This is a genomic window from Massilia sp. UYP32 (assembly GCF_050434365.1).
Taxonomy (GTDB): Bacteria; Pseudomonadota; Gammaproteobacteria; order Burkholderiales; family Burkholderiaceae_D; genus Telluria; species Telluria timonae.
In genome coordinates, this window is the sequence record NZ_JBNDIK010000020.1 from 1 (window position 1) to 111,773 (window position 111,773).

General features: G+C 65.8%; 105 protein-coding genes and 2 tRNA genes (1 of these 107 running past the window's edge). 57 read left to right on the forward strand and 50 right to left on the reverse strand.

From position 1 onward, the window contains the following. Positions 1-46 precede the first annotated feature (46 nt). Positions 47-1,183 (reverse strand): DUF4347 domain-containing protein, encoded by a 1,137-nt coding sequence (locus tag ABIB42_RS16430; RefSeq protein ID WP_005669529.1) that lies wholly within the window; start codon positions 1,181-1,183, stop codon positions 47-49. Positions 1,184-1,576: 393 nt separating this feature from the next. Between ABIB42_RS16430 and ppa the strand changes: the two genes are divergently transcribed. After that, positions 1,577-2,116 (forward strand): inorganic diphosphatase, encoded by a 540-nt coding sequence (gene ppa / locus ABIB42_RS16435; protein WP_005669530.1) that lies wholly within the window; start codon positions 1,577-1,579, stop codon positions 2,114-2,116. Positions 2,117-2,214: 98 nt separating this feature from the next. Here ppa and ABIB42_RS16440 read toward each other — a convergent pair whose 3' ends face one another. The 4 genes from ABIB42_RS16440 to ABIB42_RS16455 all read right to left on the reverse strand — a co-directional run bounded on the left by ABIB42_RS16440 (position 2,215) and on the right by ABIB42_RS16455 (position 5,142). After that, on the reverse strand, positions 2,215-3,651 hold the full coding sequence (locus tag ABIB42_RS16440; protein WP_429248650.1) for a PA domain-containing protein: 1,437 nt from the start codon (positions 3,649-3,651) through the stop codon (positions 2,215-2,217). Beyond that, positions 3,638-4,042, reverse strand: coding sequence for a post-PEP-CTERM-1 domain-containing protein (locus tag ABIB42_RS16445; RefSeq protein WP_005669532.1), 405 nt, complete (start codon positions 4,040-4,042; stop codon positions 3,638-3,640). The genes ABIB42_RS16440 and ABIB42_RS16445 overlap by 14 nt, the downstream gene beginning before the upstream one ends. 17 nt (positions 4,043-4,059) lie before the next feature. Continuing rightward, on the reverse strand, positions 4,060-4,719 hold the full coding sequence (locus ABIB42_RS16450; RefSeq protein ID WP_005669533.1) for a choice-of-anchor J family PEP-CTERM protein: 660 nt from the start codon (positions 4,717-4,719) through the stop codon (positions 4,060-4,062). Positions 4,720-4,827: 108 nt separating this feature from the next. Beyond that, entirely contained in the window at positions 4,828-5,142 is a 315-nt protein-coding gene (locus tag ABIB42_RS16455) for a hypothetical protein (RefSeq protein ID WP_273028399.1), read from the reverse strand. Positions 5,143-5,249: 107 nt separating this feature from the next. On the opposite strand from ABIB42_RS16455, the gene ABIB42_RS16460 reads away from it, so the two are divergent. The 3 genes from ABIB42_RS16460 to ABIB42_RS16470 are packed head-to-tail and all read left to right on the forward strand — an operon-like array spanning position 5,250 to position 13,056. Then, on the forward strand, positions 5,250-8,561 hold the full coding sequence (locus ABIB42_RS16460) for a type VI secretion system Vgr family protein (RefSeq protein WP_429248651.1): 3,312 nt from the start codon (positions 5,250-5,252) through the stop codon (positions 8,559-8,561). Positions 8,562-8,597: 36 nt separating this feature from the next. Next, on the forward strand, positions 8,598-11,618 hold the full coding sequence (locus ABIB42_RS16465) for a phospholipase D-like domain-containing protein (protein ID WP_184239570.1): 3,021 nt from the start codon (positions 8,598-8,600) through the stop codon (positions 11,616-11,618). Position 11,619: 1 nt separating this feature from the next. Beyond that, entirely contained in the window at positions 11,620-13,056 is a 1,437-nt protein-coding gene (locus ABIB42_RS16470) for a T6SS immunity protein Tli4 family protein (protein WP_157225685.1), read from the forward strand. 47 nt (positions 13,057-13,103) lie between these two features. On the opposite strand, the gene ABIB42_RS16475 is transcribed toward ABIB42_RS16470, so the two are convergent. The 7 genes from ABIB42_RS16475 to ABIB42_RS16505 form a co-directional block, all read right to left on the reverse strand. Beyond that, entirely contained in the window at positions 13,104-14,201 is a 1,098-nt protein-coding gene (locus ABIB42_RS16475) for a branched-chain amino acid ABC transporter permease (protein ID WP_429248652.1), read from the reverse strand. A 4-nt stretch (positions 14,202-14,205) separates the two neighbouring features. Next, positions 14,206-15,240 (reverse strand): branched-chain amino acid ABC transporter permease, encoded by a 1,035-nt coding sequence (locus ABIB42_RS16480; protein ID WP_273028404.1) that lies wholly within the window; start codon positions 15,238-15,240, stop codon positions 14,206-14,208. Positions 15,241-15,248: 8 nt separating this feature from the next. Continuing rightward, positions 15,249-15,995, reverse strand: a complete 747-nt coding sequence (locus ABIB42_RS16485; protein ID WP_040777656.1) for an ABC transporter ATP-binding protein — start codon at positions 15,993-15,995, stop codon at positions 15,249-15,251. Further along, a complete protein-coding gene (locus ABIB42_RS16490; RefSeq protein WP_005669542.1) occupies positions 15,982-16,779 on the reverse strand; it encodes an ABC transporter ATP-binding protein in 798 nt (265 codons plus the stop codon). The genes ABIB42_RS16485 and ABIB42_RS16490 overlap by 14 nt, the downstream gene beginning before the upstream one ends. Position 16,780: 1 nt before the next feature. Continuing rightward, positions 16,781-17,980 carry a substrate-binding domain-containing protein gene (locus ABIB42_RS16495; protein ID WP_005669543.1) on the reverse strand — a complete coding sequence of 400 codons (1,200 nt, stop codon included), beginning with the start codon at positions 17,978-17,980 and terminating at the stop codon, positions 16,781-16,783. Between the two features lie 20 nt (positions 17,981-18,000). Further along, the gene (locus tag ABIB42_RS16500; RefSeq protein ID WP_005669544.1) at positions 18,001-18,873 is read right to left on the reverse strand and encodes an alpha/beta fold hydrolase; all 873 of its coding nucleotides are present in this window, start codon (positions 18,871-18,873) and stop codon (positions 18,001-18,003) included. 177 nt (positions 18,874-19,050) lie between these two features. Further along, positions 19,051-21,336 (reverse strand): TonB-dependent receptor, encoded by a 2,286-nt coding sequence (locus ABIB42_RS16505; RefSeq protein WP_429248653.1) that lies wholly within the window; start codon positions 21,334-21,336, stop codon positions 19,051-19,053. Positions 21,337-21,744: 408 nt separating this feature from the next. On the opposite strand from ABIB42_RS16505, the gene ABIB42_RS16510 reads away from it, so the two are divergent. From ABIB42_RS16510 to ABIB42_RS16565, 12 genes are all read left to right on the forward strand, one after another. Beyond that, positions 21,745-22,671: a LysR family transcriptional regulator gene (locus tag ABIB42_RS16510; RefSeq protein ID WP_005669546.1), complete on the forward strand. Its 927-nt coding sequence runs from the start codon at positions 21,745-21,747 to the stop codon at positions 22,669-22,671. Between the two features lie 54 nt (positions 22,672-22,725). After that, on the forward strand, positions 22,726-23,640 hold the full coding sequence (locus ABIB42_RS16515; RefSeq protein WP_005669548.1) for a LysR family transcriptional regulator: 915 nt from the start codon (positions 22,726-22,728) through the stop codon (positions 23,638-23,640). A 242-nt stretch (positions 23,641-23,882) separates the two neighbouring features. Next, positions 23,883-25,307 carry an SLC13 family permease gene (locus ABIB42_RS16520; RefSeq protein WP_005669549.1) on the forward strand — a complete coding sequence of 475 codons (1,425 nt, stop codon included), beginning with the start codon at positions 23,883-23,885 and terminating at the stop codon, positions 25,305-25,307. Positions 25,308-25,340: 33 nt separating this feature from the next. Next, on the forward strand, positions 25,341-27,008 hold the full coding sequence (mdcA, locus tag ABIB42_RS16525) for a malonate decarboxylase subunit alpha (RefSeq protein ID WP_429248654.1): 1,668 nt from the start codon (positions 25,341-25,343) through the stop codon (positions 27,006-27,008). 10 nt (positions 27,009-27,018) lie between these two features. After that, positions 27,019-27,333, forward strand: a complete 315-nt coding sequence (gene mdcC, locus ABIB42_RS16530; RefSeq protein ID WP_005669552.1) for a malonate decarboxylase acyl carrier protein — start codon at positions 27,019-27,021, stop codon at positions 27,331-27,333. Next, positions 27,330-28,229 carry a biotin-independent malonate decarboxylase subunit beta gene (locus ABIB42_RS16535; RefSeq protein WP_429248655.1) on the forward strand — a complete coding sequence of 300 codons (900 nt, stop codon included), beginning with the start codon at positions 27,330-27,332 and terminating at the stop codon, positions 28,227-28,229. The genes mdcC and ABIB42_RS16535 overlap by 4 nt, the downstream gene beginning before the upstream one ends. 2 nt (positions 28,230-28,231) lie before the next feature. Further along, complete coding sequence (gene mdcE, locus ABIB42_RS16540) at positions 28,232-28,948, forward strand: biotin-independent malonate decarboxylase subunit gamma (RefSeq protein ID WP_429248656.1); 717 nt, start codon at positions 28,232-28,234, stop codon at positions 28,946-28,948. Beyond that, the gene (gene mdcG, locus ABIB42_RS16545) at positions 28,932-29,612 is read left to right on the forward strand and encodes a malonate decarboxylase holo-[acyl-carrier-protein] synthase (RefSeq protein ID WP_429248657.1); all 681 of its coding nucleotides are present in this window, start codon (positions 28,932-28,934) and stop codon (positions 29,610-29,612) included. Before mdcE ends, mdcG begins: the two co-directional genes overlap by 17 nt. Continuing rightward, positions 29,600-30,487 carry a triphosphoribosyl-dephospho-CoA synthase MdcB gene (mdcB, locus tag ABIB42_RS16550; protein ID WP_429248658.1) on the forward strand — a complete coding sequence of 296 codons (888 nt, stop codon included), beginning with the start codon at positions 29,600-29,602 and terminating at the stop codon, positions 30,485-30,487. The genes mdcG and mdcB overlap by 13 nt, the downstream gene beginning before the upstream one ends. 1 nt (position 30,488) lies before the next feature. Further along, positions 30,489-31,418 (forward strand): ACP S-malonyltransferase, encoded by a 930-nt coding sequence (locus ABIB42_RS16555; RefSeq protein WP_429248659.1) that lies wholly within the window; start codon positions 30,489-30,491, stop codon positions 31,416-31,418. A gap of 131 nt (positions 31,419-31,549) precedes the next feature. Next, entirely contained in the window at positions 31,550-31,678 is a 129-nt protein-coding gene (locus ABIB42_RS16560; protein WP_429248660.1) for a hypothetical protein, read from the forward strand. 263 nt (positions 31,679-31,941) lie between these two features. Continuing rightward, a complete protein-coding gene (locus tag ABIB42_RS16565) occupies positions 31,942-33,195 on the forward strand; it encodes an acetamidase/formamidase family protein (protein WP_005669561.1) in 1,254 nt (417 codons plus the stop codon). A gap of 28 nt (positions 33,196-33,223) precedes the next feature. Here ABIB42_RS16565 and ABIB42_RS16570 read toward each other — a convergent pair whose 3' ends face one another. Then, positions 33,224-35,542, reverse strand: coding sequence for an arylsulfatase (locus ABIB42_RS16570; protein ID WP_312487990.1), 2,319 nt, complete (start codon positions 35,540-35,542; stop codon positions 33,224-33,226). A 109-nt stretch (positions 35,543-35,651) separates the two neighbouring features. After that, positions 35,652-36,803: a GNAT family N-acetyltransferase gene (locus ABIB42_RS16575; RefSeq protein WP_219863515.1), complete on the reverse strand. Its 1,152-nt coding sequence runs from the start codon at positions 36,801-36,803 to the stop codon at positions 35,652-35,654. Between the two features lie 64 nt (positions 36,804-36,867). Here ABIB42_RS16575 and ABIB42_RS16580 point away from each other — a divergent pair, with 64 nt between their 5' ends. Together ABIB42_RS16580 and ABIB42_RS16585 are read left to right on the forward strand one after the other, a co-directional pair. Next, the gene (locus tag ABIB42_RS16580) at positions 36,868-38,946 is read left to right on the forward strand and encodes an NAD(+) synthase (protein ID WP_429248661.1); all 2,079 of its coding nucleotides are present in this window, start codon (positions 36,868-36,870) and stop codon (positions 38,944-38,946) included. Beyond that, positions 38,943-39,281: a P-II family nitrogen regulator gene (locus ABIB42_RS16585; RefSeq protein WP_005669566.1), complete on the forward strand. Its 339-nt coding sequence runs from the start codon at positions 38,943-38,945 to the stop codon at positions 39,279-39,281. The genes ABIB42_RS16580 and ABIB42_RS16585 overlap by 4 nt, the downstream gene beginning before the upstream one ends. Before the next feature lie 48 nt (positions 39,282-39,329). On the opposite strand, the gene ABIB42_RS16590 is transcribed toward ABIB42_RS16585, so the two are convergent. After that, complete coding sequence (locus ABIB42_RS16590) at positions 39,330-39,791, reverse strand: hypothetical protein (protein ID WP_143054610.1); 462 nt, start codon at positions 39,789-39,791, stop codon at positions 39,330-39,332. Positions 39,792-39,986: 195 nt separating this feature from the next. After that, positions 39,987-40,592: a trimeric intracellular cation channel family protein gene (locus ABIB42_RS16595; protein ID WP_005669569.1), complete on the reverse strand. Its 606-nt coding sequence runs from the start codon at positions 40,590-40,592 to the stop codon at positions 39,987-39,989. A 104-nt stretch (positions 40,593-40,696) separates the two neighbouring features. Here ABIB42_RS16595 and ABIB42_RS16600 point away from each other — a divergent pair, with 104 nt between their 5' ends. Next, the gene (locus ABIB42_RS16600; protein WP_429248662.1) at positions 40,697-41,737 is read left to right on the forward strand and encodes a DUF1176 domain-containing protein; all 1,041 of its coding nucleotides are present in this window, start codon (positions 40,697-40,699) and stop codon (positions 41,735-41,737) included. A 13-nt stretch (positions 41,738-41,750) separates the two neighbouring features. Here the strand turns inward: ABIB42_RS16600 and ABIB42_RS16605 are convergent, their stop codons facing one another. From ABIB42_RS16605 to trxB, 3 genes are all read right to left on the reverse strand, one after another. Beyond that, positions 41,751-43,931, reverse strand: coding sequence for an ATP-binding protein (locus ABIB42_RS16605; RefSeq protein ID WP_429248663.1), 2,181 nt, complete (start codon positions 43,929-43,931; stop codon positions 41,751-41,753). Between the two features lie 163 nt (positions 43,932-44,094). Then, on the reverse strand, positions 44,095-44,772 hold the full coding sequence (locus ABIB42_RS16610) for a Smr/MutS family protein (protein ID WP_005669573.1): 678 nt from the start codon (positions 44,770-44,772) through the stop codon (positions 44,095-44,097). Between the two features lie 41 nt (positions 44,773-44,813). Then, entirely contained in the window at positions 44,814-45,782 is a 969-nt protein-coding gene (gene trxB / locus ABIB42_RS16615; RefSeq protein WP_429248664.1) for a thioredoxin-disulfide reductase, read from the reverse strand. A 216-nt stretch (positions 45,783-45,998) separates the two neighbouring features. On the opposite strand from trxB, the gene ABIB42_RS16620 reads away from it, so the two are divergent. The 6 genes from ABIB42_RS16620 (at position 45,999) to ABIB42_RS16645 (ending at position 52,548) form a co-directional block, all read left to right on the forward strand. Continuing rightward, complete coding sequence (locus ABIB42_RS16620; RefSeq protein ID WP_429248665.1) at positions 45,999-48,455, forward strand: DNA translocase FtsK; 2,457 nt, start codon at positions 45,999-46,001, stop codon at positions 48,453-48,455. A gap of 17 nt (positions 48,456-48,472) precedes the next feature. Beyond that, positions 48,473-49,111, forward strand: coding sequence for an outer membrane lipoprotein chaperone LolA (gene lolA, locus ABIB42_RS16625; RefSeq protein WP_429248666.1), 639 nt, complete (start codon positions 48,473-48,475; stop codon positions 49,109-49,111). Positions 49,112-49,198: 87 nt separating this feature from the next. Then, positions 49,199-50,521: a replication-associated recombination protein A gene (locus ABIB42_RS16630; protein WP_005669579.1), complete on the forward strand. Its 1,323-nt coding sequence runs from the start codon at positions 49,199-49,201 to the stop codon at positions 50,519-50,521. A gap of 224 nt (positions 50,522-50,745) precedes the next feature. After that, positions 50,746-50,925, forward strand: coding sequence for a hypothetical protein (locus ABIB42_RS16635; RefSeq protein WP_005669580.1), 180 nt, complete (start codon positions 50,746-50,748; stop codon positions 50,923-50,925). A 127-nt stretch (positions 50,926-51,052) separates the two neighbouring features. Further along, positions 51,053-52,348 (forward strand): serine--tRNA ligase, encoded by a 1,296-nt coding sequence (gene serS / locus ABIB42_RS16640; RefSeq protein ID WP_005669582.1) that lies wholly within the window; start codon positions 51,053-51,055, stop codon positions 52,346-52,348. 110 nt (positions 52,349-52,458) lie between these two features. Then, positions 52,459-52,548: transfer RNA gene (locus tag ABIB42_RS16645), tRNA-Ser, on the forward strand. Positions 52,549-52,742: 194 nt separating this feature from the next. Here the strand turns inward: ABIB42_RS16645 and ABIB42_RS16650 are convergent. The 4 genes from ABIB42_RS16650 to ABIB42_RS16665 are packed head-to-tail and all read right to left on the reverse strand — an operon-like array spanning position 52,743 to position 55,759. Beyond that, on the reverse strand, positions 52,743-53,249 hold the full coding sequence (locus ABIB42_RS16650; protein WP_005669583.1) for an arsinothricin resistance N-acetyltransferase ArsN1 family B: 507 nt from the start codon (positions 53,247-53,249) through the stop codon (positions 52,743-52,745). A 30-nt stretch (positions 53,250-53,279) separates the two neighbouring features. Then, entirely contained in the window at positions 53,280-53,996 is a 717-nt protein-coding gene (gene arsH / locus ABIB42_RS16655) for an arsenical resistance protein ArsH (protein WP_005669584.1), read from the reverse strand. A gap of 15 nt (positions 53,997-54,011) precedes the next feature. After that, a complete protein-coding gene (locus tag ABIB42_RS16660) occupies positions 54,012-55,292 on the reverse strand; it encodes an arsenic transporter (RefSeq protein WP_429248667.1) in 1,281 nt (426 codons plus the stop codon). Further along, complete coding sequence (locus tag ABIB42_RS16665) at positions 55,286-55,759, reverse strand: arsenate reductase ArsC (protein WP_429248668.1); 474 nt, start codon at positions 55,757-55,759, stop codon at positions 55,286-55,288. Before ABIB42_RS16665 ends, ABIB42_RS16660 begins: the two co-directional genes overlap by 7 nt. A 101-nt stretch (positions 55,760-55,860) precedes the next feature. Between ABIB42_RS16665 and ABIB42_RS16670 the strand changes: the two genes are divergently transcribed. From ABIB42_RS16670 to ABIB42_RS16680, 3 genes are all read left to right on the forward strand, one after another. After that, positions 55,861-56,202: an ArsR/SmtB family transcription factor gene (locus ABIB42_RS16670; RefSeq protein WP_005669588.1), complete on the forward strand. Its 342-nt coding sequence runs from the start codon at positions 55,861-55,863 to the stop codon at positions 56,200-56,202. Between the two features lie 113 nt (positions 56,203-56,315). Further along, positions 56,316-57,821, forward strand: a complete 1,506-nt coding sequence (locus ABIB42_RS16675; RefSeq protein ID WP_005669589.1) for a DASS family sodium-coupled anion symporter — start codon at positions 56,316-56,318, stop codon at positions 57,819-57,821. 197 nt (positions 57,822-58,018) lie between these two features. Continuing rightward, on the forward strand, positions 58,019-59,962 hold the full coding sequence (locus ABIB42_RS16680) for a hypothetical protein (protein WP_005669590.1): 1,944 nt from the start codon (positions 58,019-58,021) through the stop codon (positions 59,960-59,962). A gap of 18 nt (positions 59,963-59,980) precedes the next feature. Here ABIB42_RS16680 and ABIB42_RS16685 read toward each other — a convergent pair whose 3' ends face one another. Beyond that, entirely contained in the window at positions 59,981-60,544 is a 564-nt protein-coding gene (locus ABIB42_RS16685) for an isochorismatase family protein (protein ID WP_005669592.1), read from the reverse strand. Between the two features lie 116 nt (positions 60,545-60,660). On the opposite strand from ABIB42_RS16685, the gene ABIB42_RS16690 reads away from it, so the two are divergent. The 6 genes from ABIB42_RS16690 to ABIB42_RS16715 all read left to right on the forward strand — a co-directional run bounded on the left by ABIB42_RS16690 (position 60,661) and on the right by ABIB42_RS16715 (position 66,703). Further along, complete coding sequence (locus tag ABIB42_RS16690; RefSeq protein WP_005669593.1) at positions 60,661-61,611, forward strand: phosphate acetyltransferase; 951 nt, start codon at positions 60,661-60,663, stop codon at positions 61,609-61,611. Between the two features lies 1 nt (position 61,612). Next, positions 61,613-62,809 carry an acetate/propionate family kinase gene (locus ABIB42_RS16695; RefSeq protein WP_005669594.1) on the forward strand — a complete coding sequence of 399 codons (1,197 nt, stop codon included), beginning with the start codon at positions 61,613-61,615 and terminating at the stop codon, positions 62,807-62,809. Further along, positions 62,806-63,573, forward strand: coding sequence for an enoyl-ACP reductase FabI (gene fabI, locus ABIB42_RS16700; RefSeq protein ID WP_005669596.1), 768 nt, complete (start codon positions 62,806-62,808; stop codon positions 63,571-63,573). The genes ABIB42_RS16695 and fabI overlap by 4 nt, the downstream gene beginning before the upstream one ends. Before the next feature lie 14 nt (positions 63,574-63,587). After that, positions 63,588-63,875: an RNA-binding protein gene (locus tag ABIB42_RS16705; protein ID WP_005669597.1), complete on the forward strand. Its 288-nt coding sequence runs from the start codon at positions 63,588-63,590 to the stop codon at positions 63,873-63,875. A gap of 285 nt (positions 63,876-64,160) precedes the next feature. Beyond that, a tRNA-Ser gene (locus tag ABIB42_RS16710) sits at positions 64,161-64,250 on the forward strand. A gap of 320 nt (positions 64,251-64,570) precedes the next feature. Further along, on the forward strand, positions 64,571-66,703 hold the full coding sequence (locus tag ABIB42_RS16715) for a TonB-dependent receptor plug domain-containing protein (protein WP_005669600.1): 2,133 nt from the start codon (positions 64,571-64,573) through the stop codon (positions 66,701-66,703). A gap of 49 nt (positions 66,704-66,752) precedes the next feature. Here the strand turns inward: ABIB42_RS16715 and ABIB42_RS16720 are convergent, their stop codons facing one another. After that, positions 66,753-67,688: a methyltransferase gene (locus ABIB42_RS16720; protein WP_429248669.1), complete on the reverse strand. Its 936-nt coding sequence runs from the start codon at positions 67,686-67,688 to the stop codon at positions 66,753-66,755. Positions 67,689-67,836: 148 nt separating this feature from the next. Between ABIB42_RS16720 and ABIB42_RS16725 the strand changes: the two genes are divergently transcribed. From ABIB42_RS16725 to ABIB42_RS16745, 5 genes are all read left to right on the forward strand, one after another. Next, on the forward strand, positions 67,837-68,019 hold the full coding sequence (locus ABIB42_RS16725; protein ID WP_273028423.1) for a hypothetical protein: 183 nt from the start codon (positions 67,837-67,839) through the stop codon (positions 68,017-68,019). 27 nt (positions 68,020-68,046) lie between these two features. After that, positions 68,047-68,928 carry a KPN_02809 family neutral zinc metallopeptidase gene (gene ypfJ / locus ABIB42_RS16730; RefSeq protein ID WP_273163139.1) on the forward strand — a complete coding sequence of 294 codons (882 nt, stop codon included), beginning with the start codon at positions 68,047-68,049 and terminating at the stop codon, positions 68,926-68,928. Between the two features lie 177 nt (positions 68,929-69,105). Then, complete coding sequence (locus ABIB42_RS16735; RefSeq protein WP_005669607.1) at positions 69,106-70,290, forward strand: zinc-dependent alcohol dehydrogenase; 1,185 nt, start codon at positions 69,106-69,108, stop codon at positions 70,288-70,290. A gap of 27 nt (positions 70,291-70,317) precedes the next feature. Then, positions 70,318-70,923 carry a hypothetical protein gene (locus ABIB42_RS16740; RefSeq protein ID WP_219863545.1) on the forward strand — a complete coding sequence of 202 codons (606 nt, stop codon included), beginning with the start codon at positions 70,318-70,320 and terminating at the stop codon, positions 70,921-70,923. Between the two features lie 144 nt (positions 70,924-71,067). Next, on the forward strand, positions 71,068-72,906 hold the full coding sequence (locus tag ABIB42_RS16745; RefSeq protein WP_313633954.1) for a M4 family metallopeptidase: 1,839 nt from the start codon (positions 71,068-71,070) through the stop codon (positions 72,904-72,906). Here ABIB42_RS16745 and ABIB42_RS16750 read toward each other — a convergent pair. Together ABIB42_RS16750 and ABIB42_RS16755 are read right to left on the reverse strand one after the other, a co-directional pair. Continuing rightward, the gene (locus tag ABIB42_RS16750) at positions 72,875-73,558 is read right to left on the reverse strand and encodes a M23 family metallopeptidase (protein ID WP_218918220.1); all 684 of its coding nucleotides are present in this window, start codon (positions 73,556-73,558) and stop codon (positions 72,875-72,877) included. The two genes, ABIB42_RS16745 and ABIB42_RS16750, sit on opposite strands and share 32 nt — an antisense overlap. Positions 73,559-73,620: 62 nt before the next feature. Continuing rightward, positions 73,621-74,658 carry a L,D-transpeptidase family protein gene (locus tag ABIB42_RS16755; RefSeq protein WP_429248670.1) on the reverse strand — a complete coding sequence of 346 codons (1,038 nt, stop codon included), beginning with the start codon at positions 74,656-74,658 and terminating at the stop codon, positions 73,621-73,623. Positions 74,659-74,781: 123 nt separating this feature from the next. Here ABIB42_RS16755 and ABIB42_RS16760 point away from each other — a divergent pair, with 123 nt between their 5' ends. Then, on the forward strand, positions 74,782-75,081 hold the full coding sequence (locus ABIB42_RS16760) for a 2Fe-2S iron-sulfur cluster-binding protein (RefSeq protein WP_429248671.1): 300 nt from the start codon (positions 74,782-74,784) through the stop codon (positions 75,079-75,081). Between the two features lie 15 nt (positions 75,082-75,096). Here ABIB42_RS16760 and ABIB42_RS16765 read toward each other — a convergent pair whose 3' ends face one another. Continuing rightward, the gene (locus ABIB42_RS16765; RefSeq protein WP_429248686.1) at positions 75,097-76,128 is read right to left on the reverse strand and encodes a GlxA family transcriptional regulator; all 1,032 of its coding nucleotides are present in this window, start codon (positions 76,126-76,128) and stop codon (positions 75,097-75,099) included. A gap of 134 nt (positions 76,129-76,262) precedes the next feature. On the opposite strand from ABIB42_RS16765, the gene ABIB42_RS16770 reads away from it, so the two are divergent. Next, positions 76,263-77,369: an S-(hydroxymethyl)glutathione dehydrogenase/class III alcohol dehydrogenase gene (locus ABIB42_RS16770; RefSeq protein ID WP_005669617.1), complete on the forward strand. Its 1,107-nt coding sequence runs from the start codon at positions 76,263-76,265 to the stop codon at positions 77,367-77,369. 23 nt (positions 77,370-77,392) lie between these two features. On the opposite strand, the gene ABIB42_RS16775 is transcribed toward ABIB42_RS16770, so the two are convergent. Together ABIB42_RS16775 and ABIB42_RS16780 are read right to left on the reverse strand one after the other, a co-directional pair. Beyond that, the gene (locus ABIB42_RS16775) at positions 77,393-78,400 is read right to left on the reverse strand and encodes a Kelch repeat-containing protein (RefSeq protein ID WP_005669619.1); all 1,008 of its coding nucleotides are present in this window, start codon (positions 78,398-78,400) and stop codon (positions 77,393-77,395) included. A 20-nt stretch (positions 78,401-78,420) separates the two neighbouring features. Continuing rightward, positions 78,421-79,386, reverse strand: a complete 966-nt coding sequence (locus tag ABIB42_RS16780) for an alpha/beta hydrolase family protein (protein WP_429248672.1) — start codon at positions 79,384-79,386, stop codon at positions 78,421-78,423. A gap of 88 nt (positions 79,387-79,474) precedes the next feature. Here ABIB42_RS16780 and ABIB42_RS16785 point away from each other — a divergent pair, with 88 nt between their 5' ends. After that, the gene (locus tag ABIB42_RS16785; protein WP_071363290.1) at positions 79,475-79,663 is read left to right on the forward strand and encodes a hypothetical protein; all 189 of its coding nucleotides are present in this window, start codon (positions 79,475-79,477) and stop codon (positions 79,661-79,663) included. A 157-nt stretch (positions 79,664-79,820) separates the two neighbouring features. Continuing rightward, complete coding sequence (locus ABIB42_RS16790) at positions 79,821-80,015, forward strand: hypothetical protein (protein ID WP_005669623.1); 195 nt, start codon at positions 79,821-79,823, stop codon at positions 80,013-80,015. A gap of 12 nt (positions 80,016-80,027) precedes the next feature. On the opposite strand, the gene ABIB42_RS16795 is transcribed toward ABIB42_RS16790, so the two are convergent. After that, positions 80,028-80,267: a hypothetical protein gene (locus ABIB42_RS16795; protein ID WP_005669625.1), complete on the reverse strand. Its 240-nt coding sequence runs from the start codon at positions 80,265-80,267 to the stop codon at positions 80,028-80,030. 185 nt (positions 80,268-80,452) lie between these two features. On the opposite strand from ABIB42_RS16795, the gene ABIB42_RS16800 reads away from it, so the two are divergent. Beyond that, positions 80,453-80,593, forward strand: coding sequence for a hypothetical protein (locus tag ABIB42_RS16800; protein ID WP_218146021.1), 141 nt, complete (start codon positions 80,453-80,455; stop codon positions 80,591-80,593). Between the two features lie 59 nt (positions 80,594-80,652). Then, positions 80,653-81,024: a hypothetical protein gene (locus ABIB42_RS16805; protein WP_005669628.1), complete on the forward strand. Its 372-nt coding sequence runs from the start codon at positions 80,653-80,655 to the stop codon at positions 81,022-81,024. A 22-nt stretch (positions 81,025-81,046) separates the two neighbouring features. Here the strand turns inward: ABIB42_RS16805 and ABIB42_RS16810 are convergent, their stop codons facing one another. The 9 genes from ABIB42_RS16810 to ABIB42_RS16850 form a co-directional block, all read right to left on the reverse strand. After that, positions 81,047-81,268, reverse strand: a complete 222-nt coding sequence (locus ABIB42_RS16810) for a hypothetical protein (RefSeq protein ID WP_005669630.1) — start codon at positions 81,266-81,268, stop codon at positions 81,047-81,049. A 136-nt stretch (positions 81,269-81,404) separates the two neighbouring features. Then, on the reverse strand, positions 81,405-84,236 hold the full coding sequence (locus ABIB42_RS16815) for a bifunctional diguanylate cyclase/phosphodiesterase (RefSeq protein ID WP_429248673.1): 2,832 nt from the start codon (positions 84,234-84,236) through the stop codon (positions 81,405-81,407). A gap of 146 nt (positions 84,237-84,382) precedes the next feature. Then, the gene (locus ABIB42_RS16820) at positions 84,383-85,159 is read right to left on the reverse strand and encodes a transferase spermidine synthase (RefSeq protein ID WP_429248674.1); all 777 of its coding nucleotides are present in this window, start codon (positions 85,157-85,159) and stop codon (positions 84,383-84,385) included. 48 nt (positions 85,160-85,207) lie between these two features. Continuing rightward, positions 85,208-86,041 (reverse strand): lysylphosphatidylglycerol synthase transmembrane domain-containing protein, encoded by an 834-nt coding sequence (locus tag ABIB42_RS16825; RefSeq protein ID WP_429248675.1) that lies wholly within the window; start codon positions 86,039-86,041, stop codon positions 85,208-85,210. A 28-nt stretch (positions 86,042-86,069) separates the two neighbouring features. Beyond that, positions 86,070-86,999: a glycosyltransferase family 2 protein gene (locus ABIB42_RS16830; RefSeq protein WP_429248676.1), complete on the reverse strand. Its 930-nt coding sequence runs from the start codon at positions 86,997-86,999 to the stop codon at positions 86,070-86,072. Further along, positions 86,981-88,498: a glycosyltransferase family 39 protein gene (locus tag ABIB42_RS16835; protein ID WP_429248677.1), complete on the reverse strand. Its 1,518-nt coding sequence runs from the start codon at positions 88,496-88,498 to the stop codon at positions 86,981-86,983. The genes ABIB42_RS16830 and ABIB42_RS16835 overlap by 19 nt, the downstream gene beginning before the upstream one ends. 184 nt (positions 88,499-88,682) lie before the next feature. Next, positions 88,683-90,200: a CitMHS family transporter gene (locus ABIB42_RS16840; protein WP_429248678.1), complete on the reverse strand. Its 1,518-nt coding sequence runs from the start codon at positions 90,198-90,200 to the stop codon at positions 88,683-88,685. A gap of 139 nt (positions 90,201-90,339) precedes the next feature. Continuing rightward, positions 90,340-91,791, reverse strand: coding sequence for a sensor histidine kinase (locus ABIB42_RS16845; RefSeq protein WP_429248679.1), 1,452 nt, complete (start codon positions 91,789-91,791; stop codon positions 90,340-90,342). Between the two features lie 4 nt (positions 91,792-91,795). After that, a complete protein-coding gene (locus ABIB42_RS16850) occupies positions 91,796-92,482 on the reverse strand; it encodes a response regulator (RefSeq protein WP_071363282.1) in 687 nt (228 codons plus the stop codon). A 199-nt stretch (positions 92,483-92,681) separates the two neighbouring features. Between ABIB42_RS16850 and ABIB42_RS16855 the strand changes: the two genes are divergently transcribed. From ABIB42_RS16855 to ABIB42_RS16880, 6 genes are all read left to right on the forward strand, one after another. Beyond that, on the forward strand, positions 92,682-93,743 hold the full coding sequence (locus tag ABIB42_RS16855) for a porin (RefSeq protein WP_219863566.1): 1,062 nt from the start codon (positions 92,682-92,684) through the stop codon (positions 93,741-93,743). Positions 93,744-93,777: 34 nt separating this feature from the next. Then, a complete protein-coding gene (locus ABIB42_RS16860) occupies positions 93,778-94,758 on the forward strand; it encodes a tripartite tricarboxylate transporter substrate binding protein (protein ID WP_005669648.1) in 981 nt (326 codons plus the stop codon). Between the two features lie 89 nt (positions 94,759-94,847). Continuing rightward, a complete protein-coding gene (locus ABIB42_RS16865) occupies positions 94,848-95,480 on the forward strand; it encodes an exopolysaccharide biosynthesis protein (protein ID WP_005669651.1) in 633 nt (210 codons plus the stop codon). A 103-nt stretch (positions 95,481-95,583) separates the two neighbouring features. Further along, positions 95,584-95,859 (forward strand): hypothetical protein, encoded by a 276-nt coding sequence (locus ABIB42_RS16870; RefSeq protein ID WP_005669652.1) that lies wholly within the window; start codon positions 95,584-95,586, stop codon positions 95,857-95,859. Continuing rightward, positions 95,849-97,033, forward strand: a complete 1,185-nt coding sequence (locus tag ABIB42_RS16875) for a GGDEF domain-containing protein (protein ID WP_429248680.1) — start codon at positions 95,849-95,851, stop codon at positions 97,031-97,033. Before ABIB42_RS16870 ends, ABIB42_RS16875 begins: the two co-directional genes overlap by 11 nt. Before the next feature lie 97 nt (positions 97,034-97,130). Then, positions 97,131-98,090 (forward strand): hypothetical protein, encoded by a 960-nt coding sequence (locus tag ABIB42_RS16880; protein WP_429248681.1) that lies wholly within the window; start codon positions 97,131-97,133, stop codon positions 98,088-98,090. On the opposite strand, the gene ABIB42_RS16885 is transcribed toward ABIB42_RS16880, so the two are convergent. After that, positions 98,064-99,158 carry an AI-2E family transporter gene (locus tag ABIB42_RS16885; protein ID WP_005669658.1) on the reverse strand — a complete coding sequence of 365 codons (1,095 nt, stop codon included), beginning with the start codon at positions 99,156-99,158 and terminating at the stop codon, positions 98,064-98,066. The two genes, ABIB42_RS16880 and ABIB42_RS16885, sit on opposite strands and share 27 nt — an antisense overlap. Positions 99,159-99,435: 277 nt before the next feature. Here ABIB42_RS16885 and ABIB42_RS16890 point away from each other — a divergent pair, with 277 nt between their 5' ends. Further along, positions 99,436-99,951 (forward strand): hypothetical protein, encoded by a 516-nt coding sequence (locus ABIB42_RS16890; protein WP_273029665.1) that lies wholly within the window; start codon positions 99,436-99,438, stop codon positions 99,949-99,951. A gap of 3 nt (positions 99,952-99,954) precedes the next feature. Here ABIB42_RS16890 and ABIB42_RS16895 read toward each other — a convergent pair whose 3' ends face one another. The 7 genes from ABIB42_RS16895 to ABIB42_RS16925 form a co-directional block, all read right to left on the reverse strand. Next, the gene (locus ABIB42_RS16895) at positions 99,955-100,245 is read right to left on the reverse strand and encodes a hypothetical protein (protein ID WP_005669661.1); all 291 of its coding nucleotides are present in this window, start codon (positions 100,243-100,245) and stop codon (positions 99,955-99,957) included. Positions 100,246-100,421: 176 nt separating this feature from the next. Further along, positions 100,422-101,078, reverse strand: a complete 657-nt coding sequence (locus tag ABIB42_RS16900; RefSeq protein ID WP_184239524.1) for an ABC transporter ATP-binding protein — start codon at positions 101,076-101,078, stop codon at positions 100,422-100,424. 26 nt (positions 101,079-101,104) lie between these two features. Beyond that, positions 101,105-101,899 carry a phosphonate ABC transporter, permease protein PhnE gene (phnE, locus tag ABIB42_RS16905; RefSeq protein WP_005669664.1) on the reverse strand — a complete coding sequence of 265 codons (795 nt, stop codon included), beginning with the start codon at positions 101,897-101,899 and terminating at the stop codon, positions 101,105-101,107. Then, entirely contained in the window at positions 101,896-102,726 is an 831-nt protein-coding gene (locus tag ABIB42_RS16910) for a PhnE/PtxC family ABC transporter permease (protein WP_273029664.1), read from the reverse strand. Before ABIB42_RS16910 ends, phnE begins: the two co-directional genes overlap by 4 nt. Continuing rightward, a complete protein-coding gene (locus ABIB42_RS16915; protein WP_005669667.1) occupies positions 102,726-103,541 on the reverse strand; it encodes a phosphonate ABC transporter ATP-binding protein in 816 nt (271 codons plus the stop codon). Before ABIB42_RS16915 ends, ABIB42_RS16910 begins: the two co-directional genes overlap by 1 nt. Positions 103,542-103,560: 19 nt before the next feature. Next, on the reverse strand, positions 103,561-104,439 hold the full coding sequence (locus tag ABIB42_RS16920; protein ID WP_184239519.1) for a putative selenate ABC transporter substrate-binding protein: 879 nt from the start codon (positions 104,437-104,439) through the stop codon (positions 103,561-103,563). A 52-nt stretch (positions 104,440-104,491) separates the two neighbouring features. Beyond that, positions 104,492-105,106: a class I SAM-dependent methyltransferase gene (locus tag ABIB42_RS16925; RefSeq protein WP_184239518.1), complete on the reverse strand. Its 615-nt coding sequence runs from the start codon at positions 105,104-105,106 to the stop codon at positions 104,492-104,494. Between the two features lie 163 nt (positions 105,107-105,269). Here ABIB42_RS16925 and egtD point away from each other — a divergent pair, with 163 nt between their 5' ends. The 3 genes from egtD to ABIB42_RS16940 are packed head-to-tail and all read left to right on the forward strand — an operon-like array spanning position 105,270 to position 108,405. Next, positions 105,270-106,238 (forward strand): L-histidine N(alpha)-methyltransferase, encoded by a 969-nt coding sequence (gene egtD / locus ABIB42_RS16930; protein WP_157225686.1) that lies wholly within the window; start codon positions 105,270-105,272, stop codon positions 106,236-106,238. After that, positions 106,235-107,461, forward strand: coding sequence for an ergothioneine biosynthesis protein EgtB (gene egtB, locus ABIB42_RS16935; RefSeq protein WP_005669675.1), 1,227 nt, complete (start codon positions 106,235-106,237; stop codon positions 107,459-107,461). Before egtD ends, egtB begins: the two co-directional genes overlap by 4 nt. Then, entirely contained in the window at positions 107,458-108,405 is a 948-nt protein-coding gene (locus ABIB42_RS16940) for a YihY/virulence factor BrkB family protein (protein WP_005669677.1), read from the forward strand. Before egtB ends, ABIB42_RS16940 begins: the two co-directional genes overlap by 4 nt. A gap of 48 nt (positions 108,406-108,453) precedes the next feature. Here the strand turns inward: ABIB42_RS16940 and ABIB42_RS16945 are convergent, their stop codons facing one another. After that, positions 108,454-109,419, reverse strand: a complete 966-nt coding sequence (locus ABIB42_RS16945) for a TerC family protein (RefSeq protein WP_005669679.1) — start codon at positions 109,417-109,419, stop codon at positions 108,454-108,456. Positions 109,420-109,569: 150 nt separating this feature from the next. Here ABIB42_RS16945 and nhaR point away from each other — a divergent pair, with 150 nt between their 5' ends. Together nhaR and ABIB42_RS16955 are read left to right on the forward strand one after the other, a co-directional pair. Further along, a complete protein-coding gene (gene nhaR, locus ABIB42_RS16950) occupies positions 109,570-110,508 on the forward strand; it encodes a transcriptional activator NhaR (protein WP_429248682.1) in 939 nt (312 codons plus the stop codon). A gap of 101 nt (positions 110,509-110,609) precedes the next feature. Next, positions 110,610-111,260: a glycoside hydrolase domain-containing protein gene (locus ABIB42_RS16955; RefSeq protein WP_005669683.1), complete on the forward strand. Its 651-nt coding sequence runs from the start codon at positions 110,610-110,612 to the stop codon at positions 111,258-111,260. Here ABIB42_RS16955 and selD read toward each other — a convergent pair. Further along, positions 111,244-111,773: the 3' portion of a selenide, water dikinase SelD gene (selD, locus tag ABIB42_RS16960; protein WP_429248683.1), read on the reverse strand. Its footprint extends 526 nt past the window's final position; only the last 530 of its 1,056 coding nucleotides appear in the window; its start codon lies beyond the right edge, outside the window; the stop codon is at positions 111,244-111,246. The two genes, ABIB42_RS16955 and selD, sit on opposite strands and share 17 nt — an antisense overlap.

Consider the following 111,773-nt stretch of genomic DNA (forward strand, 5'->3'; position numbering starts at 1 on the left):
GCCAACCAGTTCGCTATCATGTTCGGCGAGCGCTTCACGAACGCAATTATCTAACTCTGAATTCTGGCCCCGCACACAGAATTTCTGACAGGTCCCGGGGCTCCGTCTCATCCACTGCTACCGGGCTTACCGTAATATTGTCGAGAAATAGATTTGCACCTTCGCTAACGATGAAGCGGATCTCATCGATGTCCGCGTACGCCGAGCCGAAGGTCAACGTACCGTAACGCCCATTGATATCGTTGGCGTTCATTGAATAGGTAATACCGCCATTGGAAGACGAGTTAGCAAGGTCGATCGCGACCCCAGGCACTTTTAAGCCACTGTCCGTGTATGCGACGATGGTAACCGTCGATGGTGATTCCGGGCTTTGTCCAATCTTGAAGGATTCAAGGCTGAAATTCGTGCCGTCCGTCGACTTCATTCGGAATTCCTGCGGTCCGAGAAGTTGTTGGTAGTTGAGGGCGACGGCACGGTCGTTTGGATCGTTCTCATCGATGTTCAGATATGTGGGAAACTCTTCCGGGGCGCTGCTCGCGATAGCCAAATCGGTGTCGACATCAGATGAAAAGGTCCAGTCTCCCGCAGTGATGGCCTTTCCGAAAATGTTGCCAGGTCCCAGAGAATCGAAGTCTTCGCTGCTTATGCCGAGCAGACCGCCAAAAGTGGCCGAACCAAGCTTCGTCAGCGCCGAATGTGTTTCAATGTTGCCGGTATCCGCTTCCAGTTCCCAATCACCGCCCAACAGCGCGCTGCCGCTCGGATCGATGGAGCCGGCTACGTCGGCTCCGGTCGCCACCGACAGGGCATGCAAAAAGCTTTCACCCACCGTGCCGGCAGCAACATCGCAGCCATAGAGCAGCAGATCGGCGCCCTCTGCCAGCGTGCTGCGCAGCACGTCCAGGTCGGCCGCATGTTCGGCAAGGCTGGATTCGGTGAGGCGCGTCGCGCCCAGTTGCAGAACGCCGGCCGCCCCATGGCTAAATATGTGGACTGCCTCGATCCCGCTGCGGCCGGCCAGCGCCGCGGCGATTTGCGCCACGCCATCGTGGGCGCCGTCGATCAGCACTGCCTCCACACCCTCTCGCAAGCCATCCAGGAGCGTCTGGTAGCCGGCGATGGACGTATCGATGAAGGCGATTTCACCATTGCCAGGCGGGACGGTTGCTGTTCTTGTACTCATGAGACGCTCCGATATTGTTTGAGAAAGACGTGAAAATCAGCAAATCCGTATTTACGGAGGATGGCTTGGGAAATTTGCTGGATTTCAATAACAAGAAACTCTCTCATGGACCGCCACATGATGCAAAGAAAAATGCTTAGAAGTAAGATTTCTGCAAAAAATGTGTGGTTAATTCGGATATTCGAACCAATAAAAACGGAAAGCACAAGCCGGTTTTCGTGGTGCACCAATCTGCAGCGAGAGGATGGTGGAAGAAAGAGTCGACAAGCGGCAATGCAGTCACACCGCTCCGACCGATGACGACACCATTGACCGCTGCCGCACCGCACAGGCGATGCCTGTTTCGCTATAATGACGGCCTATTATTGACTCTCCAGCAACCAAGGACCATCCATGAGCCTGAATAACGTCCCAGCCGGCAAAGACGTGCCGAACGACTTCAACGTCATCATCGAAATCCCGATGAACGCCGATCCGGTCAAGTACGAGGTCGACAAGGACAGCGGCGCGATCTTCGTCGACCGTTTCATGGGTACGGCCATGCACTATCCGTGCAACTACGGCTACGTGCCGCAGACCATCGCCGACGACGGCGATCCATGCGACGTGCTGGTCATCACCCCGTTCCCGCTGCCGCCGGGCGTGGTGGTGCGCTGCCGCGCGCTGGGCGTGCTGAAGATGACCGATGACGGCGGCGGCGATGCCAAGGTGATCGCGGTGCCGGTCGAAAAAGTGCTGCCGATGTACAAGAAAATCCAGTCGCTGGAAGACCTGGAAGAGCTGCGCCTCAAGCAGATCCAGCACTTCTTCGAGCACTACAAGGATCTGGAACCGGGCAAGTGGGTCAAGATCGAAGGCTGGGCCGGCATCGATGAGGCCAAGGCCGAGCTGGTCAATGGCGTGGAAGCGTACAAGAAGGGCGCCCAGGCCTGAGCCTGAGGTTCTTCTTCATAGGCCGGCGCCCGCGAGGGTGGCCGGCCTTTTTATTTGCCGCGCGTCCGGCGCCCGAGCGCGGCGCCGGACGTTCCGGTTCACCAGCCGATGTCGTACAGCAGCGGCAGCGTGAGGTCGTGCGGGGGCGCCACCTCGTGCGTCAGGTCGTCGTTGATCGCCGGTTCCATCAGCTGGTTCGGCGTGGCTTCGGTCGTGTAGTGCGAGACCGAGGAGCCGGGTGCGTTGACGCTCGGCGTGTACAGCAGGACGCGGCCGGCCTCGTCGGCCCCGGCGAGGCGCAGCGGATCGACCGAGAACTGCGCCACCACGCCCGAGCGGGTGCGCGAGCGGGTCTGCAGGGCGGACTTGAGCTTCTGGCCGTCGGCCTGGGTGATGCGCAGCGCGGGAATCGTGATGCCCGGATCGAGGCCCGGCAGGCCGGCCACTTCGCCCGGGACGTTATCGGCCACCACCAGGCCGATGGCGCCCGCCGCCTGGACGTTGCGCGCCTTGACCACGTAGTCGCAATTGCCGCGGTCGACCAGGGCGATATTGCCGCGTACCGCCAGCGCATTGACGGTGCTGAGTGGGGCGCAGGCCAGGCCGGCGCCGCCGGCCTGGTCGATGATCGGCATCAGCTGGCCGCTGACGGGCGTGGCGCCCACCGGAGGGCCGAAGCTGGCGGTGCCCACCGCATACACGCCGGCCGCGCTGGAGGCGGAAGGACCGCTGATCGTCATCAATGCAGCGCGCGCCAGCACGCTTGGTGCGGCCGCGGTGACGTTGGCGCCGTTCCAGGACAGGCCGCGCCAGGCGACCGCCGATGCCGCGCGCTCGGCATCCGTCATCTGCACCCAGGTGCGGCCGCTGCGGTTGTCGAGCAGGTAATGATCCCAGATCGAGGGCGTGCCCTGGATTTCTTCCCCGGTCGCGTCGTCGGTATAGGTCTGGAAGCCGAGGCCATGCGCCATCTCGTGCAGCAGCACGGTGACCAGGTCGATCTGGTCGCCCGCGTTGTTGTCCAGGCCGAGGTAGAAGGTGAGGCCGGGCACGCAGTTCGGATACAGGCCGAGCAGCGAATTGAAGCGCGCGATGATGTGCTGCTGGCTCGGCGGCGTCAGGTCGACGCCGACCAGCTTGGCCGTGAGCGCCGGCGGATACCAGGTGTCGGTGCGCGGCGCATTGGGGAAGTCGGCCCACACCGACGGCGCGCCGGCGGAGCCGAGGACGGCGCTGGTGACGGTGCAGCTGAGCGGCACGAAGGCGGCGCCGATGCGGATCGGGATATCGCTGTCCAGCGTCGCACCCCACAGGTCGGCCGCGTGCTGGAAGGCGATCAGGCGCTGTTGGCCCAGGGTGGTGCCGGGATTGCCGCCTACCGGCTCGACCGGGGTGGCATCGTTGAAGCCGATCCCGGCCCCGTTCTGGTTGACGATCACGATGGTGGCGGCGCGGGCGCCGGCGATATTGGCCAGGCTGGCGGCCGCGAGCAGCACGACGGCGGCGAGGCGCGCGAACGAATTAGCGGTGATCATGGCGGCCTTTCTCGTGGGCGGGTGCGACGCCGTTGACGATGCGTTCGGCCGCATGCGCGCCGTGGACGCAGGTTTGGTCGAGCTTGCCATCGGGGCCGCGCGTGACCACCGAGTAGACGAGGCGGCTTTCGCCCAGCTGGGCGTTGCGCCGGCCGTCGGGACCGGTCACCACGGTGGGCGGGGATTGGCGGCTGGTGGCGGCCGAAGCCGGCGCCGCGGTCTGCAGCGCCTGCCGTTCGGCGCTGGTCGGCGCGCGCAGCTCGCCGGTATCGGCGTCGCGCACGACGGTCATGCCCTGGCTGGCGCCGGCCTGGGGCGTGGCCCAGGCAGCCGGATGGGACGCGCCCACGAGCAGGGCGAGCATGGCGGGAAGGTGGACAGTGGATCGCATGGGATATCTCCAGGAACTCATTGACGCTCGCGGCGCCGCATCAGGCCAAGCACGCCCAGGCCGGACGCCAGAAGCAGCAGGCCGCCCGGCTCCGGCACGGCGGTGACCACCTGTACGGTGTCGAGGCCGACGTAGCTGAGCGTGGCGGGGTTGCCGAAGTAGCGGAAGGCGAAGCGTCCTTCTCCTTCGACCGCCAGGTTGGCGCTCCATTGCTGCCATGCGGCGGGGAAGGCATCGTCGCCGCCGATGGAGGCAAGCAAGGTGTCGAAGCCGGCCACATCGGTCCCGCTGCCGGAACTGAAGCGCACCTCGATCAGGTCGTCGAAGCCGTCGGCCAGCTCGCGGTTGGTGAAGAACGACAGCGTGGTGAGACCGCTGAGCGTGAGCGTGGGCGTGATCAGCCAGTTGTCGACGATGCCCATGCCGTTGGCGGCGCCGAGGAAGTTGGCGGCGGCGTAGGAGTTGGCCGGGCCGGACTGGGCGCCGAAGACGTCGGGATTACCCTGGAACCAGCCGATACCGGCCGGGCTGCTGTGGTTGACGAGGTTCCAGTCGGTAAGGCCGGCCAGGTTGGCGAAGCCCTCGTTGAGCACCTCGACGTTGGCCTGGGCGGCCAGCGGCGAGGACGCGGCCGCGGTGACAGCCGCTGTCGCGATCAGGAGTTGGAGTCTTTTCATGGTGTGGTTGTTCAGGGGCCAGAGGGATGGGATTCCTCGCGCTGGCTGACGACGAGGCCATTCTTAGTTAATGATAAAAATGGCAACGGTCGAGATATTGATGTGTGTTCAGAACATCGAACGGAGTGTGCGGCGCCCCTCAAATGCAGCGATGGAACTTGACGAAAGCGCTTGCAATTTTGCAAGTCGATGCTGAAAGGAAATTGCAATACCGCCCGTGAAGCCCGGCCGAATGGCGTGCGCACCGGGCCGGTGGCCCGGCGGCGCAACGGGCGAGGCGGCGTGGGCGGCGTTGCCGATGAAGACGACTTCGCAGCGTCGGCTGGACTGGTCGACGGCCTCGACCGACGTGTCGTGGCGCACCCTGAAGCCGTCCACACGATCAGGATTTTTCTCTGCATCTTCCATCGCTCGTTCATCCATTCGTCGATGCAATGAATCAGGGTGACCCGTCCCGCATACAGATACGCGAGACGCTGCGGCTCGGATGCGGCAATCGCGTAGGTGGACGTGGAGGGAGATCGTCATTGATGCGCCGCAATCGCACCGGAAAGAGATGCTCGCCGAGTTTCTGCTGCGATATCTTGATAGCTGTCGCTTTCCTCACTGCATGGACGACCCAGGCCTTGGCACACGAACTCACTTCCACGCTGGCACATTTTTCCAGCGAAACCAGGCTTTACGCGCTGACGCTCGAAGACGACCGTTTGGCGCAGAGAAGCGACGTGCTCCTGGTCGAAGCCTTTTTTGGCGATGACGCGGTGCAGGGACTCGGGACACGCGATGTGATCGCATTGTCCACCAGCACGTATATCGTGCCGGCGACCCTGATTGGGCAACGGGCCAGCCTGGACATCAGCCTGGCCGACGGCACGCGCACCTGTTTCGCGGGCGAGATCGGCGAAGCTGCGATACTTGGCAGCGACGGCGGCTTTACGCGCTACCGCCTGCGGATATCGGCGTGGCTCCGGCGTCTCGATCAGGCCCGAAACTGCCGCGTATGGCAGGACAAGACCGTGATCGAGATCATCGACGCCGTCTTCTCGGCCTACCGGCCACTGGCACGCTGGCGCTGGAGTGCCGATACCGGGCCGTTCATGGCGCGGGCCGTCGCGCGCAGCTACTGTTGTCAATACCGGGAATCCGATCTCGACTTCGTGCGCAGGCTGCTTGCCGAGGAAGGGCTGTGCTGGCGCATCGAGCAGGCCGAGGACGGTCCCGGCGTGGTGCTGTTTGCGGACAGTAGCCAGGCAAGCGCGGTGCCGGAAGATCCCAGCAGCGCATTCGAGCGAGGCGTGCGCTACCACGGCGCGCATTCGGTGGAAGAGCGCGACACGGTGCAGGCGCTGGTGGAAGAGCGCCGCCTCCACGTTTCGCTTACCACCGTGCTTGGCCCTGACTATAAATCGCGCCTGGTCACCGCTGCGAGTTCCCCTTCCCGTATCGAGCGGTCGCGCCGGCTGCCCGAGCTCGAATCGTTCGATGCTCCCGGCCAGTATGCGTATGCGAACCTGGAGCAGGCGACCCGCTACGCGGACCTCCAGATGGAGGGACGGGAAGCGCGTGCACGGATGTGGAGCGGCCGCTCGACTATCCGTACGCTGCGGGCAGGTACGCGGCTGACCGTCACCGGCTTGCCGCGCCGGCAAACGGGACCTGCGCCGACATTCGTGGTCTTGCGCGCGCTGAGCATCGGCGTGAACAATCTGCCTTCGCCCGCCCGCGATGCGCTCGCCGAGCTGTTTGGCCCGGTTCCCGAATTGCTGCAGGAACTCGTGCGCGGCGACCTGCCGGACGACCTGGCCCTGAGCGTCGCAACGGCGCTCGAACTGGGCTACGCCAACTGGTTCGAAGCGGTGCCGGTGCAGTTTCCGTGGCGTCCGCAGCTGCCTGGCAGCGATGGACGCAGCCAGGCGAAACCGACGGCGTCCGGCGCGCAAAGTGCGATTGTCGTCGGTCCTGACGGCCGAGATACGCCGAACGGTGCGGATGAACTGTATTGCGACCGGCTTGGCCGCGTACGTATCCGGTTTCACTGGCAGGAAAATGGCGATGCGAGTTGCTGGGTGCGGGTGGCGCAGCGCTCGAGCGGCGACGGCATGGGTTTCCAGTTCCTGCCCCGCATCGGCCAGGAAGTGCTTGTCCAGTTCCTGGAAAACGATATCGACCGGCCGGTCATCGTCGGCGCGCTGTACAACGGCCAGGGGGAAGGCGGCACTGCACCGACGCCTGGAGGACGGCGCGACGCGTCGCACACGGCTGCGGTCTTCGAGCGTGCCCACGATCATGCGCGTTCGGCGCAAGGTAATCTGGCAGGCGGCAACAGTCCGGTATGGCACGGGGCATCCGGCGACCCGGGCGGCCATCGCAACGGCGCCGCCCAGTGGGGCCTGCGCAGCAAGGAGTTCGGCGGCTCGGGCTATAGCCAGTTGCTGTTCGACGATACGGACGCTCAAGGGCGGGTGCAATTGAGGTGTACCCATGCGGCGAGCGAACTGAATCTTGGCCACCTGATCCATACCGCCGACAATTACCGTGGCAGTTTTCGCGGGCTGGGAGCGGAACTACGCACCGATGCCTACGGTGCGGTGCGCGCCGGCGCCGGCTTGCTGGTGTCGAGCTACAGGATCGAGCACGGCGCGGGCCGGCGCGATCCGGCCGGCGAGAACACGGCAGGCATCGGATTGCTGCAGCAGGCGGTGAAATCGGTTCAGGCGTTCAATGCCGCTGCGACGAGGCATCTCACGGTTGGTCTGGCTGCGCATCTCGGCGCCTCGAAACCTGGCATGAGTGTGTTGAGCGCTGAGTCGGCGCCACTCGCGGCGATGCTGAAATCGGCATCGGGGGACGCCCACCCTGCCGCACCGGGCGATGGAAAGCCGCCGCACATGGCCGATCCGCTCATCATGGTGGTGGCGCGGGACGGCCTGGGCGCCGCCGCCGGGCAAGATATCCAGCTGCTTGCGGGCGAGACCAGCAGTTTGACGAGCGGCCAGGACACCCAGTTCGTCACCGGAGGGACGAGCCGCATCCATTCCGGGCAGGCGATGGGCGTGCTGGCGGGCGCGGTGGCGTCGGACAAGGACGGTGCGGGATTGGAATTGGTCTCGGCACGGGACTGCGTCGAGATCCAGGCGCAAGGCGATGAAATGACGGTGCAGGCGCGTGACGAGATCAATCTCATCAGCGCCAATGCGCATGTCGACTGGGCGGCGGCGAAGTCCATCAGCCTGTCGACCGCGGACGGCGCGAGCGTCACGATCGGCGGCGGCAACATCACGGTGCAATGCCCTGGAACCCTCAGGGTCCACGCTGGAAAAAAAAGCCTGTCCGGGCCGCAGAACCTGAATTATCCGGTGCCGAAGCTGCCGCGCTCGGCGCTTGCTGAACGACCGCTGCAGTTCAATATGCGCCTGGCCGATACGCCCGGACCGAACGGCCATGCGCTGGGGAGCACGCCATGGAAGATCGTGGCGGGCGAAAAGCCTGACGGCCTTGCGTTCATCGATGACGACCGATTGGTGGCGGAAGGGCTTACCGATGACGATGGAAACGTGGTGCTGACAACGGATGCCCAAGAGGAGCTCGCGGCAGCGTATGCCGCGCATCCCGACGGTACCTGGCTCGTCTATCCCGGCCATGTCGTCCGCATCGATGTGCAGACGGAATCGCCCGAATGGGACGAGAAGCAGAAGCTGCTGCAAGCCCTACACGCAGCGGATTTCAGTCTGGATCTTCATGCATCGGTGCTCGCGGATGGCGCCCTGCCGCAAGCGCGTTATGCGAAAGAAGCATTCGAAGCGGCTGCCACGAACGGCATCTTCCCCAAAGTAAAGAAATGAATCGACTTGTTTCGGCTGAATTGGAGCGGATTGGCGATGAGCAACAAGCACATATCGCAGTTGGTTTCTCGCGATGGTAAAGCGATTGCTGCGGCGACCTCTGCCCCCGGGTGCTTCATCTCGGACGGCGTACCGGTTGAAAAGCATCCGGGGCTGTCCTGGGGAAGCGTGTTTTCCGAGCCGTCGCATGGAAACAAGGTGGATTTCTATGTCACCGGCGAAGAGTATTTCAATGCCGTCGCCGCGGCGATCGCAGGCGCGAGGAAGTCGATCTATATTGCTGGCTGGCAGGTGAACTTCGATGTCGAGCTGGCTGGCGGGAAGACGCTGTTTCAATGCCTGGAGAAGGCGATCGATTCGAATCCTGCGCTGCGCGTGTATGTGATGCCGTGGCTGTCGCCGAAGGTTGGTGTCGATACCGGCGACTTCGAGACGATGCTGGTGGTCTTCCAGCTCAACGCGGGACTGCCGCCGCCGGCGCGTGCCTTTGCCCTGCCTGCGATCGCGCAGAGCGATATGTCTGGTGGCCTCGGCATCGGTTTCTCGCACCATCAAAAGCTCGTGGTCATCGACGAGCAGCGGGCGTTTGTCGGAGGTATCGATCTGGCATACGGAAGGCGCGACGATGGGCGTTTCTCGCTCGCCGCGGAGGGACGGACCGGGAGCGAGTTGTATAACCCCTGTATTCCGCCAATTCATACGCTGTCGAAGGTGGAGCAAACGAAATACCTGACGCGCGCCGAACTGTTCTGCGCCTGTTTTCACGGGAGAGTAGGCGGCACCGGCACCTTCATCACGTCGGCCCCCGCGAAACCGCTCGCCATGGCGCAGGATGCGATCGGTTCGGTCGGCGATACGCTGGCGCGGACCCACAAGGTGGTCAGCGACTGGTGGGCAACAGGCGATTTGATGCCAGAGTTCGTGCGCAAGCTCCAGGATGTTCCCGTGGACGCGGCCCAGGACGCCGCGCGCTGGGCTTATCGGCGCCTGGACCAGGAACTGAATGGCAAGCTCGAGTGGCTGCGGGAAACCGGCGGGGCGCATGCGGCAAATGCGCCAGCGGTGCTGCTGGCGTGGCTGAACAACGCGAGTCTGGACCAGTTACCGGCGGGACTGTGGAAAGGCAGCGTCGAGCTCATCGAGGCGTTCACGATCGCGACGCTTACGCACCTGAGCAACCTTGCCGACACTTCCAAAGGGCGGTACACCAACCTGAAAACGTTGGGCAAGGTGGTTCCTGCCAGCGGAAAGACGCTCTCGTCCGGGCAGCCGCGCATGCCCTGGCACGATGTCCATTCGTCGATCAGTGGTCCGGCGGTCAGCGACCTGGCCAGGAATTTCGTGCAGCGCTGGAACGGCATCGCATGCCGTTATGAACGATCGCACGCGGCTGTTTCCCGGGATGTCAGTGCGTTGTTTGCTGTATTCGGGTTGAAGCCGTCGGCACGTATTCGCATACCGCGGCTACCCGCGCCGCCGCCCAGGACGGCGCAGCCCAGACCGGGGAAGAGCTGGGTGCAGGTGTTGCGTAGTGCGCCGGTGGCGATGCTGCGTGATGAGTCGAATGCGGCGCCATCGGGGGCCGCAAAAAAACACCATGGACATGCGCAGAATGATTGTCTGAAGGCGATGCTGACTGCAATTCATGGTGCGCAGAAGTTCATTTATATAGAAGGGCAGTTCTTCCAATCGGCTTATGGGGTTGATCAGCTAATCGGCGAAAAAGATAAAAAGAATTCGCCAATGGCCACGCTGACCGATGTTACAGCCTTGGCAGACTATGAGAAATATGCAAAGCGCCTGGAAATCCACGAGGTCGCGCCTGGTGATATACCAGCTGCAATACGCTGGTCGCAGATCGATGCCGTGATGAAGGATGGGAATGGGAAGGGAGCGGCTTTTCTAAGAGATTTGAAGGCGGTGCTAAAAAATATCGCTGCAATAAAAGCAACACAATCAATAGGGTCATCGCAGAAAGCAGTCTTGAATCCGATCGGTGAAGCGCTGGCTTGTCGAATAGAGAATGCGATCTATGACGGGCGCCCATTCCATGTGTATATGGTACTTCCTTTTCACCCTGAGGGCACATTGGATACCCTGAATATCATGACGCAGGTACATTTGACCATGCAGTCGATTGTCGCGGGAAGTCACAGTCTGGTGAATAGGATTCGACGTGCAGTAATTGGAGCTATGTTGTGCAAAGAAAGGAAAATTAGCAGAAAAGATGCGGTCGCGGAGGTTGAAAAATATGAAATTGATAATGTTATAGATGCTGCTAAAGAATCCTGGAGACCTTATTTGACCATGCTGAATCTTCGAAGCTGGCAAAGTTTAGGGCAACGGCCCGTAACGGAACAGATTTACGTGCATTCTAAGTTGCTGATTGTCGACGACAGGGTGGCAGTTCTGGGGAGTGCCAATATTAATGATCGTAGTCAACTTGGAGACAGGGATTCGGAACTCGCAGTCATCCTGCGTGATGATGAGCAGGTGAAGATCAGCTTGGACGGTGTGCATCAAGATCTGGTAAGTGCCAATGTTCATAGGCTGAGAGTGCAGTTGTGGAGGAAGCTGTTTGGTTTCATGGCTGGGAGCCAACCTGCACGCGACCTGGAGAACGTTATTGATAAGCCCGCTGCCATGGAGAGTTGGAAGGCTGTCCAACATGTCTCATATGCTAACGCTTTAGCATATAAAAAAGCATTTCCCTTTCTGCCGCACGTGGATGGGGGATCCAGTTCGATTTGGTCGACATGGAATAGGTCTACGCGAAGGTTAGACGCGCATATGCCATTTAATGAGCGCTTCTGGAGGCTGGATAATGTGATGGATAAGCCTTCGTCATGGAATGCAAAATCGCGAACTATCGAGACGGATCCTATAGGCGTCAAAGGATTTATCGTTGCATTGCCAATGTCTTGGACGGATTCTGAGAGTAATTCGTCAGGTATGAATTTGACTATCCTTGCTGATGAGAGAAGGTCTGAAGATGATGGACATGCATTTGCTGGAATAGGTGAGGCTGAAAATGCGAAACTTGAAAAATGGAGTTAGGATGGATCAGATGGGCGTTCTTATTGTTCGTGCGCCCAGGGCATGGCTTCGCAAGGAGCATTTTTTCCTGTTCTGGTCGAATAGCGTCGCGGTTTCGCTGGTGATTGCCCTGACGTCTGCCTGCGATGCAAAGTCGAATCAGACGCCACCAATGCAAGTCGATGGCGAAGATGCAGTGCCATCTCGAATACCTGATGCTAAAAGAGTGCTAGAAGTTACTGCGCCGAATTATCGGCCCGTCGCTGGTCTTGAATCAGAATGCTTGGGTCGTCTCGTATTCGAGGTGAAAAACAAAATCGAGTGGCCAGTATACTATAACGTTCCGCATGGTAGCGGATTTTGGGGGAGGTCATTTAGTAATAATGTTCGCAGTTCTGGCGATACATTGCGTTTCGGTAATACGTATATTGCCGTGATTGGGTCGGTGAGTGGGAGCAGTAAAGAGAAAATATTTGATATAACCCCGCCAGCACGAGAAGCGAATTTAAGGGAATTGATAGAAAGATCGCGCAGATATATCGATGAGCAGAGGCGGGAGAACAAAGATGCTGAAAGCTTGCGTAGAGAGGTGAAACAACGGGAAGAATTTATTCAGATGTGGCAAAAGTCCATTGAGGAGATGCGCGAGAAATTTGAACCGTTCGACCCGGGCGTACCCGCCAGCTACGGCTATTGGACCAGCACGCTCGAAGGGGGTATTTATATGACCAAATATTCGAATTATCGCGCCTACCTGACGCGGGGAGACTACATATACATATTCGAATCAACGGTCAAGATGGATACGCCAGCCGCCAAGGAAGCTCACAGGCGTGATTTCTCCGCCATGCTCAAGTCATTCAGGCCACGTGCCTTGCACGAGATTCCGACCGAACCAGGCGTATGTATCCCCTATGGCTTCATTCCAGACGACGGCAGGACCGTCGTCGAATTCAAGCAGTCCTTGCGTTTCCCCGACGCTCCAGGCGTGCTCTACACCATTGAAACAGGCACCGTGCACCCTCGCCGATCGAAAGCGCCGCTGCTACACGCGTTGGCACATGCGAGCATCAACCCACCGCCGCAAATGCGGGAGGATGAAGCCAGGCCGGTGGTCATCAAGCGCATCGGCCCCCAGTCCGTAAAAATGGGAGGACTCAGCGCATCGCAAGGCGGCGTCGTCCTGCAAGCCGGATTGGAGGGCCAGAAATACGACATCTACAATGTCTTCACAGGTTATGGAGGCTGGCTGGGCACTTACGTCTTGCCCTACATTCTCGTCGAAATGCATACCGTGAACAGGGCGGTCGCCACCGAGATCACGCAGCATCCACCGCCTTTTGAACAAAGCAAGCAACGACTGGACACCCTGCTGGGCGGCATGCGTTGGCGCCCCACGAGTCCACCGATGGCTGAATTTTCGAGCGCAAGTGATCCACCACGCCCGAACCGCGACTGACGCCGGCGCGATATCTCTGCGACAGGAAAAAGACCTCCGAAGAGGTCTCAAGACACGGGAGATACCATCTTGCGCCGCGCCAGCCACGCCCGCACGCGCAGCTTGCCGACGATCCCGATCGGGAAGAAGTAGATCGACAGGATGAACAGCACGCCCAGCCACAGCAGCCAGCGGTCAGGATGCAGGGCGGCGGCCAGCAGCGGCACGCCTTCGAGCGCCGTCGAGCCGTGCGCCATCAGTTCCTTCAGGTAGTTCTGGGCCAGGATGAACAGGGTGGCGCCGATCACCGCGCCATACATGGTGCCCATGCCGCCGATGACGACGATCAGCAGGATGTCGGTCATCACTTCGAAGCCGAGCGAAGTCTTGGGCCCCACGTAGCGCAGCCACAGCGCCATCAGGGCGCCGGCCAGCGCCGCCACCAGCGCGGCCAGGCAGTTGGCCCAGATGCGGTAGACCATGGTGCGGTAGCCGAGCGCCTCGGCGCGGAACTCGTTCTCGCGGATCGCCTGCAGCACGCGGCCGAACGGCGAGTTCACCAGCCGCAGCAGGAACAGGAACAGCAGCACGCTGCCGGCGAACACCAGGTAATAGGTGATCACCTTGCCGTCGACGTAGCGGCCGAAGACCTCGTTCTCGAACAGCAGGTAGCTGGGCGACAGCAGCTCCGGCACGCTGAAGGTCACGCCATCTTCGCCCCCGGTCAGGTCGGACAGCTGCGAGGCCAGCACCGCAAACGAAGATGCAACGGCCAGCGTGATCATGGCGTAGAAGATGGCGCGCACGCGCAGCGCGAACAGGCCGACCACCAGGGCCAGGGCCAGCGCCAGCAGCAGCGCCAGCACCAGGCCCGTCACCATGACGCCCCAGGTGGGTTCGTCGACGCGGGCCAGGGCCAGGCCGATGCCATAGGCGCCGATGCCATAGAACATGGTATGGGCAAACGAGACGATGCCGGTGTACCCCAGCAGCAGGTCGTAGGACGCCACCAGCACGATGTAGACGCAGATCGTGGCCGCCGTGTTGAGCGGGCGTGCGCCGGAAAACAGGAAAGGCGCGAGCAGGAGTCCCAGCAGGATCACGAGCAGCAGCGCGGTCAGGATGCGGCTGCGCGGCAGGTCGCCGGAAAGAAGTTTGTGCAGCATAAGGTCAGCTCCGCGACGTCGAATACAGGCCGGCCGGACGCCACAGCAGGACCGAGATCATCAGGATGATGCTCGACACCAGGGCGATCTTCGGCGCCAGGAAGCCGGCGTAGTTGGCCACCAGCGCCATCAGGAGGGCGCCGATGAAGCAGCCGCCTACCGAACCCAGGCCGCCGATGATGATGACGATGAAGATCATCACCATGATCTCGCTGCCCATCGCGGCGGTGAGCGTTTCCTTGTACAGGCCCCACATCACGCCGCCCAGGCCTGCCAGCGCCGAGCCGGCCGCGAACACGGCCACGAACAGGCGCCGGATGCGGTAGCCGAGGGCTTCGACCATCTCGCCGTTCTCGACGCCGGCGCGCACCAGCAGGCCGACCTTGGTGCGATTCAGCACCAGGAACATGGCGATGAACACCACCAGCCCGACCACCACCGCCACCAGCCGGTATTTTTCCACTGCCGCATCGCCCATCAGGATCGCGCCGCGCAGCGCGGTCGGCAGCGGCAAGGCGATCGTCTCGGCGCCCCAGATCACGTGGATCAGCTGCTCGGCCACGATCATGCCGCCCATCGTGATCAGGATCTGCTTGAGGTGCTGGCCATAGACCGGCTTGACGATGATGCGCTCGAAGGCCCAGCCCAACAGGCCGGTGACGACCATCGCGAGGGTCACGGCCAGGGCCAGCACGCCCAGGTTGATCAGGAGCGAGTCCATCTCGAGCCAGCCGCGCATGGGCAGCAGGACCAGCGTGGCGGAGAACGCCCCGACGGCGACGAAGGCGCCGTGGCCGAAGTTCAGCACGCTCATCAGGCCGAACACGAGGGTCAGGCCGCTGGCCATGATGAAGATCATCATGCCCATCGCCAGGCCGGCGACGGTGAGGGTGAGCCAGGTGGGGAAGCTGCCGACCAGCGGCAGCATGGCCAGCATCAGGGCCGGCACCAGCAGCAGCGGCGCGATGTCGCGCCTGGCCGCCGGCAGGGGCGCATCGGCTTGCGTCTCGGTGTTGGAAACAGGGAGGATTGCACTCATGTCGGGTCCTATTGGTGGGAGTCGAGCGACAGCCCGAGCAGGCGCTGCTGCAGCGCGGTGTCGCCGGCCAGCGCCGCCATCTTGCCGGCATGGGCCACGCGGCCGTCGTCCATCACGCTGACGCTGTCGCCCAGCGAGCGCACGAAGTTGAAGTTCTGCTCGACCAGCAGGATCGTGGTCTCGCGCTCCTTGAGTTCGCGAAAGGCGGCGATCAGGCTTTGCACGATGCTCGGCGCCAGGCCCTTGGTCGGTTCGTCGACCAGCAGCAGCTTGCGTGGTTCGGCGATCGCGCGCGCGATCGCCACCATCTGCTTCTGGCCGCCCGACAGGTTGCCGGCCGGCTGGTTCCAGAACTTGCGCAAGGCCGGGAAGAAGCCGCAGATCCAGTCGACGCGGGCCGCGTCCAGCGGGCCGTTGCGGGCGGCCAGCACCATGTTTTCGCGCACCGTCAGTTCGGAAAATACGGCCATGTTCTCGGGCACGTAGGCGATGCCGGCGCGGGCGATGTCGGGCGTGGCCAGTTGGGTGATGTCGCGGCCGTCGAAGTGGATGCTGCCGGCGCTGGCACGCCAACAGCCCATGATGGTGCGCAGGGTGGTGGTCTTGCCGGCGCCATTGCGGCCCAGCAGCACGGCCAGTTCGCCGCGCGGCACCGCCAGGTCGACGCCCTGCAGGATGTGGTACTGGCCGATGTGGGTGTGCACGCCGGACAGCCGCAGCAGGCAAGCGTCGTGCGCCGGATCAGGCGTGAGCATGTTCGGGTTCGGGTGTTCCAAGATAGGCTTCCTGTACGATCTTCGATTCCATCACTTCGCGCGGATCGCCGTCCGCCACCAGCGTGCCGTTGTGCAGCACGACGATGCGGTCGGCCAGCTGGCGCACCACGTCCATCTTGTGCTCGACCAGCAGCACGGTCTTGTCGCGTTCCTGCTTCACCTGGCGGATCAGGTCGAGCACCACGGGCACCTCGTCCACGCTCATGCCGGCCGTGGGTTCGTCGAACATCATCACCGAGGGTTCGAGCGCCAGCAGGATCGCCACTTCGAGCTTGCGCTGGTCGCCGTGCGACAGGGCGCCGACGAACATGTCGCGCCGGGGCATGAGGGCGACCCGCTCCAGGTAGTGTTCGGCGCGCGCGATCAGCTCCTTGTGGCTCGACCAGATCGAGAAGAAGTTCAGGCCCATGCCGGCGCGGCTCTGCACCGCCAGGCGCACGTTCTCGACCACGGTCAGGTGCGGGAACAGGTTGGTCAGCTGGAAGGCGCGGCCGATGCCCAAGCGGGTACGGCGCGCCGCGCCGTCGCGCGTCACGTCGCGCCCGTGCAGCGCGACCGTGCCCCCGGTCGCCGCCAGCTGGCCCGAGACCAGGTTGAAATACGTGGTCTTGCCGGCGCCGTTGGGGCCGACGATCACGGTCAGGGTGCCGGGGTAGAAGTCCGCCGTCACCGCGTTCACCGCGACGTGGCCGCCGAAGCGGACGGTCAGGTCGCGCGTCGACAGCGCCGGCCGGCGCGGGTCAGGAACAGGGGGCGCCGTCATGTCAGCGCTTGTTCTTCACCGGCAGCGGCAGTTCGCTGGCCGGGATTTCGCGCACCAGTTCCAGCAAGTCCCATTCGTTCTTCTGGTCCTTCTTGATGCGGAAGTGGTACATCGGCTGGATCGCCTGGTGGTCTTCCTTGCGGAAGGTCATCGTGCCTTTCGGGGTCTCGAAGCTCATGCCTTCCATCGCCGCCACCATCTTGTCGCCATTGCCGTCCGGGACCTTGGTCAGCGCCGCCACCACCGCGCCCGCCGCCGCCATGCCCCCGGCCGTGAACATGTCGGGCGGGGCCTTGAAGCGCTTCAGGTGTTCGGCGACGAACCAGTCGTTCATCTTGTTCTTCGGGAAGCCGTAGTAATAATAGATCGTGCCTTCGGTGCCGGCGAAGTTCTTCCAGGTCTTCATCACCGGCAGGATGTTGCCGCCGGGGGAAAGCACGATGCCATGGCGTTCCGGCTTGAGGTCGGCGATCTTGTTCATCGGATTGGGGCCGGCCCAGACGATCTGCAGGATGCGTGGCTGCGGCTTGTCCTTCAAGGCGTCGAACAGGCGCGTAGAGGCGGCGGTGAAGTCGGTCGTCGCCAGCGGCGCGTATTCTTCGTGGATCACCCTGGCCTTGCTGCCGGTGGCGGCCAGCGCTTCCTTGCCGGCCTTGATCGCATCGCGCCCGAAGGCGTAGTCCTGGGTCAGGAAGCCGACGCTGCCGCCCTTGAGCGTGCTGGCGGCGGCCAATGCATCCTGCATCGAGCTGCGCGCGGTGCGGAAGATGTACTTGTTCCACTTGTCGCCGGTGATGGCGTCGGCCACCGCCGGTTCGATGATCAGGACTTTCTTGTATTCCTTGGCCACCGGCAGCATGGCCAGCGCCGAGCCGGACGAAGTGGTGCCGACGGCGATGTCGACCCGGTCGTCGCCATAGGCCTCGGCCAGCAGGGTGCGTCCGAGATCCGGTTTGCTCTGGTCGTCCTTGACGATCACCTTGATCTTGCGGCCATTGATCGTCATGGTGCCGCCGGTCAGGTATTCGAGGCCGAGCATGAAGCCGGCCTCGGTCTCGCGCGCATAGGATTCCATGATGCCGGTCTTGCCGGCGATGAGGGCGACCTTGAATTCCTTGCCTTGCGCCAGCGCGCCAGGGGCGGCGCCGGCCGCGAAGGCGAGGGCCAGGGAGAGTGCGAGGGGTTTGATCAGGTGCTGCATCGTGTGTCTCCTTGTTTTAATTAAGGGACCCGCGCCAGGAAAGCGCCGATCGCCTCGAAGGCTTCCGGTTCGGTGAGCATCGGCGCATGGCCGACGTTCGGCACTTCGGTATAGGCCAGGCTGGGGGCCGCCTTGCGCATCCAGGCCGCCTGCTCGAGCTCGACCAGGTCGGACAATTCGCCCCGGATCATCAGGGTGGGGCGATGCCGCGTCAGGCGCCGGAAAGCCATGCGCAAGGCCAGCGAGGTTGGAGGAAGTCTACCGTTTTGCAGGCTGTGGGCGATACCGGGATCGTAGCGGGCGCACAACAGGCCGTCGTCGCGCTGTTCGAAGGCGCGCTGGGCCCACTTGTTCCATTCGGTGTCCGGATTGGCGGGGAAGGCGCAGGCATTGATGTCGCGGACGTAGCAGGTGGCCTCGTCCCAGTTGGCGAACGTGGCCGGCTTGCCGACGTAGCCGGCGATGCGCTCCAGGCCGCGCGGGGACAGCACCGGGCCAATGTCGTTCAGCACCGCGCCGGCCACCAGGTCGAGGCGCTGCGCGGCCAGGGTCATCGTGATCAGGCCGCCCATCGAGGTGCCGATGAAGACGGCGCGCGCGATGCCCAGCGCATGCATCAGGGCCACCACGTCGGCGGCGTACACCAGCGGCGTGTAGTTGGCCGGGTTCGGGTCGCGCGCCGAGTGGCCGCGGCCGCGCACGTCGACCGCCAGCACGCGGCGTCCGAGTCCGGCCACCTGCGGGGCCAGTTCGTCGAAGTCGAGCGAGTTGCGGGTGAGGCCGTGGATGCAGATCACGGGCAGGCGGGCCGGGCCGCCTGCGCCGTGGTAATCGCGTGCGTAGAGGGCGAGGCCGTCGCTGCTGGTGTAGGTGATGGGGGAGCTGGTTGGCACGCGGCGGTTCCTGTTCAGTGTTCGATTTTTTTGACGTTTGCGACGCTGGTGAAGAACTGGGGTCCCCGCCTGCGCGGGGATGACGTGCGGCTTCGATGCCGCCGCTGGTTTTTCGGGTGGCTTCGTTTGCTGCAGCGGGCCTTTCGGGTGGCTTCGCTCGCTGCAGCGGGTTTGCTCTTAAAAGCGCAGCTCCAGCGTCGCCGACACCGTGCGCGGGTTGCCGTAGAAGGCGGTGACCGTGCCTTCGTTGCCCAGGGTCGGGAACAGGTAGCCGGCGGTCTTGTAGTGCTCGTCGCCCAGGTTCTTGCCATGCAGGCCGGCGCGCACCTTGCCATCTAGACGGGTCCACACGATCGATGCATCCCAGATCCGGTACGACTCCTGGTCGAGGATCGACGGCGTCTCGAACTGGGCGGTGGCGCCCTTGTACGAATAGCTGCCGATCAGCGAGATGCGGCCGTTGTGGCCCATGAGCGGCAGCGGAATGTCGTAGTTGGCGCGCAGGTTGGCCGAGTTCTTCGGCGTGTTCTGGAAGATGCGCTGGCCGGCCACGTTCACGCCCGCCACGATGTATTCCTTGTACTTGGCGTCGATGTAGCTGACCATGCCGGCGATCATGAAGTTGGGCGTGATGTTGGCGATCGCTTCCAGCTCGGCGCCCTTGATCTCGGCCTTGCCGGCATTGGTCGTCACGCCGGCGAAGCTGTCGTCGCGGCCGTCACCGTTGGTGTCGACCGCGATCGAGCCGGGAATCTGCACGTCCTGGTAGTCGCTGTAGAACAGCGCGGCGTTGGTGGTGATGCGTCCGCCGTTGAAGGCCGACTTGAGACCCAGCTCATAGGTCTCGATGGTTTCGGGCGCATAGCCGGCGCGGGCGACGTCGAGCGGAATGCGGGTGCCGACCACGTTCAGGCGCGGATCGAAGCCGCCGCCCTTGAAGCCTTCGGAATACGAGGCGTAGACGTTGTGGTCGGGGTTCATCTTCCAGTTGACGGCCACGCGCGGGGTGAATTTCTTGTCTTCGCGCTCCAGCAGGCCATTGCGCAGGTCGGTGTCGGTGCGGAACAGGAGCGCGCCCGGGTTGCCCATCTGGGGCGAGCCGGCCAGGCCGAAGTAGATCTGGCGCAGCACGTCGGCTTCGCGCTTGTCGACCGTGTAGCGCCCGCCCAGCGACAGGCTCAGGGTGTCGGTGAGGTTGTAGCTGCCGTCGAAGTAGGCGGCCCAGGCCTTGGTGTCGATGTCGCCCATGGTATAGGTGGACGTCGGCACGGCGCCGGCCAGGATGGTGTCGAACTCGTTGAAGGCATTGGCGTCCATGTAGTAGACGCCGGCCACGCCCTGCAGGCGCGGGCCGTTGTAGGTCACCTGCAGCTCCTGGCTGAACTGGCGGTTGGTGTACAGCGCCGGCACCTCCATGTCCACAACGGGCAGGGCGTCGAAGTCGATCGGCGCCCACGACTTGTCTTCGCGCGCGGCGGTGATCGACTTCACGCTCCATTCGTCGTTGACGTGGTATTCGATGGTGGCCGAGCCGCCGTAGGCGCGCACTTCCTGGTCGCGGCCCAGCGCCTTGGTGAGGTTGGCGCGCGTGTCGAACACGTCCGGCAGGATCGGCGCCCCGCTGGTGCGGCCCACGATCAGGCGATGGCCGTTCTTGGGATTGGAGTCGTCCTGCGTGAAGTCGCCGGCCAGGCGGATGAACAGGTCCTGGCTGGGCGTGAACTCGGCCGAGACGCGGCCGGCGGTGACGTCCTTGTCGTAGTTGCCCTTGCCGGTAAACAGGTTGTCGCCGAAGCCGTCGCGCTTGAAGCGGGCGACGGTGGCGCCCAGGCGGGCGGTGTCGGTGAGCGGGGTGCTGGCGGTGACCACGGCTTCTTTCTGGCCGTACTCGCCGACGGTGGCGCGCACGCGCACGTCGCGCTGCGGCCCGAGCTTGCGGGTCACGTACTTGACGGCGCCGCCGATGGTGTTGCGGCCGTACAGCGTGCCCTGCGGGCCGCGCAGCACCTCGATGCGCTCGACGTCGTAGATGTCGGCCACCGCGGCCTGCGGGCGGGCCAGGTAGATGTCGTCGATATAGATGCCGACGCCGGATTCGAAGCCGGCCAGCGGATCGGCCTGGCCGACGCCGCGGATGAAGGCGGTGAGCGTGGTGTTGGTGGCGCGCGACGCCTTGAGGGTGGTGTTCGGCAGCGCCAGGGCCAGGGCGGTCACGTCGGGCACGGCCTGCTTGGACAGCTGGTCGGCGCTGAATGCGGTGACCGAGACCGGGACATCCTGCAGGGTCTCCTCGCGCCGGCGCGCGGTGACCACCACTTTCGAGACGTTTTCCTCGGTTGGCGAAGCGGCCGGCGTGCCGGCCGCATCCTGGGCCTGTGCCACGCCCATCGATCCGCCGGACAGCACCAGCAGGGCGGCGGCGGACTGATTCAGCAGCTTCATCTTGTTCCTGGTCAGACGCATTCTAGTCTCCTCATTTTTGGTATGGCATGCAATCGAGCATACGTGCGATCGAGCGCATGCCAGGCAGTGTGCCAAGGTCGGGTTTGGTTGAATAGTCAACAATCGCCCACCCCGTTGTGCATGAATGCACAGCCCGCTTGCCGGCCCGCGTTGTGAGCTTTCCTAGGGACAGATGCCGCAGCGCACCATTTCTGTGCCACTGCAGACATCGTCGGTAAATTGCTTGCAGAGGGAATGTGCACGAGCGCACAATGTGTCATCTTGATATCTGACAAGCGATCTCATGAGTACCTCGAAAAACCGTAGCGAGCGGCAGCCAGGGCGGCCGAGAAGCGCAGCCGTACGAGCAGTACGGCGAGCATCGCAGGCCGCCCTGGCAACGCGCAGTAGGTTTGTCGAGGTACTCTCATGAATACGCTTCCGGAGTGGACGGACTTACGATTCTTTCTCGAGCTGGCCCGCGCCGGCACCCTGTCGGGCGCCTCGCGCCGCCTCGACGTCGAGCACACGACCGTCGCGCGCCGCATCGACCGGCTCGAGACCCAGCTCGGCGCGACCCTGTTCGACCGCTCGCGCGAGGGTTATGAGCTGACCGAGGTCGGCCTGGCCCTGCTGCCGCACGCCGAGGCGATGGAAGGGGCGGCGCTGGCGGCGGCCGAGCAGATCGGCGGGGCCGAGGTGGCGGCCCACGGCGTGGTGCGGCTCGGAGTGCCCGAAGTATTCGGCGTGAAGGTCGTGGCGCCGCTATTGGTCGGCCTGCTGGACCAGCACCCGGACCTGCAGATCGACCTGCTGGCGCTGCCGCGCTTCGCCAACCTGGCCAACCGCGAGGCCGATCTCGGCGTGATGCTCGATCCGCCCACCACCGGCCGCTACGTGGTCACGCGCCTGGCCTCGTTCCACTTCTACCTGTATGCGGCCCCGAGCTACCTGGCGCGCCATCCGGCCATCCGCACCCAGGCCGACCTGGCGCGCCACGACTTCGTCGACTACGTGCAGGACCGTCTCGCCAGCCGCGAGCTGTCGTACCTGAACGAGCTGGGTTTCACGCCGCGCCGGCGCATGTGCTGCTCGGGCATGACGGCGCAGATCGAGGCGGCGTCGCTGGGCATGGGCCTCATGATGGCGCCGCCCTATGCGGTGCCGGACGATGGCCGGCTGGTGCCGGTGCTGCCGGGTTTTTCGGCCGAGCGCTCGTTCTGGCTGGCGGCGCCGACCGACCTGTATCGCCTGCGCCGCGTGAAGGTGGTGTGGGACGTGCTGCGCGAGTACGCCGACAGCTCGCCGAGCCTGTTCGTCCAGGGCGGCATGCAGCCTGCATTGGCGCCGGATTGAAGAGCGCGGTATCCTCGCAAGGTTCATTCAAGGTTCATCTTCATAAGGGCCCCCATGCGCAGCCAGATCAGCGACGACATCACCTTCCGCAAACTCGAGATCCTGCTGGCCTATATGGAAGGCGGCAACCTGAACGCCGCCGCGCGCATGCTCGACATCAGCGCGGTGAGCGTGCACCGCGCGCTGCACTCGCTCGAGGAGGGCATGAGCTGCCAGCTGTTCAGCCTGCAGGGCCGCAACCTGATCCCGAACGAGGCGGCCCAGGTGCTGGCCGATGTCAGCCGCGAAGTGGTCAAGCTGATGGCGGACGGGATCGCCGCCACGCGCTCGGCGGCCGGCTATTCGGCCGACCATCTCAGGATCGGCTCGCTGTATTCGTTGACGACGGGGGCGATCCCCGAGGTCATCATCGGCATCAAGCTGCGCAAGCAGGAGATCGAGACCGAGCTGGTGCTGGGCTCGAACGCCGAGCTGCTGCACAAGCTGAAGCAGAACGCGATCGACGCGGCGCTGATGGGGATGCCCGATCCCGATCCCGAGATCGAATCGATCCCGCTGTTCGAGGACGACGTGTTCTTCGCCGCGCCGGCCGGCTCGCCCTACGCGAAGATGAAGGAAGTCGACCTGCGCGCCTGCGCGTCCGAGAAATTCGTGTGCCTGAAGGATGGCTTCGTGACCCTCACCGGTTTCCAGGAAGCCTTCCGCATCGCCGGCTATGCGCCGACCATCGTCACCCGCGTGGGCGACATCTTCTCGCTGATGAACCTGGTGGCGGCCGGCATCGGCTACACCCTGCTGCCGGGCCGGGTGCGCAATGCCTTCGGCGACAAGGTGCAGCTGATCCCCCTGAAAGCCGACTATCACATGCAACAGACCATCGGCCTGAGCTTTTTGCGGGTGCGGGAACGCGACCCCAATCTGCTGGCGCTGGCGGCCGTGTGCCGCATGCTCAAGCACAGGAGCGCCTGATACCGCAGCGCAGCATCCGGGCCAACTTTTAGGTCGACAGTTTCGCTGACAGTAAACGTTTCCGACCGGGCGTAATTGATCTCCAGTCCAATCGCGGTTAACTTGGCAGCACAAATAGCTCACCAAGAGCCCGACTCAAGAGCGTAACTAAGAGCATGGCCCGCACGGGATCATGTACTGGAGACGTACCACCCGCGGCCACACCGGTTGGAGCCGGCGCCGCACCTCGAAGGAGCCTCGCCGTGTCCTCTCATGTCATTGCAATCTGCGTCCTGGCGCTGATGTTCATCGTCGCCACCGCCATGCCCATCAATATGGGCGTCATCGCCTTCGTCGGCGCCTTCCTGGTCGGCACCCTGATCGCCGGCATGGAAACCAAGGCCATCATGTCCGGCTACCCGGCCGAACTGTTCCTGACCCTGGTCGGCATCACCTTCCTGTTCGCCCAGGCCCAGAACAACGGCACCATCGACTGGCTGGTGCGGCTCGCGGTGCGCGCCGTCGGCGGGCGCATCGCGGCCATCCCCTGGGTCATGTTCGCGATCACCGCCTTGCTCACCTCGGTGGGCGCGGTCAGCCCGGCGGCGGTGGCGATCATCGCGCCGATCGCGCTCGGCTTCGCGGCCAAGTACAAGATCAATCCCCTCATGATGGGCCTGCTGGTGATCCACGGCGCCCAGGGCGGCGGCTTCTCGCCGATCAGCATCTACGGGGGCATCACCAACAAGGTCGTGATGGAAGCGGGGCTGCCGATCTCGCCGCTGACCACCGCCTTCACCAGCCTGGGCGTCAACCTGGCGGTGTCGGTGCTGCTGTTCTTCGCCTTCGGCGGCGCCAAGCTGATGCGCCAGCAGGTGCCGAAGGCCGAACGCTCGGGCAAGGGCCTGCCGGTCTCGCCGTTCGGTCCGCCGGTGGCGGTGGCGGCCCAGGGCCCGCAGATCTATGGCGACGCCGAGAATGAATCGGCCAGCGAGGAACGCCTGACCAAGGAACGTTCGAGCGCGGCCGTCGGCGCCGTGAGCGCCACCGGCTCGGGCAGCGCGGCCGGCCATGCCGGCGTCGACCTGAACGAAGGCCCGACCTTCCACCAGATGTTCACCGTGGTCGGCCTGATCGCGCTGGCCGTGCTGACCCTGCTGTACAAGCTCGACATCGGTTTCGTGGCCATCACCATCGGCCTGCTCATCTCGATCCTGTCGCCGCAGGTGCAGAAACGCGCCATCGGCCAGGTGTCGTGGCCGGAGATCATGCTGATCGTCGGCGTCAGCACTTATGTCGGCGTGATGCAGAAGATGGGCACCATCACCTGGGTCGGCGACAGCGCCGCCAGCCTGGCTTCGCCACTGACCGTGGCCCTGCTGCTGCTGTTCGTCGGCGCGATCGTCTCGGCCTTCGCTTCCTCGACCGCGGTGCTGGGCTCCCTGATCCCGCTGGCGGTGCCGTTCCTGGCCTCGGGCACCGGCGTCGATCCGATCGGCTTCATCGCCGCTATGGCGGTCGCCTCGACCATCGTCGACGTCAGCCCGTTCTCGACCAACGGCGCGCTGGTCCTGGCCAGCGCCCAGCACATCGACCGCGACGTCTTTCTACGGCAGCTGATGATCTATGGCGGCATCGTCACCCTGGTGGCGCCGCTCGTGCTGTGGGTGTTGTTCGTGGTGTTCTGAGGGCACACATATTTTGCAATAACAGGAAATCTCATGAATCAAGCTGAAGGCCGCTGGACTACCCAGCAACGCAACCGCGGCGATCGCCTGGCACGGGTCCAGGCGGCGCTCGGCGGGGCGCTGGACGGCAAGATCGTCCAGGCCGCGCACATCGTCGACCTGCTCAATGCCGTGCTGGAGCCGGGCGATCGGGTCTGCCTGGAGGGGAACAACCAGAAGCAGGCCGATTTCCTGGGCAAGGCATTGACGAAAGTCGACACCGGCCGCGTGCATGACCTGCACATGCTGCTGTCGGTGCTGTCGCTGCCGGAGCACCTCGACGTGTTCGACAAGGGGATCGCCTCGAAGCTGGACTTTTCGTTCTCCGGCCCGCAGGCCGGCCGCCTGGCCAAGCTGGCGCAGACCGGCAAGCTGAATATCGGCGCGATCCACACCTACCTGGAGCTGTTCGCGCGCTACTTCATCGACCTCACGCCGCGCGTGGCGCTGGTGGCGGCCGAGATGGCCGACCGCGAGGGCAACCTGTACACCGGCCCGAACACCGAGGACACGCCGGCCATCGCCGAAGCGACCGCCTTCAAGAGCGGCATCGTGATCGCCCAGGTCAACCAGATCGTCGACAAGCTGCCGCGCGTCGACATCCCGGGCGACTGGGTCGGCTACGTGGTGCAGTCGCCGACTCCGTACTACATCGAGCCGCTGTTCACGCGCGATCCGGCCCTGATCTCCGAGATCCAGGTCTTGATGGCGATGATGGCGATCAAGGGCATCTATGCCGAGTACGAAATCGAGCGCCTGAACCACGGCATCGGCTTCGACACCGCCGCCATCGAGCTGCTGTTGCCGACCTATGCCGCCGATCTTGGCTTGAAGGGGAAGATCGCGCGCCACTGGGCCCTGAACCCGCACCCGGCGCTGATTCCCGCGATCGAAGCCGGCTTCGTGGAATCGGTGCACTCCTTCGGCTCCGAGCTGGGCATGGAAAAATACATCGGCGCGCGGCCGGACGTGTTCTTCGTCGGGCCGGACGGCTCGATGCGCAGCAACCGCGCGTTCTCCCAGGCGGCCGGCCACTACGCCTGCGACATGTTCATCGGCTCGACCCTGCAGATCGACTTGCAGGGCAATTCGTCGACCGCGACCCTGGGCCGCATCGCCGGCTTCGGCGGCGCGCCGAACATGGGCGCCGATGCGCGCGGCCGGCGCCACCCGAGCAAGGCCTGGCTCAAGGCCGGCGAACAGGCGCGGCAGGGCCGCAACGTGATCCCGCGCGGGCAGAAGCTGGTGGTGCAGATGGTCGAGACCTTCCGCGAGCACATGGCGCCGGCGTTCGTGGAAAAGCTCGACGCCTGGCAGCTGGCCGAGCAGGCGAACATGGCGATCCCGCCGGTGATGATCTATGGCGACGACGTCACCCACATCCTGACCGAAGAGGGCATCGCCAACCTGCTGTTGTGCCGCACCGAGGAAGAACGCGAGCAGGCGATCCGCGGCGTGGCCGGCTATACGCCGGTCGGCATGGGGCGCGACAAGCGCATGGTCGAGAACCTGCGCGACCGCGGCATCGTCCAGCGCCCCGAAGACCTCGGCATCGACAAACGAATGGCGACCCGCGACCTGCTGGCCGCCAAGAACATGAAGGGCCTGGTGCGCGCATCCGGCGGCTTGTACGACCCGCCGAAGCGCTTCAGGAACTGGTGAGGAAACAACCATGGAAACGTTGAAATACCGTTTCGAGCAGGGCAGGCGTTCCCTGGCCGGCATGCCGCAGCTGGTGGGCGTGGTCGGCTCGGGCAATCTCGAGGTGCTGATCGAGCCGTCGCCCTTGCAGGGCGCGTGCGAGATCGAGGTGCGCACCGCGGCCGTCGGCTTCGGCGCCACCTGGCAGGCCGTGATGGCCGATTTTCACGATCGCTGGAGTCTCGCCGACGCGCGCATCAGCATCAACGACATGGGGGCCACGCCGGCCGTGGTCAGCCTGCGGCTCGACCAGGCGGTGGAGTCCCTGACCGGAGGCGCAGTATGAGCAGCTACCAGGAATTGACGGCGCGCCAGCGCATTCCGGCGATCTTCGACCCCGGCAGCTTCGAGGAATTCCTGCCGCCGGGCGAACGGGTGGCGAGTCCGCACCTGGCCCAGCTCGATGCGCCGGTGTCGTTCGACGACGGCGTCGTCGTCGGCCGCGGCAAGCTCGATGGCAAGCTGGTGTTCGGGGCCGCGCAAGAGGGCGGCTTCATGGGCGGCGCGGTGGGCGAGGTCCACGGCGCCAAGCTGGTGGGCATGCTGCGCCGCGCGATCGACGAGCATGCGCACGCGGTGCTGCTGCTGCTGGAATCGGGCGGGGTGCGCCTGCACGAGGCCAATGCCGGCCTGATCGCGGTGTCGGAAGTGATGCGCGCCATGCTGGATGTGCGCGCCGCCGGCATCCCGGTGGTGGCGGTGGTGGGCGGCGCCAATGGCTGCTTCGGCGGCATGGGCATCGCGGCGCGCTGCGCCAACACCGTCATCATGTCCGAGGAAGGGCGGCTGGCGATGTCCGGCCCCGAGGTGATCGAGACCGCCAACGGGGTCGAGGAGTTCGATTCGCGCGACCGTGCGCTGGTCTGGCGCACCACGGGCGGCAAGCACCGCTACCTGCTGGGCGATTGCCAGGTGCTGGTGGCGGGCGAGTCGCAAGCCTTCCGCGCGGCCGCCATCGCGGCGATCGCCGAGCTGCGTGGCGGCGAAGTGCGCCTGACCCTCGAAGGCCTGCTGGCCGAGCAGGCCATGCTGGCGCGGCGCCTGCGCGACGCCGACGGTCTGAAAGAACCGATGGAAGTGTGGCGGCAGCTCGGCGTGCCGGAACCCGCAAAGGTGCCGATGCTGGAAGCCGACGCCTTCCTCGACATGGCGGCGCAATACCGCGCCACAAGCGGAGACTGACAATGGATTGGCAACTACTTACAACCCAGCTTTTCCCGGGCGGTCATGAGATCGTCGAACGCGACAACTTTTTATCGGGCACGGCGCAGGTCGACGGCCAGCCGTTCGCCGTGATCGGCACCACCGGCCACACGCCGATCGGCATCGAGATCGCGCTGGCCCAGGCGCAGGCGATCCTCCAGACCGTGCGGGAGCATCCGGGACGGCCGATCCTGATCCTGGTCGATACGCAGGGCCAGCGCCTGCGCCATCGCGACGAGATGTTGGGCATTAACAGCTTCATGGCCCACCTGGGCAAGTGCGTCGACCTGGCGCGCCGCCAGGGGCATACCGTGATCGGCCTGGTGTACGACCAGGCGCTGTCGGGCGGTTTCATCACCAGCGGCCTGATCGCGAGCGCCTGCTATGCGCTGCCGCAGTCGACCATCCGCGTGATGGGCCTGCCGGCGATGGCGCGCATCACCAAGGTGCCCGAAGAACGCCTGACCGAGCTGGCTCGGGACAATCCGGTGTTCGCGCCGGGCCCCGAAAACTACCTGCGCATGGGCGGCCTGCACGGCATCTGGGAAGACGATCTCGCCGCGCAGCTGGTGCGCGCGCTGCGCGACGCCACGGACGAAGACCGGCGCATGGCGCTGGGACGCGAGCGCGGCGGGCGCCTGATGGCGCAGCCGGTGGCCGAGGCGGTCAGGAGTGGCGGCCATGTTCGCGCGGCATGACCTGGTCTGGCTGACGCACCGCGGCTGGCAGCGCGTGCGCGCCGGCGCGCCCGAGGCGGCGCTGGCCGCGCTCGACCGCTGGCGCGACGGCGGCTGGCCGGCCGTGGTGCGGCGCGCCGAGGCCGGGATGGCGGCGAACGAGGTGGCGATCGGCTTTCCGCTGCCGCCGCGCCTTGAAGAGGGCGGCAAGCTGAAGTTCGGCTGCCGGGTCGAGCTATCCGATATTGGCCGGCGCACGCGCGCCTTGCCGCTGGTCGCGGCCCTGGACGCGGTGCCGGAGCAGTGGCGCGACAGCCTGGCCCTGCTCGAAAGCCAGGCCGCCGACGCCGGCGTGAGCCTGGCGGTGTATGGCTCGGTGGCGCTGGCGGCGCTGACCGGCCAGTACTACCTGACGCCGCATTCCGACATCGACGTGCTGCTGCAGCCCACCAGCCGGCGCCAGCTGATGAAGGGGCTGGACCTGCTGGCCTGGCACGCGGGCATCCTGCCGCTCGATGGCGAAGTGGTGTTTCCCGACGGCCGCGCGGTGGCCTGGAAGGAGCTGCGCGCGGCGTTTGCCGGCGCCCCCGGCACGCGGGTGCTGACCAAGGGACTGCACCGGATCGCGCTGGTGCTGCCCGAAGAACTGATCGCGACGCTGGAGGAAGAGACGTGCCCGAACTGATCGCCCTGCACCCGACGCCGGCGCCGCGCCTGCCGGCTGCCGCCGGCGCGCGCGCCTTTGCCCAACGCATCGCTCGCCTGGCCGTGCGCAGCCTGTACGCCGAACTGGTCCTGTATCCGAAACCGGGCCTGGTCTCTCTCGTCGACAACGGCAGCCACGCCGACATGACGGCCGCGACCTTCATGCGCAGCATGTTCGCGCTGCGCCGCTATTTTTTGGACATCACCCGGGCCGGCGTGGATGACGCGCCGTTCCACGCGCTCAAGCGGCTCGGCATCGATGCCGAAGCGCGCATGCTGCGCGCCACCGCCGGCATCAACACCCACCGCGGCGCCATCTTCTGTCTCGGCATGCTGTGCGCCGCGATCGGGCGCTGTCGTGCGCGCGGCGTCCCGCTGACGGCGGCCGCGGTGCAGGCCATGCTGCTGCAATGCTGGGGCCGTGAGCTCGGCGCCCACAGCATCGACGCCGGCGCCGCCTCGAACGGCGCCCAGGCGCGGCTGGCCTACGCCGCCAGCGGCGCGCGCGAGGAGGGCGCGCGCGGCTTTCCCTCGGTGTTCGCGGTCGGCCTGCCGGCGCTGCGCCGCACGCTGGCCGAGGGCCGCGGCATGCGCGAGGCGCGCATCGATGCGCTGTTCGCCCTGATGGCCCACATCAGCGACACCAATGTCTATCACCGCGGCGGGATCGAAGGCGCCCTGGGCGTGCGGCGCCGCGCGCGCGCCTTTGTCGCATGCGGCGGCACCGCGAGCCCCGACTGGGAAGCGCGGGCGCTGGCCTGTCACCGCGCCTTCGTCGCCAGCCGCCTGTCGCCGGGCGGCGCGGCCGACCTGCTGGGCGCCGCCTGCCTGCTGCAGGCCGTGACGGTGAACTAGCATGGCGGGACGGCTCGCCATCCTGTGCCCGGGGCAGGGCGCCCAGCATGCCGGCATGTTCGAGCTGGCGCGCCTGGACCCTGGCGCCAGCCGCCTGCTGGACGCATGGTTCGGCGACCCGCAGCTGGCGCCGCTGCTGCGCGCTGCGGTGGAGAGCGAAGAACGGTTTACCAACCGCGTCGCGCAGCCGTCCATCGTCGCGGCGACCCTGGCGATGTGGACCGCCTTGCGCGCCCGGCTGCCGGAACCGGCGCTGGTGGCCGGCTACAGCATCGGCGAATTGTCGGCCTATGGCGTCGCCGGCGCGCTCGATCCGGTTGAGGCGGTGACGCTGGCCATCGAACGCGCGCGGATGATGGACGCCTGCCTGGAAGGCGGGGCGGCGCAGGCGATGGTCGCGCTGTCCGGCATGCCGGATGGGAGCGTGGAGGGACTGCTGGCCCGCTTCGGCTTTTATCCCGCGATCGTGACCGGTGACGATGCGCTGGTGGCCGGCGGCCCCGCCGCCTTGGGCGAGGCGCTGGCGGGGGCTGCACTGGCGGCCGGCGGGCGCGCCACCGTGCTGCTGGTGGCCGTGGCCTCGCACACGCCGTTGCTGCAGGGCGCCGTGGCGCCGTTCGCGGCGCTGCTGGAGAGGCAGCGCTGGGCGGCGCCGGCGTTTCCGGTCGTGTCCGGCATCTCGGCCGAGCCGGTTATCGATGCGCAGAAGGCCATGCGCGAGCTGCCGCGCCAGATCGCCGAGCCGATCCGCTGGAAGGACTGCATGGACGCCTGCCAGGAGGCGGGCGTGACAGTCGCGCTCGAACTGGGGCCGGGCGCCGCGCTGGCGCGCATGTTGCAAGCGCGCCACCCGCACATCGCCTGCCGCTCGGTGTCCGAATTCCGTTCCCTCGATGGGATCCATAGCTGGCTACAGAGGCAGCTCGATTAACATTCACGGAGCTGATGTCTGATATTGCTACTCGGAATTGGAAGTTCGTCCGGGTCGCCTATATAACCCTTGCATAGCCATCGTTATCGTAGGCGCCGTCGTTGCCGGCGGTGCAATCCAGGAGTCAGAACGTGAAAAAGATCGTCAATGCCCTCGTCGCTGCCGCCGGCAGCCGCGCCAGGAGCATCATTCGCAAGCAGGCTGAGGCCGGCAAGCCGTTCCAGGAAGATTTCCGCAGCAATGCGGGAGGCTGGAACTAAATACGACTGCCGCGAGATCGTCGGCGGCATGCATGAAAAGCTGGATCCGTACCGCGGACCAGCTTTTTTTTCATCGGTATCATTTATCGCAACCCCGACGTATTTGTATAGACGAATGTGCATCGTATTGGAATACTTCGCCGTTTGATGACACAGGTAGTGCACTGCCATAGTGCGTTTTCCGCAAGAAAGCTCTGAAATGGTTTGGCATGATTGTTGCTGTTTAGCAGGTTCTTGCTAAACAGTTCTACTTTGGAGCCACCATGAAGTTTCGCACCACCTTCCTTCTGACCGCACTCGCCATCGCAGGCATGGCCCCGCTTGCCGCATCCGCACAAGCGGCCGATGCGGGCTTCCCCTTGCAACCGCTGGCCGACAAGCCCGGCCGCATCGTCCTGCCCGGCACGCAGCATGAGGTCTATTACGTGCCGTCGACCGTGGAAACGATCCAGTGGGGCTATCTGCCGAATGCGGCGACCAAGCCGGTGCTGTCGATTCCATCGGGCGCCACGATCGTGTTCGATACGCTGTCGCACGAGGGCCTGGTGGAAGACCAGGGCCGCGATCCGGTCAAGTATTTCGGCAGCAAGGGCATTCCGGCGAATATGGTGCTCAAGGACGCGGTCGCCATCACCGGCTCGAACATGGCCCATGATTTCTACAAGGACGGCCCGCACATCGTGACCGGACCGGTCGAGATCCAGGGCGCCGAACCGGGCGACGTGCTGAAGGTGGAACTGCTGTCGGCGGTGCCGCGCGTGCCGTATGGCGTCGTGTCGAACCGCCACGGCAAGGGCGCGCTGCCGGGCGAGTTCCCCGAGACGCCGAAGCCGCTGGCGAACGCCTCGGCGGCCAACCCGTCCGCCTACCACAACGTGTCGGTGTTCACCCCGATCCGCCGCGACAAGGACGGCAAATGGGAGGGCGTGATGAAGACCAAGGACGGCACCGAGGTGACGTTCCCGACCGCGCCGTTCATGGGCACGATGGGCGTGGCCGCGGCGACCACCGACAAGGTGCATTCGGTTCCGCCGGGTCTGCACGGCGGCAATATGGACATCAACGACCTGGGCGTCGGCACCACCGTCTACTTCCCGGTGCTGGTCAAGGGCGCCAACTTCTATACGGGCGACCCGCACATGGTGCAGGGCGACGGCGAAGTCGCGCTGACCGCGCTCGAGCATTCGCTGCGTCCGACCTTCCGCATCACCCTGCTCAAGAAGGGCGACGCCGACATTCCGTCGAGCTCCGGCAGCCTGACCCGTCCGATGGGCGAGACGCCGGAGCACTGGGTGACCATCGGCCTGAATCCCGACCTCGACGAAGCGATGAAGGACGCGGTGCGCGAATCGATCCGCTTCCTGACCGAGGTGCTGGGCATGGACCGCGCCACCGCCTTCGCCTACCTGAGCGCCGCCTCGGACTTCCAGGTGAGCCAGGTCGTCGACGGCACCAAGGGCGTGCACGGGATGATCCGCAAGTCGGACTTCATCAACGTCACCAACAAGCAGCGCTAAGCCGGGCTTCCCGGTCCGGCGAACGGGCTCAGTCGCGCGCCATGGCGGCGACCAGGTGCGTCTCGACGTCGACGTACAGGTCGGCGCCGACGTCGAACACGACCTTGTTGATCTTGCCGCCCGAGAATGCGAACTTGGGCCGGTAATCGTTCGACACGCCGTCGCCCGAATCGTAGCCGATGCACAGGCCCTCGCCGGTGATGGCGAAGTGGCCCGTCATCGTGCGGATCGGCGCTTCGGCCACGATCCGTTCGTCGACGTACAGGCGCGCCGGGCCATACGATTCCTTGTATTCGCCCATCCTCTCCTTGATGAACTCGACGCCGACCACGTGCTTGCCGGAGCGGGGCGCGTCGCCGACCAGGCGCTGCTCGGGAGGGATGCCGAGGAAGTTGTAGACATAGATGAGCTTACCGTTCTTGACGTACAGCGCATGCCCGCCGAAGCGTGAACCGTGGGCGAACAGGATGCCCTGGCTGTCGGCGGTGAACTCGACATCCGCCAGCACCTTGAACGAGACGCCGTGGGTATTGGCGGCGGAGTGTTCCGGCACGGTGCTGGTGCCCGGGTAATAGGCATACTGCCGGCTGGGCGGCACGGGCGGCTTGAATTCCATCTTGAGGATGCCCATGACGCCCAGGTCGGACAGCGGCAGCACATGGTATTTCTTCGCCTCGCTCATCCAGAGCGCGGCCATCTCCCCGACTTTTTCCGGGTGCTGGTCGGCCAGGTCGTGCGCTTCGGAGCGGTCTTCGTCCGTGTGGAAAAGCTGCCAGCGATCCTGGTCAAACTTGCCGATGTCGGTGAACGGGCCGTGTTCGGTGACCGCCTTCCAGCCCTGGTGCCAGATGCCGCGGGTGCCCAGCATCTCGTAATACTGGGTTTCCTTGTGTGTCGGAGCATCGACGTCATCGAATGAGTAGCGCATCGAGACGCCCGGCAGCGGCGTCTGCGGCACGCCGTCGACCGTGTCAGGCATCGTCACGCCGCAGCATTCGAGGATGGTCGGCACGATGTCGGTGCAGTGATGGTACTGGTGGCGCACCTCGCCGCGCGCGCGGATGCCCTTGGGCCAGCAGATGACGAGCGGATCGGCGACGCCGCCCTGGTAGGAGTAGCGCTTGAACATCCGGAACGGGGTCGAGAATGCCGCCGCCCAGCCGGTCGGATAGTGGTTGTAGGTCGCCGGGGTGCCCAGCTGGTCCAGCATCGCCAGGTTCTGGCCGATATCGTCGGGGAAGCCGTTGGCGAACTTGCCTTCGTTGATCGAGCCGTTCGGCGACCCCTCGCCGGAAGCCCCGTTGTCCGCGCAATACATGACCAGGGTATTGTCGAGCTGTCCCGATTCCTCGAGGTAGTCGACGATGCGGCCGATCTGCACGTCGGTGTACTCGGACATGGCGGCGTACACTTCGGCCATGCGGCTGAACAGCGCTTGTTCGTCGGCGCACAGCGTGTCCCACGGACGCACCGCGTCGAGCTGGCTGAACGTGTCTTCACGCATCGGGTTGAGCGGCGTGAGTGCGGTGCCCTGCGGCAGGATGCCCTTGTCGATCATGCGCGCGAGGGCCCACTCGCGATAGGCTTCGTAGCCGTCGTCGAACCGGCCCTTGTACTTGTCGATGTATTCCCTGGGCGCGTGGTGCGGCGCGTGGTTGGCGCCCGGGCAGAACCACAGGTACCAGGGCTTGTCCGGCTCGGTCTGGCGCGAGTCGCGGATGAATTCGAGCGCCTTGTCGGCCAGGTCCTTCGACAGGTGGTAGCCTTCCTCCGGCGAGTAGGGCGGCTCGACGTAGTGGTTGTCCTCGGCCAGGTCGGGATACCACTGGTTGGTTTCGCCGCCGATGAAGCCGTAGTAGCGGTCATAGCCCATCGCCAGCGGCCAGCGCTTCTTCGACGCGCCCATGGTCCATTCGTCGACCGGCACGTTGTGGTTCTTGCCGACCCAGAAGGTGCTCCAGCCGGCCTCACGCAGCACCGTGGCCATGGTGGCGCACTCCGGCGGCACGTGCGAGTGATAGCCGGGGAAGCCGCTGGCGGCCTCGGAAATCGTGGCGAAGCCGTTCTGGTGGTGGTTGCGGCCGGTCAGGAAGCACGAGCGCGTCGGAGAACACAGCGCCGTCGTATGCCATTGCGAGTAGGTCAATCCGGCGTCGGCAAGGCGCTTGAGCGTCGGCATCTCGATGCGCCCGCCGAAGGGCTCCCATGCCGCCAGACCGGTGTCGTCGTACAGGATGACCAGCACGTTAGGCGCGCCCTGCGGCGCGCGCCGGGCCAGGAACGGTTCCCAGTCCGGCGTGGAGTCGCGCACGTCGAGTTCGATCACACCGTTGAAGTCGGGGTTCATGTGGGCTCCTTTCGCGCTTCGTCCGCTGGCGAGGCATTTCCGCAGAATAGGCGCGCAGGGCGCGCGCCGCCATTGGACCTTCGCCGCACGCGGCCAGCGCGCTCGCCCGTCAGCGCGCCCGGAACGGATTGCGCTCGTTCAGCTCATCCATGTAGTCGTCGATCCCGTCCGCCTCGCGCTCCAGGAAGCGCTCGACCGCATCCGCGAACGACGGATGCGCCAGCCAGTGCGCCGACCAGGTGCGGGTGGGCAGGAAGCCGCGCGCCATCTTGTGCTCGCCCTGGGCGCCGCCCTCGAAGGTGGCGATGCCCTGCTCGATGCAGAATTCCAGCGGTTGATAGTAGGCCGTCTCGAAGTGCAGGCAAGCCACATGCTCGAGCGCGCCCCAGTAGCGTCCATACAGCGTGTCCGCGTCGTGGATCACCAGCGAGGCCGCGATCGCGCGGCCTTCCTTCTGCGCGATCACGAGCAGGATATTGTCGGGCATCGTTTCCCCGATGCGCAGGAAGAAATCCAGGTTGAGGTAGGGCGTTGAGTGGTGTTCGCGGTAGGTGTTGCGGTAACAGCGGTTGAACAGCATCCAATCCTCGCGCGTGGCGTCGACGCCGCGCACCCGGCGCAGCGTCACGCCGGCTTCGGCCACCTTGCGCCGCTCGGCGCGGATGTTCTTGCGCTTCTTCTGCTCGAGGGTGGCGAGAAAATCGTCGAAGCTGCGGTAGCCCCCGTTGAGCCAATGGAACTGCACGCCGCTGCGCAGCAGGAAGCCGGCGTCGCGCAGCTGTTGCGCCTCATCCTCGGGAGGGAACAGCACATGGGTCGACGAAACCTCGGTCGCCCGCTGGGTGGCGCACAACACGTCGACCAGGGCCGCGCGCGCATCGGCATCGCGCGCCATCAGGCGTGCGCCCGCCACCGGCGTGAACGGGATCGCGCTCAGGAGCTTGGGGTAATAGTCGAGCCCATGGCGCTGATAAGCGTCGGCCCAGGCCCAGTCGAACACGTATTCGCCATACGAGTGGCCCTTGACGTACAGGGGCAGGGCGGCGGCCAGCGCATCCTGCTCGTCGAACAGCAGCAGGAATTGCGGCTGCCAGCCGGTGTCTGGCGAGGCGCTGCCGGATGCGTGCAGCGCATGCAGGAAGGCGTAGGAGAGAAACGGCGTCGGCGCCGCCTGGGCCTGGACCAGTGCGTCCCAGGAGGCCTGGCCTACTTCGGACAGATCGGAAACGATATGCGTGCGATAATTCAAAATTGCTTCCATTGACGAGGTGAGTGACGACAGGCACTGATGCAGCCTCGACCTGTCTCACTGCGAAGATCATTTTATGAACAGCCCATTCTTCAATCTCTATTCGCACCATTTCGCCCGCGTCGCGGTGGCCATTCCGCGCGTGCGGATCGCCGACCCGGCGTACAACAGCGAGCAGACCATCCTGCTCGCGCGCCAGGCAGCAAGCCAGGGCGCGGCCCTGGTCGCCTTCCCCGAGCTGGGCCTGTCCGCCTATACCTGCGACGACCTGTTCCACCAGCGCGCGCTGCTCGATGCCTGCCTCGAGGGCCTGGCGGCCATCGTCGAGGAGTCGAAGACGCTGCCGCTGGCGATGGTCATCGGCATGCCGCTGCGGGTCAACCACATGCTGTTCAACTGCGGCGTCGTGATCGCGAACGGCAAGGTGATGGGCGTGGTGCCAAAGAGTTTCCTGCCTAATTATGGCGAGTTTTACGAATCCCGGCAGTTCACGCCCGCGGATTGCGCGGCGGTGGACCAGATCGACCTGTTCGGCGCGCTGGTGCCGTTCGGCCCGAACCTGCTGTTCGAGGTGGCCAACCTGCCGCTGCTGCGCTTCCACGTCGAGATCTGCGAGGACGTCTGGGTGCCGGTGCCGCCATCCTCGTTCGCGGCGATGGCCGGCGCCACGGTGCTGGTCAACCTGTCGGCCTCGAACGTCGTGGTGGGCAAGAGCGGCTACCGTCACCAGCTGGTCGGCCAGCAGTCGGCGCGCTGCATGGCGGCCTATCTGTACACCTCGGCCGGGCGCGGCGAATCGACCACCGACATGGCCTGGGACGGCCAGTCGCTGATCTACGAGAAAGGCGAGCTGCTGGCCGAGTCCGAGCGCTTCGCCGACGATTCGCACATCATCTACGCCGACGTGGACCTGGACCGCCTGTCGACCGAGCGCATGAAGGCGACCACCTTCGCCCAGTCGGTGCGGCGCCATGCCGCCGAGGTCGCGAACTTCCGCGTCATTGGCTTCGAGCTCGACCTTCCGTTGGCGAGCACCCTGCCGTTGGCGCGCACGATCGAGCGCTTCCCTTACGTGCCGGCCGACCGCGCGCGGCGCGACGAGCGCTGCACGGAGGTCTACAACATCCAGGTGCAGGCCCTGATCCAGCGCCTGTCCTCGAGCGGCATCCAGAAAGTGGTGATCGGCGTCTCGGGCGGGCTGGACTCGACCCATGCGCTGCTGGTGTGCGCGAAAGCCATGGACCGCCTCGGCCTGCCGCGCACCAACATCCTGGCCTATACGATGCCGGGCTTCGCGACAAGCGGCCGCACGCTCAGGCAGGCGCGCGACCTGATGGCGGCGGTGGGCTGCAGCGCGCAAGAGATCGACATCCGCCCGAGCTGCATCCAGATGCTGAAGGACCTCGGCCACCCTTATGTGGAGGGCAAGGCGGAGTACGACATCACCTTCGAGAACGTGCAGGCGGGCGAGCGCACCAATCACCTGTTCCGCCTGGCGAACTTCCACAACGGAATCGTGATCGGCACCGGCGACCTGTCCGAGCTGGCGCTGGGCTGGTGCACCTATGGCGTGGGCGACCATATGTCGCACTACAACGTCAACGCCAGCGTGCCCAAGACCCTGATCTCTTACCTGGTGCGCTGGGTGGCCGACACCGGCAGTGTGGTCGGCGACCGGGCGCAGGTGCTGCTCGACATCCTCGACACCGAGATCAGCCCCGAGCTGGTGCCGGGCGGTGACAACGACGACAAGCCCGCGCAAAGCACGCAGGACCGGATCGGCCCCTACGAGCTGCAGGACTTCAACCTGTTCTACACGCTGCGCTACGGCTACAAGCCGAGCAAGACGGCCTTCCTGGCGTATTCGGCCTGGCAGGACAGGGAAACCGGCCGCTGGCCCGAGGAACTTGGCACGCGCAACCAGTATGACCTGGGCGCCATCAAGCGGAACCTGGGGATATTCCTGTTCCGCTTCTTCAAGACCAGCCAGTTCAAGCGTTCCTGCGTGCCGAACGGACCGAAGGTCGGCAACGGCGGCTCGCTGTCGCCGCGCGGCGACTGGCGTGCGCCATCCGATTCCGAGGCCACCGTGTGGCTGGACGACCTGGCGAACATCCCCGATTCACCCTGGTATTTGAAAGGACCAACACCATGAAACAGATTACTTGCGTGATCAAGCCGTTCAAGCTCGACGAAGTGCGCGAAGCGCTGGCCGAGGTGAACGTGACCGGCCTGACCGTGACCGAAGTGAAGGGTTTCGGCCGCCAGAAGGGCCATACCGAGCTGTATCGCGGCGCCGAATACGTGGTCGACTTCCTGCCGAAGGTGAAGATCGAGGTGGTGGTGGACGATCCGATGGCAGAGCAGGTGGTCGACGCCATCATCAAGGCCGCGCGCACCGGCAAGATCGGCGACGGCAAGATTTTCGTGCAGAACGTGGAGCAGGTGATTCGTATTCGTACCGGCGAGACGGGCGCGGACGCGGTGTAAGCTGGCTGGTCGGCCGCGGACGGACAAGCGGTGCAGGGTGTCGCTTGTCTATCTGGTGCCGGTCGAGGGTTGGCGGGGGAGGGTAGTTGGTCCCGGCCACTTTTTACGAATGGCGTCGAAGAAGACACCGTTCCAGGCCAGGACGATCCTGTTCTTGTTCCTGATGTAGGCGTAGGCGCAACTCAGCTCCACGACGGTAACGGGATTGGGCAAGCGCAGTCTATCGTTGTTTGTACGCGCATTTTCCCGGAGCTCGATATTCGTTTCCACGCTCTCGGCAAGGAAGCTCGATTCGGAGCAAACCCGACTGCCGAGTTCGATCTTTTCCCTACTGATAATCAGGTCCTTGCCGATCAAGGACCTTGCCTGATCTTCGCCGACGGAGATAGTCGCATAATCCAGCACGGATTTTATTTCCCACTCTCCGATGATGCTGGTGTCTCTTCCTGGTTCGCGAATGTCGCTTGCCACAGCCGGAATCGTGGACAGCAGATTGATGAAGACGAGCAAGATCCGATGGAGGTGCCGTAGGGTGAAAGAGCGACTCATGATCGGTGTCGAGCCCTTGTTTGCTCGTCGCACGAGTTTCTTCCGTGCGGAACGGGGCGCGCGCTCCTCCTCATTGGCAGAGCGCGAATATAGCACTGTGGTATTGGTAGTGATTGAGCTGAATTAACTCACGTAACTACCCGGGCGGCAGTGTCGTCAACGCCCCATCCGCATATCGAACTTCCACGTCAGCAGCCTGAGCCCACTGATGAACAGGCAGCTCGACCACAGCGCGAAGTCGTGCGACACGCCGTATTTACCCATCAACAGGAACAGCCAGTTGCCGAGGAAGGCGCAGATCGCATACGGTTTGCCGTCGCGGAACACCATCGGCACTTCGTTGCAGACGATGTCGCGCAGCACGCCGCCGAAGATCCCGGTGATCACGCCCATCATCGAGGCGATGAAGATCGGCATCTCGGCCGCCAGCGCCGCCGAGGTCCCGGCGATCGAGAACAGTCCCAGTCCCACCGCGTCGGCCACCACGATCAGGCGTTCGGACACGATCTGGCGCAGCGTGCGGATCAGCGGCGAGGCCACCAGCGCCAGCACGAAGATCGCGATCGCATACTCCTGGTGGGTGACCCAGAACAGGGGACGCTTGTCGAGCAGGATGTCGCGCAAGGTGCCGCCGCCGAAAGCGGTGATGAAGGCGACCGTGAATACCCCGACCAGGTCCATGCGCTTGCGTCGCGCCTCGATGAAGCCGGAAAACGCGCCGACCAGGATCGCCATGATTTCGATGAACTTGATGAGGGTCATGCAGCAGCAGGAAGCGGGAAGTGTTGTTAGACTACCATGCGCCCGCAGACTTACGTAAGGTAAATCTGCGCCCCTGCCAACGACGACAGAAAGACGCTTCGCGCATGCGCTTCCCCTTGATCCCGATGGCGGCCCTGGCCGCCGCCAACTGCGCCATGCCGCTGCATGCGGCCGGCTTGCCGCAACTGTCTTTCCAGCACCACGACTGGGAACTCGCCTGCGACAATACCCGCACCTGCCGCGCCGCCGGCTACCACGCGGAGGACGGCCGCCATCCTCCGCTGTCCGTGCTGCTCGAACGCAGGGCCGGCCCCGGCGAGCCGTTCGTCGGCCGGCTGCGGCTCGGCGAGGCCGAAGACGGCGTCGACCTGCCCGCGACGCTGGCGATGCAGGTCGACGGCCGCGCGCTCGGCACGGTCGAGCTCAAAGACGACGAGTCGATCGGCAGCCTGAGCGCCTCCCAGACCGAGGCGCTGCTGCGCGCGGTGGCCGGCAGCGGCAAGGTGGCCTGGCGCGCGGGCGGACGCACCTGGAGCTTGTCGGGCAAGGGCGCGTCGGCGGTCCTGCTCAAGATGGATGAATTCCAGGGGCGCCTGGGCACGCCGGGCGCCGCCATGCGCAAGGGCGGCAGGCCGGAGCGCGACGTGTTGCCGCCGCTGCCGGCGCCGGTGATCGCGGCGGCGCCGGTCGCGGCGGGCGCGCTGGCGCCGCCAGGCAAGGAGGACGAACGGATCCTGCTGGCGACATTGCGCAAGACCGCCGGCAATGAGGACTGTGGCGACCTCGAGGCAATCGCCACCGGCGAAAGCAAGTTCGCCTACGCGCCGCTCACGTCGACGACGATGCTGGTCTCGGCGCGCTGCTGGCGCGGCGCCTACAACGAAGGGCACGGCTACTGGGTCGCCAATCGCAAGCCACCATTCTCCCCGCAACTGGTGACGCAATCGGGCACCGATTACGACAAGGGCGTCATCGGCGCGGCGCACAAGGGGCGCGGCATCGGCGACTGCTGGGGCCACGACGAATGGGTGTGGGATGGGCGGCGCTTCGTGCACACGGCGTCAAGCACGACCGGCATGTGCCGCGGCATCGCCGCTGGTGGCGGCTGGACCTTGCCAACGCTGGTCAAGGCGATCCGGCACTGAGGTGCGGCGCTGATCAGGCGCCGGCCAGCGGCAGGCGCAGGGTAAACACCACTCGTCCGTCCTCGTGGCGGTAGGCGATCTCGCCGCGGTGCTCGCGCACGATCTGCTGCGCGATGTACAGCCCCAGGCCCATGCCGGTGCGGTTGCGCGGATTGTTCAGCGAGGCGCGCTTGAAGGGATTGAACAGCGTCGCCACCGTCTCCGGCGCGATCGGCGCACCCGCGTTGCTTACCGCGACCGAGGCTTCGCCGTCGTGCGCCTTCAGGCAGACGGTCACCGGTTTGCCCGGCTCGCCATGGTGGCGTGCATTGCTCAGCAGGTTGGACAGCACCTGCGCCAGACGGCTGCTGTCGGCGTTCACCGTCGCGGCGTCGTCGCAGATCAGGTCGAGCGGGATCGATGGATAGGCCAGACGCGCCTCGTCCATCAGGTCGACCAGCAAGGCCTTGAGGTCGACCGGTTCGAGCGTCACGCCCAGGCCCATGCCGCGGTCGATGCGGCTCATGTCCAGCACCTGGCTGATCATGCGCTGCATGCGGTTGGTCGACGACTGGATGCGCTTGGCCAGCGTGGGCTGGTTGCCGCTGCCGGCCGAGCCGGTGCGTTCGAGCACCATGCCGGCCATATTGATCGAATGGAGCGGGTCGCGCAGGTCGTGGCCGAGCATGGCCAGCAGCTGCGCGCGCGTGGCCTCGGTCTGCGAGCGGTGCGCGTTCACCGCGCGCACCAGTTCGGCCAGTGTCAGGCGCGCATTGGCCAGCACGTTCGTCTCCCATGGATGGGCGCAGCCGCGCACGGTCTCGTGCCAGGCGTCGAACGAGCCACGCGGCGTCAGGCGCTCGCCCAGCGGGCCGAGCGCCACGATCTTGTCGGGGCGGCCGCCCCAGGCCACGGTGTCGATCTGTTCGACGCGCAGCATGATGCACCAACCCTGGCCCAGCGGATCGAAGGGCAGGGCCAGCATGCCGGCCCATTTGCCGAGCCGCTCCCGCAGCGCCGGCGCCCAATCGGCCACCATTTCGCGCACCACCAGGTCGTGCTCGTTCTCGGGCAGCGAATCGACGATGGCCCGCGCCAGCTCCTCCGGCAGCTCGCCGTAGGCGGCGACCTTGCCGTGCTGGGTGACGATCATCGCCTGCGATCCGGACGCCGCCATCAGCGCGCCGGCGTGCTGGCCCAGGGCGTCGAGCGGATCGTCGTCGAGCAGCAGCGATTCGACCAGGGCGGTGCGCACCCGGGCCGACTGCTCGGCCAGCGTCGCATCCTCGCGCGCTTCGATGCTGTGGATGGTCGAGGCCATCACCTGGGCCAGCACGTCGGCCGCCATGCGCACCGCATAGGGCACCAGCTTGGGCGACATGTGATGGCAGGCGATCAGGCCCCACAGGCGGCCGTTGATCACGATCGACACGCTCATCGACGCGCGCACATGCATGTTCTTGAGGTACTCGACGTGCACCGGCGACACGCTGCGCAGCACCGCGAAGCTCATGTCGAGCGGCGCGGCGCCCGGCGCGCCGTGCAGCGGCACCGCGTTGTAGTCCATGTCGGCGATCACGCGCAGGGTGTTGAGCGTGTACAGGCGGCGCGCCTGGGCAGGAATATCCCCGGCAGGGTATCGTTGGCCGAGATACGGCACCAGGTCGTCGCGCCGGCTCTCGGCCACCACGTCGCCGCTGTCGTCGGCACGGAAACGGTAGGCCATCACGCGGTCGAAACCGGTGAATTCGCGCACCTGCTGGACGGCGGATGCGAGCAGGGCGTCGATGGTCTTCTGGCGGCGCAGGCGGTCGATCAGGCCGTGCGCCTTGATCGCGAAGCGCGACACTTCCTCGCTCGACGTCTCGCGCAGCTCGAATTCGGCGAGGATGCGCCCATGCTGCGCGTGCACCACGCAGTCGTATTCGGCGTCGCCGATGGTGAGGCCGGCGGCCAGCGGCGCGGCGTCTTCGTCGTCGCGCGCGGCGATGCAGTCGGCGATCGCTTCCACCGCCACCTGCGGCAGCGCCAGCGCGGCATACGACGAGCCCAGCTGGGGGACGACACCGAGCAAGGCCGGAACGTTCCCGCTCCAGCCTTCGAGCTGACCATCATCCTGGAAGAACAGCAGCGCGCCGTGCGGCTGGATCGAGCCGGGAATATGGATAGGCTCGTCAGCACAGGATGACAGGTCGACCTGCCGTCCATGTTCCATTGGAACTGCTTGCGTTGCCTTCAATACACATCCCCTTTGTCGATCGGCCGGCGTGTCCGGCGTCGAGGCATTCTACAATTAACGGACGAGTTCCGGACAAATTGCAACTGTGAAACGGCTCATTGTCACACGACGCGGTCGCCAGCGTCTAACCGGCGCAACATCAATCGTGCAGGGCGGGGCGCAGCAGGGCGATCAGGGCGCCATGGCCGCCGTCGGTGCGGCCGGCGGCGCAGAAGGCGATGACTTCGTTTTTCTGCACCAGCCAGCTGTGCACGATGCTGCGCAGCACCGGCTCGCCCTTGGGCGAACCGTAGCCGATGCCGTGGATGATGCGCACGCAGCGCACCCCGCGCCGGTTGGCGCGGTGCAGGAAATCGGTGAGGGCGTCGCGCGCGCCGTCGCGGGTCAGGCCGTGCAGGTCGAGCTCGTCCTGGATCGGCCAGTGGCGCTTGCGCAGCTTTTTCACGACGTCGGGGCCGACGCCGTCGCGCGCATAGCTCATGGACGGGTCTTCGTCGAGCATGCCCTCGACGTCGAACAGGTCCGACAGTTCATCCGACATCGAGGCGCGCAGCACGTCCGCCGTTTCTTCCTCGGGGGAGAGTTGCGCGCGCGCCCGCGCGGCGCTGGGCGCCACGTACACCGGGCGGTGCACGTAGCGGTCGGATTCGGGCAGCTTGTGCACGCCTTCCATCGAGGTGCGGAATTCGACCGCCCGCTCGCGCGCGATGCGCTCGCGCTTCTCGCGTTCGGCCTGCTCGATGGCGCGCACGCGCTCTTCTTCCTTGAGCCGGTCGCGCAAGCCTTTCAGCTCGCCGAAATCCTTCATGCCCGCCATCGCTTCGCTACCTTCTTGTTGCGTTGATTACTTGCAGTCGCTTATTTGGGATCGTCCTCCAGCGCTTCCAGGTAGCGCTGGGCATCGAGCGCGGCCATGCAGCCGGTGCCCGAGCTGGTGATCGCCTGGCGATAGATGTGATCCTGCACGTCGCCGGCGGCGAACACGCCCGGCACGCTGGTCGCCGTCGCCATGCCTTCCAGGCCCGACCTGGTCACCAGGTAGCCGCCGCTGTGCATCTCGAGCTGGCCTTCGAAGATGCCGGTGTTCGGCTTGTGGCCGATCGCCACGAACAGGCCGTGCACGTTCAGTTCCTTGGTGGCGCCGTCGACCGCCGACTTCAGGCGCAGCGAGGTCACGCCGCTCTGGTCGCCCAGGACTTCGTCCAGGGTCTGGTTCAGCTCCAGCACGATCTTGCCTTCGCTGACTTTGTGCATCAGGCGGTCGACCAGGATCGGCTCGGCGCGGAACTTGTCGCGGCGGTGGATCAGGGTGACTTTCGAGGCGATGCCGGCCAGGTACAGGGCTTCCTCGACCGCGGTATTGCCGCCGCCGATGACCGCGACTTCCTGGTTGCGGTAGAAGAAGCCGTCGCAGGTGGCGCAGGCCGACACGCCGCGGCCCATGAAGGCCTGTTCCGACGGCAGGCCCAGGTACTGGGCCGAGGCGCCGGTGGCGATGATCAGGGCGTCGCAGGTGAAGGTATGGCTGTCGCCGACCAGGCGAATCGGCTTTTCGTTCAAATACGTCGTGTGGATATGGTCGAACACGATCTCGGTGTTGAAGCGCTCGGCATGCTGCAGCAGGCGCTGCATCAGTTCCGGACCTTGCACGCCCAGCGGATCGCCCGGCCAGTTCTCGACGTCGGTGGTGGTCATCAGCTGGCCGCCCTGTTCGACGCCGGTCACCAGCATCGGCTTCAGGTTGGCGCGGGCGGCGTACACCGCGGCGCTGTAGCCGGCTGGCCCGGAACCGAGAATGAGGACTTTGGCGTGTTTGGTAGTAGTCATGGCGGCGCTCTTTGCTTCACGTGGTTGTTATATGGACACACGGCAATTGGGGGCGGCCTGACAGGAATCAAGGGCCACCAGGGTCTGCCAGAGGGTGTCCGAAGAGCGCCGATTATAGTCGATGATGCAGATGTGCATGAATCGTAGGGGCAACGCGGCCGTATATCGCTTAGAATGGGCGGATCGTCGATAGTACTTACTTCCGCAGTACCTGTAATGAGCAAGAATAGCCAAGCCAGCACCTCCGGATACACCCACACCCAGGCCAGCGCCACCGCCCGCCGCCCGCTGCCGGGCCGCCTCGCGCGCCTGCTGTCCGAGGCGCGCTGGATCGCCGGCGCCGTCGCCTTCCTGTATTTCGTCCTGATCCTGCTCAGCTACAGCAAGCTCGATCCCGGCTGGTCGCACGCCAACGTCGTGCCGCGCATCGCCAACCTGGGCGGGCGCGCGGGCGCCTGGCTGTCCGACCTGTTGCTGTTCATATTCGGTTTCTCGGCCTGGTGGTGGGGCGTGATCTTCCTGCGCCAGGTCTGGCGCGGCTGGCGCCGGCTCACCGACAAGCTCGGCACCAAGGTGGAGGAACCGCACCACGGCGAGATGTACGTGCGCTGGATCGGCTTCGCCCTGATGTTCGCCGGCAGCGTCGGCCTGGAATACCTGCGCATGTGGTCGTGGGACGTCGAGCTGCCGCGCGCCCCGGGCGGAGTGCTGGGCCAGCTGATCGGCCACGCCAGCCACGTCGCCTTCGGCTCGACCGGCGCGACCCTGCTCCTGCTGCTGCTGTTCTTCCTGGGTTTTTCGCTGTTCTTCCAGGTGTCGTGGCTGAACGTGGCCGAGCGCATCGGCGCCGTGTTCGATGGCACCATCGACTGGTTCCGCCTGCGCATGGAAGACATCGAGGACCGCCGCCATGGCGAAGCCGCCGCCGTCAAGCGCGACGAAGTGGTGGTCAACGAGCGCGCCAAGTTCACCGAAAAGCATGCGGACAAGCCGATCCCGGTCGTGAAGACCGAGCCGTCGCTGGAGATCGCGCCGCCGGCGCCAAAGCCGGCCGCTGCTCCAGCGCCGCTGGCATCGGCCCAGGCGGTGGCGCCCACCATCAAGATCGAGCCGCAGATGGTCAGCGTGCCGAAATCCGAGCGCGCCGAGAAGGAGCGCCAGTCGCCGCTGTTCCAGGACATCAACGGCGACACCGGCCTGCCGCCGCTGGCCCTGCTGGACGATGCGCCGGCGGCCCAGGAATCGGTGGCCGTGGAGACGCTGGAGTTCACCAGCCGCCTGATCGAGAAGAAGCTGTCCGACTTCGGCGTCGAAGCCAAGGTCGTGGCCGCCTATCCGGGCCCGGTCGTCACTCGCTACGAGATCGAGCCGGCCACCGGCGTCAAGGGCAGCCAGATCGTCAACCTGGCGCGCGACCTGGCGCGTTCGCTGTCGCTGACCTCGATCCGCGTGGTCGAGACCATCCCCGGCAAGAACTATATGGCCCTCGAATTGCCGAATCCGAAGCGGCAGATCGTGCGCCTGACCGAGATCCTCGGTTCCAAGGTGTATGGCGATAGCGCCTCGAGCCTGACCGTGGCCCTGGGCAAGGACATCGCCGGCAAGCCGGTGGTGGCCGACCTGGCCAAGATGCCGCACCTGCTGGTGGCGGGCACGACCGGTTCGGGTAAATCGGTTGGCATCAACGCCACCATCCTGTCGCTGCTGTATAAAGCCGATCCGGCCGATGTGCGCCTGATCCTGATCGACCCGAAGATGCTGGAGATGTCGGTCTACGAAGGTATTCCGCACCTGCTGGCGCCGGTGGTGACCGATATGCGCCAGGCCGGCCACGCGCTGAACTGGGCGGTCAACGAAATGGAACGCCGCTACAAGCTCATGAGCAAGCTGGGCGTGCGTAACCTGGCCGGCTACAACGGCAAGATCCTCGACGCCGCCAAGCGCGAGGAACACATCCCGAACCCGTTCTCGATCACGCCGGACGCGCCCGAGCCGCTGGAAAAACTGCCGACCATCGTCATCATCATCGACGAACTGGCCGACCTGATGATGGTCGTCGGCAAGAAGGTGGAAGAGCTGATCGCGCGTATTGCCCAGAAGGCGCGCGCTGCCGGCATCCACCTGATTCTCGCGACCCAGCGCCCGTCGGTCGACGTGATCACCGGCCTGATCAAGGCCAACATTCCGACCCGCATCGCGTTCCAGGTCTCGTCCAAGATCGACTCGCGCACGATTCTCGACCAGATGGGCGCCGAGACCTTGCTGGGCATGGGCGACATGCTCTATATGCCGCCCGGCACCGGCCTGCCGATCCGCGTGCACGGCGCCTTCGTGTCGGACGACGAAGTGCATCGAGTTGTAAAACATCTGCAGGAGCAGGGCGAACCCAATTATATTGAAGGCATCCTCGAAGGCGGCACCCTGGAAGAAGGGGGCGCCGACGGCGCGGTGGCGGGCGAGGGCGGCGGCGAATCCGACGCCATGTACGACCAGGCGGTGCAGGTCGTGCTCAAGAACCGCAAGGCCTCGATCTCGCTGGTGCAGCGTCACCTGCGCATCGGCTACAACCGGGCCGCCCGCCTGATCGAGCAAATGGAGCAGAACGGCATGGTGTCGCCGATGCAGTCGAACGGCAACCGCGACATCCTGGTGCCGACTGCAAGCGCCGAATAACAATAAAGGAACGCTGAATGCAATCAATGACCAAATTCACTTTTGCCGCGCTGGTGGCTGCGAGCGCCTTCGCTTTGCCGGCCTTGGCGAGCGCCGCCGCCCTCGACCAGTTCAAATCCTTCGTCGCCTCGACCCAGTCGGCCAAGGGCGAATTCACCCAGCAGCAGCTGGGCAAATCGAAGAGCGGCAAGGCCACGCCGGCCTCGAGCGGCAGCTTCGTGTTCGCCCGCCCCGGCAAGTTCATCTGGACCTACCAGAAGCCCTACGAGCAGGTGCTGCAGGCCGACGGCGAAACCCTGTACATCTACGACAAGGACCTGAACCAGGTCACCACCCGCAAGCTCGGCAATGCGCTGGGCAGCTCGCCGGCCGCGATCCTGTTCGGCAGCAACAAGCTGGAAGAGAACTTCACGCTGAGCGAAGCCGGCGCGCGCGACGGCATGGAGTGGCTGAACGCGGTGCCGAAGGCCAAGGACACTTCGTTCGAGCAGATCAGCATCGGCCTCAAGGGCGGCGTGCCGATGGCGATGGAATTGAAGGATACCTTCGGCCAGACTTCGCGCCTGACCTTCACCAATTTCCAGCGCAACCCGCAACTGGGTGCGCAGCAGTTCAAGTTCACGGCGCCGCAGGGCGCCGACGTCGTGAACCAGTAAGCCATCAACGGGGCGTGCGCGCCGCGCGGCCCCGTCGTGCATCGGATACACTACGCCCCATGCACAACCATTCGCCTATCCGCATCCATGGCCACGGATGACCTGTTCAAGACCGAGCCGGCCGCGCCGCTGGCCGAAGCCCTGCGTCCGCGCACCATCGACGAGGTGGTCGGCCAGAGCCACCTGCTGGGCCCGGGCAAGCCGCTGAACCTGGTCTTCAAGTCCGGCAAGCCGCATTCGATGATCCTGTGGGGCCCGCCGGGCGTGGGCAAGACCACGCTGGCGCGCCTGACCGCCTACGCCTTCGACTGCGAATTCATCGCGCTGTCGGCGGTCCTGTCGGGCGTCAAGGACATCCGCGCGGCGATCGAGCAGGCCGAGCAGTACCTGGCCCGCGGCAAGCACACGATCCTGTTCATCGACGAGATCCACCGCTTCAATAAATCGCAGCAGGACGCCTTGCTGCCGTTCGTGGAAAGCGGCCTGGTGACACTGATCGGTGCCACCACCGAGAACCCGTCGTTCGAAGTCAATTCGGCGCTGCTGTCGCGCTCGCAGGTCTACGTGCTCAAGGCATTGACCGACGCCGAGATGCGCCAGCTGCTGGCGCGCGCCCGCGAACAGGCCCTGCAGCACCTGGAATTCGACGAACTGGCGATCGACACCCTGGTCGGCTATGCCGACGGCGATGCGCGCCGCTTCCTGAACCTGCTCGAGCAGACCAGCACCTCGGCCAATACCGCCGGCACTAACCGCATCACCGCCGAGTTCGTCGAGAACGCGCTGACGCTCAATGCGCGCCGCTTCGACAAGGGCGGTGACAATTTCTACGACCAGATCTCGGCCCTGCACAAATCGGTGCGCGGCTCGCACCCCGATGCCGCCCTGTACTGGCTGTGCCGGATGCTCGACGGCGGCGCCGACGCCAAGTACCTGTCACGCCGCATCGTGCGCATGGCCTGGGAAGACATCGGCATCGCCGATCCGCGCGCGATCCAGTTGGCCAACGACGCCGCCGCGACCTACGAGCGGCTCGGTTCGCCCGAAGGCGAGCTGGCGCTGGGCCAGGCCGTGGTCTACCTGGCGGTCGCATCCAAGAGCAATGCCGGCTACAACGCCTTCAATGCGGCGATGGCCTTCGTGCGCAAGGACAAGTCGCGCGAGGTGCCGGTCCACTTGCGCAATGCGCCGACCAAGCTCATGAAAGAGCTGGGCTACGGTCACGAGTACCGCTATGCGCATGACGAGCCGAACGCGTATGCGGCCGGCGAAACCTATCTGCCGGATGGAATGCCCGAGCCGGGCTGGTACCAGCCGGTGCCGCGCGGGATCGAATCCAAGATCGCCGAGAAGCTGGCCTGGCTGCGCAGCCTGGATGACGAGGCGCGCGCCAACGGCGACGGTTCGTAGGCATGCGCGTGGCGCCGGTGAGCCCGGCGCCAGTCCTTCCTCCTTCCTTTCTTCCTTCAACGGCGCGCAATGTGCCGGCATTGGGCGCCTGGTCGCGCATTGATGCATTCTGCGCCGCGTTTCATGCGCTTCGTCGCAAGTCGATGGCGATTCACGGGGCTGGTGGCTAAAGTACCACCATCGCAAAGCAATTCGCGAATCACCCAACCCCTGAAGGAGCCATCATGAACATCCGTAAAAACTTCGAAGCCCTGTTCCTCGCCGTCGCCGCCCTGGGCCTGGTCGCCAGTTTCGCTACCGCCAACGAGCGCCCGGTCGAGATCGCCGCATCGACCGCCCCGGCGATCGACATGGCCAGCATCCAGACCGTGATCGTCAGCGCGCCGCGCCTGGCGGCCCGCTAAAACCGGCGCAAGCCGGTTTTAGGGGCAGCTTGACGAGGCCCCGGCAGCATGGTTGCCGAATCTCGCAAATAATGTCGGTCGGCTTGGTACAATTGTGTTTTCGATACACAGCCCAGTCCAACCAGACATGATTGACATCCAACTTCTCCGCAAAGACATCGACAACGTCGCCGCCCGCCTGGCGACCCGCAAGTACCAGCTCGATGTGGCCAGTTTCAATGCGCTGGAGGCCGAACGCAAGGCGATCCAGACGCGCACCGAAGAACTGCAAGGCAAGCGCAATTCGCTGTCGAAGCAGATCGGCATGCTGAAGGGCAAAGGCGAAGACACGACGGCCGTGATGGCCGAGGTTGCCGGACTGGGCGACGAGCTCAAGGCCAACGAAGTGGCGCTGGGCGAGGTCCAGGCCAAGCTGGCGAGCTTCATCGCTGCACTGCCCAACCTGCCGCACGAGAGCACGCCGGAAGGCAAGGACGAAAGCGCCAACCTGGAAGTGCGCAAGGTCGGTACGCCAACCGCCTTCGATTTCGAGGTGCGCGACCACGTCGACATCGGCGAGCGCCTGGGCCTGGACTTCGAGACCGCGACCAAGGTCACCGGCTCGCGCTTCTCGATGATGAAGGGCGGCATGGCGCGCCTGCACCGCGCGCTGGCGCAGTTCATGCTCGACACCCACACCGGCCAGCACGGCTATACCGAGTGCTACACCCCGTACATGGTCAACGCCGATTCGCTGCGCGGCACCGGCCAGCTGCCGAAGTTCGAGGCCGACCTGTTCTCGGTGAAGAAGGGCGGCGCCGAAGGCGAGGGCGAGAACTTCTACCTGATCCCGACCTCCGAAGTCTCGCTGACCAACGTGGTGCGCGACGAGATCGTGGCGCTGGACGAATTGCCGATCAGGATGACCGCGCATACTCCGTGCTTCCGTTCCGAAGCCGGCAGCTATGGCCGCGACACCCGCGGCATGATCCGCCAGCACCAGTTCGACAAGGTCGAGCTGGTCCAGGTGGTGCATCCGGAGCAGTCCTACGCGGCGCTGGAAGAGATGGTCGGCCAGGCCGAATTCATCCTGACCTCGCTCGGCCTGCCATACCGCGTGATGCAACTGTGCACCGGCGACATGGGCTTTAGCGCCGCCAAGACCTACGACCTCGAGGTGTGGCTGCCGGCGCAGAACACCTACCGCGAGATCTCGTCGCTGTCGAACTGCGAAGCCTTCCAGGCGCGCCGCATGCAGGCCCGCTTCCGCAATGCGGCCGGCAAGCCGGAACTGGTGCATACCCTGAACGGCTCGGGCCTGGCCGTGGGCCGCACCCTGGTGGCGGTGCTGGAGAACTACCAGCAGGCCGACGGCAGCGTCGTGATTCCGGAAGTGCTGCGTCCGTACATGGGCGGGCTGGAGCGTCTGGCGCCGGCTGCCTGAGTGGTGGCATAGGGGAATCGTGCTTGCATGCACATTTTCCCCTTCCATTTTTCGGGAATGTGTCTATAATGGCGGTCTCTTGCAGCCCACTGCAAGGATCGACCAAAGCCGGAGAGGTGGCAGAGTGGTCGAATGTACCTGACTCGAAATCAGGCGTACGGGTGACCGTACCGTGGGTTCGAATCCCACCCTCTCCGCCAAGTATCATGAAAACAGCCACCGCGAGGTGGCTTTTTTCATTCCGCGGCCTCGCAGAGGAGCAGGGCGCCTGCGCGCCCTGCGTGTGGGATTTGAAGGGCATCGCGTACTCGCGATGCCGCGGCCTGCAGGATGTAGGCGAATCCCACCCTCTCCGCCAAGTATCATGTGAAAAGCCACCGCAAGGTGGCTTTTTTCATTCCGGGGCGTCACAGAGGAGTAGCTGCCAGTAACCGACGTCCAGCCGGCGCCCGAACTTCAGGCCTACCTCGGCGAAGTGGGCGACCTTGCAAAAGCCCAGGCGCTCGTGCAGCGCCACGCTGCGCTCGTTGGGCTGGGCGATGCCCGCGATGACCGTATGCAGTCCGCGGGTGCGCAGCTCGGCGAGCAGCCGTTCGTAGAGGCGCCGGCCGTGCCCGCGGCCCGCCAGCGCGGGATCCAGATAGACGCTGCTTTCCACCGCATGGCGATAGGCCGGCCTGGCGCGCCATTTGGTGGCGTATGCATAGCCGGCCACCACGCCGTCGACCTCCAGCACCAGCCACGGCAGGCCGCCCTTGGTGACGTCCGCGACGCGTTCGGCCATGTCGGAATCAAGCACCGGCGCCTCCTCGAACGAGATCGTGGTGGTGGCGACGTAGTGGTTGTAGATGGCGCAGATGCGCGCGGCGTCCAGGCTGGAAGCAGTGCGGATGTCGGTCATGGCTTCATGGTAGCAGCGTGGCGCGCCGGCTCACAAGCGCGCGATCTGGCGGTCGATCGCCTGGTTGGCGCGCTCGCTGCGTTCGCTGTAGCGGTCCGTCAGGTAATCGCTGCTGCCGCGCATCAGTAGCGTGATCTTGTAGAGCTCCTCCATGACGTCGACCACGCGCTCGTAGTAGGCGGACGGGCGCATGCGGTCGTCGTCGCCGAATTCCTTGTAGGCCATCGGCACCGACGACTGGTTCGGAATCGTGAACATGCGCATCCAGCGGCCCAGCAGGCGCAGGGTATTGACCACGTTGAAGGACTGCGAGCCGCCGCAGACCTGCATCACGGCCAGCGTCTTGCCCTGGCTGGGACGCACCGAGCCCTGTTCGAGCGGGATCCAGTCGATCTGGTTCTTGAATACCGCCGTCACCGCACCGTGGCGTTCGGGGCTGCACCACACCTGGCCCTCGGACCAGATGCATAGTTCACGCAGCTCGGCCACCTTCGGGTGGGTATCGGGCGCGCCGCCCACCATCGGCAACCCGGCCGGATCGAAGATCTTCACTTCGGCGCCGAAGTGGCGCAGGATGCGCGCCGCTTCTTCCGTCAGCAGGCGGCTGAACGAGCGCTCGCGCAGCGAGCCGTACAGCATCAGGATGCGCGGCGGATGGTCGACGCCGTCCGCGGGAGCGAGCCGCTTGGCGGCCGGCAGGTCGAGGCGCGCCGGATCGATATTGGGAAGGTCGGGTATCTTGTCCATGTTCGCTTTCAGTGTTCAGCCCAGGCGCAGCGCGAGCGCGCACAGCGTGAGCAGGAGGATCGGCAAGGTCAGCACCACGCCGACGCGCAGGTAATAGCCCCACGAGATGCGGATGCCCTTGCTCGACAGGACGTGCAGCCAGAGCAGGGTGGCAAGGCTGCCGATCGGGGTGATCTTGGGACCGAGGTCGCTGCCGATCGCGTTCGCATAGATCATCGCCTCGCGCACGGCGCCTCCCGTGGCGCTGGCGTCGATCGCCAGCGCGCCGACCAGCACCGTCGGCATATTGTTCATGATGGACGAGAGGGCCGCGGCGATGAAGCCGGTGCCCAGCGCCGCGCCCCAGACGCCGTAGGCGGCGCAGCGTTCGAACAGGACGGCCAGGCCGTCGGTCAGGCCGGCGTTGCGCAGGCCGTACACCACCAGGTACATCCCGAGCGAAAACACCACGACCTGCCACGGCGCGCCGCGCAGCACTTCGCGCGTCGGGATGCGGTGGCCGCGCGCGGCGACGGCGAGCAGGATGGCGGCGCCGCCGGCGGCGACGGCGCTGATCGGCACGCCGGCGTCGTCCAGCCAGAAGAAGCCGGCCAGCAGCAGCGCCAGCACCCACCAGCCGGCATGGAAGGTGGCGCGATCGACGATCGCGTCGCCCGGCGCGCGCAGCTGGGCGAGGTCGTAGTCGCGCGGGATGTCCTTGCGGAAGAACAGGTACAGGACCGCCAGTGTCGACGCCACCGAGACCAGGTTGACCGGGACCATGACCGCGGCGAAGCGCGCGAAGCCGATGCCGAAGTAGTCGGCCGAGACGATGTTGACCAGGTTCGACACCACCAGCGGCAGGCTGGCGGTGTCGGCGACGAAGCCGGCCGCCATCACGAAGGCCAGCGTCGCGCGCGGCGGGAAGCGCAGCGCGGCCAGCATGGCGATCACGATCGGCGTCAGGATCAGCGCCGCGCCGTCGTTGGCGAACAGCGCCGCCACCGCGGCGCCGAGCAGCACCAGCAGCACGAACAGGCGCCGGCCGTCGCCCTTGCCCCAGCGCGCCACGTGCAGCGCGGCCCACTCGAACGAACCGGCGCGGTCGAGCAGCAGGCTGATGACGATCACGGCGACGAAGGCGCCGGTGGCGTTCCAGACGATATTCCACACCACGGGGACGTCGGACAGCCCGATGACGCCGGTGAGCAGGGCGGCGAGGGCGCCTGCAGCCGCGCTCCAGCCGATGCCCAGGCCGCGCGGCTGCCAGATCACCAGCGCCAGCGTGGCGACGAAGATGAGCGCGGCGGTCAGCATGCGCCGATGCGGTCCAGCGCTTCCTCGAGCGCTGCGCGCTCGCCGGCCAGCTCGGCCAGCGGCAGGGCGAACAGCGCCTGGATGCGGGCCAGCACGATCGCGTAGGTCGCTTCGAAGGCGGCCGCGATGTCCGCGGGCGTTCCCTGCACCTCGCTCGGGTCGGCCAGTCCCCAGTGCGTGCGCACGACGTCGCCCAGGTAGGCCGGGCAAGTCTCGCCGGCGGCATTTCCGCACACGGTCACCACCACGTCCGGCGTGAGCGGCAGGTCGTGCCACGACTTGCTGGCATGGCCGTCCACTGCAATGCCATGGCGACGCAGCAGCGCGATCGCGTCCGGATTGATCCGGCCGGTCGGATGGCTGCCGGCGCTGATGGCCTTGAAGCCCGGCGGCGCGAGATGGTTGAACACGGCTTCGCTCAGGATCGAGCGGCAGGAGTTGCCGGTGCAGAGGAACAGGAAGTTCATGGGTAGGAAGGTATCGGGTTAATCTCAATATTTCAATAGATATTGAGACGATGGGCCGACTATAATCGAGGCACTGAAATTCTTCAACTGGAATATCGAGGATGGAAACGAAACAGGTACTGGCGGCGCTCGCCGCCCTGGCCCAAGAGTCGCGGCTGGCGATCTTCCGCCTGCTGATCCAGGCTGGCCCATCGGGACTGCCGGCCGGGAAGATCGGCGAGGAACTGGGCATTGCCTCGTCGGCGCTGTCCTTCCACCTGAAGGAGCTGAGCCATGCCGGCCTGGTGACGGCGCGCCAGGAAGGGAGATTCGTCATCTACACAGCGCAGTTCGACACCATGAGCGAGCTGGTCGGCTTCCTCACCGAGAATTGCTGTGCCGGCGTTCCCTGCGGGATCGATGCGCCGGGCGGGGCGTGCCTGCCCGCGGCAGGCAATCGCTGAATACCTTCGCGGTTCCCGACCGCCATGGTCAACAATTGATGCATTGCAACATTCCTCTGCTAACATGTTAACCAGTAGTTGTTATCTGGTTACACCGTCAAGAAGGAATCGTCATGCTGTCGCAATTGCAGGCCATGTTTCGTTACTTTAGCCAGGCCGTGCCGTTCCGCCTGGTTCCCGCCCTCGTCACCACCGCCGTCCTCTTCACGCTACTGGCGCTGCCCCATCCCGAGGGGCTGAACCCCGATTCCTGGGGCCTGGTCGCCATCTTCCTCACCACCATCGTCGCCATCATCCTGAAGGTGATGCCGATCGGCGTCATGGCCCTGATGGCCATCGTCATCGTCTCGCTGTCGCAAGTGACTTCCGGTTCGTCCAAGGGCGCCATGGCCGACGCCCTGGGCAGCTTTTCGAGCCCGCTCATCTGGCTGATCGTGGTCGCCGTGCTGATCTCGCGCGGCCTCAAGAAGACGGGGCTGGGCGCCCGCATCGGCCTGCAGTTCATCGCACTGCTGGGCAAGCGCACGGTAGGCATCGGCTACGGGCTGGCCGTGTGCGAACTGGTGCTGGCGCCGTTTACGCCCAGTAATACCGCGCGCGGCGGCGGCATCGTGCATCCGATCATGAAGTCGATCGCCAGCGCCTTCGATTCCGATCCGGCCAAGGGCACGCACGGCAAGGTCGGCACCTACCTGGCGCTGGTCAACTACCACGCCAATCCGATTACCTCGGCGATGTTCCTGACGGCCACCGCGCCCAATCCGCTGGTGGTCGACTTCGTCGCCCGCGCCAGCGGCCAGGGCTTTCACTTGAGCTGGACCACCTGGGCCCTGTGCATGGTGCTGCCGGGCCTGGTCTGCCTGTTCCTGATGCCGCTCGCCGTCTACCTGCTGGCGCCGCCCGAGCTCAAGCAGACGCCGGATGCGGTGCAGTTCGCGCGCAGCGAGCTGGCGCGCATGGGGCCGTTGTCGGCCAGCGAAAAAGTCATGCTCGGCACCTTTGGGCTGCTGCTGGTGCTGTGGGCGAACGTGCCGGCCATGCTGTTCGGGCCGGCGTTTACGCTCGACCCGACCGTGGTCGCCTTTCTCGGCCTGTTCGCCCTGATCATCACCGGCACCCTCGACTGGGATGATGTGCTGTCCGAGAAAAGCGCTTGGGATACCCTGATCTGGTTCGGCGCGCTGGTGATGCTGGCCGAGCAGCTCAATCAACTGGGCGTTATCGCCTGGGCCTCGGACGGCATGCGCGACGCGATCGTCGCCAGCGGCATGGGGTGGGAGGCGGCGGCGACCGTGCTGGTGCTGGCCTTCGTGTTCTCGCACTACCTGTTCGCCAGCACCACGGCCCACATCAGCGCCATGATGTTCGCTTTTCTTTCGGTCGGGGCCGCGCTGGTGCCGGGGGAATACCTGATCCTGTTCCTGCTCATGATGACCGCCGCCTCGGCCATCATGATGACCCTGACCCACTACGCCACCGGCACCTCGCCGATCATCTTCGGCAGCGGTTACGTGACGATGGGGGTGTGGTGGCGCATCGGCTTCATCATGTGCGTGTTCGAGCTGGCGGTGTTCGCCGTGGTGGGTGGCGCGTGGTGGAAGGTCCTCGGTTACTGGTGAAGAGAACATATCTGGCCTAGATGGCACTGGCACCTTGGGAATTCGGGAGCGCCGGCATCAGCCAGTTATGGAACGATGTCGGAGCGCGAGTGTGGCAGCGAAAGCGCCACATATTGTCATGTGAAAAATCCTGATAACCCTGCTAGGTGCGGTCTTTCTTGCGTTCTATACACTAATCGGATTTCAGGGTAAACATCATGAGCGAGACAGGTGATTCACCGGCTATTCAGTTAGCGAAATTCTCCGAAATCGTTGGGCAGGATGATGCAGATGAACTCTTGCTGCAACTCACCGACGACATGCTTATCGACTTCGCCGCCAAGCTGGATCAGTCCGAAGCTGATTCGATTTGGGCAGCCGCAAACGATTTTGGTATTCAGTTTTATTCCGGGCCAGACTGCCTGATCCATCGGTTGGCCCAACTGACAGCGTCACGGCACCCGGGCGCCTGGAAAAAATTTCATTCGGCGTTAATTCAGCTGTCTTCTGCACGCTACATCGAATGGTGCCTGGCCCGTATCGAATCCATCGATATTAGCCAGACCGGAAATGACGCAGTGATAGAGTTGCTGGACGAGGTGCTTCCATTGCTGGTCGCCACCGCAGTTCACGATGAAGCGTGCAAGTTGGTGAACGCGGTGCTGGACCTCAAATGTATCGACACCAAGTTCAAGTTTCTGAACCTGATCGCAGGAATAACGCTGGCCGATGGCCGTACCAACCCGATCGTCGCTTTTGCACGCGATGGTGATCCCCGGCTCGCGCATGCGATTGCATATTTCTGGGAGGACAGCTTTAACAGGACAGGAACGAAAACCTCTGGTCTGTGGACTGATAATATCGATTGGGGCTATCTGCGTGTGCTCCCGCCAGCCATCAAGCTGGTCGGTTCGCATTGTCCAGGCATGACCATGCTCGGGGCAGGCTATTCAGCAGGTATCCGCGCTTCCACGATTGGAGATGTTCAGGATGTATTGGACCGTTTGCATGGTGGAAGCCGGCATCCCGAATTCGCACCAATGGGGACACTGTGGTATTTCCTGAAACAACTGAGTGTACTGCGCGGGAGCGACAACGATACTGAGCGCAGCGGTGTGCGTGCAGGGCTTTTAGCGCTGGTAAAGCGTGACCCGGAGTTGTGGGTAAAAGCATTACGGTGGATATTGCTGCACGCAGAAGCGATCAAACAGGACGTGACCCTCATTAGCTGCGAACTCGCCCAGACCAACGAAGAAGTCAGGAATGGGTTACGGGTGTTGCAGGCAGATCCTGCCGTGTCAACGCTTGCCATGGGAATCCGTGCACTGGCCGAAGGCATCGTGGATCCGGCGGACAAGCATTCATTGGCATTGGCCGATTCACTGGCGCATTACTTCGACGGGACGCCGAAGTTTCCTTCGCCTTTGGCACTACGGTCTTCGACCTGGGTAGGCTCTGATCGGCTGGAAAAATATTTGCGCGACGGGGTAGCGCGGGCCTGTCACAAGTTTGCTGTCGATGTTCCCAATCAGTGGAAGAGCCAGGAAGAGGCGCTCACCGCTACTCTGATGACTTTGCTTGTCGAACAATTCGGCGAGAGCCGGAAGCTGTCAACCTATGCTCGTTCTGAGGCTTTTGGCATTCCTACCTTGAGATTGTCGCAGCGTGAGATATCCAAATCCGCGGAAGAGCCGACGTATGGTTGTGATCTCGCCTTCGTGGTAAGGGCTAGAGCGCAGGGAATCTACGCGCTTGACTGGGCCGGGCTCGTACAGGTGAAAAAGACATTGGCAGGCAATGAGAACGCCGCGATCGCAGATAGCTGGAAAATCGAAATCGCCCAGTTGAAGACATTGATTGGAAAGTGCGCTAGCGCGGTGTATTTTCTCATCTGCGGACACGGTGAAGTACTTGTCGTGCCGGCACGCCATCTACTGGGTTACGTAGCCGGAAGTTCGAAGAAAGGAGCCAAATCGCGCACGGTGGGGTACAACGAAATTCGGTCGGCAGCCATCCCGCTTGATCAATACCTGGTCGATCTGTTGATAGGGCAGTGGACCGGCAATGCATCCGATGCGATCATGACGTTTATTGACGGCAATTCAGGACTACGACCGAAGCATGTGGTGCAGGTCGAGATCCATTTTTCGCCGCGTCAGTGACGTTCAGGAGCCCTTGTCCTAAACAGGCTTTGGGGCGTCTTGCTTGACCAGCGCCAGCACCTCGCGAAAGCGCGGATGGCGGCAATCGCGCAGCCACTCGAACAGCACCATCTCGTGCGTCACGATCGTCGCGCCGGCCTGCCGCAGGCGGCGCATGGCGGCGGCGTGGTCGGACGGCCGGCGCGAGCCGCTCGCGTTCTCCACCACAACTACTTCGCGGCCGGCGCGCAGCAGGCCGAGCGCCGTCTGCAGCAGGCAGACGTGGGCTTCGCAACCGGCGAGCACCACTTGCCGGCGCCCAGGGCCGTGCGCGTCGAGCGCCGCCAGCAGGCCATCCTCGCAGGCATCGAAATGCGTCTTCGGCACCGTCTGCACGCACCAGCGCGCCAGCGCCTCGGCGTTCGGGCCGAGACGTTCGGGGTTCTGCTCGGTCCCCAGCACCGGCACCTCCAGCAGCGCGGCGGCGCGCGCCAACAGCAGCGCCATGGCGACGACATCGTCCGCGCCGTGGATCGCCGGCATCATCCGCGCCTGGTAGTCGACCAGCACCACACTGCTCGCCCGCGCATCGATTGCATTCATCTCGTCCTCGTCGATTCTCTTAAACCAGATTAAGTTATGTTGCGTTGCAGCATAAAATGATTGCTTTGCAGTCAAGTGATGCTACCATCTACCGGTCGTGCTATGAGGAGGAGGCCATGGAGCCGATGAACACCACGCATCCCTATTATGATCACCTGATCGCCGCCGCGCGCGAGCAGGGGCCGGTCACGGTGGCGGTGGCCCATGCCTGCGACCGCTACGCGATCGAGGCGGCGCTCGACGCTGCCCGCATCGGCCTGATCGCGCCGCTGCTGGTCGGACCCGTGGCGCGCATCCACGGCGCGGCCGACGCGGCCGGCCTCGATATCGGCGCGCTGACCCTGGTCGACACGGAGCACAGCCACGCGTCGGCCGCGCGCGCGGTGGAGCTGGTGCGCGAGGGCAGGGCAGCGGCCCTGATGAAAGGAAGCCTGCACACCGACGAGTTGATGGGCGCCGTGGTGTCCGGCGCCACCGGCCTGCGCACGGCGCGGCGCCTCTCCCACTGCTTCGTGATGGACGTGCCGGGCCGCAGCGAACCCCTGATCATCACCGACGCCGCCATCAACATCATTCCCGACCTGGCGGCCAAGCGCGACATCGTGCAGAACGCCATCGACCTGGCCCGGGTGCTCGGCTTCGAGGGCGTGCGGGTGGCGATCCTGGCGGCGGTGGAAACCGTGAGCGACAAGATGCCGTCGACGATCGACGCCGCGGCCCTGTGCAAGATGGCCGACCGCGGCCAGATCACGGGCGGCATCCTGGACGGCCCGCTGGCGATGGACAATGCGATCGACCTGCAGGCCGCCGCCGTCAAGGGCCTGGTGTCGCCGGTCGCGGGCCGCGCCAACGTGCTGGTGGCGCCGGACCTGGAAGCCGGCAATATGCTGGCCAAGAGCCTGAGCTTCATGGCCGGCGCGGCGGCGGCCGGCATCGTGCTCGGCGCGCGCGTGCCGCTGATCCTGACCAGCCGCGCCGACACGGTCGCGGCGCGCCTGGCCTCGTGCGCGGTGGCGGTGCTGCTGGCGCGCCACCAGTTGGCCAGCGCCCAGCTGGCGGGGCGCTGAGATGCAGCCGCACGCCACGGACTGCGTCGCCGTCATCAACGCCGGCTCGTCCAGCATCAAGTTCTCGGTGCACCGCCTGCCCGACCTGGCGCTGGCCTTCAAGGGCCGGATCGAGAACCTGTACCGCGGCGCGACGCGCTTTATCGCGCAGGACGCCGACGGGGCCACGGTCGGCGAACGGAGCTGGCCCGACGCGCTCGACCACCACGCCGGCATGGCCTTCCTGATCGACTTCGCCGAGCGTGAACTCGCTGGCTACCGGGTGCGCGCGGTGGGCCACCGCATCGTGCACGGCGGCGTCGACTACAGCGGTCCGCAACGCCTGATCGAGCCCGTGCTCGAACGCCTGGAGCGGCTGGTGCCGCTCGCGCCGCTGCACCTGCCGCACAACCTGGCGCCGGTGCGCGCCTTGATGGCGCTGGCGCCCGGGCTGCCGCAGGTCGGCTGCTTCGACACCGCCTTCCATACGGCGCAGCCGGCGCTGGCCCAGGCCTTCGCGCTGCCGCCGGCGATCACCGACCTCGGCATCCGCCGCTACGGTTTCCATGGCCTGTCCTACGAATACATCGCGGCCACCTTGCCGCAGCATGAGCCGGCGCTGGCCGGCGCGCGGGTGGTCGCGGCCCACCTGGGCAACGGCGCCAGCATGTGCGCCATGCGCGGCGGGCGCAGCGTGGCCAGCACCATGGGCTTCACCGCCGTCGACGGCCTGCCGATGGGCACGCGCTGCGGCGCGCTCGATCCGGGCGTGGTGATCTACCTGATCGAGGAACTGGGCATGGAAGTGTCGAGCGTGCAGCGCCTGATGTACCAGGAGTCGGGGCTGCTGGGCGTCTCAGGCCTGTCGTCCGACATGCGCACGCTGGAGGCCAGCAGCGATCCGCGCGCGCAGCTGGCGATCGACTTGCTGGTCTACCGGATCGGCCGCGAGCTCGGTTCGCTGGCGGCCTCGCTGGGCGGCCTGGATGCGCTGGTGTTCTCGGGCGGGATCGGCGAGAACAGCGCGCGCCTGCGCGCCGCCGTCTGCCGCGACGCCGCCTGGCTCGGCGCCGAACTCGATCCAGGGCTGAACGCCGCGCCGCCGCCCGGCGTCGCCCGCATCAGCGCGCCCGCCAGCCGGATGTCGATATGGCTGGTGCCGGCCAACGAAGAACTCATGATCGCGCGCCATACCCGCGATCTGCTGGAGGAAGCATGAACCATCATCCCATCCTGGAAGGCAAGCGCGCGCTGGTGGTCGGCGTCGCCAACGAGCACTCGATCGCCTGGGGCTGCGCCAAGGCCTTTCATGCGCTCGGCGCCGAGCTGGTGCTGACCTACCTGAACGACAAGGCGCGCCCGCACGTCGAACCGCTGGCCGCGCAACTCGGGGCGCGATTGCTGCCGCTCGACGTGCGCGAACCGGGGCAGCTGGAGGCGCTGTTCGCCGAACTGCAGCAATCTGGCCGCCTCGACATCCTGGTGCATTCGATCGCCTTCGCGCCGAAGGCCGACCTGCAGGGCGGCCTGCTCGACTGCTCGCTGGACGGCTTCCTGCAGGCGATGGACGTGTCGTGCCACTCCTTCGTGCGCATGGCGAAGCTGGTCGCGCCGCTCATGACGCAGGGCGGCAGCATGTTCGCGATGAGCTACCACGGCGCCGACAAGGTGGTGCCGAACTATAACGTGATGGGGCCGGTGAAGGCGGCGCTGGAATCGTGCTGCCGCTACCTGGCCTACGAACTCGGTCCGCGCGACATCCGCGTGCACGCCATCTCGCCCGGGCCGCTCAAGACGCGCGCCGCCTCGGGGCTGAAGGATTTCGACCTGCTGCTGAGCGATGCGGTGGCGCGCTCGCCGCTGGGAGAGCTGGTCGACATCGACGACGTCGGCCAGGTGTGCGCCTATCTCGCCTCGGACTTCGCGCGCCGCCTGACGGGCAGCACCGTCTACGTCGACGGCGGCCTGAACATCATCGCCTGAACCCTGGAGCAACCATGAAAGTCATCCTGTCCGGCCTGCACGGCGACGCCTGCGAGAGCGCCATCGTCGAGAGCTTCGCGCCGTTCTTCCACATCCGTCGCGTCGAGATGATCCGCGAAGGCTCGCCCGACAGTCCGTGGGCCGTGCTGCACATCGCCGATTCCTACGAGCGCGCCTGGGAGGCGTGCAATACGCTGCGCGGCGTCTTCCACCGCGGCAAACGCCTGCACATGTACATTCCGCTGCACCAGAGCGACATCTACCACGAGTTCGAGCCGCACCAGCGGGTCGACATCCGCTAGCTTTTCAGCTGCGCGCCCTGCCGCCACGCCGCGTGGAGGATGGATTTGGTGAGGACTCCTTGAACAGCCCGCGTGCTTTGCTATCCTGAAGCACATGGACATCCAACCCGAAACCCCCTGGGACAGCACGCCCGACGTTTCCGCCCGCATCGTCACCGCGATCGGCCGCATCGCGACCGTGCTGCGCGCCGGCATGAAAATTTACCTGGCGCGCATGCCTTGCAACTTTCGCCAGGCGTCCGCTATAATGCGGCCTCGCTTACGCGACCACGCAGCACCGATTCAGGAGAGGTGGCAGAGTGGTCGAATGTACCTGACTCGAAATCAGGCGTACGGGTGACCGTACCGTGGGTTCGAATCCCACCCTCTCCGCCAAGTAGCATGAAAAAAGCCACCGCAAGGTGGCTTTTTTCATTCCGGAACGTCACAGAGGAGTAGGGCGCCTGCGCGCCCTACGGGTGTCCCCAAGGGGGGAGATTCGAAGGGCATCGCGTACTCGCGATGCCGCGGCCTGCAGGATGTAGGCGAATCCCACCCTCTCCGCCAAGTAGCATGAAAACAGCCACCGCAAGGTGGCTTTTCCTTTTCTGGCCCGCGCATGCGTCGCGCATCGATGGTGTCGAACCACGGGAAGTTATAGACAATCTAATCTAGATCATTTAGTCTACGTCGGAAAGATAAGCGAGGTATCTGTAATGAGATGTCGGAGCGCCGTTTTTTCCCTGGGTATTCTGTCGGCGTTTGAAGCACATGCGGGACAAGGCGATTCGCCGACCAGTCAGGTGGCAACGGTTGCGGTTCGTGGCAGTGCCGATTCGGAGCGTCGCAATGAAACGACGACGCGCATCGTCGTGGACCGCGACGACCTGCTCAAATATGGGGATCGCACCGTGCTCGATGTGTTGAGGCGCCAGCCTGGCGTAACGGTCGTGAACAACGAGATACGGATGCGTGGCCTGGGCAGCGGCTATACCCAGGTGCTGATCAACGGCGATCGGCCTCCCGCCGGATTTTCATTGGACAGCCTGGCGCCGGGGTCGATTGCCAGGATCGAGATCATGCGCGCGGCAACGGCGGAATTCAGCACGCAGGCCATCGCGGGGACGATCAACGTGATCCTCAGGAGGGATGCCTCGAAAGCCAGCCGCGAGCTCATCGCCGGTTTCGGCGGCGCGGCCAGTGCCCGGTATCCCGGCTTGACCCTGAATGCGTCCGACAAGCTGGAAGAGTATGCGTACAGTGTCGGGGCCGGCATCAACCACAGCGATGTGGGCCAGGGCATGCATGAACGGGTCCGCGAGCGTCACCACGGCGCGGGCGCCGACCAGGTGCGCGCCACCGCTAGCCGCAACGATAACCGCTTTACCGGCCTGAACGCGAATGCACGCATCCAGTGGGATTCCGAGCGCGGCGACAAGTTGGCATGGCAAACGTTCGTCAACGCTTCGCGCTCCGCCGGCACGAGCCACCAGACGACGGTCGTCGAATCGGGTCCGCTTTATCCCTATCCTTTATTGCTGCTGGACTATGATGGAAAGAATGCCAGTATCCGGTCCGACCTGAACTGGGCCGGGGATCTGGGCGAGCGGGGCAAGCTCGACAGCAAGCTGGGGCTGTATCGCTCCCGTACGGAGCGCGGGATGTTCCGCCTGGGGCTCGCCGACAGCGCGCTGAGCGCGCTGGACCGGCGTTACGATACCGACGTCGCGGACCAGGGCGGCACATGGACGGGAAAGGTGTCGGCGGACTGGGCCGACAAGCACGCGATCGCCTTCGGCTGGGACGCGGGGTACAGCCGGTACCAGGAACACGAAGTCCAGCGCGAAGCCCTCGCGTCGACCGCGTCTTCCCCGGTCAATTTTGACAATACCTATCACGCCAGGATTTCCCGGCTGGCCTTGTACGTGCAGGACGAGTGGGATGTCGCTCCCGGTTGGTCGATTTACCTGGGCATGCGCTGGGAAGCGCTGGAAACCCGGACCGGTGGCGACGCCGAAGGCGTCGAGCGCCGTTCCAGCGTGTTCAGTCCATTGGTCCAGACCGTATGGAAGATCCCGGGCAGTCACAACGATCAGATCCGGCTTGCGCTGACGCGGACCTATAAGGCCCCGGAACTGCGGCAGCTGATCCCACGCCATTTTTATACCTCGTACAATTCCGCCGTGTCGCCGGACCAGACCGGCAATCCGCAGCTGGAACCGGAACTCGCCACCGGCGTCGATGCGGCCTTCGAGCATTACTGGACGAACAAGGCGATGGCATCGGTGAGCGCCGGCCTGCGCAAGGTAACAGGCTTGATCAGGAATGCGATCAGGTATGACGGCGAGCGCTGGCTCGCATATCCGGAGAATTCCGGCGAGGCCACGGTGCGCACGCTGGAGCTCGAAGCCAAAGTGCCGCTCACCGCGCTGTTCGCCGCGGCGCCGCCAATCGACCTGCGCGCCAATATCGCACGCAACTGGTCACGGGTCGATGCCGTGCCAGGGCCGGACAACCGCCTCGACCGCCAACCGAGATGGTCCGCCAATCTCGGCGCCGACTACAAACGCGACGCCATCACCGTCGGCGCAACCTTATCGATGGTGGCGGGCGGCTGGACCCGGCTGTCGCACGAAGAATCCAGCTTCGTCTCGCAACGACGCGATCTGCAAGCGTATGCCTTGTACCAGCTCGACGCCGGACGCCAGGTGCGATTCTCGCTCTTCAATGTTCTCAGGAACGATAGCGAGCGCGCCGACGCCTATGCCGACCCTGGACGCGCGCTCGAAAGCCGGATCTTCGTCGAAGGCTATCTCGGCTGGCGTGTGCAGTATGAGCAGAAATTCTGAACCAGATTCCTCCCGATACCTGAATCATCGGTCCAGCATCCCGCGCCGCTCAGCGCTTGACCGCGTGCAGCCACACCGCCGCGATCCGTTCCACGTCCTCGTAGCCCGGTTCGCCCAGCTGGCCGCCGAAGATGTCCGGATCGAGTTCCTCGTAGGTCCAGGTGTCGCATTGCGCTTCCAGGGTCGGGCGCAGGCTTTCCAGGAAGTGGTCGCGCTGGCCGCACAGGGCCACGCCGGTGTAGAGCATCAGGCTGCCGCCGCGGCGCAGGCGTCCCAGGCCCTGTTCGGCGATGCGGCGCGACAGTTCGGCGCCGAGTTCGCCGCCGCCATGGCGGTAGCGGCGCGCATCCGGATCGACCACGAAGGGCGGGTTCGACACCACCAGGTCGAAGTCGCCCTGCAGGCCGTCGAACAGGTCGCACTGGGCCAGCGCCAGGTTGGAAGCTCCGTTCAGGCGGGCGTTGACCATCGCCAGCTCGAGCGCCTTCGGGTTGATGTCGGCGCCGATCACTTCGGCGTGCGGGAATGTGCGGGCGATGGTGAGCGCGCCGGCGCCGCCGCCGCAGCCGATGTCCACTGCGCGCTCCGGCCCGGCGCCGACGAAGGCGAAGCCGCGCCGCATGGCGTTCACGAAGCGGTAGGTGTCGGGGCCGAAGAACACGGCGTCGTCGTCGCGCGTGGGCCAGGCCGAGTGGAACAGCAGCATGTCGTCCAGGGTCGACAGCCGGATCTGCGAACGCAGTCCATCTTCCGTTTCTTCCAGCACGCCGGCCTCCACCATCAGCGCGAGCACGCTGGCCGGCAGCAGCTCCCGGTCGAACGGCCGGCTCCAGCCGAACACGCCGCGCAGGTCGTGCGCGCGCTCGTTGCCGGGACGGTTGTTGATGCGGCGATGGGTCGAGGGCGTGACCGTCATGAAGCGGTAACCGGCCTGGCGCAGGGCCGTGCCGAGGGCGAGGAGGGCGTTGGCGTTGGATGAGTTCATTGCGCCAGCGTGGCACAGGCGCCATGGCCCGCTCCGTGCGCGCACGCACGCAGGATGTGTTCGTGCGCGGGCTCGATTTGGTGCATTATGTGATCAACCGGGGCAGCCAAAAAAATCGACCGGATAACTCGATAACGAGAGAGAGATCATGACGAGCATGGAACTGGACGAAGTCCCGCGCAGCCGCATGGCGCGCGAGATCGCACGCGAGCGCCGCGAGCGTGCGCTGCACGACGAGTTGCGCGCCGGAGTGGGCGCGCTGGATGACCTGCGCGGCAAGGACGCGCGCGAGCGCGCCGATACCTGCAACCTCAGGCGCGGCGGTAACTGAGCGGCAAACACGACACAAGGAGAATCGATGCGTTGGGAAGGCGACCGTGAAAGCGACAATGTAGAAGACCGGCGTGGCGATGGCGGCGGCGGGGGTGGCGGTTTCGGCTTCGGAGGCCGCTCGATCGGCATCGGCACCATCGTCGTCGCCGTGGTCGCCTCCTATTTCCTGGGTGTCTCGCCGGCCACCATCCTTGGACTGCTGTCGGGCGGTGCGCCGCCGCAGCAGCAGGCGCAGGTGGAGCAGCCGCGCGCCGAGCGTGCCGACGATCGCGAGACACGCTTCGTGCGCACCACGCTGGCCTATACCGAGGATGCCTGGGCCCAGCTGTTCAGCGAACAGGGCGCGCAGTACACGCCGGCCCGACTGGTGCTGTTCGAAGGCCGCACCAGCACCGCCTGCGGCACCGGCGAAAGCGCGACCGGCCCATTCTATTGCCCGGCCGATGGCAGGGTGTATATCGACCTGGGCTTCTTCCGCACCATGCAGCAACGCTTCAACGTCGAGGGCGAATTCGCCCAGGCTTATGTGATCGCGCACGAAGTCGGCCACCACGCGCAGAACCTGCTGGGCATTTCCAATAAGGTGCATGCGGCCCAGCAGCGGGCCAGCGAAACCCAGGGCAATGCCCTGTCGGTGCGCCTGGAATTGCAGGCCGACTGCTTCGCCGGCGTGTGGGCCAACCGCACCAACCAGCGCGAGAAAATCCTGGAGCAGGGCGACGTCGAGACGGCCCTGAACGCGGCCAGCGCCATCGGCGACGACGCCTTGCAGAAGCAGGCGCGTGGCGTCGTGGTGCCCGATTCGTTTACCCACGGCAGCTCGGCCCAGCGGGTGCGCTGGTTCCAGCGTGGCCTGGAAAGCGGGCAGGTGGCGTCCTGCAATACATTTGATGCCAAAAGTCTATAATTGGCATCGATTTGTTGCCAATTTTAAATAATTCACTGATTTTATTCGATAAAATTACGTAAAATTTGCGTTCGTTTCCGTGCGCCTATCGCAATTCGTGACGTTTTGACATAAGTTTGTGTCACATCAACTCGTATCCATACGAGCCGCGACCAACCGAATTGTGAAGGAGTACTCATGCTGGCAATGAACTACCGCGGGCCATACCGGGTCCGCGCCGATCACAAGCCCGATCCCGTCATCGAGCATCCCGGCGACGCCATCGTGCGCGTCACCCGGGCCTGCATCTGCGGCTCGGACCTGCACCTGTACCACGGCCTGGTGCCCGACACCCGCGTCGGCCACACCTTCGGCCATGAGTTCATCGGCGTGGTCGAAGAGGTCGGGTCGAGCGTGCAGCACCTGAAGGTCGGCGACAAGGTCCTGGTGCCGTTCAACCTGTTTTGTGGCTCCTGCTTCTTTTGCCAGCACGAGTTGTTCGGCAATTGCCACAACACGAATGCGCAAGCCACGGCGGTGGGCGGCATCTATGGCTACTCGCACACGGCGGGCGGCTACGACGGCGGCCAGGCCGAATACGTGCGGGTGCCGATGGCCGACGTCGGCCCGATGGTGATTCCCGACGATATCCATGACGATGACGCCGTCCTGATGACCGACGCGCTGCCCACCGGCTACCAGGCGGCCGAGATGGGCGACATCAAGGAGGGCGACACCGTGGTCGTGTTCGGCGCCGGGCCGGTCGGCATCTTCGCCGCCAAGTCGGCCTGGCTGATGGGGGCGGGACGGGTGATCGTGGTCGACCACGTGGAGTACCGTCTCGAATTCGTCAAGCGCTACGCCCAGTGCGAGGTCGTGAACTTCAGGGAAGTGAAGGACATGGCGCTGCACATCAAGAAGATGACCGACTGGATGGGCGCCGACGTTTGCATCGACGCGGTCGGCTGCGAAGCGGCCGGCAACACCATGCAGACCATCACCGGCGTCTACACGATGATGCAGGCCGGCGCCGCCACCGTGCTGCACTGGTGCATCAACTCGGTGCGCAAGGGCGGCAACGTCTCGATCGTCGGCGTGTATGGCCCGACCTTCAACGCGGTCCCGATCGGCAATGCGCTGAACAAGGGCTTGACCCTGCGCATGAACCAGGCCAGCGTGCGGCGCCACCTGCCGCGCCTGATCGAGCACATCCGCGCCGGCCGCATCGATCCGAAACAGATCATCACCCACCGGATTCCGCTGGAAGAAGTATCGGATGCCTATCACATCTTCTCGAGCAAGCTGGACGAGTGCATCAAGACTGTCCTGATCCCGCCGCGCGCCAACGAAGTGCGCGCCGTCAAGGCCAGCGCCGGCCATTGAGCGCGGCAATCGATCATAGGAGAAACCATGGAAACACGACACGATATCGTTGCCGCCAACGACCAGCACGACGGCCACCACGCCCCGGGCGAACATGACGGCGAAGGCCATGTGGGCCACGTGCACGGCGCCATCGCGCCGCGCCGTCCCACCCGCGAGCAACTGCAGCACATCCAGGGCTGGGGCGCCGACCTCGACCGCAAGAACCGGCCCGCCGTGCCGATGGAGCGCACCCCGCCGCGCTTCATCCACATCCCCGACGGCGATCCGGTGCCGCAGGAGCAGCATGTGGAGGTGCTGGTCTCGACCGAGCGTCCCGGCCGTACGCCGCTGTTCGGCTCGGCGCAACCGCCATCCGGCCTGTCGGGCGCGATCCGGCGCCTGGCCTTCAAGAGCACCGAGAACGACCTGCGCCACTGGCTGTTGCTGCTGCTGGCCGACCGCGTCAACGTGGTCGAGGGCATCGGCGACGACCTGGCCAAGGGCAAGGTGCCGAACATCCTGGCCGAGATGGGCATCAAGTCCGAGCTCAAGCACAATCCGGCCGGGCTGGTGAAGAAAGTGGCGATCGGCGCGGCCGTGATCGGCGCCGCCTGCTACCTGATGAAACGGCGCGACGGTCGCTATCGCTGACCCGGCCTGTCTGGCCGCACGCCATGACCGCGTTGTCAACATTGACAACGCGGTCATTGTTTTTGAGCAAACCAACCTTTACGAGCTCGTCCATCATGGTCGATGACCGGCGCCCCCCGGCCCGGCTTACCGGATGGAGACGAGATGATCCCGCAACCGCTTCTCAAGGCAGCCCTGCTGGCGGCTGCCGTCCTGTTCGCGCCCGCGTTCGTGCCCGCGCTTGTGCCCGCTGCGCTGGCCGCGCCGATGATGGGGCCGCCGCTCAAGCTGGACAGCAAGGCCCAGGCCCAGGTCGTCAACCAGCTGGTGGCGCGCCGGCCTGCGGTCGGCCTCGACGCCGACCACGGCTACAAGGTGATGGCCCAGCACCCGGGCGTGCAGGGCACCCATGTGGTGCGCGCCGCCCACCTGTACAAGGGTCTCAGGATTTTCGGTTCCGAGTCGGTGGTGGTGCTCGACGCGCGCCGCCAGATCGTGTCCGAGAGCGCCTCGCCACGGCGCCTGCACCTGGGCCGCGGCGCCGCCAACCGCATGCAAGGCGCCACCGGCGGCTTCAATATCAAGCCCACCATCAACCGCAAGGCCGCGATCGCCGTCGCGCTGCGCGACATGCCGGACGGCGTCGTCAACGTGGTGGCGCCGACCGCCGAACTGCTGATCTATCCGATGATGCGCGACGAACGCGCGCCCGGCGCCGAGGGCAAGCTCGAGTCCGAGCTGAACGCGGTCGACCTGGTGGAGACGGTGGACCGCTACGAGCTGGCCTGGCTGGTGCGGCTGCGTATGCGCAGCGGTGAACAACCCTTGTACTACGACGTCGTCGTCAACGCGCGCGACGGCGAGATCATCGACCGCTGGAACATGCTGCAGACCGTCGAGGGCATCGGTAACAGCCAGTACAACGGCCAGGTTCCGCTCAGCACCACCTTCGCCAACAATGTCTACCAGATGCTCGACCCCGAGCGCGGCAAGGGCGGGTCGTTCGGCGCGATGGCGATCACCAACGCCAACCACGGCACCTCGAGCGGCCGGGTGTACACCAACACCGTCAACACCTGGGGCGACGGCAAGCAGTTCGTCGAGGGCGGCAGCACCACGGGACCGAACGGCCAGACGGCCGCCGTCAACGCCATGTGGGGCCTGAAGAACACCTATGACATGCACAAGAACGTGCTGGGCTGGCTGGCGCTGGACGGCCAGGACACGGCCACCCACATCGCGGTGCACGTCAACCGCGGCTACGACAACGCCTATTACAGCGATACCTGCCGCTGCATGTTCATCGGCGACGGCACGTTCTTCACGAACCTGGGGTCGATCGATGTGGTCGGCCACGAGATGGGCCACGGCATCACGGCCGCCACCTCGAACCTGGTGTACTCGGGCGAGCCGGGTGGCCTGAACGAATCGAGTTCGGACATCGCGGGCGAGGTGGTCGAAGCCTATGCGCGCGGCGGCGGCGCCGGCGACGTGATCCCCGACACCGGCAATGACTGGATGCTGGGCAGCGAGATCAGCCGCACCGGCACGCCACTGCGCTGGATGATCAAGCCGAGCAAGGACGGCAATAGTCACGACGCCTGGAGCACGGGCCTGCGCCGGCTGGACGTCCATTACAGCAGCGGCCCGAACAACCGCATGTTCTATTTCCTGGCGAAGGGCTCGAGCGCGGACAACGCCAACGATGCCTGGAGCCGCTTCCTGGTCAAGCAGCCGCTGGCGATGACGGGCATCGGCATCGACAAGGCCTTCCGTATCTGGTTCCGCGCCAACACGACCAAGTTCACGTCCAGCACCAACTACGCCGACGCGCGCGCCAAGATGATCGAGGCGGCCGGCGAGCTGTATGGCGCAGGCGGACGCGAGGCGATCGCGGTGCAGCGCGCCTATGCCGCGATCAATGTGGGGGCGGACGTCGACGAGCCGGTGCCCGAGCCGTCGAGAGCCCCGGCTACTGGTCGGACATTAGTGGAAACGGATTGAGCGGCGTGCCTTTCCACCACTGCTTCTCGGGCGTCAGCGCGACGACGGCGAAGTGCAGGTGCGGCGCGGCTGGATCGGCATTGCCGGTCGCGCCGACATAGCCGACGATGTCGCCGCGCTTGACGTCCATGCCTTCCTTGATATTGTCGGCGTAGCGGTCGAGGTGGGCGTAGTAATAGGCATACTGCTCGCTCGGATCGAACTGGTAGACCGTCAGGCCGCCCGGTTTGCTCTGGAACAGCTTGACCACCTTGCCGTCGGCCGCCGCGCGCACCGGCGTGCCGGTCGGCGCCATGATGTCGAGCGCTTCGTGCTGGCGCTGCTCGCCACGCGGCTGGTCATACGTGTCGGTCAGCTGGTTCGACGCGATGCCCTGGACCGGCACCAGCAGCTTGCCGGGAACGGTGGCCGGGGCCATGGGCGCGGCGCCGTCGGCGTGTTCCGGACGCAGCGGCAGGTCGGCCTCGAGCAGGTTCGGTTCGACCACCGGCGCGGGCGGCAGCTGGCCCTCGATCTGCGCCGCAGGCACGCCGCCCGGGTTCGAGCTCGGGGGCGCGGTGGCGACGACCTCCGGCGCCGGCGAGCCTGAATCGTCGCTCAGCAGCACGAACAACACCCCGGCGCCCAACAGCGCGCCAACGATCAGGGTCATCAACCATTTCATCGCGTCCTCCGTCCGGCGCCTCCCGCGCCGCTGGTTTGTTGATATGAAGATTATTTGACGAGTTCGACGTCGGTGTCTTCGCCGACCACGGCGCCCACTTCCGCGGCGCTCCAGTTGGTCAGGCGGATGCAGCCATGCGACTCGGTCTTGCCCACGTGGCCCGGCACCGGGGTGCCGTGGATGCCGTAGTGCGGCTTGGACAGGTCGATCCACATCACGCCGACCGGGTTGTTCGGGCCAGGCTTGATCTGGGTCTTGCTGTCGCCAGGCTTGGCGTCCCAGAACAGTTTCGGGTTGTAGTTGTAGACCGGGTTGGCATGCACGCCATTGATCTTCCAGTTGCCGATCGGCAGTGGATCGCGCTTGCTGCCGGTCGACACCGGATACTGGGCCAGCAACTGGCCGCCGGCGTCATACAACTGCAGGGTCTTGGTCGAATCGCGCACCACGACCTTCGCTGCCGGCGCCAGCGGCTGCTTGCCGCTCACATGCGGCACCATGATGCGTTCGCCTGCCTGCGCCAGGGACTTGCCCGGGTTCAGGCGCTGCAGCAGGGCCGGGCTGGCATGGAATTTTTCGCCCAGGCCTTCGAGCGCCGTGGCGTAGCCGAGCGCGGGCAGTTTGGCCTTGCCCATCATGGTGTCCGGGATCGGCTGGAAGGGGCCGGCCACGTCTTCCGCGGCGATCGTGTATTCGGCCAGGGTCGGGCTGGGGTCGGCGTTCAGCGCGTTCCAGGTGGCTTCGTCGAGCTTGCCGGTGACCGGAAGATTGCGCTGGGCCTGGAAGGTGTTCAGGGCCTGGCGCATGTTCGAGCCATAGGCGCCGTCGATCTCGCCCGGCGACAGGTACTGGCGCTCGAGCAGCACCTGGGCCCGCAGCAGGCGTTCGAATTCTGCCTGTTCGGCGATGGCGGGATCCTGGACCGCGCCGGCCGGCGCAGGCGCGGCCTGCATGGGCGTGCCCGGTGCGGCTTGCTGCTGCAGCGGCTGCTGGACAGGAGCTGGCTGGCCAACCGGCTGCTGCGCGAAGGCATGAGGGAAAACGCCTCCAAGGGCGGCGATCAGGGTCAGTGCGGTGGCTTTCTTCATACGGTCTCCTGCAATATGCTTCTGGAAACCTTAGCGTAATGACATGAATCAAGCGGGTCTGTGCGTGAACGAACTCTTCAATCTTGTCCAGTTTGTTCCATCAGGCGCTACAATCCATGCACCATGCCGACCAGTCATACCGTCATCCTCGAACCCCTCGGCGCCGGCTTTTCCGCACAGGAAGACACGACCCTGCTGCAAGCGCTGGAGACGGCCGGGTTCGATGCCCCCAGTTCTTGCCGCAACGGCACTTGCCGCACCTGCATCTGCCGCCTGCGGGAAGGGACGGTGGCCTGCACCATCGAGTGGCCCGGCCTGTCGTTCGACGAGAAGAGGGAAGGGTATATTTTGCCTTGTGTGGCGCTGGCGCGCAGCGATTTGGTGGTCGATCTGCCGCTGGCGCGGCGGGTTCGGTTCGACTGACGCGCCAGGCGGCGCTCATGCGGCGCTGTCGAGTCCGGTCGTTGCAAAGCGTTCGCGGTACAGCTTCGGGGTAATGCCCAGCTTCTTCATGAACACCCGCCGCATATGCGCCTCGTCGCTGAAGCAGGCGCGCGCCGCCACCGTCTTCAAGGGCAGCGCAATGTCGGCCAGCAGGTGGGTGGCCCGTTCGAAGCGGCTGGCCTCGATGAATTCCTGGGCGCTCAGGCCCACCTCTTGCTGGAACACGCGGGCGAAGTGGCGCTCGCTCATCATCGCCCTGGCGGCCAGCTGCGCCGTCGTGAAGCGTTCGTGCAGATTGTCCAGGATCCAGTTCTGCAATTCGCGGATGTTCGGGCGCGCGGTGCGTTCGCTCCTGAGGTAGGAGCTGAATTGCGACTGGCCGCCGGGACGCTTCAGGTAGACCACCATTTCGGTGGCCACCTCGAGCGCCAGGTCGCGGCCGAAATCTTCCTCGACCAGGGCCAGCGCCAGGTCCATGCCGGCGGTGACGCCGGCCGAGGTCCACAGCTTGCCGTCGCGGATGAAGATCGCGTCGGCCTCGACCGCGATGGCGGGGTGAAACGCCTGCAGGCGCTCGGCCACGCTCCAGTGGGTGGTGGCGCGCTTGCCGTCGAGTACTCCGGCGGCGGCGAGAAAGAAGGCGCCCGAACAGAGCGAGGCCAGACGTTCGATGCGGGGGCAGGCCGCCGCCACCCAGTCGACGATCGCGGCGCCGTCCGCCAGGGCCGCCTCGATGTGGCGGGCGCCGACCACGATCGCGCTGTGGGGCAGGGACAGCGTGTTCAATACCTTGGTCGCCTCGAGCGACATCAGGGTGTCCGACGGCACCGGGCCGAGACGGTATGAGGCAATGCGCACGTCGTAGCCGGGCGGCCGCTGACGGCGTGCGAGATGCAGGTTGGCGTACTCGAACACCGACATCGGCCCGATCGCCTCCATTGCCTTGAAGCCGGGGTAGACCACGATGTCGACGGTCCGGGTGCGCTCCGCGATGGCGTCGGTGGCGGGTGGGGGCGTGCTGGTCATGCGCCATTGTCGCCGCAGCCAGCGGCAAAATCCAGTCTTCATGCGGCAAAATCCTGCCATTCTCGCGTCCTGCGGTCCAGGGCGCGGGTCCGGGCGCGCATACTGTCGGCCAATCAAATCAAACGAGGATCACCATGAAAACCAAAGCAGCCGTCGCATGGCAGGCGGGCCAGCCGCTGACGATCGAGGAAGTGGACCTGCAAGGCCCGCGCGCAGGCGAGGTGCTGGTCGAGCTGAAGGCCACCGGCATCTGCCACACCGATTACTACACGCTGTCGGGCGCCGATCCGGAAGGCCTGTTCCCGGCGATCCTGGGCCACGAGGGCGCCGGCGTCGTGGTCGACGTCGGCCCGGGCGTGACCACCCTCAGGAAGGACGACCACGTCATCCCGCTGTACACGCCGGAGTGCCGCCAGTGCAAATTCTGCCTGTCGCGCAAGACCAATCTGTGCCAGGCGATCCGCTCGACCCAGGGGCGCGGCCTGATGCCCGATGCCACCTCGCGCTTTTCGCTGGACGGCAAGCCGCTGTTCCACTACATGGGCACGTCGACCTTCTCGAACTACATCGTGGTGCCCGAGATTGCGCTGGCGAAGATCCGCAGCGACGCGCCGTTCGACAAGGTCTGCTACATCGGCTGCGGCGTCACCACCGGCGTCGGCGCGGTGCTGTTCTCGGCCAAGGTGGAGGCCGGGGCCAACGTGGTCGTGTTCGGGCTCGGCGGCATCGGCCTGAACGTGATCCAGGCCGCGAAGATGGTTGGCGCCGACAAGATCATCGGCGTCGACATCAACCCGGCGCGCGAAGCCATGGCCCGCAAGTTCGGCATGACCGATTTCATCAATCCGAACGAGGTCGCGAACGTGGTCGACCACATCGTGCAACTGACCGACGGCGGCGCCGACTACAGCTTCGAGTGCGTCGGCAACACCACGCTGATGCGCCAGGCGCTCGAATGCACCCATAAAGGCTGGGGCCAGTCCTTCATCATCGGCGTGGCCGCCGCCGGCCAGGAAATCGCGACCCGGCCGTTCCAGCTGGTGACCGGGCGCGAGTGGAAGGGCTCGGCCTTCGGCGGCGCGCGCGGACGCACCGACGTGCCGAAGATCGTCGACTGGTACATGGAGGGCAAGCTCAATATCGACGACCTGATCACGCACCGCCTGCCGCTCGAACGCATCAACGAAGGCTTCGACCTGATGAAGAGCGGCGAATCGATCCGCTCGGTGGTGCTCTACTGACGAATGGCCGAATAGCGCCCGGCTTACCGGGCCGGCAGCGCGAGCGCTTCGTGCGCGGCGCTGGCCGCGACCCCGACCTTCTCGCCGCCGCCCATCAGGTAGACGCGGTTGCCGACCACTGCCGCGCCGTGTCCATGGCGCGGCGTCGGCATGGCCGGCAGCGCCGACCAGCGGTCCAGTGCCGGGTCGTATACCCAGGATTCGGCGAACACCTTGGCTTGCGGGACGAACTGCTCGCCGCCGAACACATACAGCTTTCCGTCATGGGCGGCCGCCGCCAGGCCGCCCTGGGCCAGCGGCATGGGCGCGCGGGTCTCCCAGCGATCGCGGGCCGGGTCATACACTTCCAGCGTCGCCACGTTGACCGGACGCGACCTGCCGTCGGCCTGCTCGACCATCTGCCGTCCGCCCACGACGTAGATCTTGTCGCCGATCGCGGCGCCGGCCGCGCTGTTGCGCGCGCTGGGGGCGTCCGCGATGCGCGACCAGCGGCCCGAGCGTGGGTCCAGGACCTCGGCGCGGTTGGTGTCGGCGTGTTCGCTGATGTGCTTCGCATCGGGGCTGGTCGGCATGCGTCCGCCGATGAAGTAGATCTTGCCGCCGCTCGTTGCCACCACGCCTTCGGCCCGGGGCTGCGGTAGGGCGGGGCCGTTCGACCAGCGGTCGGACTTCGGGTCGTAGATGAAGACCGAGGCGTGGGCGCGCCAGTCGGGAATCGCGCCGGAGAAGCCGCCGATGCCGTAGATCTTGCCGCCGGCCGCGGCCAGGGCGATGTGGTGGCGGCCTTCGGGCAGCGGCGCCAGCCTGGTCCAGCGATCCGCTCCCGCGTCATAGGCTTCGAAGAGGTCGGTGAAGCCCGGCGCCGCGCTCAGGATGCCGCCGGCCACGTAGACCTTGTCGTCCAGCACGGTCGGATAGATTTCCTGGCGCGCCAGCGAGGCGTCGGCCACGCGCGACCAGGACTGCGCCAGCGCAGCAGCAGAAGTGGCGAGCAAGCTCATCGCCAGCAGCGCCGGCACGATCGGTTTCAAGATGGAGACTCCTTCGTGTTTCATTGAATGCCCAGCGCCTGTTCGATCACCCGCAGCACGTGCGGCCAGGCGGGCGAGGTCGCGGCCACTTCGTCGTAGTGGCTGGCGTCCGGCAGGATCACGACCTCGGCCGCGTCGCCGGCGGCCTTTGCGCGCGCCGCGTAGTCGTGGGCCACCCGTGGCGGCGAGATCGTGTCGAGCGCCCCGGTCACGAGCCAGGTGCGGCTGCCGTTGGGCATCAGGTCGGCGGCGTTGGTGTCGACCAGCACGTCCGGCCGTTCGGGACTCGGCGTGCCGGCCAGTTGCGCGATGTCGCGATCGCAGCTGGACTTGATCAGCGCCGCTTCATGGCGCAGGTCGGCCAGGCCGCCCAGGCTGACGATGCGGTCGACCTTCAGGCCATCGGGGTGGTAGAGGGGGCTGCCGGCCGGGATGCGCGCCCGGCCCGCGATCCACTGCACCAGCTGGCCGCCGGCCGAATGGCCCACGGCGACGATGCGTTCCAGGTCGAGCTTGTGCGCCGCCGCATTGGCCGCGAGCAGGTCGAGCGCCGCATGCATGTCGAGGTACATGCCGGGATAGCCGCCGCCTTCCTCGTCCACGCGCCGGTATTCGACGTTCCAGACGGCGATGCCGCGCGCGGCCAGGGCGCCGGCCATATTGCGGAACTGGCGGATGCCGCCGAACTTGCTGGTCCAGCAGCCGCCATGCACCAGCACCGCCACCGGGAACGGCCCCGCGCCCTGCGGCACGAACAGTTCGGCATATTGCGAGGGGGCGGGGCCATAGGCGAGCCTGGCGGTGGGGGCGGGGCCGGTCAGGGCCAGGTATTCATCGAGTTTCATTGGACTGAGATGCGTTGGCGCGGCGTGGGCGTTCAAAAGCGCGCCGAACAGGAGGGCAGGAAGCAGGCTGGACAGGCGCATGGGCAGGATGACAATGACAGGGCAGCCGCCACTATAGCCGAGTTGCAGCGCGTGGAACATGGCGGCATGGGCCGCCCAATCGAAAATCCCGGCGCCGGGATACGTGCTAGGCTGGTGTCGACTTCATCCACTGATCGGGAGGGGAAACATGAGCAACTCCAAGTCGAGCGGCGCCCAGAACAAGCAGTCGGGCGCACCGGGCAACCTGTCCGAGGAAGACCAGGCCAAACAGCGCGCCGGCAAGTCGGACAAGAGCAGCCACAATGCCAAGTCGCGCATCAAGGCCGGCACCGGCGAAGGCGCCGGCGGCGGCGCCAAGCAGAAGGCCAGGCGCTGAGAGAAGTGATGAGTGGTTTTGCCGGTGGTGCGCCACCGGCGCGGCGGGCGCCTGCCCGCCGCGGTAACAGGCAACAGCAGGCAACAACGTTGCCTTCCATGTCCTCGCGCGCCAGCATCCAGGCAAGTCCGGCGCGCGTCCAACCTGAGAGGCCCATATGAGCGAACTGCAATCGTTTGAATCCTGGCGCGAGCGCGTCAGCCAGCACTTCCATTCCACGCCCGACCCGGAATTTCCCGGCGAACCGCCGGCGCCGCCCGCGCCGCCGCCGGTGCCGGACGACGTTCCCGACCCGGTCAATGCCCCGGTCGAGGAACCGCGCCTGCCCGAACCGCCGATCCGGGCACACTAGTCGGCCTGGAACTCAGACTCCGGGCGTTCCCTGGCGGTTGCCTTCCGGCGCACCGCCGCCTTCTTTGTCTTCCTTGTCGCCGTGCTGCGCGCCTTCGTCGGCCTGCCGGTTCGATGGCAATGGAGGAATTCCGCGAATCATTTCATCGGTTTCGTGCTGCCCCGGAGAACGTTCGCCGCTACCGATGTCCGCTTCGTCGTACATCGCGCGGCCCTTGTTCTTGGGATCGATACTGGGCGTCGGGTCGTTCATGCTGTGCTCCGCTAAAGTTGTCAATGTCGTACGATCCTAACAGGCCGCCCGCAGTCCCGGCGCGCGGCAGGACGGCGCATGCGGTGTTGCTTTTTCGTCGTCCGTGACGCGGGTGTGCTCGCTGTCACATAGCGGCAACAATGCGGTTTCTATAATGAGCTTGTAACAATAAAAAGCAGGAGGAGATGATGGGTTCGACCTTGTACAACAAGATTTACCTGGGCCGCCGCCCGCTGCTGGATTCCACCCACGCCCGGCTGGCGCTGCTGCTCGGGGTGATTGCCGGCGCCGGGATCGGCTGGTACGCGCTGCGTTCGCTGCGCTGAAGGTTGCCGCCATGGGCCGAGGCGCGTACCATGCGCCCTTTGCTTAATTGAATGCGGTAATGAAAAACGAAAAGCTGACGACGGACGAATACGATGCGCTGGAACTGGTGCGCCGTGGTGGCAAGCAGAACCTGGCGACGGCCTGCGTCGGGCGCAACACCAAGCGCCTGTGCGGCATCAAGCTGATGTCCTTCGGCCGCGACAAGCGGCTGGCGCTCACCGACAAAGGCGAAGAAGTGCTGTTCCTGCGCCGCTGCGTGCTGGGCCTGCGCGCGCTCGCCGCCGACCCGATGGCGGCGGTCGACGAAGACGTGCTGCGCTTCCTGGGCCGCAAATCGCACATCCTGCCGCTCGAGGCGGGCGGCCATGCGCTCAGCGAGCGCGGCCGCGAATCGCTGGCCGACATCGACCAGCAGGAAGAACGCCGCTGATACCCAGCGGTGGCGCCGGCGGCTAGCTGGCGCGGCGCAGCTTCGGATAGACCAGCGCCCGCACCGCCACCTCGGCCGGCACGTTCATCGTGGCCAGGAATTCCGCTGCGCGCGCCAGGCCGAGCGTCGGGATCGACGCCACCGCCTGGTTCACCAGGTCGCGCGTTCGGTCGTCCACGCGCTGTCTGCGGCCCGCCTGCACGCCGGACGCGCTTGCCGCGTCAGGCGTTTCGTTGATCATCATGGTCGTACTCCGTCAATGCAATATAAGCACGGTGATTGTACGTCTACCGATCATCAAATGGCTATGGAAATGTTTTCGAGAAGACAATTCTCATGCTTGCCGGATAGGGGCGTTGCGGCGCCGCCTCAGCGTCGATTTAAACGGGCAATGATGCTTCCTGCTCGAGCTGCGGCGCCGGCAGCGCGCGGCGCTGGCGCAGCAACTGCTCGAAGTCATCGGCTGGCAGCGGCTTGCTGAAGTAATAGCCCTGCATTTCGTCGCAGCCGTGGCTGCGCAGGTAGTCGAGCTGTTCCGCCGTTTCCACGCCCTCGGCGATCACCGCCAGCTTCAGGTTGTGGGCCAGGGCGATGATCGAGGTCACGATCGCGGCGTCGTTGGCGTCATGCGTGATGTCGGCCACGAAGGAACGGTCGATCTTGAGCACGTCGATCGGGAAGCGCGACAGGTAGGAGAAGCTCGAGTAGCCGGTGCCGAAGTCGTCGATGGACAGGTTTACCCCGAGCGCCTTCATCCGGTGCAGCAGCTCCACCGCCGGCGTGACGTCGCTCATGAACAGGCTTTCGGTCAGCTCGATCTCGAGGCAGGCCGGGTCCAGCCCGGTGTCGTACAGGGCCGACTCCAGGCTTTCCAGCAGGTCGGGGGCGCCGAACTGGCGCGCCGACAGGTTCACCGCCACCCGCAGGCGCGGCAAGCCGGCATCCTGCCAGGCCTTGTTCTGGGCGCAGGCGGTGCGCATCACCCAGGCCCCGATCTGGACGATCAGGCCGGTCTCCTCGGCCACGCCGACGAAGCGGCCCGGCGGCACCATGCCCAGCTCCGGATGGTTCCAGCGGATCAGCGCTTCCATGCCCACGATCTGGCCGCTCTTGAGGTCGACCTGCGGCTGGTAGTGCAGCACGAACTCATCGCGTTCCAGTGCATTCCTCAGCGCGCTTTCGATGCGCACCCGCTCCAGCGATTCCTCGTTCATGGCCGGGGTATAGAACTGGAAGTTGTTGCGGCCCAGCTTCTTGGCGCGGTACATGGCGATGTCGGCATGTTCGATCAGGTTCTCGCTCGACGTGCCTTCGCTTGGATACACCGCCACGCCGATCGAGCAGGTGACGAAGAATTCCTTGTTGCCGAGCATGACCGGCTGCGCCACCGCATCCATCACCCGCTGCACGATGGCCGGATTGAGCGGCTCGTCGGCATGTTCGCCCAGGATGGCCACGAATTCGTCGCCCGACAGGCGCGCCACGGTGTCGGCATCGCGCAGCGACGAGCGCAGGCGCGCCGCCACCGTCACCAGCAGCACGTCGCCGGCCTTGTGGCCCATGCTGTCGTTGACGAACTTGAAGCGGTCGAGGTCGATCAGCATCACCCATACCGGACGGCCGCTGCGGTTGGCGTAGGCGAGCGCCTGGCCCAGGCGGTCCTGCAGCAGCGAGCGGTTGGGCAGGCCGGTCAGCACGTCGTGCTGGGCCACGTGGTGCACGCGCTGCTCGGTGAGCTTGCGTTCGGTGATGTCGCTGCCGGTGCCGCGGTAGCCCTGCAGCGCGCCCTGGTCGTCGAAGATCGGCTGGCCGTTGACCAAGAACCAGCGCGTGTCGCCGCGATCGTCGACGATCTGGTATTCGAGATTCGTGAATGCCTCGTGGGCCTGCATCCTGACCAGGTGCTCGCGCCCGCCCTCGCTGTCGAGCAGGCCCGGCACGTATTCCCAGCGCGTCTTGCCGAGCAGGCCCTCGACCGCGACGCCCGATTTCTCGGTGAAGCCGCCGGTGATCATCGTGAAGCGGAAATCCTTGTCCTGTTCCCAGTACCAGTCGGACGACATCGCGACCAGCTGGCGGAAGCGCTGTTCGCTTTGCAGCAGCGCCTTCTCGGCGCGCTCGCGCGCGGCCATGTCCTCGATCAGGCGGCGGTTGCTGCGGCGCAGGTCCGAGGTGCGCTGGCGCACCAGTTGCTGGACCTTGCGCGCGCGCATCCCCGCCGACTGGACGAAGGCGGTGCCGAGCAGCGTCACCAGGATGCCGCCCACCAGCAGCGCCACAGAAGCCATGTGGTCGGCCAGGAAGGGGCGCGGCGCGGCGGCCACCTCGACCCGCCATGGACGCCCGCCGGCGCGCAGCACGGTGGCGCTGGCGCCGTGGTCCGGCCGCAGCCAGCTGGCGAGCGCCGGGCGCGCCCGGGGCGTGGTGGGACCGGTCGACAGCAGCAGCGCCGCCGGATCGGCCTGTTCGCCGGCATACACCGATACGAAGATGTCGTCCCGCTCCAGCAGGCCGGCCCCGAGCAGCGACTCGTGCACCAGCTGCTTGCCCCGGACGACGGCCGCGGTATTGCCGAGCAGCTCGCCGCGCTTGCCGAACACCGGCATGACCAGGTCGAAGGCGACGGTCCCGGTCCGCACCAGCGTGAACAGGCTGGTCGCGGTGGGCTGGCCGCTGTTCTTCGCCCCGTCGAGCGCGGTCATGAGGGACGCATCGCGGCTCAGGTCCAGGCCGAAGGCGCCTTCGTTGCCCTGCATCGGCTCGACGTACTCGATCACGTGGTAGCGGCCGCGCGGGAGCGCCGGCGCCAGGCCGCCCGGTGTTTTTTCGGTCAGGACGGCGCCCGGCCGCACGCGCTGCAGTTCGGCCTCGACCGCCGCGCGCTCGTCGGCCCGCACCACCCGGTGGTAATGGAAGGCCTGGATGAACTGGTGCCGCTCCAGCAGGCGCGCGGTGAAGTCGGCGAAGCGTTCGCGGCTGACCGGCTCGCCGTTCGAGAACAGCTGGTTGGTCACCGCCAGCACTTCGATCGCCCCATTCATCCCCTGGCGCACCGCCGCCACCCGCTCGTCGGCGCGCTGGGCGAAGGCGAGCGCCATATTGTCGTATTCGAGGTGGCTGACGCCCACGAACAGGCCGAGGGAAGCCGCCAGGCCGCCCCCCAGGGTGAGGGCCGCCGCGAGTGTCAGTGAACGGATCGGTCGGCGCGGCATCGGGTCGTGTTCCTGGACTATGGTCTGACGATGTAGGTGGATTGAAGGAAAACTGCTTGCTGGTAGGCATTAATCCGCGCAAGTGTGTCATAAACGCGATGGGCTCGCAAACAAATCCTATCGTGCGAGACAATTCGGCCACACGTTCACGCCCGGCGCCGCGCCAGCCAGGCCACCAGCAGGCGCGCCAGCAAGCGGTTGCTCCAGCCCAGGCCGCAGCCTTCCTTGCGCGCCATCCGGGCCAGCAGGCGCTCGCCGCGGCCCGGAGTCACGCCCGGGTGGCCGGGGCGCAGCGCGAACAGGATCCGGTTATTGCCGGCGATGCGCGCGAACCAGGCCAGGCGGCCGTCAAAGGCGGCGCGCAGCCGCTGCAGCGTGCTCGCATACTGGGGATCGTAGGTAAAGATGTTCGCCACCAGCACGCCGCCCGGTTGCAGGGCGCGCCGGCAGGCGCCATAGAAGGCGCTGCTTGCCAGGTCGGACGGCAGGCCCTGGGTGTCGAAGCCGTCGACCAGCAGCACGTCGCAGCAGAGCGGCATGCGCGCCAGGTAGTCGGCCGCGTCGCAATGCAAGACATGCAGGCGCGCGTCGTCGGGCGGCAGGCAGAACTGGTCGCGCAGGGCGATCACGTCATCCCGGATCTCGAGCACGGTGATGCGGGCGCGCGGAAAATAGCGGTGGCAAAACTTGGCCAGCGAGCCGCCGCCCAGGCCGACCATCACGATATGGCGCGGGTCGGGCACGAACAGCGCGAAGCACATCATGGCGCGCGTGTATTCCAGCACCAGCGCGTCGGGCCGCGAGACCAGCATCTCGCTCTGGACGTCGCCGGGGGTGAACTCGAGGGTGCGGCGGTCGCCCTCGGTGCGCACCAGGGGCGGGCGGGTGTCGTCAGCGGCGGGGCGGTCGAGGGGAGCGGGCATGGAAGCAGTATATGCGAGCGGTGCGACTCGCCGGCGCAGTGTGAGGTGTCAGCTGCGCGCGTAGGTTTCCCAACTCCCTGGAAGCAACGCCGCCCCGATCAGCGACGATCCTGCGGTAATCAGAAAGAACACGATTGCGGCCAGCACCCCGACCTCCGATCCCAGGCCGAGCAGGCGCAGCCCATAAACAAACGTCAGCTCGCGCATGCCAAGGCCGCCAATGGTGACGGGCAGGACTGCGGCGATCGAAGATGCGAGGAACACAGCCAGATACTGCGGATACTGGCCGAGAGGCACGCCTAATCCGGCAATGATGGCCGCCATGCAGGCAAGTTGGAGGATCTGGACGACGAGAGCGCCGCAACAGGCGCAGAAAATCCCGGGCCACCGCATCTTCAACCAGCAACGGTGGGCCAGGACCAGGGCCACGAAGATCGTCAGGCAGCCAGCCACCCAGGCGTGCACCGCGTGACTCAGCCAGCCGAGACCAAGGAATGGCACGAAAGCACAGCCAAGGAGCAGAAGGGCCAGCAGGCCGCTGAAACGGTCGAACAACGTGATCCCGACCAGCACTTTTCCGGATGCCGCGCCCTGACGGCGCAATACCAATATCTTGTATCCGTCGCCGCCGATGCCGCCAGGCAGCGCAAGATTAAGGTACATGCCGGCGTAATACAGCTTCAGGTTATCGATTTCGCCGATACGCAGTCCAACGTGGCGCTGGTAGATGTTGAGCCGCAAAGCGCCGGCAATCTTCGACAGGTTGAACAACAGGACGCCAAGCAGCAGTCCGGCCAGGACAGGCCCTGTCAGCGACAGATGCCGGTACTGGGTCATGTCAAGCTGCCGCAATACCAATCCTGCCAGGATCGCAGTAATCATGCACTGCAGTGCGAGCTTTTGGCGGCCACTAAACACAAATCTCTTTCTTGATCGTATAGGGCTTTTTCTTCTGCGATTCGTAATAAGTCCGCATCACCAGGTCGGCAACGAAGCCGGTCGTGATCAGCTGGATGCCGGCCACCGTGAGCAGCACGCCCAATATCAGCAGTGGCCGGCCGCCGATGGATTCCCCCATCAGCTTCTGCAGCAGCAGCCAGAGGTTGACCAGGCAGCCCGCCAACAACAGGAACAGGCCGGCGCCGCCGAAAAAATGCATCGGGCGCTGGCCATACTTCTTGAGGAACAGCATCAGCAGCAGATCGCTGGCGACTTTGAGGGTGCGACCGATGCCATATTTCGACACACCCGCGTGTCGCGCGTGGTGGCGCACCTCCATCTCGGTCATGCGGGCGCCGTACATGCTCGCCAGTACCGGCATGTAGCGATGCAGCTCACCGTACAGGCTCAGGCCCCTGGCGACGTCTGCCTTCAACAGCTTCAGCGTGCAGCCATAGTCGCGGATGAACACACCTGTCGAGTGGCGGATGAGCCAATTCGCAATCTTGCTCGGGACCTTGCGCAGCAAAAAGCCATCCTTGCGCCTGGTGCGGATACCGGCAACCACGTCCCAGTTCTCCAGCGCCAATTTTTCCATCATCAGCGGTATGTCGCAGGGATCATTCTGCAGATCGCCGTCGAGCATGACGATCAATTCGCCGCGCGCTGCATCGATGCCGGCAGCCATCGCTGTCGTCTGCCCGTAATTGCGGTTGAAAACCAGGATCCGGGTGTTGGGCCGCGCGACACGCTCGATTTCACCGATCGTGTCGTCGTGCGAGCCGTCGTCGACGAAAATCACCTCATGCTCGATGCCGGACAGGGCGGCGGCAATGCAATCCACGAGGGGCGCGATGTTACCCTGTTCGTTCATTACCGGAATCACGACTGACAGCAGCATGTTTTGCCCTCCACGTTGAGATGGACATAGTCGAAGGTCATGCTTCCCTTGCCCCCGAAACGGTAGCCGAGACGGATCCGGCCCTGCTCCGTGACCTGGGCTTGCGGGCAGGCCAGGCGGAAACGGTCAAGCCAACCAGTCTTTGCGTCCTCGTCCATGACCAGCAGCACCTGCCCGGCAAGTCGCTCTTCGCTACGGATGGCGTGCTCCAGCAGCAGCGTCCGCAGGCGGGGCTGTTCAAAATGAAGATTCCCGGCGATGAGCGTTCCTTCGGTCACCACCGTGGTCGTCGCCGGAAAACGGCGCACGAGTTCCGAGGCCAGCTCCGGATAGGGGTGATGCGGTGGGGCGACCTTGCCAAGCGCCGGTCCGAACCAGGTGCGCATCGGCAGCAGTATCAGAACGAGCAAGCCGACCGCGACGACGACCGGGCGAAGGCGTTCGAACGCGGCCTGTCGCGACAACCTGGGCGCGACGGCAAACAATGCCAGCGGCAGCGAGAACAGCAGCGGCATCATCCATCGATCCTTGATCTTCCCGACCTCGCCTGTGAAGACAATCGCGACCAGCAGCGCGAAAAAGCTGGCGTACAGGCAGAGGAAAAAGCGACTTTCCGGCGCGCGGACATCGAATGCGATCTGCTTGCGCAGGCGGCGCAAGGCGAATAGGTAGACGAGCACCGGCAGCACCGCGAATGCCAGGACTGCCGACAACAGGCTTGCCAGCCCGGCGCCAACGTTGTTCAGGTAGCCGGCTTTTCCAGTGCCTTCCGCCAGCTTGCGCACCGTACCGGCGGCCGCGGCGTCCAGGTTCTGCATCAACCACGCGCCATGTGGCAGGAACACCAGGAACGCCGCCCCCGCCGCGATCACGACTTTGCGGTTCCAGAGGACGTCCCGATGCTCGCGCACGAGGAGGCTGGCACAGACAAGTCCGGCCAAGAAAATGCCGAAGTTGTATTTCGTCTGCAGGCCGAGTCCGACCAGCAGGCCGAACAAGGCGTAGCGTCCTGCATCAGGTTTACGCAGCACGGCGAAATAACACCACAGCGTGGCGCAGGCGATGCTGGTCAGGAGCACGGAGTGGGTCAGGTCGCGCAGCGATTCCCAGCCTATCTGCGGGAAAAGCACGAGCGAGGCGGCGGCGGCCAGCGCGCCATGGACGCCGATCAGCGGCCGCGCCGCCCGGTACATGCCGAGGTACAGGGCAAGGAGGATCAGCACCTTGAGCAGTGCCAGCGCAAAGAGGTTCAGACCGAACATCGAGAATGCCAGCCACTGCAACCATGCGTACAGCGGCGGCTGGGTTCCGTAACCGAGCTGCAGTCGCTGCGTAAGGTACACGATCTCGGCCTCGTCCCGCTCCAGCGAGTCAGTGACCGTCATCTGGATCAATAGGTGCGCAGCAAAGTAGGCTAACAGTGCAGCGAGAAGATGGCCTTGTTCGCCGCGAATCGTTGGCGCCGCGTCACGGGCATCAATCCGGATTCCTTCTGTCATGGTCGTCCTCGACGCTGATATGCTCAGAATTGCGTGTTCCAAGCGATTGCAGCAGCGAACGCCGAGGTGAGGGACGCGAACGATCAAACATCGACCGGATTGAAGGCGCTTGAGAAGATCGAGGATGCACAAGCCGTCGCCTGCCCGTGCACATTAGCCATCGCATCCTTCTCGGAAAATGACCTCAGGCTCCTGATCCCATCAGTGGCACCACGCCGAAGATGACGGCGGCGACCAGCATCACCAGCGAGGCCGAGATCGACCAGATCAGGGTATAGCGTTGATGGTCGCCGAATTCGACCTTGCACATCCCGACCAGCAGGTAGGTGGAGGCGACCAGGGGGCTGAGCAGGTGCACCGGTTGGCCGATGACCGAGGCACGGCCGATTTCCGCCGCCGTGATGCCATACACCTCGGCGGCCTTGGCCAGCACCGGCACCACGCCGAAATAGAAGGCGTCGTTCGAGATGAAGAAGGTGAACGGAATGCTCAGGATGCCGGTGACGATCGCCAGGTAAGGCCCCATCCACTCCGGCACCGCCGCGATCACGCTCAGGGCGATGGCGTCGACCATCTTGGTGCCCTGCAGGATGCCGACGAAGATGCCGGCCGCGAAGATCAGCGACACCACCGGCAGCACGTTCGCCGCATGCGCCTCGATACGCGCCTTTTGCGCTTCCAGGCTCGGATAGTTCACGGTGATGGCGATCGCGAAGAAAATCATGAACAGCACCGGCAGCGGCAGGGCGCCCAGCACCAGCAACACCAGCAGCGCCACGGTCAGCAGGAAGTTCACCCAGATCAGTCTGGGGCGCGCGGTGTCGGGCGAGGACACGCCGACCGGCGGCTCGTCGCCACCGCCCGTGCCGCCCGATCCGGCCGGGCTTTGCAGCCCGCCGCCATCGGCTTCGATGCGGCCGGCGGCAAAGGCGTGCACATTGCCCCCGAGCGATGCGGCGCCTGGCGCGGCGCTCCACTCGCCGGTGGTGCCGTTCATGGCGCCGGCCACCGCGAGTTCCGGGAAGGCCGGTTGCAGCTTGGCCACCGGCGCCGGCTTCTTGATATTTGCCTGGCCCGGCAGGCTCACGGTGCCCAGGCGCTTGCGTTCGCGCATGCCCAGCACCCAGGCCACGAACATCACCCACACGGCGGTGACCGCCATCGGCAGGATCATCGGCACGAAGATGTCGCTCACGTCCACGCCCAGCGCGGTGGCGGCGCGCGCCGTCGGGCCGCCCCAGGGCAGGATGTTCATCACGCCGCCGGCCAGCATGATGACGCAGGCCATCGTCAGGCGGCTCATCCCCAGGCGCATGTACAGCGGCAGCATGGCCGACACCGTGATCATGTAGGTGGTGGCGCCGTCGCCGTCGAGCGAGATGAACATCGCCAGCGCCGCGGTGCCGACCACGATCTTCATCGGGTCGCCCTGCACGAGCTTGAGGATGATGCGCACGATCGGGTCGAACAGGCCGGCGTCGATCATGATGCCGAAATACAGGATGGCGAACATCAGCATGACGCCGGTGGGGGCCAGCGAGCGGATCCCTTCCAGCATCATCGGGCCGAGGCCGGCGCCGAAGCCGCCGATCAGGCCGAAGGCGATCGGCACGACGATCAGCGCGACCAGCGCCGGCAGGCGCTTGGTCATGATCAGGAACATGAAGACGACGACCATCGAATAGGCGAGGATGGTCAGCATGTCATGCTCCGCGGAGGGTAGGGAATGGCGTGGCCAGGACGGCGCGCGCGAAAGCCGGCTGCTTCATGATGTCTCCGATCGTTGTCGTGAATGGGGTAGTGCCCCGTTTTCGCCAACTATAGGCCGCGCAAGCTTTCAATCAGCTTTCAGCGCGCGGCGCGTCGAAGATCACCTCGACTTTCAAGCCGCCGGCATCCGCGCGCCCGAGCTTCAGGGCGGCGCCGTGCAGGCTGGCGACGTCGCGCACGATCGCCAGGCCCAGCCCGGTGCCGCCGGGATTGGCTTCCAGCGTGGACTGGGCGCGGTAGAACGGCATCAGGACGTTGTCGTATTCGGCGTCAGGAATGCCGGGACCACTGTCGCTCACCGCCAGCACGACACGTTCGTCGCGCCGTCCCACCCACAGCAGCACGCTGCCGCCGGCGGGCGTGTAGCGGATCGCGTTGTCGACCAGGTTCGCCACCAGTTCGTGCAGCAGCAATTCCCGGCCGACGACCGTGGTGTCGGCGTTGGCTTCGACGTCGAGCGCCAGGTCGATGTCCTTCTGCACCGCCGGCAGGGCCAGCTCCAGTCCCACCTGGCGCGCCACGAGCGCCAGCGTCACCGGCTGCGCCTGTTCTCCGCCGCCGCCATGCTCGATGCGCGCCAGCACCAGGAGGCGGTTGGCCAGGTGGATCGCCGAGTCGGTGGTGCCGGCGATCGAAGCGACGATGGCGCGCATCGCGGCCGGATCGTTCTCGCGCAGGGCCAGCGTGGCCTGGGTCTTGAGCACCGCGAGCGGGGTGCGCAGCTGGTGCGAGGCGTCGGCGATGAAGCGGCGCTGGCTGGCGATCAGGTCCTGCATGCGCGCCATGGTGCCGTTCATGGCCGCCACCAGCGGCCGCACCTCCTTGTGCACCAGGGCCTGGTCGATGGTCGACAGGTCGGACAGCGGGCGCGTCTCGACCTCGTTCTTGAGCCGCATCAGGGGCCGCAGCACCAGCCGCACTGCGAACCACACCAGCGCCGCCACCGCCAGCACCAGCACGGCCTGGCGCAGCAGGGTATTCAGGAGGATGTCGCGCGACAGGGCGTTGCGCGCGTCGAGGGTTTCGCCGACCTGGATCAGGGCGATGCCGCGCATCGAATCGTCGTAGACCGGCTGCAGCAGGGCCGCGATGCGCACCGGTTCGCCGTTGTAGCTGGCGTGGTAGAAGCGCACCAGGGCCGGATACAGGTCGCTGCGCGGCACGCCCGCCGGCACCGGCGGCAGGTCGTCGTAGCCGCTGACCGTCTCGCCATCCAGGCCGGTGACCTTGTAGTAGATGCGGCCCAGGGTGTCGGTCTCGAAGCTGTCCAGCGCCACATAGGGAACGTTGGCCACCACCTTGCCATCCTTGACCGTCACGCGCTCGGCCAGCGCGCGCGTGGAAGACAGCAGCGAACGGTCGTAGGCCACGTCGGCCGCTTCCAGCGCGTCGCGGTACAGCGACACCGCATTGAGCGCGACCAGCGCCACCAGCGGCAGGATCAGCCAGCGCAGCAGCTGCTGGCGCAGGCTGCCGAGCGGCCGGGCCGCGGCCCGTTGCAGCAGGGAGATGCGCTGGGCCATGGCCTCAGGCGGGTTTTTCTTGCATCAGGTAGCCGATGCCGCGCAGGGTCACGATGGCGGCGTCGCCCCCGGGCCGCTCGAGCTTCTTGCGGATGCGGTGGATGTACAGCTCGATGGCGTCGAGATTGGCGTCGTCGCTCAGTGCGAACACTTCCTGGAACAGTTTTTCCTTCGATAGCGCGCGGCCCGGCCTGGCGATCAGCGCTTCGAGCACCGCGTGCTCGCGCGGCGTCAGCGCCAGCGGCTCGCCGCAGTAGGAAAACATGCGCGAAACGGTGTCGAAGGCGAGCTGGCCGCAGCGGTGCACCAGCGCCTCGTTGCCGCTGCGCCGGCGCAGCAGCGCCTTCACGCGCGCTTCGAGTTCGGCCAGCTCGAACGGTTTGGCCAGGTAGTCGTCGGCGCCCAGGTTCAGCCCCTGCACCTTGTCTTCCAGGCCGCCGCGCGCGGTCAGGATCAGCACCGGCGTGTTTGCGCGCGCGCCGCCGCGGGCGCGCAGGCGGCGCAGCACGTCCAGGCCGTCCATGCGCGGCAGGGTCAGGTCCAGGATCACCAGCGCATAGTCCTGGGTGTGCAGCAGGGCGTCGGCATCGGCGCCGGTGCTGGCGCATTCGACGGTGAGGTGGGCGTCGCGCAGCGCCTTCGACACCCAGTGCGACAGCTCGACGTGATCTTCAACTAGCAGGATTCTCATCGCGCCAGTGTAAGCGCAAAGGCCCGGCGGCGGTAGGGGGGACGGGGACGCCGAGTCGGCTCCGCCGTCCACGCGGTGATGGTTGGCAGCTGGTTCATCCGGTACGAAAGCGGAGCCGGGACTGAAAGCGAACTGAAAGGTAGCCGCGCATATAGTCGGTCGAATAAAGCAATACGAACATATAAGATTCGGAGACACCATGAAGCAGTCGGCCCTCGCGCTCGCCGTCCTGGCAGCGCTTTCCCTGAACCATTCCGTCCACGCCCAGAGCAACGTCGAGGTCTACGGCCTGATCGACGCCGGCGTCGAATACGTCAACCATGCCGCCGAGGATGGCGGAAACATGGTGCGCGTGATCTCGGGCGGCAAGAACACCTCGCGCTGGGGCTTTCGCGGCAGCGAAGACCTCGGCGGCGGCCTGAAAGCGATCTGGCAGCTCGAAGGCGGCCTCCTGATGGATACCGGCGAAAGCGATGGCGCCGTGTTCAAGCGCCAGGCCTGGGTCGGCCTGGACGGCTCGCTCGGCCGCCTCGTCATCGGCCGCTCGTTCACTACCACCTATGAACTGGTGATCAAGTTCGATCCGCTGGGCTTCGCCCCCAATTATTCCTGGGCCACCGGCGCCAGCGCCACCGGGCCGTCGAAATACGGCATGACGACCCAGTTCGACAACCTGGTCAAGTACACCGGCAAGAGCGGCGGCTTCACCTATGGCGCCACGGTCGGCCTGGGCGAGCGCTCGGGCAGCCTGGCCGAAGGCCGCAAGCTGGCGCTGGGCGGGTCGTGGTTCGGCGAAGGCGGCCTTGGCTTGATGGCCGCCTATGAGCAGATCAACGGCAACGCGGTCGCCGGCGTGCCCGCGCGCGACGAGACCACCGCCTACCACCTGGCGGCGGATTACCAGACGGGCAAATGGCGCTACACGGCCGGCATGCGCGGTTTCGAGTTCGACGCGGGAAGGGCGGGCGCCGACCTGCGCGCCGACACCTATTGGGGCGGGATCTCGCGCACGATCGATAACGTGACCCTGACCGGCGCCGTCTACCACGTCAACACGAAGGACGTGCCGGCCATCGAGGACGCCGACCCGACGATGTTCGTCGTGCGCGGCATGCTGGCGCTGTCCAAGCGCACCACGCTCTACCTGTCGGCGGCGCATGCGAAAGCCGACCACGGCCAACTGGTCGGCCTGTCGCGCGACGACCCCGGTTTTGGCTCGACCCAGACCGGCATCACGGCCGGCATGCAGCACCGTTTCTGAGCCGGTCCGCCACTGCCGCCGGCATGGCGCTATCATGCGTCCCATGAGATTCGTGCACACCTTCCTCGCCATCCTGGGCCTGGCGCTCGCCGCGCCCGGCGGCGCCCAGCCGCGCGAGGCCGAATGCCTGATCCCGTCCAAGCCCGGGGGCGGGATGGACCTGACCTGCAAGCTGGCCCAGAAGGCTTTGCACGGCCAGAGCGGCGCGCCCGAGCTGCAGCTGAGCTACCTGCCGGGCGGCGTCGGCGCCGTGGCCTGGCACACGATGGTGTCGCAGCGCCGCGCCGAAGCGAACACCCTGGTCACCTTTTCCGGCGGTTCGGTGCTCAACCTCGCGCTGGGCAAATTCGGCGACGCCGACGTCGACGACGTGCGCTGGGTGGCGGCCTTCGGCGCCGACTACGGCATGATCGCGGTGCGCGCCGATTCGCCCTGGCAGTCGCTCGACGACCTGTTGCACGCGCTGAAGCGCGATCCTAAAAAAGTCTTGATCGGCATGTCCGGCACGGTCGGGAGCCAGGACTGGATCAAGATGGCGCTGCTGGCGCAGATGGCCGGCATCGATCCGCGCAAGATGCGCTTCGTCGCGCTCGAGGGCGGCGGCGAGCAGTTCATCGCGATGCAGGAAAACCACGTGCAGGCGGTGTCGGGCGACACCTCCGAGGCCTTGCTCTATACCGGCGACGGCCGTGTGAGGGTGCTGGCGGTGCTGTCCGAGCGGCGCCTGCCGGGCGCGCTGTCCGGCGTGAAAACCGCGCGCGAGCAGGGCTATGACGTGGTCTGGCCCGTGATCCGCGGCGTGTGGATGGGGCCGGACGTGCGCGAGGCCGACTACCGGCGCTGGGTGAAGGCGTTCGACAATATGGAGGCCAGCCCGGAGTTCGCCGAAAAACGGGCGCGCGCCGGCCTGTATCCGTTCTCGCTCACCGGCGACGCGCTGACGCGGTACATCAAGCAGTCGGTCGCCGGCCACCATCGGCAGGCGCGGCAGTTCAAGCTCTTGCGCGAGCGTTAGCCGCCCGGGTCGGGCCCGGCTATACTGTCGCACCGACGCGCTGGCCCGGCCCAGGCGTCGTTCCGCACAACCCAAGATTTCAGGACGACATGAACACAATGTACAGTGAACCGGTTTCCCAGCGCCTGCGCTCCCTGGTGCGCGACATGCCGCGCACCGGCATCACGCTCAGCGAATTGATCCACCGCGTCGGCAACGACGGCTTGCTGATCCTGGTAACCCTGCTGACCCTGGTGTTCCTGATCCCGATCTCGATTCCCGGCGTGAGCACCGTGTTCGGCGCCGCCATCCTGCTCATCAGCGTCAGCCGCCTGTTCGGGCGCGACCTGTGGATCCCGTCGACACTGTCGCACCGCGTGATCGGCACCCGCAAGCTGCGCCCGCTGCTGCGCAAGGCGTTGTCCTGGCTCAAGAAGCTCGAGCGCGTCAGCCGTCCAAACCGCATCCAGTGGCTGGTGGCAGCCGGCCCGGTCGCCTTCTTCAATAATGCGGCCCTGATCCTGGGGGCCGTGCTGCTGATGATGCCCTTTGGTCTGATTCCTTTCAGCAATACCTTCCCGGCGGTGGCCATCCTGTTCCTCGCCATCGGGCTGCTGCAGCGCGACGGCCTGTGCATCCTGCTGGGCCACGTCAGCAATGTCCTGACGATCCTGTATTTCGCCGTCCTGATCGGCGGCGGCGGCCTGGCCATCCGCGAGGTGTTCAGCCGCTTCGCCGGCTGAACGCGGCAAACGCGTTGATGTCCAGGAGCAACGTCGAGGCGGAAGAGTTGGCTTGTTGCAAAGCATCTTCTTCTGATAAGCTGGCCGCTTCGATGGAGAGCCCATGTTCCTGGACCATCCCACCATGACCGCGACCAATGCCGTGGCCGAGCCGGACCGGCTCGAACGGCTGCAGCGCGTGTATGGCTACGCGACGGCGCTGGCCGAGGGATCGGGCAATGGCGGCTTCGTCGATAAAGTCACGCAGCTGCACGATCACAAGGGCACCCTGATCGTGTTCTGGCACGAACCGCCCCTGGAAGCGGAGCGGGACTATTTCACCCGCGCCTGGGCCAGCAAGGTCGGCGACGGCACCCTGAACGTCGAACATGAGTACTGACACAATGATGCTGGACGCGTCGACCATGGTCCTGGTACTGGCATTGGGCAACCTGACCCTGTGCGCGCTGCTGACCTTCTTCAATCACGGACCGAACCGCTCGCCGGCGCTGGTGCTGTGGAGCCTGTCGAAACAGATCCAGGGCGGCGCCTGGCTGCTGCTGGCCCTGGGCGACGCCGGCGTGGTGCCGGCTGCGATCGCGGTGCCGGGCGGCTACGCCTTGCTGTTCGCCGGCGTGGCGGTCGAGGGCGGCGCCTCGTGGGAGGCGGCGCGGCGGCGTGCCTGGCGCACCCCGACCATGATCGCCGGCGGCCTCGCGATCCTGGCTTTCTTCCTGTGCTACCTGATCGACGAGGAAGCCTTGCGCGCCGTGGCGGCCTCGCTGCTGCTGGGCGGCTTCTATTTCTCGGGCGCGCTGGCATTGAGCTGGCGCTGGCGCGACGTCAGCCTGCTGCAGCGCTTCCTGGCGCTGGCCAGCATGGCGCTGGCCCTGGTGGTGGCCGCGCGCGGCCTGTCGGTGCTGCTGCTGCCGGGCGGCTGGGGCTGGCTGACGAGCGAGCTGCTGGGCCAGCTGTCCAGCGGCGCCCTGTACCTGCTCATGCTCGGCAATGCCTTCGGCGTGCTGCTGCTGACGCGTGAGCGCCTGCAGGACGCGCTCGAGCGCGCCGAGGTGATCGATCCGCTGACCGATGCGCCGAACCGGCGCGGCTTCTTCCAGCTGTTGGGGCCGTGGATGGCGCTGGCGCGCCGTCCGGGCCTGCCGACCGCGCTGGTGGTGTTCGATCCGGACGGTTTCAAGCGCGTCAACGACAGCTATGGCCACCCGGCCGGCGACGTCGTGCTGCGCCAGATGGTCGAGCTGTGCCGGCGCCAGCTGCGCGACAGCGACCAGCTGGGCAGGGTGGTCGGCGTCGAGTTCGCGCTCCTGCTGCCGCGCACCAACCTCACGGAGGCGGCGCTGGTGGCCGAGCGCATCCGCGCCGCGATCGAGTCGACCCCGTTCAAGGGCGAGCGCGCGATGATCAAGCTGACCGCCAGCTTCGGCGTCACCATCATCCGCCCCGAGGACAGCACCACGACCCTGTTCCAGCGCGCCGACGAGGCCCTGCAGCGGGCCAGGCAGGCGGGACGCAACCGGGTGGAGCTGGCCGGCGAGACGCTGGCCGAGGTGTGAGTGGCCTCACGTGAGTGCGCGCGCGCCGCGATGCGGCGCGCCGTCACGCGCATGTCACGCGCGAGGCTTATGCTGCGGCCTGTTCAAAGGACGCGCCATGCAAGCCTCAACGATTGAATCACCCATCTACGCCGCCGTCGAGCTGGGCTCGGACAGCTTCCGCCTGCATGTCGGGCATGTCGAGGACGGCGCGCTGCGCCTGGTCGCCACCATGGCCGAGCCGGTCCGGCTGGCCGCGACGCTCGACGAGGACGGCATGCTCTGCACGTCCGCCATGCGCCGCGCGCTGGCATGCCTGGAGGGTTTTCGCGGCGTGCTCGACGCCTGGCATCCGCAGGCGGTGCGCGTGGTGGCGACCTCGGCCCTGCGCATGGCGCGCAATGCGGCTTTGTTCCTGCCGGCGGCCGGCAGGGCGCTGGGCCGGCCGGTCGAGCTGATCGCCGGCGACGAGGTCGGCCGCCTGGTGTACCTGGGCGTGGCGACCACCCTCGGGGAGCAGGACGCTGCGCGCCTGGTGGTCGATGTCGGCAGTGGCGCGACCGAGCTGGTGCTGGGCCAGGGCGCCGCCATCCGGCGCATCGAAACCTTCGCCATCGGCGCCGTGCGCCAGAGCCTGACCTTCTTTGCCGACGGCCGGCTCGACAGCGCCGCCTTCGACGCCGCGGTGCGTTCGAGCCGCAGCCGCTTCGCCGAGGCCAGGCTGGGCGCCCAGCGCTGGGAGCGGGCCTATGGCGCCTGCGGCGCCGTGCGCGCGCTGGCCGAGATCGCCCAATCGAGGGGCGAGCCGCAAGGCGTACTGTCCCGGTCCGGCCTCGAGCGCCTGCGCGCCGATTTCATCGAACTTGGCCACGTGGCGCGGGTGCGCCTGGCCCATGCGCCGGCCGAACGCGTCTCGCACTTGCCGGGCGGGCTGGCGATCCTGATCGGATTGATGGAAGAACTCGACATCGCCGAGCTGGTCGCGGTGCAGGCCGGCCTGCGCGTGGGCGCGCTGTGGGACCTGCACCTGCGCGCCGCGGCGATGAATTCGCTAACCCACCCGCTCGGCGTCGCCTGACCCGGCTGCAGCCGGGGGCGCGGGTGGCGCCACCAGGTGCGCCGTGCCCGGCGGCTCGTCGCGCAGCCAGCCGAACAGGATCGCCATCATCAGCGGGCCGACGAACAGGCCGATCACGCCCAAGGTCGAGACGCCGCCCAGGAGGCCGAACAGCACCGCCAGGAAGGGCAGGTTGACGCGCTGCCCGATCAGTTTCGGGCGGATGAATTTATCGACCAGGAACAGCTCGACCGCGCCCCAGGTGAACAGGCCCAGCGCCTCGGCCGAGTGGCCCTGGCCGAACAGCAGCAGCGAGACCATCGTGAACGACAGCGGCGCGCCGCCCGGGATCAGGGCCAGGTAGCCGGTAATCACGCCCAGCAGCACCGGGGCCGGGGCGCCCGCCACCCAGTAGGCCACGCCCAGCACGATGCCTTCCAGGATCGCGATCGAACCCAGTCCCAGCGCGGTGCCGCGCACCGACAGCGGCAGCACGCGCCGCAGCTTGGTGTACTGGTCGGGCAACAGGCGCGCGCCGGCGCGGTCGATGTAGTGCATGACGCTGGAGCCGTGCACGTACAGCACGAACAGCGTGAGCAGGGTGAGGAACAGATACAGGGCGTTGGCCAGGATCGTGGAACCCCAGACGCGCGCGGTATCGGTCAGGTGCGGCATGAAGTCGCCCACCGTGGTGCGCACCAGGGCGTTCAGCCCGCCCGGCACGGCGAGGTGCTCGAGCCACCACTTGACGGCGGGTTCGGCCACCAGCGGCAGGTTGGCCAGCCAGCTCGGCACCGGCACCCCGGTCTGGTTGAAGCTGATGAGCATGCGCTGCAGGCTGGCCAGCTCGTAGGTGAGGGTGTGGAACAGCAGCACCGACGGCCCGACGAAGCTGACCACCAGGAGCAGCAGCATGAAGCTGGCGCTGGCCAGCGGCGCCCAGCCGCGTCGAAGCAGGCGCTGGTGCAACGGCCAGGTGATCACCGCCAGCAGGCCGGCCCAGGCGATCGAGCCGAGAAAATGTTGCAACAAGAAGGCCAGGGCGATGGCGAACAGCACCGGCAGGATCAAATGAGCTTTGTTGCGCATACTGGCCCGGGTTGAATCACGTTTTCCTCAAAAAATTTCTACGTCGCGCGGAGTTTACAGCAGAGTTGTCCGCTCGAAAGAATAATACAGGATGCATTCCCATAAAAGCGGAGTTTACAGAATGAATACTTCTAAAAAACAGAAGGCCGCTCCTGTGGAGACCGTATTGTGACACCGATCGGCGCCGGCGGCAGCAAGCGCGCGGTATGTACGGCATCCTGCGGGAAGCGGCTAAATCGTTTATACTATTTGCCCTTTCAACGATGGAGCAGCACCCATGCCACGCAAGCCGGCGGCCGCGCCCGAACCAGCGGCAGCGCGCGCGCAGCGCCCCAGGGCGAAGAGCGCCAGTCCAACAACGGCGGCCAAGACCATCGCAAAGACCGCGGCCAAGACCGTGGTCAAGTCCGCAGCCAAGGCCGCAACGGCAAAGGGCGGGCTCAGGACGGCGGTCAAGTCGGCCGCCAGGGCGCTCGCGCACCCGCCGGCCAGGAAGCCGGCCGCCAAGGCGCCCGTGCCGGCGCCCAGGCCGGCGCCCAGGTCGGCGCTGCGCGCGCCGGTCCAGGATGCGCGTCCGGTGCTGGTGCGCGACAGCTTCACCATGCCCGAGCGCGAATACGCGGTGCTGCTCGAAGTCAAGCAGGCCTGCTTGCGGGCCGGCATCGACGTCAAGAAGAGCGAACTGCTGCGCATTGGTGTGGCCCTGCTGGGCCAGCTCGACGTGGCCACCCTGCAGAGCGTGCTGGGCGCGCTGCCACAGCTCAAGACCGGGCGTCCGCCGGCCCAGGACTGAGCGCTAGTGGATCGCCGACGCGCTCGTCAATTCCTTGAGTTCGCGGATCGGGATGTTCGACTTCTCGTGCATGCGCAGCAGGATGGTTGCGCCGACGTTGAGTTTGCGGTGGCGGATCTTGCTGATGATCGGCGGCTGCACTTCGAGCACGCGGCACAGCTCCGCGTCGTTCTTCAGCTGCAGGCGCTCGATTAGCGTGTCGAGCAATTTGTTGGGCACGAAACTCGAGGGCTCGAGCGCCCGCGCTCGATGCATGGCCTCGAGCATTTCCTGTTTTTTCTGTCGTACGCTCATGTCGATTCTCCAATATGAAAACATGATTCAAGACAGATCGACCGTTCTGGAAAAGTAGCCCCGCCTGTTGTATTCGCTTTATCGCGGCGGGTCGTTGTGATATTACTACGATTATGTTGCGCACGATTCGCGAAATTTAACTAAAAATGGCGCAATTGTGCGTTTCTTCCAGGAACTTATGCTAATTTCAGGCCGGAATGGGTGAGCAGCAGCACCTTGTCGGCCATGGCGGCCGCGGCGTGGGAGTGGGTGACCATGATGGCGCCGGCGCCGTGGGCGCGCGTTTCATGGCGCAAGAGCTGGAGGATCACGTCGGCCGTTTCCGGATCAAGATTGCCGGTTGGCTCGTCCGCCAGCAGCAGGGCCGGGCGGTGCACCAGGGCGCGCGCGATCGCCACCCGCTGCAGTTCGCCACCCGACAGCTGGCGCGGGAAATCGCCGCCCCGTCCGCTTAGCCCGACGGCTTCGAGCATCGCGGTGACGCGTTCCTCCGCGCGCGCGCCGGACTCCTTGTTGAGCAGCAGCGGCAGCGCCACGTTCTGGCGCAGGGTCAGGTGCGGCAGCACGTGGAAGGCCTGGAAGATGAAGCCCATGCGGGTGCGCCGCAGGCGGGTGGCGGCGTCGTCGTCGAGGCTGGACATCGGCGCGCCGTCCACGATCACCTGGCCGGCATCCGGCATGTCGAGCCCCGCGATGAGGTTGAGCAGGGTCGATTTGCCGACGCCCGATTCGCCCATGATCGCCACGAACTCGCCGGCCTGGAACACATGCGACAGCTGGGCGAGCACCGTGCGGCCGCCGTAGGATTTGGTGAGCTGGTCGAGTTCGAGCATGCAGGCGATATGGATCTAGCGAGGGTCTAGCGGGTGAGGGCACGCCGCAGCAGGTAGCTGGCCGCATCGACCAGGGCCACCAGCACCAGCATCGCGATCACCACGGTGGCCGCGCTGGGCATCTGGAACAGCGACAGGTGGTACTTCAGCATCTGGCCCAGGCCGCCTGCCCCGACCACGCCCAGCACCGCCGCCGCGCGAATATTGTTCTCCCAGCGGTACAGCGTATACGACAGCATCTGCGGCAGCGCCTGGGGCAGCGTAGCGTACAGGAAGGCCGCCAGCGGCCGCGCGCCGTTGGTGCGCAGGCTCTGCTCGGCATGCGGCTCGACGTTTTCCAGGGCATCGGCGAACAGCCGTCCCAGCACCCCGGCCGTGTGCGCGGCCAGCGCCAGGGTGCCGGCCATCGGCCCCAGGCCGGCCAGCACCAGCAGCACCGCGGCCCACACCAGTTCGGGAATCGAGCGCAGCACATTGAGCACCAGGCGCGTTACGAGCCGCGCCGCGCGGCCCAGGCGTCCGGCGCCGGCCAGCGCCAGCGGCAGGCCGACGGCGGCGGCGAGCAGGGTGCCGATGGCCGACATGGCCAGCGTCTCCCACAACGCGCCCAGGGTCTTCAGCAGGAACGGCATGCCGGTCTCGGGCGGCGCGAAGCCGGCCAGGAATTCGCGGCTTGAATCGATCGCCTCGGCGGTGAAGAAGGCGCTCCATTGCAGCGGCAGCGAGGCGAAGCTGGCCACGACCAGGGCCAGCAGGCCAAGCAGGATCAGCCAGGTCCTGAGGTCGCGTGGAGGCGCTGGAGGCAAGGTCGATGGCTTCATCCCAGCCTCCGGCGCAGCATCTTCGACACCAGGTCGGCCGCCGCCACCAGCAGCACGAACACGATCAGCATGGTGGCGACTTCGCCGCCGGCCATCATCTTGGTCGATTCGTCCAGGCGCTGGCCCAGGCCGCCGGCGCCGACGAAGCCCATCACCGCCGAGCCGCGGATCGCGCACTCCCAGCGGTACACGGTATACGACACCAGTTCGGCGCTCGAATCGGGCAGGGCGCCGTACAGCAGCGCCGGCAGGCGGCCGGCGCCGTTGGCGAGCAGGACGTCGGTGGCATGGGCGTCGCTCGACTCGAGGATCTCGGCATACACCTTGGCCAGCATGCCGCTGTACGACAGGGCGATCGCCAGCACGCCGGCGGTCGGCCCCAGGCCGACGATGCGCACGAACAGCAGCGCCCACACGAGTTCGGGCACCGAGCGCAAGACCATCAGGATCCAGCGCAGGCCCTGGCGCACCAGCGCCGCGAACGGATGCACGCGGCCGGTGCCCAGACGCGAGATCGACAGGCGTTCGGTGATGACGAAGGTGGCGGGAATCGCCACCAGCAAGGCCAGCGTGAGCCCGGCGGTGGCGATCGCCACCGTCTGCCAGGTCTCGCGCAGCACCATCGCCAGGAAGTCGGGTTCGACCGCGGGGACGAGGAAATCGGACAGGAACATCCCGGCCGCGCGCAGGCTTTGCGCATCGAACAGCAGCCAGGGCTTGAATTCGGCGCCGGCCAGCAGCGGGTACAGCAGGACGACGAACATCGCGGCCCAGGTGACGCGCGTGCGCCACGCGGGATCGCGGTGAAGGACTGCAGCGGCGCTCATCAGAAGCAGGCGCCGACGGCGATCTGGCCGGGTGTCTCGTGCAGGGTGGCGGGCGCCGGCTCGACCTGCTCGTTGGCGTACAGCTCGGCGATCATGGCGTCGCTGACGTCTTCGCGCGGCGCATCGAACACGATGCGGCCGTCGCGCAGTCCGACCAGGCGCGGGAACTGTTCGCGCGCCAGTTCGACCTGGTGCAGGCTGCACACCAGGGTCGCGTTGCGCCCCTGCGCTTCCTGGCGCAGCGTGGCCAGGGTGTGGCGCGCGAGCGCCGGGTCGAGCGCCGAGATCGGCTCGTCGACCAGCAGCGCTTCGGCGTTCGAGAGCAGCAGGCGCGCCAGGCCGCAGCGCTGGCGTTCGCCGCCGGACAGGCGGTCGACCCGCGCATACAGCTTGTCGCCCAGCGAAAAACGCGCCAGCGCGGCATGCGCGGCGTCGGGATCCTGCGGGCGCACCAGCGAGGCCAGGGCCTGCCACAGCGACCAGTGCGGCAGGCGCGCGGCCAGCACCGCCGTCACCACGCGCTGGCGCGGCGGCAGGGGCGGCGCCTGCGGCGCCAGGAACAGGCGCGAGCGCAGGTGGTGGCGCTCGGCCCCGTTCAGCCGCCACGGGTCCTGGCCGAAGATCTCCAGGGCGCCCTCGGCCGGCCGGTGGGCGCAGGCGAGGGTGGACAGCAGGGTGGTCTTGCCGGCCCCGGAAGGGCCGATCAGGGCGACCTGCTCGCCGGCGCGGATCGTGAGGTCGAGCGCGTGCAGGGCCGGCGCGCGGCTGCCGGCCAGGTGGCGCACGGTCAGGCCGCGCAGGCGGTAGGTCGCCATGGTGAATCGCTTTCCCGGATTACTTCAGCAGGCCCGCATTGCGTGCGGCGGCTTCGATCGCGCCATAGTTGGCGGTTCTGGTCGGCACGAATTTCGTCGCGCGCTGCAGGTCGAGGATCTGCTTGCCTTCGGCGGTCGAGCCGTCCAGCGCCAGGAAGGCGTCGGTGATCTTCTTCTTGAGCGCCGGATCCATGTCGGTGCGCACGGTCCAGTTGTAGTCGAAATAGCCCGGGGTGGTGTAGAACACGCGCACCTGCTTCGGATCGACCTTCTTGCTCTCGACCAGCTTTTCCCAGACCGAGATGTTCAGCGCGCCGGCATCGACCTTGCCGCCGGCCACGGCCGCCACGGTCGCGTCATGCGCGCCCGAGAAGGCGATGCGCTTCAGGTCGGTGTCCGGGTTGATCTTGGCTTGCAACAGGAAGGAGCGCGGCATCAGGTGGCCCGAGGTCGACGATTCCGAACCGAAGGCCAGGGTCTTGCCCTTCAGGTCTTCCAGCTTGGTGATGCCAGGCACGGTGGTGATGAAGACCGAGCGGAATTTCTCGTCTTCCTCGCGCTGCACCAGCGGGGTCACCTGGCCCTTGCTGCGCACATTGGCTTGCACGAAGGTGAAGCCGCCGAACCAGACCATGTCGATCTTGCGGTTGATCAGGCCTTCGACCGAGGCGGCGTAGTCGGTCACCGGGGTGAACTCGACCTTCAGGCCGGTGGCCTTGGCCAGGTATTCGCCCAGCGGCTTGAACTTGCGCTGCAGTTCGGTCGGCGATTCGTCGGGGATGGCCGAGACGCGCAGCACGCCATTGCTCTGGGCGCTCGCGGCGCCTGCGATCAGCATTGTGCCGGCAACAGCTGCGCACAGGGTTTTCAGGACGTGACGGCGAAGGGACATGGTCATGGTGTTCTTCATTGATGGTTAATCGGGACGGAATACGAATTATAAAGGCCGATCATTCCACCCGGCAAAAACAATAGACGAATTGCTGTGTCGTGCCGAACGGCGTCCGGTGCAGTTCGGTGCGGCTTTCGACCAGGCGGAAGGCCGGGCCGAACTCGTCGTGCAAGCCTTCGGCGTCATAGCGCACGATGTCCAGGCCGCTGCATTTGGTGGGTCCTTCGGGGCCGAAGGTGGCGACGATCACGCTGCCGCCCGGGCGCATGGCGCGCGCCACCTGGCGCACGTAGGCCGCCCTGTGCGCGGGTTCGAGCAGGAAGTGGAACACGGCGCGGTCGTGCCAGACGTCGTAGCGCCGTTCCGGCAGCTCGGCCTTCGTGATGTCTCCCACCAGCCACTGGGCCCGGCCGGCCCGGGCGCCCAGGCGCGCGCGGGCGACGCGGATCGCCTCGGCCGAGATGTCCAGCACGGACACGTCGGTGTAGCCGCGCGCCAGCAGGTCGTCGACCAGCGTGGCTTCGCCGCCGCCGACGTCGATGATGGCGGCCGAGGGCGCGCCGGCGCTGCGCCCGATCAGGGCGAGCGAGGTGTCCAGGTGCGGGGCGTACCAGCTCACCGCATCCGGCGCCTTGGTGCGGTACACGGTCTCCCAATGAAGTCGCTGATCCATATTTCAACTTAGAAATGTCGCAGGGCAAAACCCTGCACGCTTGAATTGTCGCGCGCACAGCGAATCGGGGGAATCCGCTATGATGGTAAAAACAGCAACGATAGAAGACATCCTCATATGCCATCTCGCATGGTGCGGCGTGGCGGCACGAATGATAAACCTTATGCTGACAACCTGCACATCCGACGAGCGCCAGGCCGCCGTTGCCAACGCCCACGACGCGCAAGAGCTGCACGCCGGCCTGGGCGCCGATGATGCCTGCATCTCGCCCAAATTCCTGTACGACGCGCTCGGCTCCAAGCTGTTCGAGGCCATCTGCGAACTGCCCGAATATTACCCGACCCGCACCGAGGCCGCGATCTTCGAACGCCATGGCGCCGAGATCGCGCGCGTGGCCGGCCTTGGGACCACCCTGATCGACCTCGGCGCCGGCAACTGCGCCAAGGCGGCCAAGCTGTTTCCGCTCCTGCAGCCGGCGCAATACGTGGCGGTCGACATCTCCAGCGAATTCACCCATGACGCCCTGGCGCGCCTGCGCCAGCGCTTCCCGCAGATCGCGATGGAAGCGCTGGGCATGGATTTCTCGAACCGTTTCGAATTGCCCGACCAGGTGCGCGCCGAGCGCCGCCTGTTCTTCTATCCCGGCTCCTCGATCGGCAATTTCACGCCCGAGGATGCGCAGGCCTTCCTGAAGCGCCTGCGCGCGCAGTGCGGGCCGGATGGCGGCATCCTGATCGGCATCGACCTGGCCAAGGATAAAGCCACGCTCGACGCCGCCTATGACGACGCGCTGGGCGTGACCGCCGCCTTCAACCTGAACATCCTGCGCCACGTGAACCGGCTGGTCGACGCCGATTTCGACATCCGCCAGTGGCGCCACCACGGCTTCTACAACCCCGCGCGCGGACGCATCGAGATGCACCTCGAGGCGCGCACGCCGCAAGAGGTGCACTGGCGCGGCGGCGCGCGCCGCTTCGAGGCGGGCGACTGCATCCACACCGAGAACAGCTATAAATACCAGCAGGCCGACGCCATCGGGCTGCTGGAGCGTTCTGGCTTCGAGGCGACCCGCGTCTGGACCGATCCCCAGCGCTGGTTCGCGGTGATCCACGCACAGGCCATCTCCCCATGAACATGCTGCGCGACGAGGGCCTGCCGCGCACCTTCGCCCGGGTGCGCGGCCGTTCGCTGCACCTTGCCGAGGCGTTGTCCGACGAGGATTGCTGCGCGCAGTCGATGCCCGACGCGAGCCCGATCAAGTGGCACCTGGCGCACACCACCTGGTTCTTCGAGACTTTCATCCTCGAGCCGCGCGAGCCGGGCTTCGCGCCGTTCCACCCGGCGTTCCGGGTCATCTTCAACTCCTATTACAACGGCGTCGGCGACAAGCATCCGCGCCCGCAGCGCGGCCTGCTCACGCGGCCGTCGCTGGGCGAAGTGAAAGCCTACCGCCACGACGTCGACCGCCGCATGGACGCCTTGCTGGCGCGCGGCATCGACGACGCGCTGGCGGCGCTGGTCGAACTGGGCCTGCAGCACGAGCAGCAGCACCAGGAGCTGATGCTCACCGACGTCAAGCACCTGCTGGCGCAAAATCCCCTGTATCCGGCCTATGCGGCCGAGCCGATGGCGGCATCCGAGCCGGCGCCGCGGCTCGACTGGCTGGCGTTCGAAGGCGGCCTGGCCGAGATCGGCCACAAGGGCACGGGGTTTTGCTTCGACAACGAGCTGCCGCGCCATCGCACCTATGTGGCGCCGTTCGCGCTGGCCTCGCGCCTCGTCACCAACGGCGAATACCGCGCCTTCATCGAGGCCGGCGGCTACCGCGACCCGAGCCTGTGGCTGGCGGAAGGCTGGGACCGCGTCTGCTCGGGCGAGATCACGCGGCCCTTGTACTGGATCGAGCACGAGGATGGCTGGCGCGAGTTCACCCTGCACGGCGTGCAGCCGCTCGACCCCGAGCGTCCCGTCACCCACGTCTCGCTGTACGAGGCCGACGCCTATGCGCGCTGGCGTGGCGCACGCCTGCCTACCGAGGCGGAATGGGAATTTGCCGCGCGCCAGTCGAGCCTGGGCGGAGTGCCTGTGCATCATCCGGCGGCGGCCAGCGGCGCCGGCCTGCAGCAGATGTTCGGCGCCTGCTGGCAGTGGACGGGCAGCAGCTACGCGCCATATCCCGGCTATTCTCCGGCGCCGGGCGCCATCGGCGAATACAACGGCAAGTTCATGGTCAACCAGTACGTGCTGCGCGGCTCGTCGTGCGCCACGCCCGAGGGCCATGCGCGCGCCAGCTACCGCAACTTCTTCCCGTCCGGCGCACGCTGGCAGTTCACCGGCATCCGGCTGGCGAGATGAGCCGCCGGCGTGACTGGCGCGCGCGCCTGAAGGACCAGCGCGCCAATATCTACATCCTGTCGCATCCCCTCAGGTTCACCCTGCAGGTGCTGCGCGGCTTTCGCGCCAACCAGGGCCTGCTGCTGGCCGGCGCCGTCGCCTATTACGCGCTGCTGTCGATCGTGCCGTTCCTGATGCTGGTGGTGGTGGCGCTGTCGCATTTCATCGATCCGGTGGAGCTGCTCGACACCTTGCGCCGCTATCTCGAGCTGCTGGTGCCGGGCCAGTCGCGCCCGATCGTGACCGAGGTCGCCAACTTCCTGCAGGACCGCCAGCTGCTGACCTGGGTGCTGGCGCTGACCATGCTGTTTTTCAGCTCGCTCGCGTTTACCGTGCTGGAAAATGCGATGAGCGTGATCTTCGTGCACCGGGTCGCGGTGCGGCGGCGCCATTTTCTGGTCTCGGCCGTGCTGCCTTATTGCTATATCCTGGCGTTGGGCATCGGCATCATGGTGGTAACGCTGGTCGCCGGCGCGCTGCAGGTGATGGGGTCCGAGAGCGTCTGGCTGTTCAACTACAAGTGGTCGCTGGGCGGGGTGTCGGGAATATTGCTGTACCTGCTGGGACTGGCGGGCGAGATCCTGGTGCTGACCTCGATCTACCTGGTGATGCCGGTGGGTAGGCTGTCGATCTGGCATGCCTTCATCGGCGGCGCGACGGCGGCGCTGCTGTGGGAAATCGCGCGCCACGTGCTGGTCTGGTATTTCTCGACGCTGTCGCAGGTGAACCTGGTGTATGGCTCGATGACGACCGCGATCGTGGTGATGTTCTCGCTGGAGATCGCCGCCACCTTGCTGCTGCTGGGAGCCCAGGTGATCGCCGAATACGAGCGGGTGGGGCAGGCCGGCGGCGGGGAGCCGCCGGCGCAGCCGGCCTGCGATATTCCGCCGCTGGCGCGTGGCTGACATCGTCGACCTCGCGCCAGCGGCGTTCTTTGCTTCTTACTTTGCTTCTTACTTCGCTTCGCCCTTCGGCTTGATCATCAGGCTGGCGATGCAGCTGCCAGCGATCAGCACGGCGACGACGGTCAGCGAAGCCTGCACCGGCACGTGATACCACGGCATGATCAGCATCTTGACGCCGATGAAGGTCAGGACCATCGCCAGGCCATACTTGAGCAGGTGGAAGCGGTCAGCCACGTCGACCAGCAGGAAGTACAGCGCACGCAGGCCCAGGATCGCGAACATGTTCGACGTAAACACGATGAACGGGTCGGTCGTGATCGCGAAGATTGCCGGGATCGAGTCCACCGCGAAGATCAGGTCGGTCACCTCGATCAGGATCAGCACCAGGAACAGCGGTGTCACGTAACGCAGGCCGTCCTTGCGCACGAAGAACTTCTCGCCATGGTCGCCCTCGGCCACCCGCAGGTGCTTGCGCGCCAGCTTCAGGATCGGGTTGTTGGCCACGTCCGGTTCTTCGTCGACCGCCACCAGCATGCGGATACCGGTGAACAGCAGGAAGGCGCCGAACAGGTACAGGACCCAGCTGAATTCGCTCACGACCCAGGCGCCGGCGCTGATCATGATGGCGCGCATGATGATCGCACCGAGCACGCCATAGATCAGGACGCGGCGCTGGTATTGCTGCGGCACCTGGAAGGCGGTGAAGATCAGCAGGAACACGAACACGTTGTCGACCGACAGCGCTTTCTCGATCAGGTAGCCCGAGAAGAATTCGAGTGATTTCTGGCTCGCGATTTCAGGGCCGGCGGTGTCCTTCAGGTAGAAGTACAGGGCGGCATTGAAGATCAGCGCCAGGCTGACCCACACCAGCGACCAGATGCCGGCTTCCTTGACGCTGACCTTGTGCGCCTTGTTGCCGCCGAAGACGAACAGGTCGAGCGCCAGCATGACGAGCACGAAGCCGACGAAGCCGGCCCACATCATGGGGCTTGCGATGGTTTCCAATCCGTTCATCGGCTACTCCTTGTACTTGCAGTGAGACGAGGGGGCATGACAGTCCTCCGGTTGATAATAAAACCCCACTATAGAGCGCACCGATACATCGCACAAATCGAATCTTATTTGATGTAACATCGGTTTTTTCGATGTTTACGAGAGCGCGCCATGTCGACACTCAATTACAAGCACCTGCGCTACTTCTGGATGGTGGCGAAGACCGGCAGCATCGCCAGGGCGGCCGAGCAACTGCACCTGACCCCGCACTCGATCTCGGGCCAGCTGTCCGAATTCGCCGACAGCCTGGGCGTGGAACTGTTTCGCCGGGTCGGGCGCAAGCTCGAACTGACCGACACCGGGCGCCGCATCGTGAGCTATGCCGAAGAGATTTTCAATACCGGCGACGAGCTGCTCGAGCTGGTGCGCTACCACGCCTTCGCCACCACCACCTACCGCGTCGGCTGCGCCGACTCGGTCTCCAAGCTGATCGCCTTCGACCTGGTGGAGCCGGCGCTCAAGCTGAAAGAGCCCGTCAAGCTGATCTGCCGCGAAGGGCGCCTCGACAGCCTGATCGCCGACCTGGCGGTGCACCGGCTCGACCTGGTCATCGCCGACCGCCCGATCCCGGGCCACTTCAGCGTGCGCGCCTATAACCACTTGCTGGGCGAGAGCCCGATGACGGCCTTTTGCACCGAGGCGCTGGCGGCCAGCTTCGACCAGCCGTTCCCGGCCTGCCTGCACAATGCGCCGCTGCTGTTGCCGGGCGAGGATTTCGCGATCCACCAGCGGCTGTTGCGCTGGCTCGAGCGCTGCGACGTGCATCCGCGCGTGGTGGGGGAGTTCGACGACAGCGCGATGATCCAGGCCTTCGGCCGCTCGGGCGCCGGCGTGTTCTTCGCGCCGAGCGTGATCGCGGCCCAGGTCGCCAGCCAGTACGGACTGGTCGCGCTGGGCCAGGTCGAGTCGGTGGTCGAGCAGGTGTATGCGATCACGACCGAGCGCCGCATGAGCCATCCGGCCACGGTGGCGATCAGCAGGCTGGCGCGCGACAAGCTGTTTGCGCGTGGCGACGGCCGCAGCGACGGCGCAGGCGTCGGCGGAAGCTGACCATGCCGTTGCGCTCAGTCAATCCGAGGTGACGCCGCGAATGGCACAGTAAGTTCTTGCCCAAAACCAATCGGACGCAAAAACTGTTCGGGAGATGCACCATGGGACTGCTGCGCGGCTGCGATTCGCCGTTTACCATCGCGGCCCACGCCGCCTCGCTGCGCCGGCGCGGCATCGACTTCGTCATGCGGCGCTACAGCCGCGATCCATCGACCAACCTCGACGCCGGGGAGGCGCAGCGCCTGTGCGGCGCCGGTCTGCGCATCGGCGCGCTATGGGAGGGATGCGGGGCGCGCGACCGGCTCACGCGCCAGCAGGGCTTGCGCGACGGCGCCGAGGCCCTGCACCTGGCCCGCGCGGCCGGACAGCCGCCCGGCAGCGCGATCTATTTCGCCCTGGGCGAGGACACGACGCCGGCCGACATCGATGGCGTGCTGAAGCACTATCTGGCCGGGGTGCGCAGCGCGCTGGGCGGCGCCGCGGGCTACCGCGTCGGGGTGCACGGCAGCCATGCCTGGTGCGCCGGACTGGTCGACCGCGGGCTCGGCGCATTGAGCTGGCTGGTCTCGATGCCGGCCGGTGGGGTGGCGCCGCGCCACAACCTGCTGCAATGGCCGTCCGCGCGCCTGGTGCTCGACGGCGCCGAGCTGCGCCTGTCGCCCGTGCTGGGGCAGCCGGGGAGGGACCCCGGCCTGTTCCAGCTGGCCGGGCCTGGCGCGGCGCTCAGCGCCGCGTTCAGGCGCGAACGCTGACGCCGGCGGCGCCGGCGTCGATGCGCCCGACCACCGCCGCGTCCGCGAACCCTTCGCGCGCGAACAGGGCCAGCACGTCGTCGACCGCGGCCGGATCGCAGGCCACCAGCAGCCCGCCCGAGGTTTGCGGATCGGTCAGCAGCGCGCGCTGGGCCGGGGTGAGGGATGCATCCAGCTGGACGTCCTTGCCATAGGCATCCCAGTTGCGGCCTGAAGCGCCGGTGAAGAAGCCGTCGTGCGCCAGTTGCAGCACGCCTGGCAGCAGCGGGATCGCCGGCATATCCAATTGCGCGTGCAGCTGGGCGCCGCGCGCGATCTCGAGCAGGTGGCCCAAGAGGCCAAAGCCGGTGACGTCGGTCATGGCGTGCACGCCCGGCATGTCGGCCAGCAGGCGGCCCGGCTTGTTCAACTTGGTGGTGTTGGCGATCATGGCCGCATAGCCTTCCTCGCCCAGCACGCCCTTCTTGAGCGCGGCCGACAGCACGCCCACGCCCAGGGGCTTGCCCAGCACCA

Excerpts from the sequence above, each read along its gene's own strand:
- ABIB42_RS16430 (WP_005669529.1), bottom strand. The coding sequence starts at position 1,183 with ATGAGTACAAGAACAGCAACCGTCCCGCCTGGCAATGGTGAAATCGCC.
- ppa (WP_005669530.1), top strand. The coding sequence starts at position 1,577 with ATGAGCCTGAATAACGTCCCAGCCGGCAAAGACGTGCCGAACGACTTC.
- ABIB42_RS16440 (WP_429248650.1), bottom strand. The coding sequence starts at position 3,651 with ATGATCACCGCTAATTCGTTCGCGCGCCTCGCCGCCGTCGTGCTGCTC.
- ABIB42_RS16445 (WP_005669532.1), bottom strand. The coding sequence starts at position 4,042 with ATGCGATCCACTGTCCACCTTCCCGCCATGCTCGCCCTGCTCGTGGGC.
- ABIB42_RS16450 (WP_005669533.1), bottom strand. The coding sequence starts at position 4,719 with ATGAAAAGACTCCAACTCCTGATCGCGACAGCGGCTGTCACCGCGGCC.
- ABIB42_RS16455 (WP_273028399.1), bottom strand. The coding sequence starts at position 5,142 with ATGGATGAACGAGCGATGGAAGATGCAGAGAAAAATCCTGATCGTGTG.
- ABIB42_RS16460 (WP_429248651.1), top strand. The coding sequence starts at position 5,250 with ATGCGCCGCAATCGCACCGGAAAGAGATGCTCGCCGAGTTTCTGCTGC.
- ABIB42_RS16465 (WP_184239570.1), top strand. The coding sequence starts at position 8,598 with ATGAGCAACAAGCACATATCGCAGTTGGTTTCTCGCGATGGTAAAGCG.
- ABIB42_RS16470 (WP_157225685.1), top strand. The coding sequence starts at position 11,620 with ATGGATCAGATGGGCGTTCTTATTGTTCGTGCGCCCAGGGCATGGCTT.
- ABIB42_RS16475 (WP_429248652.1), bottom strand. The coding sequence starts at position 14,201 with ATGCTGCACAAACTTCTTTCCGGCGACCTGCCGCGCAGCCGCATCCTG.
- ABIB42_RS16480 (WP_273028404.1), bottom strand. The coding sequence starts at position 15,240 with ATGAGTGCAATCCTCCCTGTTTCCAACACCGAGACGCAAGCCGATGCG.
- ABIB42_RS16485 (WP_040777656.1), bottom strand. The coding sequence starts at position 15,995 with ATGCTCACGCCTGATCCGGCGCACGACGCTTGCCTGCTGCGGCTGTCC.
- ABIB42_RS16490 (WP_005669542.1), bottom strand. The coding sequence starts at position 16,779 with ATGACGGCGCCCCCTGTTCCTGACCCGCGCCGGCCGGCGCTGTCGACG.
- ABIB42_RS16495 (WP_005669543.1), bottom strand. The coding sequence starts at position 17,980 with ATGCAGCACCTGATCAAACCCCTCGCACTCTCCCTGGCCCTCGCCTTC.
- ABIB42_RS16505 (WP_429248653.1), bottom strand. The coding sequence starts at position 21,336 with ATGCGTCTGACCAGGAACAAGATGAAGCTGCTGAATCAGTCCGCCGCC.
- ABIB42_RS16510 (WP_005669546.1), top strand. The coding sequence starts at position 21,745 with ATGAATACGCTTCCGGAGTGGACGGACTTACGATTCTTTCTCGAGCTG.
- ABIB42_RS16515 (WP_005669548.1), top strand. The coding sequence starts at position 22,726 with ATGCGCAGCCAGATCAGCGACGACATCACCTTCCGCAAACTCGAGATC.
- mdcA (WP_429248654.1), top strand. The coding sequence starts at position 25,341 with ATGAATCAAGCTGAAGGCCGCTGGACTACCCAGCAACGCAACCGCGGC.
- mdcC (WP_005669552.1), top strand. The coding sequence starts at position 27,019 with ATGGAAACGTTGAAATACCGTTTCGAGCAGGGCAGGCGTTCCCTGGCC.
- ABIB42_RS16535 (WP_429248655.1), top strand. The coding sequence starts at position 27,330 with ATGAGCAGCTACCAGGAATTGACGGCGCGCCAGCGCATTCCGGCGATC.
- mdcE (WP_429248656.1), top strand. The coding sequence starts at position 28,232 with ATGGATTGGCAACTACTTACAACCCAGCTTTTCCCGGGCGGTCATGAG.
- mdcG (WP_429248657.1), top strand. The coding sequence starts at position 28,932 with ATGTTCGCGCGGCATGACCTGGTCTGGCTGACGCACCGCGGCTGGCAG.
- ABIB42_RS16555 (WP_429248659.1), top strand. The coding sequence starts at position 30,489 with ATGGCGGGACGGCTCGCCATCCTGTGCCCGGGGCAGGGCGCCCAGCAT.
- ABIB42_RS16565 (WP_005669561.1), top strand. The coding sequence starts at position 31,942 with ATGAAGTTTCGCACCACCTTCCTTCTGACCGCACTCGCCATCGCAGGC.
- ABIB42_RS16570 (WP_312487990.1), bottom strand. The coding sequence starts at position 35,542 with ATGAACCCCGACTTCAACGGTGTGATCGAACTCGACGTGCGCGACTCC.
- ABIB42_RS16575 (WP_219863515.1), bottom strand. The coding sequence starts at position 36,803 with ATGGAAGCAATTTTGAATTATCGCACGCATATCGTTTCCGATCTGTCC.
- ABIB42_RS16580 (WP_429248661.1), top strand. The coding sequence starts at position 36,868 with ATGAACAGCCCATTCTTCAATCTCTATTCGCACCATTTCGCCCGCGTC.
- ABIB42_RS16585 (WP_005669566.1), top strand. The coding sequence starts at position 38,943 with ATGAAACAGATTACTTGCGTGATCAAGCCGTTCAAGCTCGACGAAGTG.
- ABIB42_RS16595 (WP_005669569.1), bottom strand. The coding sequence starts at position 40,592 with ATGACCCTCATCAAGTTCATCGAAATCATGGCGATCCTGGTCGGCGCG.
- ABIB42_RS16600 (WP_429248662.1), top strand. The coding sequence starts at position 40,697 with ATGCGCTTCCCCTTGATCCCGATGGCGGCCCTGGCCGCCGCCAACTGC.
- ABIB42_RS16605 (WP_429248663.1), bottom strand. The coding sequence starts at position 43,931 with ATGGAACATGGACGGCAGGTCGACCTGTCATCCTGTGCTGACGAGCCT.
- ABIB42_RS16610 (WP_005669573.1), bottom strand. The coding sequence starts at position 44,772 with ATGGCGGGCATGAAGGATTTCGGCGAGCTGAAAGGCTTGCGCGACCGG.
- trxB (WP_429248664.1), bottom strand. The coding sequence starts at position 45,782 with ATGACTACTACCAAACACGCCAAAGTCCTCATTCTCGGTTCCGGGCCA.
- ABIB42_RS16620 (WP_429248665.1), top strand. The coding sequence starts at position 45,999 with ATGAGCAAGAATAGCCAAGCCAGCACCTCCGGATACACCCACACCCAG.
- lolA (WP_429248666.1), top strand. The coding sequence starts at position 48,473 with ATGCAATCAATGACCAAATTCACTTTTGCCGCGCTGGTGGCTGCGAGC.
- ABIB42_RS16630 (WP_005669579.1), top strand. The coding sequence starts at position 49,199 with ATGGCCACGGATGACCTGTTCAAGACCGAGCCGGCCGCGCCGCTGGCC.
- ABIB42_RS16635 (WP_005669580.1), top strand. The coding sequence starts at position 50,746 with ATGAACATCCGTAAAAACTTCGAAGCCCTGTTCCTCGCCGTCGCCGCC.
- serS (WP_005669582.1), top strand. The coding sequence starts at position 51,053 with ATGATTGACATCCAACTTCTCCGCAAAGACATCGACAACGTCGCCGCC.
- ABIB42_RS16650 (WP_005669583.1), bottom strand. The coding sequence starts at position 53,249 with ATGACCGACATCCGCACTGCTTCCAGCCTGGACGCCGCGCGCATCTGC.
- arsH (WP_005669584.1), bottom strand. The coding sequence starts at position 53,996 with ATGGACAAGATACCCGACCTTCCCAATATCGATCCGGCGCGCCTCGAC.
- ABIB42_RS16660 (WP_429248667.1), bottom strand. The coding sequence starts at position 55,292 with ATGCTGACCGCCGCGCTCATCTTCGTCGCCACGCTGGCGCTGGTGATC.
- ABIB42_RS16665 (WP_429248668.1), bottom strand. The coding sequence starts at position 55,759 with ATGAACTTCCTGTTCCTCTGCACCGGCAACTCCTGCCGCTCGATCCTG.
- ABIB42_RS16670 (WP_005669588.1), top strand. The coding sequence starts at position 55,861 with ATGGAAACGAAACAGGTACTGGCGGCGCTCGCCGCCCTGGCCCAAGAG.
- ABIB42_RS16675 (WP_005669589.1), top strand. The coding sequence starts at position 56,316 with ATGCTGTCGCAATTGCAGGCCATGTTTCGTTACTTTAGCCAGGCCGTG.
- ABIB42_RS16680 (WP_005669590.1), top strand. The coding sequence starts at position 58,019 with ATGAGCGAGACAGGTGATTCACCGGCTATTCAGTTAGCGAAATTCTCC.
- ABIB42_RS16685 (WP_005669592.1), bottom strand. The coding sequence starts at position 60,544 with ATGAATGCAATCGATGCGCGGGCGAGCAGTGTGGTGCTGGTCGACTAC.
- ABIB42_RS16690 (WP_005669593.1), top strand. The coding sequence starts at position 60,661 with ATGGAGCCGATGAACACCACGCATCCCTATTATGATCACCTGATCGCC.
- ABIB42_RS16695 (WP_005669594.1), top strand. The coding sequence starts at position 61,613 with ATGCAGCCGCACGCCACGGACTGCGTCGCCGTCATCAACGCCGGCTCG.
- fabI (WP_005669596.1), top strand. The coding sequence starts at position 62,806 with ATGAACCATCATCCCATCCTGGAAGGCAAGCGCGCGCTGGTGGTCGGC.
- ABIB42_RS16705 (WP_005669597.1), top strand. The coding sequence starts at position 63,588 with ATGAAAGTCATCCTGTCCGGCCTGCACGGCGACGCCTGCGAGAGCGCC.
- ABIB42_RS16715 (WP_005669600.1), top strand. The coding sequence starts at position 64,571 with ATGAGATGTCGGAGCGCCGTTTTTTCCCTGGGTATTCTGTCGGCGTTT.
- ABIB42_RS16720 (WP_429248669.1), bottom strand. The coding sequence starts at position 67,688 with ATGAACTCATCCAACGCCAACGCCCTCCTCGCCCTCGGCACGGCCCTG.
- ABIB42_RS16725 (WP_273028423.1), top strand. The coding sequence starts at position 67,837 with ATGACGAGCATGGAACTGGACGAAGTCCCGCGCAGCCGCATGGCGCGC.
- ypfJ (WP_273163139.1), top strand. The coding sequence starts at position 68,047 with ATGCGTTGGGAAGGCGACCGTGAAAGCGACAATGTAGAAGACCGGCGT.
- ABIB42_RS16735 (WP_005669607.1), top strand. The coding sequence starts at position 69,106 with ATGCTGGCAATGAACTACCGCGGGCCATACCGGGTCCGCGCCGATCAC.
- ABIB42_RS16740 (WP_219863545.1), top strand. The coding sequence starts at position 70,318 with ATGGAAACACGACACGATATCGTTGCCGCCAACGACCAGCACGACGGC.
- ABIB42_RS16745 (WP_313633954.1), top strand. The coding sequence starts at position 71,068 with ATGATCCCGCAACCGCTTCTCAAGGCAGCCCTGCTGGCGGCTGCCGTC.
- ABIB42_RS16750 (WP_218918220.1), bottom strand. The coding sequence starts at position 73,558 with ATGACCCTGATCGTTGGCGCGCTGTTGGGCGCCGGGGTGTTGTTCGTG.
- ABIB42_RS16755 (WP_429248670.1), bottom strand. The coding sequence starts at position 74,658 with ATGAAGAAAGCCACCGCACTGACCCTGATCGCCGCCCTTGGAGGCGTT.
- ABIB42_RS16760 (WP_429248671.1), top strand. The coding sequence starts at position 74,782 with ATGCCGACCAGTCATACCGTCATCCTCGAACCCCTCGGCGCCGGCTTT.
- ABIB42_RS16765 (WP_429248686.1), bottom strand. The coding sequence starts at position 76,128 with ATGACCAGCACGCCCCCACCCGCCACCGACGCCATCGCGGAGCGCACC.
- ABIB42_RS16770 (WP_005669617.1), top strand. The coding sequence starts at position 76,263 with ATGAAAACCAAAGCAGCCGTCGCATGGCAGGCGGGCCAGCCGCTGACG.
- ABIB42_RS16780 (WP_429248672.1), bottom strand. The coding sequence starts at position 79,386 with ATGTTCCACGCGCTGCAACTCGGCTATAGTGGCGGCTGCCCTGTCATT.
- ABIB42_RS16785 (WP_071363290.1), top strand. The coding sequence starts at position 79,475 with ATGAGCAACTCCAAGTCGAGCGGCGCCCAGAACAAGCAGTCGGGCGCA.
- ABIB42_RS16790 (WP_005669623.1), top strand. The coding sequence starts at position 79,821 with ATGAGCGAACTGCAATCGTTTGAATCCTGGCGCGAGCGCGTCAGCCAG.
- ABIB42_RS16795 (WP_005669625.1), bottom strand. The coding sequence starts at position 80,267 with ATGAACGACCCGACGCCCAGTATCGATCCCAAGAACAAGGGCCGCGCG.
- ABIB42_RS16800 (WP_218146021.1), top strand. The coding sequence starts at position 80,453 with ATGATGGGTTCGACCTTGTACAACAAGATTTACCTGGGCCGCCGCCCG.
- ABIB42_RS16805 (WP_005669628.1), top strand. The coding sequence starts at position 80,653 with ATGAAAAACGAAAAGCTGACGACGGACGAATACGATGCGCTGGAACTG.
- ABIB42_RS16810 (WP_005669630.1), bottom strand. The coding sequence starts at position 81,268 with ATGATGATCAACGAAACGCCTGACGCGGCAAGCGCGTCCGGCGTGCAG.
- ABIB42_RS16815 (WP_429248673.1), bottom strand. The coding sequence starts at position 84,236 with ATGCCGCGCCGACCGATCCGTTCACTGACACTCGCGGCGGCCCTCACC.
- ABIB42_RS16820 (WP_429248674.1), bottom strand. The coding sequence starts at position 85,159 with ATGCCCGCTCCCCTCGACCGCCCCGCCGCTGACGACACCCGCCCGCCC.
- ABIB42_RS16825 (WP_429248675.1), bottom strand. The coding sequence starts at position 86,041 with ATGATTACTGCGATCCTGGCAGGATTGGTATTGCGGCAGCTTGACATG.
- ABIB42_RS16830 (WP_429248676.1), bottom strand. The coding sequence starts at position 86,999 with ATGCTGCTGTCAGTCGTGATTCCGGTAATGAACGAACAGGGTAACATC.
- ABIB42_RS16835 (WP_429248677.1), bottom strand. The coding sequence starts at position 88,498 with ATGACAGAAGGAATCCGGATTGATGCCCGTGACGCGGCGCCAACGATT.
- ABIB42_RS16840 (WP_429248678.1), bottom strand. The coding sequence starts at position 90,200 with ATGCTGACCATCCTCGCCTATTCGATGGTCGTCGTCTTCATGTTCCTG.
- ABIB42_RS16845 (WP_429248679.1), bottom strand. The coding sequence starts at position 91,791 with ATGGCCCAGCGCATCTCCCTGCTGCAACGGGCCGCGGCCCGGCCGCTC.
- ABIB42_RS16850 (WP_071363282.1), bottom strand. The coding sequence starts at position 92,482 with ATGAGAATCCTGCTAGTTGAAGATCACGTCGAGCTGTCGCACTGGGTG.
- ABIB42_RS16855 (WP_219863566.1), top strand. The coding sequence starts at position 92,682 with ATGAAGCAGTCGGCCCTCGCGCTCGCCGTCCTGGCAGCGCTTTCCCTG.
- ABIB42_RS16860 (WP_005669648.1), top strand. The coding sequence starts at position 93,778 with ATGCGTCCCATGAGATTCGTGCACACCTTCCTCGCCATCCTGGGCCTG.
- ABIB42_RS16865 (WP_005669651.1), top strand. The coding sequence starts at position 94,848 with ATGAACACAATGTACAGTGAACCGGTTTCCCAGCGCCTGCGCTCCCTG.
- ABIB42_RS16870 (WP_005669652.1), top strand. The coding sequence starts at position 95,584 with ATGTTCCTGGACCATCCCACCATGACCGCGACCAATGCCGTGGCCGAG.
- ABIB42_RS16875 (WP_429248680.1), top strand. The coding sequence starts at position 95,849 with ATGAGTACTGACACAATGATGCTGGACGCGTCGACCATGGTCCTGGTA.
- ABIB42_RS16880 (WP_429248681.1), top strand. The coding sequence starts at position 97,131 with ATGCAAGCCTCAACGATTGAATCACCCATCTACGCCGCCGTCGAGCTG.
- ABIB42_RS16885 (WP_005669658.1), bottom strand. The coding sequence starts at position 99,158 with ATGCGCAACAAAGCTCATTTGATCCTGCCGGTGCTGTTCGCCATCGCC.
- ABIB42_RS16890 (WP_273029665.1), top strand. The coding sequence starts at position 99,436 with ATGCCACGCAAGCCGGCGGCCGCGCCCGAACCAGCGGCAGCGCGCGCG.
- ABIB42_RS16895 (WP_005669661.1), bottom strand. The coding sequence starts at position 100,245 with ATGAGCGTACGACAGAAAAAACAGGAAATGCTCGAGGCCATGCATCGA.
- ABIB42_RS16900 (WP_184239524.1), bottom strand. The coding sequence starts at position 101,078 with ATGCTCGAACTCGACCAGCTCACCAAATCCTACGGCGGCCGCACGGTG.
- phnE (WP_005669664.1), bottom strand. The coding sequence starts at position 101,899 with ATGAAGCCATCGACCTTGCCTCCAGCGCCTCCACGCGACCTCAGGACC.
- ABIB42_RS16910 (WP_273029664.1), bottom strand. The coding sequence starts at position 102,726 with ATGAGCGCCGCTGCAGTCCTTCACCGCGATCCCGCGTGGCGCACGCGC.
- ABIB42_RS16915 (WP_005669667.1), bottom strand. The coding sequence starts at position 103,541 with ATGGCGACCTACCGCCTGCGCGGCCTGACCGTGCGCCACCTGGCCGGC.
- ABIB42_RS16920 (WP_184239519.1), bottom strand. The coding sequence starts at position 104,439 with ATGACCATGTCCCTTCGCCGTCACGTCCTGAAAACCCTGTGCGCAGCT.
- ABIB42_RS16925 (WP_184239518.1), bottom strand. The coding sequence starts at position 105,106 with ATGGATCAGCGACTTCATTGGGAGACCGTGTACCGCACCAAGGCGCCG.
- egtD (WP_157225686.1), top strand. The coding sequence starts at position 105,270 with ATGCTGACAACCTGCACATCCGACGAGCGCCAGGCCGCCGTTGCCAAC.
- egtB (WP_005669675.1), top strand. The coding sequence starts at position 106,235 with ATGAACATGCTGCGCGACGAGGGCCTGCCGCGCACCTTCGCCCGGGTG.
- ABIB42_RS16940 (WP_005669677.1), top strand. The coding sequence starts at position 107,458 with ATGAGCCGCCGGCGTGACTGGCGCGCGCGCCTGAAGGACCAGCGCGCC.
- ABIB42_RS16945 (WP_005669679.1), bottom strand. The coding sequence starts at position 109,419 with ATGAACGGATTGGAAACCATCGCAAGCCCCATGATGTGGGCCGGCTTC.
- nhaR (WP_429248682.1), top strand. The coding sequence starts at position 109,570 with ATGTCGACACTCAATTACAAGCACCTGCGCTACTTCTGGATGGTGGCG.
- ABIB42_RS16955 (WP_005669683.1), top strand. The coding sequence starts at position 110,610 with ATGGGACTGCTGCGCGGCTGCGATTCGCCGTTTACCATCGCGGCCCAC.